Source organism: Amycolatopsis sp. CB00013 (assembly GCF_001905755.1).
GTDB lineage: Bacteria > Actinomycetota > Actinomycetes > Mycobacteriales > Pseudonocardiaceae > Amycolatopsis > Amycolatopsis japonica.
This window is the reverse complement of the sequence record NZ_LIWC01000006.1, coordinates 282,036-393,094: the sequence shown is the minus strand read 5'-3', so window position 1 is coordinate 393,094 and position 111,059 is coordinate 282,036. Positions and strand designations below refer to the sequence as shown.

Here is a 111,059-nt window from a genome sequence, read left to right as displayed (position 1 = left end):
TGGCCGCCTCGATGGACGACCGGCGGACCCAGCCGACCGGGAACGGGTAGGGCGGCCGGACGCCCCACCCGCTCCCGTGGAAGGTCAGCGGTACTCCGGCGGAGGGGGCATGTTTCCACCGGGGGGCCGCTGGCCGGGATCCTGATGCTGCGGCACCTGACCCTGGCTGGGCGGGAACTGCTGGTGCTGCGTCGGCGCGTTCGGGTTCACGGCGTGATGCCCGGCGGACACCGGCTGGTTGACCGTCGTCCGCTCCGTCGGTACCTCACCCGAGCGGCCCGCGTCCTCGCGACCGCGCTGGTAGGCCTCGGCCTGCGCCTTCGCGGCGGGGATCTCCGCCTCGGCCCGGCCGAGCCAGGTCTCCCAGCGCTGCTGCATCGGCTTGATGAGACCACCGCCGACACCGACGACGGCGATACCGCCGACCGTGGCGAGCACGGCGATCAGCACCGGCATCGTGACCGCGGTGGCCACGCCGATCTGGTTCAGCGCGGCGATCGCACCGAGGCCCCAGATGAACACCGAGGCGATGGTGGCGAGCACCTTGCCGTAGGAGACACCGCCGAGGGCGTTCCCGATCAGATCCTTGACCGCCTTGGCGACCGCGCCGGCGATCACCACGATGACGATCGCGACGATGGCACGCGGCAGCCACGCGACGATGTCGTTGAGCAGCGCGCTCACCGGGTTCGGGCCGAACACGCCGAACGCGAACTGCAGGGCGATCAGCAGGATCGCGTAATAGACGATCTTGCTGATGATGCCGGACGCGTCGAACTGGCTGCGCGCGAGCATCTGTTTGAAGCCCCCGCGTTCGAGGAGCCGGTTGAACCCGACCTTCTCGAGCACCATGCTCACGGCCTTCGAGAGCGCCTTGGCGATCAGCCAGCCGATGAACAGGATGACCAGGAACGCGAGCAGTTTCGGGACGAAGGTGGCGACCGAACTCCAGGCGCTCGACACGCCTTGACCGAAGTCGACGGCCGCCAGTGCTGATGTGGCCACTGGACTTTCTCCCTTCCCACCACTGGAGCTTCCAGACTGGTGGGAAGGGGGTACCCGCCATTCGGGCGATCACACGTTGCGCCACCCGAACGGGTGGGTCAGCTGCAGCAGCCTCCGCCGCAGCAACCGCCTCCACCTGCGGGAACAGGGGCCGGACCGGAAGCGGACCCGGTCAGCGCGACGGTCGTCAGCAGCTTGACGGTGTCCTGGTGGCCCTCGGGACACGGCGCGGGCGCACCGGACTCGCTCATCGGCCGCAGCAGTTCGAAGGTTCCGGCGCATTCGCGGCAGCGGTAGGCGTAGGTCGGCATTCCGTCATTATCCCATCTCCTTCCGGCCGCCGGGATGGCAAGCTGGCCGGGTGGAACTGCCTGTCGCGGCGCACGTGCCGCATCTCGGCCAAGTCGTCCCGTCCGTGCTTTCCGCCCTCGGCGCCGAGGGGTTCGCCAATTCGCTGAGCCTGGCGGAGGCGTCCAGCGCCTGTGTCCTGCTCATCGACGGTCTCGGCTGGGAGCTGCTGGCCGAGCATCCCACCGACGCGCCCGTGCTCACCCAGCTGGCGAAGTCGCCGCTGCGGGTCGGTTTCCCGGCGACGACGGCGGCCGGGCTCGGCGCGATCGGCACGGGGCTGGCGTCGGGGGAACACGGCCTGGTCGGGTACAGCTTCGAGGTGCCGGGCACCGGCGTCCTGAACGCGTTGCGCTGGAGCAGCCACGTGGACGGCGGCGATCTCCGCGGGGCGTTGCCGCCGCGCGAGGTGCAGCCGCTGCCGACGACGTTCGAACGCGCGGCGGCCGCCGGGATCACGACCAGCGTGGTGTCTTCGGCGAAGTTCGCCGACACCGCGCTCACCCGGGCGACACAGTCCGGCGCGCGCTATGTGGGCGTCCACGCGCTCGGTGACCTGGCCGCCTGCGTCCTGCACTGCCTCGAAGCGCGGCCCGCGTTCTGCTGGGGCTATCACAGCGAACTCGACATGCTGGGCCACATCTACGGGCCTGGTTCGGCGCCGTGGCGGATGCAACTGCGGCAGGTCGACCGGCTGGTCGAGTCCCTTGTGGACGGCCTGCCGCCCGGCGCGCTCCTCGCCGTCGTGGCCGACCATGGCATGGTCACCGTCGAGGGCGCGCTCGACATCGACGAGACACCCGCGCTGCTCGGCGGCGTCCGGGCCATCGGCGGCGAGGTCCGGGCGCGGCACGTCTACAGCGAAGCCGGCGCGGATGCCGATGTCCTGGCGGCGTGGCGCGAGGTGATCGGAGACCGGGCGTGGATCCTCCCGCGCGACGAGGCCGTCGAGGCGGGCTGGTTCGGGCCGGTCTCCGATCGGGTCCGCCCGCGTATCGGCGACGTGGTCGTGGCGGCGAAGGGACGCTTCGGGCTCGTGCGAGAACTGGCGGAGGCCGTCGAGTCCTCCTTGGTCGGGCAGCACGGCTCGCTCACGCCGGCCGAGCAACTCGTCCCGTTGGTCCTCGCGCGCGGCTAGCCGCAGAACTCGGCGAACATCGCGCGGAGCACGGCCGAGCGCGCGGTTTCGGAGGTGAGGTTCGTGGTGACGCCGACCGTGATCTGCCTGGCGCCGTCGGAGGTCCGCATGCTCCAGGTGTTGTAGCCGGGCACCGAACCGTTGAAGCCCCAAGCCTCCGGCGCGGCGCAGCCCTGCGGGAGCCGCAGCCGCATGACGCCGAGGCCCGAGTCCACCGCGGGAACGCCGCTGGGCACGGTCTTGCGCATCTCGGCCAGCTGCGCCGCGGGGAAGAGCCGTCCGGTGAACACGGCGCCATAGAACCGGTTCAGATCGTCGGCGGTGGAGATCAGATTCCCGGAACCCCAGAACCGCGACATCTCGTAGTCGGTGACGTCGGTCAGCGGCGCGTCGGGACCGTACAGCCGTTCGTAACCACGGGCGGCCGCGTGATGGACGTGGGGATAGCGGTACGGGAGGGAGCTGTCCCGCATCCCCGCCTTGTCGAGAACCCGGCGCTGCAGCACGGAATTCAGCTCGTCACCGGTGAGCTTTTCGACGAGTTTCCCGAGCACGGCGTAATTGGTGTTGGAGTACACCATGCCCTGGCCGGGTGGGAAGGCCAGCGGTTTGCCCTCGGTCCCCAGCCGGATGGTCTCGTCCGGTGACTGGTGCCGCCAGCGGGTCGTGTCGATCTCCGGGAGGCTGTTCCACCGGTCGGTCGCCGGGATCCCGCTGGTGTGCTGCAGCAACTGGCGCACGGTGATCGGCTCGGTGTAGGGCAGCAGCCCGGGAAGGCGGTCCTGGACGCGGTCGTCGAGGCCGACTTCGCCCTCACCGGCCAGTTGCAGGACGGCGGTGGCGACCACGCTCTTGGTGATGCTGCCCGCCCGGAAACGGCCGCGGGGGTCCGGCGCGCCGCCCGTCGTGACGTCGCCGACGCCGCTCCGGCCGTACCAGCCGCCGTCCTCGTCGAGCACCGCGGCGTACGCGCCGGGCGCACCGGCGGCGACGGCGTCGTCCAGCGCCTTTTGCAGTCCTTCCCTGGCCGGGGCGGCGACGGCCTGGCCGGCCGCGAGTGTTCCGGAGAACAAGGCGGTGCCGGCGGCGATCGCCGCCAAACCGCGAAACAGACGATTCATTGCCCCGACGCTAGGACGCCCCTGGCGCCCGGGCAGCCCCTAAGACCCGGGCTTTTCGTGAACGAACCCCTAGCCGGTCAGACGGGCTTCCTCGCCGAGAACTTCACGGAGCGCTTGGGTACGTGGTCGACCTCGATGTCGGTGAATCCGGCGTCGGTGAGCCGGGGCCAGAGCGAGACCGGGTCGAGCGCGTTCATCGTGTCGCCGAGGTGGAGGAGCCGGAACGGCGCGTTCGCCAGGCTGTCGATCGCGCGCAGGACACCGCCGGGGCGGAGCACGCGGAACGCCTCGGCGAAGATCGAGTCCTGTAACGCCGTCGTCGGCACGTGATGCAGCATCGTGAAGCAGACGACCGCGGAGAACTCGCCGTCCTCGAAGGGCATCGCCGCCCCGTCGCCCTGGACGATCCGCACCCGGCCGTCGAATTCCCGCTTGAGGAGGTCCGCCGACGCCTCGTCGATCTCGACGGCGGTCAACCGGGGGACGAGGCCGACGAGCGCGCGTGTGGTCGCGCCGAAGCCGGGGCCGATCTCCAGGACGGAGTCACCCAGGTCGAAGCCGGCGACGTTGCCCGGCATCTCGGCGGCGACGGCCTTCGCCCACAGCGCGGAACTGCAGAGTTTGCGGTGCACCAGGTTCATCGGCATGCGTTCGAAGCTAACGGTGACCGATAGGCGATAGGCTGCCAACCGATGTCGAATATCGGACTCCTGCCGCCGATGTCCACGGCGATGGTGCTCGGCGAGATGGACCTGCCCGCGGGCACCTGGCTCCCTTGGCACGAACACGACGGCCACCAGCTCGCCTGGGCGGCGCGGGGGATCCTCAGCGTGAACGTCGGCGAGCGGCACTGGGTGCTGCCGCCGACGCGGGCGCTCTGGATCCCGGCCGGGGTCGTCCACCGGACCGGTGCCACCGCGCAGACCGTGTTGCGGGGGATCTACGCCGCCCGGGACCGATGCCCGGTGCGCTGGCCCGAACCGACGCTCGTCGCCGTCCGCCCGTTGCTGCGCGAACTGCTGGAGCACCTCGGCGCGGCCGACCTCGGCGACGACGCGCGCCGCCGGGCCGAGGCGGTCGCGTTCGACCTGCTCGAACCGGTGGACGTCGTGCCGATCACCGTGCCGATGCCGTCCGACGAACGTGCGCTGGCCGTCGCGCGGGCGGTGATCGCCGATCCTGCGGACCGCCGCGCCCTCGCCGATTTCGGCCGGCACGCGGGCGCGAGCGAGCGCACCCTCGCGCGGCTGTTCCTCACCGAGTGCCGCACGACGTTCGGCGCGTGGCGGGTCCAAGCGCGCCTGCGCGCGTCATTGCCGCTGCTGGCCGAGGGCATGCCGCTGACCGCCGTCTCCCGCCGGATCGGCTACTCGTCGCCGAGCGCTTTCGTCGCCGCGTTCCGCCGCGCGGTCGGTGTGACGCCGGGCGCCTACTTCGGCGGCTGACTCCCCGAGTCACGCCTCCGATCACGCATGATCCGGCTTCGATCACGCATGATCGGCCGGACGACACGGGTGATCCGGCGGACGTCATGCGTGATCAGGCGGACGTCATGCGTGATCAGGCGGACGACACGCGTGACGGAAGGCGGACCGGGTGTGACCCTGCGCGCCTACGTCGGCGGCCGGCCGGGCCCGCCGTATACCGTTTCGGGCGTGCCACGACGTAACCGGCCCGAACGCGGTGGGCGCCCCGACCTCGGCGCGTCGACCGGTTGGGCGCGCTCCGAATCCGCCTCCGACGGCGAATGGCTGGTGCGCACCGTGCCCGGCGCGCAGGCCACCAAGGACTACCGCTGTCCCGGTTGCGACCACGAGATCCGGCAGGGGACCCCGCATCTGGTCGCCTGGCCCGCCGACGACACCGGAGGCGTCGCCGACCGCCGCCATTGGCACAAGGCGTGCTGGGGCGCGCGGTCCCGGCGAAGGCCAGGTCGTTGGTGACTCGGCCGCTGGTGAGCTTCAGCGCCGCAGGTGCAGCGAAGGTTCTCCCTCGTACTCCTCCTCCGTGTGGACCGTGAAACCGAGCCGCTCGGCGACCCGGATGGACGGTTCGTTGGACGCCATGATGTTGGCGATCACCGGGACGTCGGGGATCTCCCGCTCGGCCCACTCGACGGCGGCGGCCGCCATCTCCGTCGCGTAGCCCTTGCCCCAGGCGAACGGCCAGAAGCGATACGCGAGGTTCAGCACGCGCTCGCCGTTCCATTCGTGGTACCGGACGCCACCGAACCCGACGATCACCTCGGGTTCGTCCAAAGCGGACACCGTGAGATAGCCGAATCCGTGCTCGGCCCACTGCTTCATCCAGGCGTCGTACAGCTCCCGCGCACCCTCGACGGTGTGCGGCACGACGTTGAACTTGTTCGTCTCCGGATCGGCCTGCAGCGCGACGATGTTCTCGCGGTCCGCCTCGCGCAGCCTCCGCAGCAGCAGCCTCTCCGTCTTGATCTCTGTCAGCACGGATCTGACGGTAGCGCCAGGGTGCGACAGAATTATCGCCATGAACGATCTCCCGCTGGTACTGCTGCACGCCTTCCCCGTCGACGCCCGCATGTGGGACGCGGTCCGCGCGCCGCTCTCGGAACGCCTGCGGCTGATCACCCCCGACCAGCGCGGTCTCGGCCGCAGCCCGCTGCCGGAAACGGCCCGGGAGCCGGATCTGGACGACGCCGCCCGCGACGTGGTCGCGCTGCTCGACCGGCTGGAACTCGACAAGGTCGTCCTCGGCGGCTGCTCGATGGGCGGCTACCTGACGATGGCGGTGCTGCGCCTCGCGCCGGAACGTGTGGGCGGGCTCGTGTTCATCGACACGAAGGCGACCGCTGACACCCCGGAAGCCGCGCAAGCCCGGCACGACGTCGCGGCCCGGGTCGAAACGGAAGGCGCAGGCTGGATGCCCGAAGCGGTCACGCCCGGATTGCTCGCGGAGAAGGCGCGCCCGGAAGTGGTCGAACGGCTTCGGGAACTGATCACGACGCAGCCGCCGTCGGGGATCGCGTGGGCGGCGCGCGCGATGGCGGCCCGGCCCGATTCGCTCGAAACGCTGCGCTCGGCGGACGTTCCGGCGCTGGTCGTGGTCGGCGAAGAGGACGGCCTGACCCCGTTGGAAGCGGCGAACACCCTGGTGGAAACGCTGCCTGACGCGACATTGGTGGTGCTGCCGGAGGCGGGACATCTGACGCCGCTGGAGGATCCGGCCGGAGTCGTCGAAGCGATCTTGGGCTGGTATCCCGCGTAAGAAAAGGTTCCCCTCGCCCCTTTAAAGGTATAGCGGACCCCGGGGCTTGCGGCAAGCCCCCATTCCCGGTCCACAATTCGTGCCTTCACGTTTTTGCCGAAGGGGGATTCCCATGCGTGTACTCCTGTCCACTATCGGGACGAGGGGTGAGGTGCAGCCGCTGGTGGCACTGGCGGTGCGATTGCGGGAACTGGGCCAGGAAGTCCGGCTTTGCGCGCCGCCGGATTTCCGGGAGTGGGCCGAAGGTCTCGGGATCTCCTTCGCGCCGTTGGGGCCGGAACTGCGGTCGACGGCGAAGCCGGATTCCGCGATGACCAAGGCGATGGCCACACCGGAAGGGCGGCGCGCGATGGCCGAGGCCATGGTGGTGAACCAGTTCGAGACGATGCCGGACGTGGCCGAGGGCTGCGACGCCGTCGTCGCGGGAATGGCCTTGAACATCGCCGCCCATTCGGTGGCCGAGCGAAAAGGGATTCCGTATTTCTTCACCGCCTACTGCCCGATAACGCTGCCTTCGCTGCACCATCGTCCGCCCGTTTTCCCGGGATGGGCGCCGAAGAATCCCGACGCCGACATCCCGGCCTTGTGGGCCGACGACGCGGAACGGTGGAACGCGCAATGGGGCGACGTGCTCGACGCGCAGCGGAAACTGCTGGGCCTGCCGCCGGTCGACGACGTGCGCGGGCACATCTTCACCGAGCACCCTTGGCTGGCCGCCGATCCGGTGCTGGCGCCGTGGCGGGGCCCGTCGGCGCTGGACGTCCACCAGACCGGTGCCTGGCTGCTGCCGGACCACAGCCCGCTGTCGCCGGAACTGGAGGCGTTCCTCGACGACGGGGAACCGCCGGTCTACTTCGGATTCGGGAGCATCCGCGCCCCGGAGGAGATCGCGAAGGCGATGATCGAGGCGGCGAGGGCGCACGGACGGCGGGCGATCGTGTTCCGGGGCTGGACCGGACTGGCGCTGATCGACGACGCACCCGACTGCATCGCGATCGGGGACGTCAACCAGCAGGCGCTGTTCCCGCGGGTCGCGGCCGTCGTGCAGCACGGCGGCGCCGGCACGACCACGGCGGCGACCCGGGCCGGGGTGCCGCAGGTGCTGGTGCCGCAGATGTTCGACCAGCCCTACTTCGCGCAGCGCGTGCGGGATCTCGGGGTGGGGACGTCGATCACGGGGGAGCCCTCGGTCGAAGCGCTGACGCTCGCTCTGGGCGAGGTGCTTCGTCCCGAAGTCGCCTCGCGGGCCCGGCAGGTCGGCGGCGAGGTGCGGACGGACGGCGTCGATGAGGCGGCTCGGCTCCTGATGTCCGGCGTTTAGTCCTCTCGATGCGGTACTTGCGCGTGCAACGACCGCATTCAGAGGACTAAACGGGGGAGGAGAAGTAGCGCTCCAGGGCGGCTTCGGCCTCAGGGAGCCGTTCGGGGAACCGTTGCGCGATCACGAACCGCCACGGCACCTCGAACAACCGCCGCAACGCGATGAACGGCTCCAGCGACGAAGGCGCCACGTCCGCCGGGTACGCGTCCAGAGTCGCGCGCCCGGCCTCCGCGCAGAGCACGCCGAGGTCCCAGCCGAGCGGCCCGCGCCAGGTGTCCTCGAAGTCGAGCCAGCACGGCCCGGCCGCGGTCGCGACGACGTTCCCCCGATGGGCGTCTCCGTGCAGCGGCCGGGCCTCGCCGTCCGGAAGTGCCGCCGCGACCCGTTCGAGTTCGTCGTACAACCGGGGCGCCGCATCGCCCATGACGGCGCCGTGCCGGTCGAGCACCGTCCGGAGTTCGCGGACGGGCCCGAGTTCGGGCAGTTCACCGGGGTAGTCTGCGAGCGCGTCGTGCACCCGGGCGAGGGAAAGCGCCACCTCGCGCGGCGGCAGCGTGTGGCCCGGCTCGTGCGGCGTGTAGTGCCAGAGAGTGACCGGCAGTCCGTCGGCGAAATGCGGTCCTGCCGGGGGATCCGTGGTCGGTGAGACGACGAGCACATCACGTTCCGTGAGGTGCCTCGACAGCTCGACGTCACGCGCGAGCCAGTCCTCGGGCGACGACCGGGCGAGCCGGGTCGTGCCGGGCACCCGTGCCACCACCGGACCCAGCCTCACCAGCACGTTCGACTTGAAATGCAGGACATCGGGACGGCCCGTCGGCAGCCCGTACCGGTCACCGACGGCGAGCGCCGCGGCCACTCCCGCACGCGTGTGTTCGTCGGTCATGGCCCGATCTTGCCAGCCGGTGCGCGCGACTGTCGGTAGTGAGGGCTACGATCCCCACTAGCCGCCGGATTGGGTCCCGAACCCGCCCGGCGACCGCAAATTGACCACCACAAGGTTTGAGTGTTGGAGGCAGGAGTGACGGCCGTAGCCCCCAAGCCGATCGCCACGCGCCCGTATCCCGCGCGCGAGTCGGTTAAGGGTTCGTACCTGCTGCGGTTGTTCCGCACGACGGACCACAAGCAAATCGGCATCATGTACCTGGTCACGTCGTTCGCCTTCTTCATGGTGGGCGGCGCGATGGCGATGCTGATCCGCTCCGAGCTGGCGCGTCCCGGGCAGCAGTTCCTTTCGCAGGAGCAGTACAACCAGCTGTTCACCATGCACGGCACGATCATGCTGCTGCTGTACGCGACGCCGATCCTGTTCGGCTTCGCGAACTTCATCCTGCCGCTGCAGATCGGTTCGCCCGACGTCGCGTTCCCGCGGCTGAACGCGTTCTCGTACTGGCTGTACCTGTTCGGCGGCCTGATCGTGATGTCCGGCTTCCTGACCCCGGGTGGCGCCGCCGACTTCGGCTGGTTCGCCTACACCCCGCTGTCGGACGCCATCCACTCGCCCGGCGTCGGCGCCGACCTGTGGATCTCCGGTCTGGTCGTGTCCGGTCTCGGCACCATCCTCGGAGGCGTCAACATGATCACCACGGTGATCTGCCTGCGCGCCCCCGGTATGACGATGTACCGGATGCCGATCTTCACCTGGAACATCCTCGTCACCAGCATCCTGATCCTGCTGGCGTTCCCGATCCTGACCGCGGCCCTGATGGGCCTGCTGGCGGACCGGCATCTCGGGGCGCACGTGTTCGACCCCGCGAACGGCGGCGTGATCCTCTGGCAACACCTGTTCTGGTTCTTCGGCCATCCAGAGGTCTATATCGTCGCGCTACCGTTCTTCGGGATCGTGTCGGAGATCTTCCCGGTCTTCAGCCGCAAGCCGATCTTCGGCTACAAGGGCCTGGTCTGGGCGACGCTGGCGATCGCCGCGCTGTCGGTGGCCGTGTGGGCGCACCACATGTACGCGACCGGCGCCGTGCTGCTGCCGTTCTTCTCCTTCATGACCTTCCTGATCGCGGTCCCGACCGGTGTGAAGTTCTTCAACTGGATCGGCACGATGTGGAAGGGCCAGCTGTCCTTCGAGACGCCGATGATCTTCTCGATGGGCTTCATCGTCACGTTCCTCTTCGGCGGTCTGACCGGCATCATGCTGGCCGCGCCGGCGATCGACTTCCACGTGTCCGACAGCTACTTCGTCGTCGCGCACTTCCACTACGTGCTCTACGGCACGATCGTGTTCGCCACGTTCGCCGGGATCTACTTCTGGTTCCCGAAGATCACCGGCCGCATGATGGACGAGAAGCTCGGCAAGTGGCACTTCTGGACCACGTTCATCGGCTTCCACGCCACGTTCCTGGTGCAGCACTGGCTCGGCGCCGAAGGCATGCCGCGCCGGTACGCGGACTACCTGCAGTCCGACGGGTTCACGACGCTGAACACGATCTCCACGATCGGCGCGTACATCCTCGGTGCCTCGACGCTGCCGTTCATCTGGAACGTCTTCAAGAGCTACCGGTACGGCGAGATCGTCACGGTGGACGACCCGTGGGGCTACGGCAACTCGCTCGAATGGGCGACGTCCTGCCCGCCGCCGCGGCACAACTTCACCGAGCTGCCGCGGATCCGGTCCGAGCGTCCGGCGTTCGAGCTGCACTACCCGCACATGATGGAGCGCATCCACAAGGAGGGTGAGATCGGCTTCTTCGGGAAGCAGAAGGTCAACACCCACCGGGCGCCGTCCCAAGTGCTCACCGAGGCGGCCATGCCGGGTGATCACTCCGAGGACAACTCCAGCGAGAAGTGACCCGATAAGCGGAAACGGCGCGTGCCTTGCCTCACACAGGGGCAAGGCACGCGCCTTTTTCATGGCCGGCTGAGGGAGACTGACCTTCGTGACGCAGACACCAGTTCTCATCACCACCACCGGACCCGACAAGCCGGGTGTGTCCTCGGTGCTGTTCGCCGTGCTGTCGCGCCATGACGTGGACGTCCTGGACGTCGAGCAGGTCGTGATCCGCGGCCAGCTGGTGCTCGGCGTGCTCGCCGGCGTCTATCGCGACCCCGAGGGCCTGCAGGAGTACGTCGAGCAGGCGATGGCGTCGGTCGGGATGCAGGTGGAGGTGAAGATCGGCTCGGCCATCGGCGCCGACCCGTTCGCAATCGGCCAGAAGGACTCGACGCATGTCCTGCTGATGCTCGGCCGCCCGGTGACCGCGCGCGCCTTCTCCGACGTCGCGCGCAGGCTCGCCGCGCTGGACGTCAACATCGACTCGATCCGCAGCGTCGCCGACTACCCGGTGACCGGGCTGGAGCTGTACGCCTCGCTCGCCCAGGACACCCCGGAGGCCGACGCCGCGCTGCGCACCGCGCTCGCGGACGCCGCCGTCGAGGCCGGGATCGACATCTCGGTCGAGCGGGCCGGGCTCGCCCGCCGGGCCAAGCGCCTGGTGGTCTTCGACGTCGATTCCACGCTCATCCAGGGCGAGGTCATCGAGATGCTCGGCGCGCACGCCGGGGTCGAACCGCAGGTCCGTGAGATCACCGAGGCCGCGATGCGCGGCGAACTGAACTTCGGCGAGTCGCTGGAACGCCGCGTCGCGCTGCTGGAAGGGCTGCCCGAAACGGTGCTGGACGAGGTCGCCGCGTCCATCGAGCTCACCCCGGGCGCGCGCACGACCATCCGCACGCTGAAGCGGATGGGCTTCCGCTGCGGCGTCGTCTCGGGCGGGTTCACCAAGATCATCCAGTCCCTCGTGGACGACCTCGGCCTCGATTTCGCCGCCGCGAACGAACTCGAAGTGATCGACGGCAAGCTCACCGGCAGGGTGGTCGGGGAGGTCGTCGACCGCGCGGGCAAGGCGAAGGCGCTTCGCCGCTTCGCCGACGAGTACGAGATCTCGCTGCAGCAGTGCGTCGCGGTCGGTGACGGGGCGAACGACATCGACATGCTGTCGGTCGCCGGGATGGGTGTCGCCTTCAACGCCAAGCCCGCGCTGCGCGAGGTCGCCGACACCGCGCTTTCCCACCCGTACCTCGACGCCGTGCTGTTCCTGCTCGGCGTCACCAGGGCCGAGATCGAGGCGGCCGACGCGGCCGACGGTCTCGAGCTTTCCCGGCCATGAGCGTGCTGGAGCCGCTGGCCGCGCGCTACGCCCATTGGCTCGGCCTCCCCGCGGAAAGCACGGTGGACACCTCCGACGAGGATCCCGCCGAGGTCCGCGCCATGCCGGTGATCCTGCGGATGGAACGGGCCGAACCGCCGTCGCGGACCGCGTTGCTGGAGGCCGCCGCGGCGGCCGCGGTCGCGGTCTGTCTCGACGAACGCGCGCTGCCGGGAGGCGACTGGCACGACCCGCTCAAGGCGTGGGTCGACGGCCGGATCCGCAAGGTCGCCCGGCGGGCGCGCGGCGCGCACTGGCAGGCGGTCCAGGAACTGCCGGGCATCACGGTCGAGGTCGACGGCGCGGAGGCGCGGGCGCTGCTGCCCGGCCGGGTCGTGGAGTCCCCGAAAGAGGTCTCGCGGCTGCAGATCTCCGGCAGCGAACTCCCCGCCGACGAGCCGGGGCCCGCGCCCGACGGCCTCCCGCGGTTACTGCTGAACCCCGAGGTCTCGATGACCGTCGGCAAGGGCGCCGCCCAGGTCGGGCACGCGACGATGATCCTGGCGTCGGTGCTGGACGAAGCCGAACTGGCCGCGTGGGCCGCGACCGGGTTCCGGTGTTCGGTGCGGACTCCTCCGGTCGCGACCTGGAAGGCACTCTGCCCGGTCGAGGATCCCGAAGGTTCGTGGCGTCGTGACGGGGTCGTCGCGGTCCGGGACGCCGGGTTCACCGAAGTAGATCCCGGAACCGTCACGGTCATAGCCCAAAGGGCTTAGCCTCCTATACTCCCCGCATGGGTGACCGGCTGATCGCCGGGCGCTATCGCTTGGAGGAGCGGATCGGCGCCGGGGGTATGGGCGTGGTCTGGCGTGCCACCGATCTGGACCTCGGGCGGGTCGTCGCCCTCAAGCGTTCGCAGGCGGGCGACAGCGGTCAGATCCGGCGCGAGGCGCGGATCGGCGCGGGCCTGCATCATCCGAACGTGGTCACCGTCTTCGACGCCGTGATCGACGGTGACGACCGCTGGCTCGTGATGGAGTACCTGCCCTCGCGCAGCCTCGCCGACGTCATCGACTCCGACGGGCCGCTGCCACCCGGCAAGGTGGCCAAGATCGGCGTCCAGCTCGCCGCGGCGCTCGCAGCGATGCACGAAAAAGGCATGGTCCACCGCGACCTCAAGCCGGGCAACGTCCTGGTCGCCGAAGACGGCACCGCCAAACTCACCGACCTCGGCATCGCGCAGTGGGCGGAGGTGACCCGCACCGGCGGCGGCCTCGACGTCGGCACTCCCGGCTACGTCGCGCCCGAGATGGCCGAAGGGCGGCAGGCGGGCGCGGCGGCGGACGTGTTCTCGCTCGGCGCGACCCTGTTCGCCGCCGTCGAAGGCACCTCGGTGTGGGGCGACGCGAACGTGGGCCCGTTCGTGCAGCTCCGGCGGGCGACGGCGTACACCCTGGAGCCGATCCGGCGGGCGGGGCCGCTGGCGCCCGCGCTGACCGAACTGTTGCGGCGCAGGCCGGCAGGCAGGCCGAACGCCGTCCGTGCCGCCGAACTGCTGTCCGAAGTCGCGGACGTCGACGGTCCCGTCCGGACGCGACGGTTCCGCGTGCCCAAACGCGCGCTCGCGATCGGTGCCGTCGTGGCGGTGCTGGTGCTGACCGGGGCGCTGTTCTTCGCCACCAGGGAGCCCGCGTCGATCGCGGCGGGGCCGCCGTCCGAGCTGATCGGGGACCGGCGGACGGCGGATCCGTGCGCGCTGGTGGAGCCGTCCGTGCTGAACCATCTCGGGACACCGGAACTGGACAGCGCCGGCGGCAACTTCAACGCGTGCGGTGTCCGGCTGCGCCTGAGCCCCGACGACGAGGACATCGTCGACATCCGGCTCGAACTGACGACGCCGACGTCACCGTTGCTGGACAAGCCGATGCCGGGCCAGCTGATCGTGCGCGAGGTGCCGAGCGACTCGGAAGACAAGTGCGCGCGCGGTATCCCGCTGCCGGACGGCAACCAGGTGTGGGTGCACGCCCGGCACATCAAGAACTGGCACGCGCATCTGTGCGACTACGTCGATCCGGTGGCCACGCACGCGGTGAGCGTGCTGAACCGGGAGCCGGTCGAGCGGCGTCCCGCGCCGTTCCCCGCCGGTTCGCTCGGGAGTCTCGACGCCTGCGTGCTGGGTGGGAACCTGCCGCAGGCGATCGTCGGCGGCCCGGCGACGCCGGATCCGGTCTTCGGCAACTGGGAGTGTTACTGGAACCATCGCGAGACCGAGGTGACGGTCCGGTTCGAACGGGAGCGGGCACCGTTCGAAGACGACGGCAGACGCGTCGCTCTCGGATCGCGGGAAGCCTTCGTCGAGGTCTCCACCGAATGGAAGGCTTGCCAGGCGGAGATCCCGCACCGGGGCTTCACCGGCGACGGTCGTGCCATGATCGAGACGGTGGAGATCTACGTCGCGGACAAGGTCAAGCAGCCGGCGGAGATGTGCCCGGCCGCGGAACGGCTCGCCGGCGAGATCGCCCCGAGGCTGCCGCCACTCTGAAAGGGAAAACCGTGTCTTTGGAAGTCCAGCGCGACGGTGAGCACCGCTTCATCGGCCGCAACGAACGCGGTGCCGAGGTCGTGATCGGCCGTAAGGGCGCCGAGGGTGCCTTCTCCCCTGCTGAACTGCTGCAGATCGCGGCGGCGGGCTGCTCGGCCGTCACCGCCGAGAATCTCATCACGCGCCGGATCGGGGAGGACTCGAAGTTCCGCGTCGGCGTGACCGCGGACAGGCGCGAAGATGCTTCGGAGCTCGACGCCGTCCACGTGGCTTTCGACGTCGACGTGTCCTCGCTGCCCGCCGCGGATCGAGAGGCGCTCGCGGCGGCGGTGGATCGCGCCATCGATCGGCTGTGCACGGTGAGCCGGACGCTGAAGAAGGGCATCCCGGTCACGGAAAGCTTCCCCGTCGAGTAGCCGCCTCCGGATGCCATGAAAGGTCCTTTCCTTGCAAAATTTGCAAGGAAAGGACCTTTCATGGCACTTGGCTCAGTGTTTGGCGGCGTGGCCTTCGGAGCTCCACACCACGTACGCCTCATCGGCGTCGGTGGTCATGGCCTCGATGAACTTCTCGTTGTCGAAGCCGGGCAGCGTCTGCAACCGCTCGATCAGCGCGTCGGCGGCCGGGTCGCCGCTGGGGATCGCGGTGCCCTTCCCGTCGGCGCCGGCGAGCATGAAGAAGACGTCTTCCTTCCACGGGCCTTCAGGGATCACTCTGACCACCACCGCGGACAGCTCGGACCACGTGACGGCTTCTTCGCTGCCGTCCGCGAGCTGGCGCCGCACTCCGGTGTCATCGACGCTGACGGTCCGGGATTGTGCGTTGGGCGACTCCTGGGACAACCGGTTCTCCCTGTCTTCGGCGTTCCGTTAACGGTACTCGGCCGTGTTCCAGGCCACTCAGGCCGGGGCGGCCGCGTCGAGGCGGCGCAGCGCGTCGCGGGCGACCTTCGGGTCCATGGTCGGCCAGAACGGCGGCAGCGAGGCACGCAGGAATCCGCCGTAGCGGGCGGTGGCCAGCCGCGAATCCAGGATCGCCACGACCCCGCGATCGGTGACCGAACGGTGCAGCCGCCCGGTGCCCTGCGCGAGCAGCAGCGCGGCATGCGTGGCCGCGACGGTGAGGAACCCGTTGCCGCCCCTGGCTTCCACGGCTCGCTGCCGCGCCGACGAGACCGGATCGTCCGGGCGCGGGAACGGGATCCTGTCGACCACCACGAGCTGAAGCGACGGGCCGGGCACGTCGACGCCCTGCCACAGCGACAGCGTGCCGAACAGGCACGTGCGCGCGTCCTCGGAGAACTTCTGCACCAGCAGGCCGGTGGCGTCGTCGCCCTGGCAGAGGATCGGCAGGTCGAGCCGCTCCCGCATCTCCTCTGTCGCCTGCTTCGCCGCGCGCATCGAGGAGAACAGGCCGAGCGTGCGCCCGCCCGCGGCCTCGATCAGCTCGGCAAGCTCGTCCATCGTCGAGGGCTGCAACCCGTCCCGGCCCGGCGGCGGCAGGTGTTTGGCCAGGTAGAGGATGCCGTTGCGTTTGTGGTCGAACGGCGAGCCGACGTCGAGGCCGGTCCACTTCGGGCCCTCGGCGTCGTCGCTGTCGGCGGGCGCGGCCTTGTCCGTCGCCGCGCCGGGTGCCTTCTCGACCCTGGCCCCGCCGGGCGGGAGACCCCACTGCCGGGCCATCGTGTCGAACGTGCCGCCCAAGGTCAGCGTCGCCGACGTGAGGACGGTCGTGTGCTGGTTGAAGACGCGCTCGCGCAGCAGGCCGGCGACACCGAGCGGAGCGACCTTCAGCGCGGGCGGGCGCGGGTTCGTGGAGAAGCGGTCCCCGGTCAGCCAGACGACGTCACGCTGATGCGCCTTGTCGTCGTCGAAGGCTTCGAGCAGCCGGACGGCGGTGTCGTGGACCTCTTCGAGCAGTGACCGCGCCAGTTTGCGGGCCGTGGCCTCGTCGACGTCCTCCTTGCGGTCCTTGCCGAGCGAGGTGAGGCAGCGGTGCGCGGCGTCGCGGACCGCGGGGATCGCGCCGGTGAGGGCCTGGGGCAGCGAATCCATGCGGCCCGAGGGCATGTCGTCGAGGATGAGGGCCAGCCCGTCGCTCGCCTCCAGCAGCTGATCGGCCACCTCGTCGTCGACCAGTTTGCCGCAGCGCCGGGCGGCGGCGGAGACCATGCCGCTGGTCAGCTCGCCGGTCGCCACGGAGGTCACGCGGTCCACCAGGTCGTGCGCCTCGTCGATGATCACCAGATCGTGCTCGGGCAGCACCTGATAGCCCTGCAGCGCGTCGATCGCCAGCAGGGCGTGGTTGGTGATCACGACGTCGGCCTTGCCCGCCTCGGCGCGCGACCGCTCGGCGAAGCAGTCCGTGCCGATGGGGCAGCGTGAAGCGCCCAGGCATTCCTTGGCGGTGACGGACACCTGGCGCCACGCCTGGTCCGAAACGCCGGGGACCAGCTCGTCGCGATCACCGGTTTCGGTGTCGGACGACCATTCCCGCAGCCGGGTGACCTCCTTGCCGAGCCGGGAGACGGCGAACGGGTCGAACAGCTGCTGGTCTTCCGGCTCGTCCGGGGCGCCGGAATCGAGCCGATGGAGACAGAGGTAGTTACGGCGGCCCTTGAGGATCGCGAAGGTGGGCTCGCGGCCGAGGGGCTTCTTGAGCGCCTTCGCCAACCGGGGGAGATCCCTGTCGACGAGCTGACGCTGCAGCGCGATGGTGGCCGTGGAGACCACGACCGTTGCCTCCTTCTCGACCGCGTGCCGGATCGCGGGGACGAGATAGGCCAACGACTTCCCGGTGCCCGTGCCCGCCTGGACGGCCAGATGCTCGCCGGTGCGGATGGCGCGGCCGACGGCGTCCGCCATCTTGACCTGGCCCTCGCGCTCGGCACCGCCCACGGACTCGACCGCGTGGGTCAGGAGTTCGAGGACACCGGGGAAATCAGCACGGGAGGGCACGGGACAAGACGATAGCCGGGGGCACCGTCAAGATCGTCCGCCCCGTGCAATGAAAGGTCCTTTCCTCGCAAAATTTGCGAGGAAAGGACCTTTCATTGCGGCTCGTGGGGCGGTGAAAGGACCGGTCACGACTCCTTGCGGCCGTGCTTGTTTTCACTGAGAGGCGAGACCAGCGCCCAGGTGCCCGGAAGCAGCGCCGCCGCGACGGCGATCTTCAGCGCGTCCCCGATCAGGAACGGCACGACACCCTTGTCGAGCGCGGTCGACAGACCCATGCCGGTCGACGCCATGAGCCACGGCACACCGACCGAGTAGATGGCGAGGTTGCCGAGCACCATCGTCCCCGCCGTGCGCAGCGGCGTGCGGTCACCGCCGCGGCCGGCGAGCGCGCCCACCAGGGCGCCCGCGAGCACGAAGCCGACGATGTAGCCGGCGCTGGCGCCGAACAGGCCCGAAGAACCGTTCTGGAACCAGCCGAACCCGGCCGCGCCGACGGCGAGGTACAGCGCCATCGACAGCGCGCCGCGCTTCCAGCCGAGCGCGGCGCCGACCAGCAGGGCGGCGAACGTCTGGCCGGTCATCGGCACCGGCGAGCCGGGGACCGGGATCAGGATCTGCGCGGCCACACCGGTCAGGGCGGCACCACCGGCGACCAGGACCGCGTCACGGACCAGTGCGCCGGGAACGAGGTCGGCGAGAACCGGGCGGGTGCCGGTCACGGACAGCGAAGACACTCAGACCTCCTATGAGTACACGAATGTGAACCGAGGTTAACGTCAGATGGCGGGGCGCGGACCGAATGTCGGGCACCTCACGATCCACTCGACCGGGTGGCATGACCCTGCACGGGACAGGCGGTTGGTGAAGGCTGCCGGACATGAGGAAACCCGTTTCGAGGCTGTTGTCGGTGACGATGCTGACCGGGGCGCTGGTGACGGGGGGACCGGCGATCGCGTCGGCCGAGCCCGCGCCCGCGACGGCGGCCGCGTCGGTCGGTTCGCTCGACGTGGAGATCGGCGACGAACACGTGGTCACCGGCGAGCTGGCGCCGTGCGACGTCGACGGCCCCTTGAACGCGAAGACCCAGGGCGGATCCACCGGAGACTTCGCCCGGTTCGGCGGCGGCGAGTCGCGCTGCGGCCGGAACGGTGAGGCGGCCATCGGCGAGGCGGCCGGGCGGCGCTTCGAGACCACCCTGCTCAAGCGGTTCGGCGGCCCGGTGATCAAGGTCCGCACGTTCATGGCGAAATGCAGTACCACGAAGGACGGCAGCCTCGGCTACATCGAGTTCGGCGACGTCAGCGGGTTCACGCTGCCGGAGAACATCCCGCAGAACTACCGGCTGACCATCTCCGGCGGCAAGGGCGGGACGGCGCTGGCGTCGCTCACCGTCAACGAGACCGTCACGCCGACGCCGCCCGACGGCAGCCTCGTGACGCACATGCTGCACATCAAGCTGTTCCCGCAGGGCGGCGGACCGGCGAAGGGCGACATCTACCTCGGGACCGCGCGCTGCGACCCGTACGGCAAGAAGAAGCCCTGACGCCCCGCGTTTCGTCCTCTGGATGCGGTCCTTGCACACGCAAGTACCGCATCCAGAGGACGAAATGCGTCAGGTGCGCGAGACGTACTTCGCGGCCGCGGCGACGAACTCACTCGCCCGGGTGGCGAGATCGGTCAGCGAGCCACTCGAGGTGAGCGCGTCGCCGACCAGCGGCGTGGCGGCCGCGACGGCGATCGAACCCGACTCGAGGTACTTCGCGACTTCGGCCAGGTGGACGCCGCCCGTCGGGACGAGCGGGATGTCCGGCATCGGCGCCCGGATCGCCCGCAGGTAGGCGATCCCGCCGACGGCCGCGATCGGGAACACCTTCACCGCCGCCGCGCCGAGACGCCACGCCTGGTCGATCTCGGTCGGGGTCAGCGCGCCGCAGATCACCGGCAGCCCGCGTTCGTGCGCGCGCTCCATGACCAGCGGATTCACCGTCGGCGTGACCAGGAACATCGCGCCGGCGTCCGCCGCTTTGTCCACATCGGACACTTCGCGCACGCTCCCGGCGCCGACGTACGCGTCGTCGCCGAGCTTCTTCCGGATGGTCGCGATGGCGTCCGTGGCGCCCGGCGTGGTCAACGCCGCTTCGAGTACCCGCACGCCCGCCGCGTGCAGCACCGTCGCGGCGTCGGCGAACCGGCTCGCGTCCGCGGCCCGCAGGATTGCGACGAGCCGGTTTTCGATCAAGGTGTCCTGGAGGTCGTGCTGGATCATGCGGCGGGGACCGGCGCCTTCCCCGTGTAGGTCACGCCCGCCTCGTCGAAGTCCTTGAGCGCGGCGTCGACCGTCGGCTGCGAACCGCCGACCGTGAGGTCGAGCAGCACCCGCACGGTGAAGCCCGCCTTCGCCGCGTCGAGCGCCGTCGCGCGGACGCAGAAGTCGGTCGCGATGCCGACGACGTCGACCTCGGTGACGTCGTGCTCCTTCAGCCACGCGTCGAGCGTCTTGCCGTCGCGCGCGTTGCCCTCGAAACCGGAGTACGCGGCGGTGTACTCGCCCTTGGAGAAGACCTCGCTGATCGGGACCACGTCGAGCGCGGGGTGGAACGACGCGCCGGAGGTGCCCGCGACGCAGTGCCGCGGCCAGCTGTCCTTGAAGTCCGGCGTCTCGCTGAAGTGGTCGCCCGGGTCGATGTGGTAATCGCGAGTGGCGACGACGTGCGCGTAGCCACCCTCCGCGGCCTGCTTGGAGATCGCTTCGGCGGCGGCGGCGCCACCGGGCAGGCCGAGCGACCCGCCCTCGCAGAAGTCGTTCTGCACATCGACCACGATCAAGGCGGTCCCCATGTGTTGCTCCTGAGTCTCTTTAGACGAATACGGTCGGGATGGCGGGCTCCCCGTGCGAGAGCTTGAGGCCTTCCCACGGAAGGCTCACCAGCGCCCGCCGAAGCCGCTGGCGCGCGTCGTCCAGCGTGGGCAAATCATCCACCGTCCGGCCGCCCCGGACCAGCGGAATCTGCAATTCGTGGTCGTTCGGTCCCCGTTCCGGGACCGGCGAGGCGGCCGTCCAGATCACCTCTTCGACGGCGGTGCCGGTCTCGCGGTGCCGTCGCAGCGCGGATTTCCGCCCGCCGCGGGATTCCTTGTGCGCGCTGCGCTTCGCGACCGGTTTGCCGTCGACCTCGACGAGTTTGTAGACCATCCCCGCGGTCGGCGCGCCGGAACCGGTGACGACCGAGGTCCCGACGCCGTACGCGTCGACGGGTTCCGCCCGCAGCGCCGCGATCGCGTGCTCGTCGAGGTCGCCCGACACCACGATGCGGGTGTCCTTCGCGCCGAGGGCGTCCAGCTGCTCGCGGGCCTTGCGCGCCAGCGGGCCCACGTCGCCGGAGTCGATGCGGATCGCGCCGAGCTCGGTGCCCGCCACCCGGACGGCCGTTTCGATGCCCTTGGTGATGTCGTAGGTGTCCACCAGGAGGGTGGTGTCGGCACCCATCTTGTCCACCTGCGCGCGGAAGGCCTGCTCCTCGCTGTCGTGCAGCAACATGAACGCGTGCGCGACGGTGCCCCGCGTCGGGATGCCGTAGCGGCGCCCGGCTTCGAGGTTGGAGGTCGTGGCGAACCCGGCGAGGTACGCGGCCCGCGCGGCGGCGACGGCGGCGTACTCGTGCGTGCGGCGGCCGCCCATCTCGATGATCGGCCTGCCGTGCGCGGCGCCCGACATCCGCGCCGCCGCGGACGCGATCGCGCTGTCGTGGTTGAGGATCGAGAGGATCAGCGTCTCCAGCACGACGGCCTCGCCGAAGGAACCGGTGACGGTCATGATCGGGGAGCCGGGGAAGTACAGCTCACCCTCGGGGTAACCGTGGACGTCCCCCGAGAAGGAGTAGTCCGCGAGCCACGAAAGTGTGGCGTCGTCGACCACGGCCGTCGCTTCCAGCTGGCTCAGCTCGGCGTCGGTGAACCGGAAGTCCGCGATCGCGTCGAGGACCCGCCCGGTGCCCGCGACGACGCCGTAGCGGCGGCCGTCGGGCAGACGACGTGCGAAGACCTCGAAGACGCACGGCCGGTCCGCCGTCCCGTCGGACAGGGCGCTGGCCAGCATGGTCAGCTCGTAGTGGTCGGTGAGCAGCGCGGTGCTGGCGCCAGTGGCCGCCTCGGGGAAACCCATGGCACCAGCCTATTCACCCACATGGCCGGACCTGCCAGCCCGTACCGGATCGGGCCCGTGACACCATGGAGTGCATGTCCACGCCTGTCGCATCCGAGCAGACGCAGGTTGATCCACAGGGAGTAGAAGTCGTCTCTGAGGACAAACCCTGGCGGACGGTCGTCTGGAACGATCCGGTGAACCTCATGTCGTATGTGACGTACGTGTTCCAGAAGCTGTTCGGTTACAGCCGGGACCACGCGACGAAGCTGATGCTCGACGTGCACCAGAAGGGCAAGGCGATCGTGTCCTCCGGTTCCAAGGAGAAGGTGGAGACCGACGTCGCGAAACTGCACGCGGCCGGTCTCTGGGCGACCATGGAGCAGCCTTCATGAACGGATGGCGCCGCAAGGGCGAGACCATCGTCGCCGGTTTCGAGCAGCAGGAGGCCGCCGTGCTGCGCGGTCTGGTCAGCCAGCTGGAGGACATGCTCACCGCCCGCGCCGAGGAGGCGCCGCAGGACGAGCTCGCCGAGCTGACCGGGATCCGCACCGGCCCGACCGAATCGCCGGACGACCCGGTGCTTTCGCGGCTGCTGCCGGACTTCCACAAGCTCGACCCGGACAACCCGACCCGCGAGGACATCGACTCGGCCGCCGCGATGCGGTCGATCCACGAGCCCGAGCTGCTGGACAAGAAGGTCGGCGTCGCGAAGATCGTGCTGGACACCCTGCCGCGTGACGGCGGGAACGTGCGGCTGACCTTCGAGCAGGCCGACGCGTGGCTGGGCGCGCTCAACGACGTCCGGCTGGCGCTGGGCACCGCGCTCGACGTCACCGAGGACATGCCCGACGAACTGCCCGAGGACGATCCGCGCGCGCCGCATCTCGGCGTCTACCACTGGCTGACCTGGGTGCAGGAGACCCTCATCCAGTCGCTGACGTCATGATCACCGACGTTCCCGGCGTGCTGGTCGGGCACCACGAGCGGGTCGGCGACGGCTGGGCGACCGGGACGACGGTCGTGCTGGTGCCCGGTGGCGCCGTCGGGGCCGTCGACCAGCGCGGCGGCGCGCCCGGCACGCGGGAGACCAACCTGCTGGAGCCGGAGAACCTGGTCCAGCACGTCAACGCGATCTGCCTGTCCGGCGGGAGCGCGTACGGACTGGCCGCCGCGGACGGCGTCATGCGCTGGCTCGCCGAGCGGAACCAGGGCATCCCGGTGGGGGCTCAGCCGCACGAGGTGGTGCCCATCGTTCCCGCCGCGGTGTTGTTCGACCTGCCGCGCGGTGACTGGGGCAACCGTCCGGACGCCTCCTTCGGTTACGCGGCATGCCAAGCGGCCAAGGACGGCCCGGTGCCGTCGGGGACCGTCGGCGCGGGTGCCGGGGCGAAGGCGGGATCACTCAAGGGTGGGATCGGGACGGCCTCGGAGAAGGTCGGCGAGTTCACCGTCGGCGTCGTCGCCGCCGTGAACGCCGCCGGCGAGGCCGTCGATCTCTCGACCGGCCGCGCGTACGCGGCGGATCACGAGGTCGACGGCGAGTTCGGCGTCCGCTGGCCCGACCGGCCCGGCGACGTCGAGGCGAAGGCCGCGGGGCTCAACACGACCATCGGCGTGGTCGCGGTCGACGCGGCACTGTCCAAGGCGGAGGCGCGACGGCTCGCGGTCGCCGCTCAGGACGGCCTCGCCAGGGCGGTGCGGCCCGCGCACACGATGTTCGACGGCGACACGGTGTTCGCGCTGGCGACCGGCGACCGGGAGCTCCCCGGCGGCGCGGGCCCCGTCGCGGCGGCGCGGCGCGCGCTGGTGCTGGACAAGCTGTGCTCGGCGGCCGCGCGGGTGTTCGGGCGGGCGATGGTGCACGGTGTGCTGTCCGCCACTGCGGCGGGGGACATGCGGGCGTACCGGGACGTCTGGCCCGAAGCGTTCTCCTGACCACGCGTTTCGTCCTCTGAATGCGGTCCTTGCGTGGGCAACTACCGCATTCAGAGGACGAAACGCGGGGGTGAGTGGCGGCGATCTCAGAGTGTGGACCGGCTCTGTCCAGCACCTAAGATGGGCGACGTGCTCCGGATCCGCCGTGAACTCGTCGACGAGATCGTCGCCCATGCCCGTCGTGACCATCCCGATGAGGCGTGCGGGGTGATCGCCGGTCCCGAGGGATCGGACAGCCCCGAGCGGTACATCCCGATGCTGAACGCGGCGCGCTCGCCCACGTTCTACGAGTTCGACTCGGGTGATCTGCTCAAGCTCTACCGCGAGATGGACGCCAACGACGAGGTGCCGGTGGTCATCTACCACTCGCACACCGCGACCGACGCCTACCCGTCCCGCACCGATGTCTCGTACGCCTCGGAACCCGACGCGCACTACGTGCTCGTTTCCACCAAGGACCCCGATTCGCATCAGTTCCGGTCGTACCGGATCGTGGACGGGGAGATCACCGAGGAGCCCGTCGAGATCATCGGCTGAACCCGCCCCGTCCGGGAATAACCCGGACCGGCCCGAACGTCTGCGTTGCAGAGAACCCACCGGAGGTAGAAAACCATGGCCGTGACCGTGTCCATCCCGACCATCCTGCGTACGCACACCGGCGGCGAGAAGTCCGTCGAGGCGACCGGCAAGACCGTGCTCGAGGTGATCGACGACATCGAGTCCCGCCACGGCGGCCTCAAGGCCCGCCTGGTCAAGGAAGAGAAGCTGCACCGCTTCGTCAACGTCTACGTCAACGACGAGGACGTCCGCTTCTCCGGCGGTCTCGAGGCCGAGGTCAAGGACGGCGACACCCTGACCATCCTGCCCGCCGTGGCCGGTGGCTGATCGATGGCTCGCTTCGAGTCGCTGCTCGACGCGCTCGGCGGCACCCCGCTGGTCGGCCTTCCCCGGCTTTCGCCCACCCACGACGTGCGGTTGTGGGCGAAGCTGGAGGACCGCAACCCGACCGGTTCGATCAAGGATCGCCCCGCGCTGGCGATGATCGAGGCCGCCGAGCGTGAAGGCACGCTCCGGCGCGGCTCCACGATCCTGGAGCCGACGTCGGGCAACACCGGGATCGCGCTCGCCATGGCCGCGAAGCTCAAGGGCTACGGCCTGGTGTGCGTGATGCCGGAGAACACCTCGACCGAGCGCAAGCAGCTGCTGCAGGCGTACGGCGCGCGGATCGTCTTCTCCCCGGCCGCCGGCGGGTCGAACGAGGCCGTGCGCCGGGCGAAGGAGCTCGCCGAGGCCAACCCGGACTGGGTGATGCTCTATCAGTACGGCAACCCGGCCAACGCCGACGCGCACTATCGCGGCACCGGGCCCGAACTGCTCAAGGACCTGCCGACGCTGACGCATTTCGTCGGCGGCCTCGGCACCACCGGCACGCTGGTCGGCGTCGGGCGCTACCTGCACGAGGCGAAGCCGGACGTGCAGATCATCGCGGCCGAGCCGCGCTACGGCGAGCTGGTCTACGGCCTGCGGAACCTCGACGAGGGTTTCGTCCCGGAGCTTTACGACGCCAGCGTGCTCAACGGCCGGTACTCCGTCGGCGCGTACGACGCGCTTCGCCGGACACGTGAGCTGCTGGAGCACGAAGGCATCTTCGCGGGGATCTCGACCGGTGCCGTACTGCACGCCGCGCTGGCCGTCGCCGAGAAGGCCGCCGCCGCGGGGAAGCCCGCCGACGTGGCCTTCGTGGTCGCCGACGCGGGGTGGAAGTACCTCTCGACGGGCGCGTACTCCGGCTCGCTCGACGAAGCGGCCCAAAGGCTCGACGGGCAGCTCTGGGCCTGACCCCCTCTGCGCGCGCTATGAAAGGTCCTTTCCTTGCAAATTTTGCAAGGAAAGGACCTTTCATAGCGTTCGGGAGGGGGCAGCCGGGTGTCATGAAAGGGTCGTTCAGGACGAAAAACGTCCTGAACGACCCTTTCATGACATTTGGCGAGCGAGGCGGTCCGGCGCTGGCACGATGGTGGCCATGAAGGTCATCGGGTTGCTGGGCGGGATGAGCTGGGAATCGTCGGCCGAGTACTACCGGCTGGTGAACGAGCGCGTCCGTGAGCTGCGCGGCGGGTATCACTCCGCGCGCACCGTGCTGTACTCCGTGGACTTCGCCGAAATCGAAGCGATGCAGGCCGACGGCCGTTGGGATGACGCCGGACGGGAACTGAACCGCGCCGCACGCGCTCTCGAAGCCGCCGGAGCGGATTTCGTCGTCCTCTGCACCAACACGATGCACAAGGTCGCCGACCGGCTCACCGACGGTCTGGGCGTCCCGCTCCTGCATCTCGCCGACACCACGGCCGTCGCCATCAAAGCCGCAGGCATCAAACGCGTCGGGCTCCTGGGCACCGGTTTCACCATGGCCCAGCCGTTCTACCGTGAACGCCTCGCAGCGCACGGCCTCGACGTGCTCGTGCCGGACGAGGACGACCGCGAGACGGTGCACCGGGTCATCTACGACGAACTCGTCCACGGCGTGGTCACCGAGGAGTCCCGCGAGCGGTACCGCGAGGTCATCGCGAGGCTCGTGGAAGCAGGCGCGGAAGGCGTGATCTACGGCTGCACGGAGATCGAACTGCTCGTCGGTCCGGAAGACAGCACGGTGCCCACGTTCCCCACGACGAGGCTGCACGCTGAAGCGGCCGTGGACTACGCGCTGGGCAAGGCCTCACTCCCTCCCGCGGTGTGACGTTCGTGCTGGGCGACGGCCTGTCGCCACAGCCTGTCCTGTTCTTCACCGGTGAATCCGCCGCGAGGCACGCCGAAGACGTCTTCGATGGCCGTCCACCACTCGGCCGGTGTATCCAGCACGGTCTTACCGCCCGGCAGACCGGTCAAGGTCAGCGCACGCAGCGAGTCCACGCCGTCGGCGTCGCGCCGCTGCAGCACCAGCGTGCGGACGAATCCGGAATCCTCCGCCGTCGACAGCTCGACGTGTTTCTCGGCGAAGTCGGCCATCACGGCCGTCTCCGGCGCGAAATCCATCCCGACGAAACTGCCCTGCGGGTCGTGGTCGAACCGCCAGCCGCCGGGCGTGATCTCCGAGGGCCGGATCCGGAACACCAGCGGACCCTGTTTGTACTCGCCCTCACGCAGCGGGAGCGGCTCGTGGATGCCGTCCCCGAGACCTACGTCGACCAGCCAGCCGACTTCGGGCGTCTCCGGCAGCCCGGTCACCTTCAGGGCCAGGTGGTTGAGGTGGATGCCCGCCTCCCCGCCCGGCATCTGCGCTCCGCTCGGATGCCGGGTGACCTGGTAACCGAGCGCCCCCAGCAGGGCCGAGAACGCGCCGTTGAGGTGATAGCAGTAGCCACCGCGGCCGGCGGCGATCCGGCCGAACGACACCGCCGGATCCAGCGAGGTCACCCGGCCGAGCTGGACTTCCAAATCTTCGTACGGCACGCGCTCCACATGGGCCGCGTGCAGGCGGAAAAGGGCGTCGAGACTCGGCGGCTCGTGCTCGAGGCCGAGTCGCGCGAGGTAGGCGGGCACGTCGACGTGCTCGGAAGAAGGGAACCCCATGTGATCGACCGTAGCGGGCACCACCGACAAATCAGGGTTCTCACGGAGGCGATCCCGCCGATCCGCGCCGTAGCCTGGGGAGGTGACCACATTGCCTCCCCAGCCGGTCCCGGCGAGCGAGTCGTCCGGTACGGATCCGGCCAAACGCGTCCTGCCGCCGAACCCGAGGGCCGCCGCGATCGTGGCGCTCGCCTTCACCGCGCTGCTCTACCTGGTCGAGCTGGTCGACGTCGTGCTGCCCCTCGACCTCGATCAGAGCGGGGGCATCGTCGCCCGTGAGGTCTCCGACCTCGACGGCGTGCTCTGGGCGCCGCTGCTGCACGCGGGCTGGGGGCACCTGTTCTCCAACACCGTCCCGGTACTGGTGTTCGCCTTCCTCGCGATGTCCGCGGGTATCGGCCGGTGGGTGCTGGTCACCGCGATCATCTGGGTGCTCTCCGGCCTCGGTGTCTGGCTGATCGCGCCGAGCGGCACGGTGACCGTCGGAGCGTCCGGCGTCGCGTTCGGCTGGCTCGCGTTCCTGCTGGTCAGAGGCATCTTCAACCGCGCCGTCGGGCAGATCCTGGTGGCCGTGGTGCTGCTGGGCATCTGGAGCGGGATGCTCTGGGGACTGCTTCCTGGTGACACGGGCATCTCCTGGCAGGGGCACCTGTTCGGCGCGCTTTCCGGGGTGTTCGCGGCCTGGTTGATGGCGCGGGCCGACAGGTCCCAGGCCAAGAAAGCGGCGGGCCCCGGTAGCCTCGCCGTGTGACCAAGCCGAGCGCCGACGCCCCGATCGGCGTCTTCGATTCCGGAGTGGGCGGGCTCACCGTCGCCAGGGCGATCCTGGAGCAGCTGCCCGGTGAGCAGCTGCGCTACGTCGGCGACACCGCCCGCAACCCGTACGGTCCGCTTCCCATCGCGACGGCACGCCAGTACGCGCTGGAAGCGCTGGACGACATCGTCGAAGGCGGGGTGAAGGCGCTGGTCATCGCCTGCAACACCGCCTCGGCCGCCTGCCTTCGCGACGCGAGGGAGCGCTACGACGTCCCCGTGATCGAGGTCGTCCTCCCGGCCGCGCGCCGGGCCGTGTCCGCCACGCGTTCCGGGCGTATCGGTGTGATCGGCACCGAGGGCACCGTCCGGTCCCGCGCCTACGACGACGCCTTCAACGCCGCGCAGGACGTCGAGATCACCAGCGTCGCGTGCCCGCGGTTCGTGGACTTCGTCGAACGCGGGATCACCACCGGCCGTCAGGTGCTCGGGCTCGCGCAGGGCTATCTGGAACCACTGCTGGACGCGCAGGTCGACACGCTGGTCATGGGCTGCACGCACTACCCGTTGCTCTCCGGGGTGCTGCAGATCGTCATGGGCCAGGACGTCACGCTGGTGTCCAGCGCCGAGGAGACCGCGCGTGACCTCGTGCGCGTCCTCACCGAGGCCGATCTCCTCGCCGAGCGCGACACCCCGCCGCGGCACGAGTTCGTCGCCACCGGATCCGCCGAGCCGTTCACCAGACTCGCTCAGCGGTTCATGGGCTTCGCTCCGGGTGTGCTGGCTCCCACCAGCGCGTAAATCGCCGATTCCGTGCTTAAGGTGTCACAGTGCGTCTCACGATCCTCGGCTGCTCAGGCAGCATCCCCGGGCCCGACGCCGCCGCGTCCGGCTATCTGCTCGAGGCGGACGGGTTCGTCCTGGGGCTCGAACTCGGCAACGGGACGCTCGCCAGGCTGCAGGCCCTGCGCGACCCGTTCGACCTGGACGCGTTGATCCTTTCGCATCTCCACCCCGATCATTGCGCGGACGTCAGCGCGCTCACCGTGCTGCGCCGCTACCACCCGGCGCTGCCGTATCCGGCGAGGCCGCGACGGCTCCCGGTGTACGGGCCGTCGGACGTGCACGAGCGGCTCGCCCACGCGTACGCCGCGAACGAGGACGAGCGGGCGACCACCGACCTTTCCGATGTCTTCGCCTTCGAGGCATTGCGGTCGGAGCCCATGGAGATCGGGCCCTTCGAGGTCACCGCGGTCCCCGTCGACCATCCGACCCCGGCGTTCGGCCTGCGGTTCGCGTACGGCGGCAAGACCCTCGCGTACACCGGGGACACGGGCGTCTGCGACACCCTGACCGATCTCGCCTGCGGCGTCGACGTCCTGCTGTCCGAAGCGTCGTGGACCGACTCGCCCGACCGGCCCGCCGGGGTCCATCTGTCCGGCAAGGAGGCGGGCGAGCTGGGACGCAAGGCCGGGGTGGGGCGGCTACTGCTCACCCACGTCGCGCCCTGGACCGACCGGGACGCCGTCCTCGCCGAGGCGGCCGTCGCGTTCCCCGCGGCCGAGCTGGTCGAGCAGGGCGCCGTCTACGACCTCTGACGCGGGGTTCTAGAGTGGCGGCCGTGGCGAGAAAAGACGGCAGGAACGACGACCAGCTTCGCGACATCAAGATCACCCGCGGTTTTCAGCGGTGGCCGGCGGGATCGGTGTTGATCGAATTCGGCGACACCCGGGTGCTGTGCGCGGCGAGCGTCACCGAAGGCGTCCCCCGCTGGCGGGCCGGTTCCGGCCTCGGCTGGGTCACCGCCGAGTACGCGATGCTGCCGTCGGCGACCAACACCCGCAGCGACCGCGAATCCATCAAGGGCCGCGTCGGCGGCCGCACGCACGAGATCTCCCGGCTGATCGGCCGGTCCCTGCGCGCGTGCATCGACCTGGCGGCGTTGGGGGAGAACACGATCGTCATCGACTGCGACGTCATCCAGGCCGACGGCGGTACCCGCACGGCCGCGGTGACCGGCGGCTACGTCGCGCTCGCCGACGCCGTCACCTGGCTCGGCGCTGCGGGCCGCCTCGCCGACCCGCAGCCGCTTTCGTCTTCGGTGGCCGCGGTGAGCGTGGGCGTCGTCGACGGCCGGGTGCGCCTCGACCTGCCCTACGAAGAGGATTCGCGCGCGGAGGTCGACATGAACGTCGTCGCCACCGACGCGGGCACCCTGATCGAGGTGCAGGGCACCGGCGAGGGTGCGACCTTCGCACGGTCCACTTTGGACACCATGCTGGACGTGGCGCTGGCGGGCTGCGAGGAACTGACCCGTCTGCAGACCGAAGCGCTCGCGTTGCCGTACCCCGGCGAACTCCCCGAGCCGCGCCCCGACAAGAAGAAGGGCGCCAAGTGACCAAGCTGCTCCTCGCCACCCGCAACGCGAAGAAGCTCGGCGAGCTCCGGCGCATCCTGGTGGCGGAGGGGATCGAGGGCGTCGAGGTCATCGGCCTCGCCGACGTCCCCGAGTTCCCCGAAGCACCCGAAACCGCTCCGGACTTCGAAGGCAACGCGCTCGCGAAGGCCCAGGACGCTGCCGCCGCGACCGGTCTCCCGGCCATCGCCGACGATTCGGGTATCACCGTCGACGCGCTCAACGGCATGCCGGGCGTGCTCTCGGCGCGCTGGTCGGGCAAGCACGGCGACGACGACGCGAACCTGGATCTCGTGCTGGCACAGCTGTCCGACACACCTGACGAGCGGATGGGCGCGGCCTTCGTCTGCGCGGCCGCGCTGGTCGTCCCCGGCGGCGACGAAACCGTGGTGCGCGGGGAATGGCGAGGCTCGCTGATCCGGGAACGCCGCGGTGCCAACGGATTCGGCTACGACCCGATCTTCGTGCCCGAAGGGGGGACGCGGACCTCGGCGGAGCTGGATCCGTCCGAAAAGGACGAAGCTTCGCACCGGGGGAAGGCGTTGCGGGCGTTGGTGGGAGAGCTGCGGAAGCTGGCCGGTTGAGTTGGTCGTGAGTGGCGTTTCGGGTTAGAACCCGAAACGCCACTCACGAGGCTCACGCGAGCGAGAGGTCCCGCAGCAGCTTCGCGACGTGCCCGGTCGCCCGCACGTTGTACTGCGCCACCGCGATCTTGCCCTCGGGGTCGACGACGAACGTCGAACGGATGACGCCCTCGTAGACCCTGCCGTAGTTCTTCTTCTCGCCGAAGGCGCTGTACGCCTTCAGGGCCGTCTTCTCCGTGTCGGAGAGCAGCGGGAACGTCAGCCCTTCCGCCTCGACGAACTTCGCCAGCTTCGCGGGCTTGTCGGGCGAGATGCCGAGCACCTGGTAGCCGGCGTCGTTGAGCTGCGCGAGGCTGTCCCGGAAGTCGCAGGCCTGCTTCGTGCAGCCCGGCGTGCCGGCGTTCGGGTAGAAGTACACGACGACCGACTTGCCGCGGAAGTCGCTGAGCTTGACGTCGTTGCCCTCGCTGTCGGGCAGGGTGAAGTCGGGCGCTTTGTCGCCGGGGGAAAGTCGCTGCTCGGTCATGACGCACACGGTAGCGAAACCGGCGGCGTCAGACCTTTCCGCAGTACTTCGCGGCGACGGGTTCCGACGGGCTCGGCCGCACCTGCAGGCGCAGCTTCACCGGCCTGTCCGGAACGGCGAACGCCAGGTTCAGGTGGACCGACCGGCCGGGCGCCACGTCCTTGCCGGCGTCCGCGACGCCGTTGTAGCCCTGCACCGGGTCGACGACCTGTTTGACCGCCGCGGTCTCCCCGTCGACCTCACCGGTCACGGACAGCCCGGAGAGCCGGTACGTGCCGTCGCCCGCGTTCGTCACCTCGATGCCGAAGGCCACCGCGCGCGGGCTCTGCGGATACGCCGACGCACTGGGGCGGAACGACTTCGGCGCGGAAACGGAGATCGTGACGCCGGTCGCGAACCGGTGCGGGGCGCCGAACGCCAGGTCGCCTTCCGCGTGCGTCGCGGCCAAACCCTGCGCGGGGGCGTCCGCGCCGAGCACGGCGGCACCTTTTTCCGGTGCCGGGACCCCGCACGCGGCCGCCAGCATCAGCGAGCAGGCGGCGATGAAGAGCTTCGGGGTGCGCGGGGGCGCCATGTGCGGTTACTCCAGTCGGAGGTGCGGGTGGGCCGTTCGAGGTAGGTATTAGTGCCGAAGAGTCCAGAGTGACGGTCTTCCGCAGCCGAGAGGAGCGGCACGGCCGGGTTGAGGCGCACCTGGTGTACAGCCGTGGCCGATCCGTGATCGGAAGGGTACGGCTAGTGACAGCCGTCACCTCGATGGCACATCCGCGACGGGTCAGACGGCGAAGGCGAAGAACAGGATGAAGATCGCCAGACCGGACACCCAGGCCACGATCAGCCAGCCGAAATCGCGCATCGGATCGACCGCCCGGCTCTCCTCGCCAGGGACGTAGACGCCGCGCTCTTCGAACCAGTCCGCCCACCGGGTCAGCCAGCGAAAGGGGCTTCGAGACGCCATGGTGGTCACAGTACGGGCATGGGTGAGCCGCGTCAGCCACGGAGGGGCCGCCCGAAAGGGCGAATCGGGCGAACCAGTTATCGCCCACTAGGCCCTTTTGTCCAACTGGTTCACCCGTCAGGCTGTAACGATGGCGCTGGGAATAGATATCTACAGTCGCTTTCAATCCGTTACCAATTGGCAGGCAGTCAAGGATCACGGCGTGACGTTCGTCTTCGTCAAGCTCAGTGACGGCGGAGGCCTCCCGAACGGCGGCCGCAACACCGGCGACGCGTTGGTGGCAGGGGCGAGATCCGCGGGAATCCCGGTGGGGGGATATCACTACGCCCAGGCGAGTCCTTCGCCGGAGGCGCAGGCGGACGTGCTGATCGGGGAGGTCCGGCGACTCGGGGCGACCGGATGTGTCCCGATGCTCGACCTCGAGGACAACCCGCCGGGTTCGGGAACGCCGAACATCCCCGACTCGCGCAAGCGGGACTTCTCGATCAGATTCTGCAACCGCGTGGCCGGACACGGCTTCCGGCCGGGCATCTACATGAACAACTCGCTCGCCAAGATGCTGCGTCCCGACCAGTTCGGCGTACGGGATCTCGTCATTTGGATCGCGCGCTACGGCGCGAAACCCGATCCGGCCGCCGGCCGCTACGACGTCCACCAGTATTCGGACGCCGGCCAGATCCCCGGTATCCGCGCGAGCGGTGTCGATCTCAACGAGTCCTACACGAACGCCCACTTGACCGGCGGCGGCGCCGCCCCGAAGCGGAAGGCGACGACAGAACTCATGGAACGCAGGACCATTCCGGCCAGTCCCTCGACCACCTCCGTGCGGCTGTTCCTCTCCGGCAGCGAGACGGCCGCGATCATCGTCCGCCCGCGTGTCGACGGGGACGGCATCACCGACGCGCCCGTATGGCAGGGCAACATCTACGCCTGGGGCAGCGACAAGGTCGGCGTCGGCGGTAATCCCTTGCAGACGCCCGGATTCAACCCGAAGACGGTTTCGCACCGGCGGTACCACCTGCCGGGCGCGGTGTGGGCCGACTTCGAATACAGCTCGAACATGGAGTTCGAGATCGACATCGTCGGCTGAGGCCGGAGTACATGAAGGTCCCCTTCCTTGCGCCTGGGTACAGGAAGGGGGCCTTCATGTCATGATGAGCGCATGACGAGCTTCCGAAAGGCCGATGCCGCGTAAGGCGCCCGCTCTGGTCCGGCAGGAGTTTTCGCCCGTGCTCGCCGCCCGGATCTCGCGGCTCGAACGTTCCCGCAACTACCTCGGGCCAGGCGCGGTCCGGACCGCACTTCGTCTCTGGCGAGAGTTCATCGCGGACCCGTACCGGCGCCTCCGGGTCGACAGCGAAGGCTGCGGCGTCTGGGAGTGTTGCGGCGATCCCTGGCAGGCGAGGGAAATGCTCGAAGGCGTGCTCCTCTCCCTCCCCAGGCGTTACGCCGCGGAGCTGCGGCGGCACATCGACGACGAGTGGTGATCCCTCACCGGGCCGCGTCCCGGACGGCGTCCACGATGAACTGGTATCCCGTGCACCGGCACAGATTCCCCGAGATCGCCTGCCGGATCTCGGCGTCCGTCGGGTCCGGGTTCTCCTTCAGCAGTTCGGTCGCCGTCGCCAGCATCCCCGGCGTGCAGAAGCCGCACTGCAGCCCGTGGTGCTTCCGGAACGACTCCTGCAACGGATGCAGTTCGCCGTCCGACGCCAGCCCTTCGACCGTGACGATCTCCGACCCGTCCACCTGCACCGCCAGCAGGCAGCACGCACGCGCGCTCGCCCCGTCGAGGGTGATCGTGCACGAGCCGCAGACGCCGTGTTCGCAGCCGACGTGCACCCCGGTGAAACCCAGGTCGTGGCGCAGGAAATCGGCTAGCGTCCGCCGTGGTTCGCAGTCCGCGCGGTAGGTCCGGCCGTTCACCGTCAGGGTGACCGTGATCATGCGTCCTCCTTGGCCCGTGCGAGCGCACGCCGGGTGAGTACCGCGGCCATCTCGCGCCGGTAATCGGCCGGGGCGTGGAGGTCGCCGGGCGGATCGGTCGCCGCGGCGGCTAGTTCCGCGGCGAGGGCGATCGCGTCGCCGGTCATGGGGCCGCCGGTGAGCGACGCTTCGGCGGCGGTGGCCCGGATCGGCGTCGGACCCGCGCCCGCGACGGCGATCCGCGCGGATTCGCAGACCTCACCGGTCATCGTCACGGTCGCGAAGACGGCGACCAGCGCGAGATCGCGACTCCGCCTGCTCAGTTCTTCGACGGCCCAGCCGCCTCGATGCGACGGCACCGAAATCCGCGTCAGCAGTTCGCCCCGGCCCAACGCCGTCCGATGCGGGCCGAGGAAGAAGTCCCGTGCCGCGACGGTCCGTTCGCCGGAAGCGCCGCGGACGGTGAAATCGGCGTCGAGCGCGACCATCACCGCGGGCAGTTCCGCGGCCGGGTCGGCGTGCGCGAGACTGCCGCCGATCGTGCCCCGGTTCCGGATGGCGACGTGCCCCACGTGGCCGAGCGCCTCGGCGAGCAGGGGGATTTCGGACCGGACGACGGCGGACGTCTCGACCGCGCGGTGCCGGGTGAGCGCGCCGATCTCCAGTCGTCCATTTTCCTTGCGCAGGAAGGAAAGTTCGTCGAGCCGGTTGATGTCGACCACCAGCGACGGGCGCGCTTTACGCAGGTTCAGCAGCGGCACGAGACTCTGTCCGCCCGCCAGCACCCGCGCGTCCGGGGTGCCCAGGGCTTCGATGGCCTCGTCGAGCGACGTAGCCCGCAAGTACTCGAACGGCGCGGCCTTCACCGGGCCGCTCCCCGCTTCAGCGCGGCCAGCAGCCGCGGCGGCGTGATCGGCAGCGAGGTGATGTCCACGTCGTGTCCGCGCAGCGCGTCCTCGACGGCGTGCGCGATCGCCGCGCCGCCGCCGATCACGCCCGCTTCCCCCATTCCCTTGAACCCGCCGGGAACGTGCTCGGCGGGAGTCGTCATATGCGACACCGAGAACGGTGGAATCTCGGTCGCGGTCGGCAGCAGATACCCAGTGAACGACGTGGTCTCCATCCGGCCGTCGGTGCCGTAGACCAGTTCCTCGTACAGCGCCCCGCCGATCGCCTGCGCCGCGCCGCCGTGCAGCTGCCCGTCCACGATCGTCGGATTGATGACGGTGCCGCAGTCGTGCGCGATCAGGTAGTCCAACAGCGTCACGACGCCGGTTTCCTTGTCGACTTCGGCGAGGACGGCGGTGCAGCCGAACGAGGTCGCGACGTTGACCGGGTCGTAGACCTCGCGTTCCTCCAGTGTCGGCGTCTCGTCCTCGGGCCAGACGCCGTTCAGCCGCCGGTACGCCGCGTCGCCGATCGCGGCGAGGGTGACCTGCCTGCCGGGTACGCCTTTCACCGCGACGACACCGTCCTGAATGGACAGATCGTCGGGGGATGCCTCCAGGATGTGCCCGGCCACTCGCAGGATCTTCGCCCGCAGCCGGGTCGACGCGTTCAGTACGGCCGCGCCGCCGACGGCCGCCCCTCGGCTCGCCGCCGTGCCGTAGCCGGTGTACGGACAGCTTTGGGTGTCCCCGGAGAGCACGGTGACGTGGTCGAGCGGGACGCCGAGCGTATGCGCGGCCACTTGCGCCAGCGTCGTGTGGATGCCCTGCCCGATCGCGGACAGTCCGGTGTGGACGGTCACGTGGCCGGTCGAGTCGACCCGCACGACCTCCTCGTCGAATCCGGAATGCCCCAATCCGGCGAGGTTGATGATCCGGCTCGGCCCGAACCCGGTCAGTTCGTTGTGGAACGCGTACCCGATGCCGACACCATCTCCGCGACGTTCCGCCCAGCCCGCGTCCTCGACCGCCTTCAGGCAAAGATCCAGGCAGTCCTCGTAGCGGCCGCTGTCGTAGACGAACACCGGGCCTTGATACGGAAACGCCTCCGGTGGGATGAAGTTCTTGCGCCGCACCGCGTGCGCGTCCATGCCGAGCCGTTTCGCCAGCTGCTCCACCAGATGTTCGTGCACGAAGTTCGCCTTCGGCAGCCCGTAACCGCGGAACGATCCGTACGGCGACCGGTTCGTCATCACGGCGACGAGGGTGAGTTCCGCGTTCGGGATGGCGTACGGCCCGGTCAGCAGGGCGGTCGTCGTCCAGCACGGGCTGGCGCCGACGGTCCCGAGCACGCCGCCGAGGACGCCGTACACGGTGGCGCGCAGGCCGGTGATCGTGCCGTCGTCCTTGGCCGCGAGTTCGACGTCGATCTTCTGCTCGCGCGAGTGCGCGTTCGCGACGAAGCTCTCTGCTCGGTCCTCGATGAGCTTGACCGGTTTCCCGGTGCGTCGCGAGAGGATCGCCGCGACGACTTCCTCGGCGTAGAAGTCGAACTTGTTCCCGAAGCCGCCGCCGACGTCGGGCGTGCGCACGCGGATCCGGTCCATCGAGAGCCCGAAGACCTCGCCGAACAGTTCACGCGCGAGGTTGGGCGCCTGGGTGGCGAGCCAGACGTCGAGCCGGTCGGTGAACGGGTCCCAGGTCGCCACCACACCCCGCGTTTCGATCGGCGTGCCCATCTGACGGGCGAACCGGAACGACTCGGTGAGCACGACGTCGGCTTCGGCGAACGCGGTGGCCACGTCACCCATCGGGATGGTGCCGGTGCCGGCGATGTTGTCCGGCCAGTCCTCGTAGAGCTTCGGGGCGTCGTCCGCCAGCGCCTGTTCGAGCGTGCCGGCGGCGGGGAGCTCCTCGTACTCGACCTCGATCAGTTCCAGCGCGTCCTCGGCGGTCGCCCGGTCCTTCGCCGCGACGGCCGCGACGCCTTGGCCGTGGTAGCGCACCTTTCCGATGGCCAGGGCGTGGGTTTCGGGCGTCCGCATATCCGGCAGATTCGACCAGATCACCGGTTGGGGTGTCTTCGTGATCGCCCGGACGTCCTCGCCGGTGATCACGGCGTACACGCCGGGATGGGCTTCCGCCGCGGTCGTGTCGACGCGCAGGATCCGCGCGTGCGGCAGGGGACTGCGCAGAACGGCGGCCTCCAGCATCCCCGGCAGCCGTACGTCGTCGATGTACTGCGCCCGCCCGGTCAGCAGGCGGACGTCCTCCTGCCGGGTCACGCTCGCACCGATCAGCCCCATGGCCTCACTTTTCCGTACCGAGGGCCCCTCGCGCATCGTGCACACGGGTCACGCGTCACCACCGCCGACGGCCGGTTCCGAAGCCTGGGCGACGATCTCGTGCAACGCGGCCACGTGACCGCGGTAGGCCTCTCGTCCGGCACTGGTCAGCAGGAGCCAGACGCGTTGACGCGTGTCGCGAACGGCCTTGTCCTGCCTGACGTAACCGGCGTCCATCAACACACCGACGTGTTTGCTGAGCACCGAAGCGCTGACGCCGAGCCGCTCCTGGACCACGCCGAACTCGGCGCGTTCCACGGAGTCGAGCAGGGCGCAGATCTTCAGTCTGTTCGGGGCGTGGATGATCAGGTCGAAGCCGTCCTCGCTCACCGGGAGCGCGCCTCGCGTCGCATGATCGCGCCCAGCACCAAGACGAGACAGGCGAGCAGGCCGGACCCGGCGAACCAGACCCAGACCTGGTCCATGACCTTGGCCACCACCATCGCGCCGATCATCACCAGCGCGGCGACGGCGAGCACCGGCCAGACGCGCCGGATCGGGACGGCGCTCAGCCGGGGCACGACGCCCGACTGCCGGATGAACGTCCCGATCGTGATCCCGAACAGCGCGGCCCAGACCGCGAGCCCGCCGAGGCCCAGTGCCGCGCCCGCCGCCGTCGACGGGGTGAGCTGGATGAGCGGCACGATGGCCAGCAACGCGGCCAGGGCGAGGAAGTACCACCACGGCGGTGGGACACGCGCCAGCGAGGCCTGTGCCTCTTCGATGTCCCGCAACGCGCTACTGGCTTCTTCCGGCGTCGGCCGCTTTGTTTCCATGTTGGAAACTTTACACTTTCCAACATGGAAAGTCAGGGGGAGTCGGTCATGGCCTCCCGATCGGACACCGGGAGCCACTGCCGCTCCGGATCGAAGGGCCGGTACGCGGAGCGGACGTGCTCGATCAGCAGCGGCAGCGTGGGATGCCGGTTGTCGTGCCGCCACAGCAGCGAGAACGGGTACACCGGTGTCGGTTCGACGAGCGGGATCTGGACGACGTCCGGATGCCAGGGCACGTGCATCTTCGCGCCGACGAAACCCAGCCGGTCCTTCGACTCGCCGATCACCTCGATGTGGTGTTCCAGCCCGAAGTTCGGGCCGTCGGTGTCGACCAGGATGCCGAACGCCGGACACAGTTCCGCCCAGAACTCCGCCCACTCGCCAGCACGCGCGTTGTAGGGCATCCAGGCGGTCAGGCCTTCGAGTTCCGCCATCGCCACCTTTCGTCGCCGTGCGAGCGGATGCCGCCGCCCGACCAGCAGGTTCGCCGGTTCCAGATAGGCGGGTGTACGGCCGATCCCCGGGGACGGCGCCGTGCTGACGCGGGCGAACGCGGCGTCGACGGACTCCGGCAGTAGCGCCCGGCGCACCGCGCCCAACCCTGGCGTGACGAGTTCCAGTTCGTCGTCGTGGTCGGCATGGAAGGCGCGGATGACCTCCATGGTCGCCAGCCGTGTGCCGAGGACGTCGACGCGCAGGGGACGTCGCCGGCCCTGAAGACGCTCGACGGCTTGGTCGGCGAGGCTGATGAGCGCCCGGGCGTGCTTGAGGAACTCCTCGCCGTCTTCGGTCGGTTCGGCGCCTCCGCGCGTTCGCGACAGCAGCCGCACGCCGAGATCGCTCTCGAGCTTCGCGACGCGTTTGGAGACCGCCTGCTGGCTCATGTCCAGCCGGATCGCGGCCTCGCTGAAGTACCGGTCCTCGGCCACCGCGACGAACGCGCGCACCGCGCCCAGATCGAGTTCCCTTCCCGGCATCACGCCGCGCGCCGCTGCATCCTGAGCTGTCCGATCTCCGACACGTTCTTCATCAGTTCGGCGTTCACCCACGCGACGGTGTGGGCGAAGGTCAGTCCGGCTTCCTCGCCGAACGGGTACGCGGAGGGCGCGTCGAAATCGGCGTCGGACCAGATCAGGTCGAACTGCCAGCGGGACAGCTCCGAACGCGATGCGGGCACCCGCCGGATCCTCGCTTCGGGGCACGGCGGTCGCAACCGGTTTACGGTGCGGTCATGAGTCCCTATGTCGCGCAGCGGAACGGCCGGACGGCGACCGCCGAAGACTTGGCGCCACTCGCCTTCGCCGGCTTCGCCCACTTCACGGCCATGCAGGTGCGTGACGGCCGGGTCCGCGGTCTCGACCTGCATCTGGATCGGCTCCGGACCGCTTCGCTGGAGCTGTTCGGCGACGCCCTGCCGGACGACCGGATCCGCTCGTACGTGCGCGAGGCGCTGAAGTCCGGACCCGCCGACGTTTCCCTCACCGTGACGATCCACCTGCCGGGTGACCTCGAAGTCCTGGTGCGCACCCGGCCCCCGGCTTCGGGTCCGGCCGGTCCGCTGGTGCTGACAGCCGTCGGCCACGAGCGCGTCCTGCCCGCCCTCAAACACACCGGTGAGATGGCGAAGACCTACTTCCGGCGGCGGGCCGTCGCCGAAGGATGCGACGACGCGGCGTTCGTCGATCGCCGGGGCAGGCTGAGCGAGGCGACGATCTGGAACCTCGCCTTCTCCGACGCCGATACGGTGGTGTGGCCCGACGCCGATTTGCTGGAGGGGACCACGATGGGCATCGTCCGGCGACGGCTGGCAGCACTCGGTGTGCCGCAACGGGTCCAGGAGGTCACGCTCGCCGACCTGCCGGGGCTCGCGGGCGCGGTGGTCATGAACTCGTGGACGCCGGGGATCGCGGTACGCCGGATCGGCCCGGCGGCACTGCCGGAAGCGCCGTCGTTCGTCGAGACGCTGCACCGCGCCTACGAAACAGAACCTCTTGTGCGACCTTGAAAGGAAAGACGCCGATGAAGATCCTCGTGGTCGGTGCCACCGGGACGATCGGGGCCGCGGTCTCGTCGGCCCTCACCGCGCGCGGGCACACGGTGCTCGCCGCTTCGCGCTCGGGCGACGTCAAAGTGGACGTCGAAGAGCCCGCTACTGTCGACGCCCTCTTCGCCGCCGAGCCGGGTATCGAGCACGTCGTGTGCTGTGCGGGAAGCGGCTCGCTTGCCCTGGTCGACGGCGGCGCTGACGAAGAGTTCACCCAAGGCCTGCAAGGGAAACTGCTCGGGCAGGTGTTCCTGCTCCGGCACGCGATCCCGCATCTGCCGGACGGCGGATCGGTCACGCTGACCGCGGGCCGGATCCCGGAAACGTTGCGCGGCAGCGCTTTCGGCGTCCTGACCAACGCCGGTCTCGAAGCCTTCGTCGCCGCGGCGGCCCGTGAACTGCCGCGCGGACTCCGCGTCAACGCCGTCAGCCCCGGCTGGGTGCGCGAAACGCTCGCGGCGCTCGGTGAACCGGAAGGCGGCACCCCGGCGGCCGACGTCGCGCGAAGTTACGTCGAGGCCGTGGAGAACGCTGCCCTCACCGGCAGGACGTTGGTGCCGTAAGTCGGTTGACCGCGCTGCCACAGTGGTCAGTCGTGACCACTCATGACAAGGACAGACAGGAATTCCTCCGGCTGGCCGGGCTCGCGACGCCGATGGCATTGCGCGTCGCCGTCACACTGGGACTGCCGGACCGGTTGTCCGGCGACGGCGCGGCCGCCATGGACCTGGCGGCGGAACTCGGCCAATCCCCGCTCGCGCTCGACCTGCTGCTGGGGCATCTGACCACGCTCGGCGTCCTCGAACGGACGTCGACCGGCTACCGCACCACCGAGTACGGGGCGAAACTCCGCGCCGACGCGGGCAACGGTCTCGCCGGGCTGCTGGACATCAACGCCGCCGGCGGACGGGGCGAACTGGCGTTCGTCGAACTCGCCTACAGCATCGCAACCGGCGAGGCGGGTTACGTCCGCCGCTACGGCCAGGACTTCTGGACCGATCTCGCCGAGAATCCTCATCTCCGGGAGACGTTCGACCGGCAGATGACCCAGCGGTACCTGACGCAGGTGCCGCGGTTCGTCACCGGGTTCGACTGGTCGCGCTTCGGCACGCTCGTCGACGTCGGCGGGGGTCACGGCAGCCTGCTCGCCGCGATCTTGAAGGCCAACCCCTCGATGCGCGGTCACCTGGTCGATCTCGCGCCCACCGCGGCCGCCGCCGAAATGGAACTGCGCGAGCAAGGGCTCGGAGACCGGGTCGAGGTGAGCGCGGGCAGCTTCTTCGATCCGCTTCCGGCCGGGGCGGATGCCTACCTGCTGTCCGACATCCTCCACGACTGGGACGACGAGCACGCCCATCGCATCCTGGCCCGCTGCGCCGAGGCGGCCGGCGCCGGAAGCCGGGTCCTCGTCATCGAGGCGGTCGGCGGACTCGGGGCGCAGACCGAGTGGGACCTGGTCATGCTCGTGCTCTACGGCGGCCGCGAGCGACGTCTCGACGAGCTTCGCGAGCTCGCCGCCGCGCACGGCCTGGTCTTCGACTCCGTCACCACCCTGACCGAGCAGCGCAGTCTTCTGGAGTTCCATCGCCAAGATATTCCTTGACAAGAATATTCTGCTGAGTGAATACTTCTCGGCATGGAGCAGATCGCAGCAGCACTGGGAGACGGAGCGAGGTGGCGCCTCGTCGAGCTTCTCGCCGAGCGGCCCCGGTCCGTCGGTGAGCTCGCCGAGCTGACCGGCCTGCGGCAACCGCAGACCACCAAGCACCTGCAGACCCTCGCCCGCGTCGGGCTCGTGACGGTGTTCCCGCTCGGGCAGCGTCGCGTCTACGCGGTCGAAGCGGGCCCGCTGAAGGACCTCGAAGGGCGGCTGCGGACGCTGAGCACGACCATCGAGGCGAACGCGGGTGAGCGCGACGTCCTCACGCGCTATCAGGCCGCGATCGGCGCGGACACCGAGGCCGCGAAGCAGGACCGGTGGGCGGACGGGCGGGCGTTCTCGTTCGACCGTCTGCTCGCCGCGTCGCGGAACGACGTCTGGCGGCATTGGACCGAGCCCGTGCTGCTCGCGTCCTGGTGGGCGCCGCCCTCGATGACCGTGACCGACTGCGTCATCGAGCCGTGGACCGGTGGCCGTGCCGTGCTCGACTACCGCGACGCGGAAGGGCGCTACCGGTCCGCGGGAGAGGTCCGCGCCGCGACCGAACCCGAACACCTCGAGTTCGACCTCTCGGTACTGGACCCCAAGGGGGACACCTTCTTCACCGGTCATTACGACCTGCACTTCACCGAGGCGCCGGGCGGGACCCGGCTCCGGCTCGACCTGCGCATCACCGAAACCACCGTCGAGGCCGTCCCCTTCATCGCCGGCATCGAAACCGGCTGGGGCCAGGTGCTCGACAACCTCGCGACAACGCTGACCCAGGAAAAGGACTGAACGACATGACGAACCACACCGCCCGCCGCGTCACCGCCAACATCAGCCTCACCCTCGACGGCCACTACAGCGGCCCCGGCGGCCCCGGCGACATGGGCGCGATCGTCTCGTACGCCACCACCGACGTCGCCCGCGCCCACCTCGGCCGCATCCACGAGACGGCGACCACCGCGGTGCTCGGCAGGCTGAACGCCGAGGGCTTCCTGGGCTTCTGGCCGACCATCGCCGCCGACGAGAACGCCGACCCCCGCGACCGCGCGTACGCGAAGTGGCTGGTAGACGCCGAGAAGGTGGTCTTCTCGACGACGCTGACCGAAGCGCCCTGGGACCGCGCCCGCGTTGTGAACGCCCCTGCCGCGGAGGTCATCGCCGACCTCAAGGCGGACGGGGAAGGCGACATCCTGGTCAACAGCAGCGCCAGCGTCATCAAGGCCCTGCTCGCGGACGACCTGATCGACCGGCTGTACCTGATGATCTGCCCGGAGATCACCGGCGGCGGGCAGCGGCTGTTCGTCGACGGCCTGCCGGCTTCGAAGTGGGCGCTGGCTTATCAGGAGGTCGGGGAGCTGGGGGAGATGGCGCTGGTCTACGACCGGGTGCGCTGAGCCACTTGGGTCTCGTGAGTGGTCAGGACGGTTAGCCTGTTGCCGAGAAACGGCGACACGTCCGAACTTCAGAAGCGGCCGCCGCTCATGTCGATGCCCGCGTCGAGTTCGAGAATCAGGCTCGCGTGGCCGCGCGTGGTCCGATGTGACGCTTCGACCTCGCAGACTGATCTAGCTCGCGCCCATGTCCTGAAGGCCCCCTTTGAGACGTTCAACGTCTCAAAGGGGGCCTTCAGGACATGGGCACGCTCCGGGGGAGCGTCGCTCACGTGTCCCCAATGTCGCATAGGGGACGCTGAGCGTCTCAAATGCGACATTGGGAACCTTGCTCCACCCGGCCCAGTCCCGACGTGTCGCGAAAGCACTTTCGGGACATCGGCACCCGTCTGGCCGCGGTTGTCCACAGCCCTTCACTGTTGTGGATAACCCGACCCCGCCAGCGCTTTCCCGGCGGGTCCCGCCTTCAACCCCCGATAGGCTGGACTCGGGGCCGCCCCCCTGGGACGGGTGGGGGCTGCGTAGGTGAGTTAAGAGCGGAGGGTTCGGCGACTTCGGCCTGACTTTCGCGCGGTCCGGTCGTCGAGCAGGTTGGGTGGGCCCGGAGAGACTCGAACTCTCACTGGCACGGACCTAAACCGTGTGCCTCTGCCAATTGGGCTACGGGCCCCCAGTACTGCCCCGAAATCGTAGCGTGCGACACGTTCGACGTTTCTCGGCGTGGCCGGTGCCACGGTGAGGGGTGCCGTCCTCTAACGTGGGCTACCAGCAAGTCCGTCGCGGCGAGGAGGACACGTGGCTCGCGATCCCGAGACCATCGAGCGTGAGATCGAGCAGGCCAGGAACGCGCTGGTCGCCACGCTCGACCAGCTGGGCACGAAGGCGAACCCCGCGAAGCTGGTGGATTCCGCGAAGACCGGTCTGCGCGCGAAGCTGGACGAGCCCAAGGTGAAGTACCCGCTCATCGGCGGGGCCGTGCTGATCGGCGTCCTGCTGATCCGCAAACTCCTGAAGTAGGTCTCAGGAGGTCTGGGCCGCCTTGGCGGGTGTCTTGGCAGGCTCGGACTTCTCCTTGGACTTCGCCTCGTCGACGGCCTTCGGGAGTTCCTTGCCCTGGGGTACCGGAGGCTTGCCGCCGGTCTTCTCCTTGGCCTTGCCGTTCGCCGGCGGGGGAACCTCGAGCGGTTCGATCTCCGGGAGCGTCAGCCTCGCCGTCATGTAGGCGGCAGTGAACTCGAGCGCGCTGCCGTTCAGCAGGTGCACCACGGTCGAATGTTCCGGCGGGGACAGTTTCTCGACCAGCTGGTCGGCCCGGTCCCGTGCCGCGATGATGCCCGGCGCGCGACCGGTCAGTTCCTTACCGGAGCCGCTGACCGTGACCTTCCAGTCGTCGTCCTCTTGGACGTACGACGCGGTGATCGGTTCGGTCATCCGCCTCACCCCTCTCCTCGCGAGCATGCGTCACTCAATGGACTTCGTCACGCCGCCGTCATGACGCCACTTTCGGGTGGTGGCGCCCCCTCCTGACGGAGGCCGCGACTGTCCATCAGACTTTCTACAGTGTCATCGATACAGTAGGACAACTCTGTGTCACAAGACACTGGCGGCAATGTGCTCTGAGTGACGACCGAATGGCCTAATGCACGAGCATCTTCACAGTCGTTTCAACGCGCCCTCGCTGACAGGCCTGACCAGAGGATGTCCATCGCGTATCCGGTCGCCGTTTCGGGACTGACGTCCTCGTGTCGTTCGCACCAGATCGCGAGCCGTTCGCACGCTCCGACGACGAACTCCGCGGACGCCTCGGCGCGGAGGTCGTCGGCCTGGTCGAGGTGGTCGCTCATCAGCGCGGCGATCAGGTCGGTCTGCTGGCGGCGGGTCTGCTCGATCTCGTCGGCGGCCCCGGTCCCGATCAGCGCCATCTCGTGACGGAGCAGTGACCAGGCCTGTCGCCGTTCCCGGATGAAGACGAAGAACGCGAGCAGTCCGCGCCGCAGCGCGTCCTCGGCCGACGTCGCGCCGACGGTCGCCCGTTCGGTGACCTCGCGCAGGGCCGCCCGCGACTGCTGGATGCAGGCGAGCAGGAGTCCCTCTTTCGAGTTGAAGTACTCGTAGAGCATCGGCTTGGAGACCCCGACGCGTTCCGCGATGTCGTCCATCGACGCCGCGCTATAGCCGCGATCGGCGAAGACTTCTTCAGCGATCTCGATCATTTGCCGCATCCGCTCTGCTCGTGGCATGCGTTTGCGCTTCGCCGTCGTCACCACAACACTCTACCGAAGGTAACCTACTTCGAGTAAGGTGAACTCCCGGTAACAGGTAATACGAACGAGAGGTCGGGGTCATGGGCAACCGCACCGAGACCGGTGTCGTCATCGTCGGAACCGGCTTCTCCGGGTTGGGCATGGCCATTCAGCTGCGGAAAGAGGGCCGCGAGGACTTCGTCATCCTGGAGAAGGCCGACGACGTGGGCGGCACGTGGCGCGACAACACCTACCCCGGCTGCGCCTGCGACATCCCCTCGCATATGTACTCGTTCTCGTTCGAGCAGAACCCCGGCTGGTCCCGCGCGTACTCGCCGCAGCCCGAGATCTGGCAGTACATGCGCGACGTCGCCGCGAAGTACGACCTGCACCGCTTCATCCGCTTCGGCCAGGAGATGACCGGCGCCCGCTGGGACGCCGACGAGAACCGCTGGCACGTCGCGTCGAAGTCGGGCGACGAGTTCATCGCGCCCGCGCTGGTCGCCGGCGTCGGCGCGCTGCATCTGCCGCAGATCCCGAAACTGCCCGGCATCGAGCGCTTCAAGGGCCGGGCGTTCCACTCCGCGCAGTGGGAGCACGATTACGACCTCCCCGGCAAGCGGGTCGCCGTGGTCGGCACCGGCGCGAGCGCGATCCAGTTCGTGCCTCAGATCGCGAAGGACGTCGCCGAGCTGACGCTCTTCCAGCGGACACCGCCGTGGATCATGCCGAAGCCGGACCGCGAGATGCCCCAAGCGCTGCGGAAGACGTTCAGCTCGGTGCCGCTGCTGCAGCGCGCCTTCCGCGACGTTCTCTACTGGGGCCTCGAAGCCCGCGCGATCGGCTTCAACGGGCAGCCGTGGGTGATGAAGATCGGCCAGCGCATCGCGAAGCGCAACATCTTCAAGAGCGTCAAGGATCCCGAGCTGCGCCGGAAGCTGACGCCGGACTACACCATGGGCTGCAAGCGGGTCCTGGTCTCCAACGACTACTACCCGGCGCTCGCCCGGGACAACGTCGACGTCGTCACCGACGGCGTGAAGGAGGTCCGCGAGCACAGCGTCGTCGACGGCGCCGGCGTCGAGCACGAGGTCGACGCGATCATCTACGGCACCGGATTCCACGTCACCGACGCCTTCGACGACCTGGAGATCATCGGCCGCGACGGGCGAAACCTCGGCAAGGAGTGGGCGACCGAGGGGATGCGGACCTATCAGGGCATCACCGTGTCCGGGTTCCCGAACCTGTTCTTCCTGCTCGGCCCGAACACCGGGCTGGGGCACAACTCCGTGGTGTTCATGATCGAGGCGCAGATCTCGTACGTCGCGCAGGCGCTGCGGCTCGCGCGCGGCAAGGCGCTCGACCCGCGGCCGGAGGCACAGGAGCGCTTCAACGGTGAGATCCAGCGCAAACTCGCCAAGGGCATCTGGACCCAGGGCGGCTGCAAGAGCTGGTATCTCGACGCGAAGGGCGTCAACCGCACGATCTGGCCGGGCTTCACCTGGCGGTACTGGCTCGACACCCGCAAGGTGCGCCGCGAGGACTACGAACTCCTCGGCTGAGGAAAGGGGGAGGGTCCGTGAAAGCCAAGATGGGGGGCATGGCCTTCACGGACCGGGGAACGCCGCGCTCATGAGGGGTTGAGCCGGCGAAGCCTTCCGATGAGATCGACGGTGGGGATGCCGCAGAGTTCGGCCATCCGTTCCAGCGCCGCGAAATCGAGGTGGACCTCGGCCGAGCCGTTGTCACTCGATCTCTTGAGCCGGTCGTCGGCCCACCGTCGCAGCGGGAGCAGTTCCTGCTGCTCGTCCTTGATCACCAGGCGCAGGTCGATCCGCACCCGGCCCGGTTCGTCCACGAACACCCGGCGGTGCACCTTGGCCAGCAGATCCTGTGGCAGCTCGTCCATCGCGACGCACAGTTCGACCAGCCGCACCACGGAACAGTGCCGGGTGCCCAGCTCGTAGGTGGCCAGCGTCTGGAGCGAGATCTCGCTCTGCAGATGCTGGTTCAGTTCCTTGCGTGTCCAGCCACGTTTACGGCGGAGCTTGCGGAGCTCGTCTCCGAGTATCCGCTGATAGCTCTCAGCGTCGATCAGCACTCCCCATCCCCTGCCTTGCCAACCTTCTCCACCGCCCGTCCCATGTGACAAAACCAGGGACGAGCGCGCTCACGTGTATGAAAGTCGGCAGGGGCGCCGCTCTTACGCGGTTTCGGGGGTGGTTTTCCCATCTATTTTGGCCGGCTGGGCCGAATGGGTGAACGAATGGCGCGTGGAGGGGCCGTTTCGGTGGCCTTCAGCGCTCATCCGGCCGTTGCGAAAGCCACTTTCGCAACCTTCAACGTTGCGAAAGTGGCTTTCGCAACACCTGAGGAGGAGCGGCGCGGCGTCAGTTGACGCAGGGCACGCCTTCGGCGGTGATCGGCTTCTCGTCGGACTGCTCGGGCGGCGGAGCCGCGGCCGACGAACCGGCGGCGTTCTGCGACGAACCGGAGCCTTCGGCGCCGCTCGGCGCCTTGAAGTCCGAGCCGAGGAAGACCATCACGTGCCCGGCCTCGACGCTCTTGTCCTCTTGGACGGTCGGGTTGCCGCCGAGCGCGTCGGCGACCGCCTGGCCCGCCGCCTTCTCGCCCTTGGCGACCCAGACCACCGTCTTCTTGCGCGCGCTCGCGGTGGCCGTGTCGCCCGCGGTGAAGCCCTTGTCGACGAGCTGCTTCAGCACCGACGAGGCCAGCCCGTCCCGGTTCGTGGAGTTGCGGACGTCGACCGTGGTCGCCTTGTTGGCCGACTCGGCGGGCGGCGCCTGCTGCTGTTCGCCGGGCTGCGGGCCCGCGAGCCCCTGGACGAAGCTCTTGACCTGTTTCGGGTCGACCTGGATGGCGACGCCGTCGTTCGGGGTCTTGTACTCGATGTTGACGATCGGGATCGTCCGGAACTCGAGCTGACCGCCGGTCAGGCTCTTCATCTGCTGCGCGAACCCGAAGACGTCCCAGTTCTGGTTGAGCACGACCGACTTCTTGATGGCCGTGATCAGGTCGTTGAGCTTGCCCGGGTTCGCGAGCGTGCCCGCCGAGAGCACCTTCCGCGCCATCCCGGCCATGAACACCTGCTGCCGGACGACCCGGTCGAGGTCGCCGCGCGGCAGGCCGTGCCGCTGCCGGACGAAGCCGAGCGCCTCGACGCCGGAGATGGTGTGCGGGCCCTTGGTGAACTTCGCACCGGAGAACTGGTCGTTGACGTCGTCGTTCAGGCAGACGTCGACCCCGCCGATGGCCTGCGTGATCTCGCTGAAGCCCAGCAGGTTGATGGCGGCGTAGTTGTCGATGGTCGAGCCGGTCAGCTGCTCGACCGTCTTGATCAGCGTCTTCGCGCCGGCCTCGTTGGCCTTCTGATCGAGTTCCTTCGGGTCGGAGACGCCGTCTTCCTGCAGCTTCTTGCGCTCGTCGAGCATCGCGCGGGCGTAGGCGGAGTTGATCTTGTGCTTGCCGAAGCCGCCGGGGATGTCGACGTAGGAGTCACGCGGGAGCGAGATCGCGACGGCCTTGGAGCCGTCGTTCGGGATGTGCACGAAGATCAGCGAGTCGGTGTTCAGCTCGCCGTCGGCCTGCCCGGCGCGCAGCTGGGCCAGCACTTCCTTCGACAGCGGGTTGCCCTGCGCGTCCGTGCGGCTGTCGAGGCCGACGAGCAGGATGTCGCGGGCACCGTCGGCGGGCTTGTCGCCTTCGTCCGAGCCGATGCCGACGTTCGCGAAGGTCAGGCCGTCCATCGCGGCCCACGCGTACCCGGTCAGGCCCATCACCAGCAGCGACACGAGGCCGAGGGCGATCTTGGGGCCGCGGAACGACTTGCGTCGCGGGGCCGGGCGCCGGGGCGGCTGGCCCGCGGACTGCCGGGCAGGCGCCGGGCGGGCGCCACGGGGCGGGGCCGGGCGGGAAGGAACGCGTCCGGGCGCGTCCTGCCTAGGCCGGGCGGGACGTCGATCCCCATGCCCATTCCGAGGCGGGTACTCCACGCGGTCTGCTCCTTCTGTTCGTTACCGGTTCGACGGTCTCTTCAAGGGACGCATGGTGCCTGTTGCGGGTTGTCGCAGGATTACACATCCCCCCGAAGATGTGGCACGCACCACCGGTTTCCTCTCAAGGGTACGGAAATCCCCTGGTCAGCGCCGTGTGGTTCAGGGGAGGACACGCCGGGCCGCGCGGGCGGGGACCAGCGTGGCGGCCGCCGCGAGCATCGCGACGACGATCGTCGCGACCGGCAGCGCGACGGAGGCGGCGCTCACCCGCTCGCCTTCGAGGGCGGTCATCAGGGGCGGCGCGCACGCGACCGCGCAGACCAGCCAGGTCCCGGTCATCCGGCTCGTGCCGTTGCGCACGGTGTGCAGCAGGTACACCCCGAGCAGCAGGTTGACCAGGCTCTGGACCGGACCGAACCGGATCCCGAGGAGGTCGGCGTCGGCCGAGGCGCCGCCGAACCGCGTCAGCGCGAACCCGAACACGCCGAGCATCGAGTACGCCATCCCGACCGTCGCCGCCGCGCGGCAGAACACCATGGCCCGCAGACCCGGCTCGTCGACCGCCCGCTGCTGAGGTCCCGAATGGCGTTCGAACCACCAGAAGACGAGCACGGCGGGCACGGCGAGCAGGGCCATCGCGAGCAGGACCTTCGGGCGGGCCAGCCAGCTGAGCCCGTCCACGAACGGTCCCGGCAGGTAGACGACCGCCACGAGCAGCAGCATCGCGGCGAGGAAGCCGAGGTACAGGCTCATCGGCGCGCGCAGGACGAGACGCGCGGCCGCGGCGACCGCCGGCCGTCCGCCGAGCCGGGCCAGCGGCCGGGCGAGCAGGCCGAGGAGCGCGAGCTGCACCAGGCCGAGCAGCAGCACGCCCCACGGCGGACCCGAAAGCGCGGCCGGGGCGCCGGGACCGCCGAGCAGCATCGGTCCTTCGCCGCGGACGGCGACCGTCAGGCCCAGCCCGGCGGCGCCGGTGAACGCCGTCGCCACGAGGACGCCGCGCGACGGGCGGGCACCGGCGGCGTGGGCGAACGCCAGTTGCTGGACGAAGAGGGCGAGGAACAACGTCTCCGCGTAGCGGGGGACGGCCGAGCCGGACCACTGCGCGGCCGCCTCGCTCGCCAAGGTCAGCGCCAGCAGCCCGGCGACGGAGGCGGCCCGCGTCCGGTGATACAGCGCCAGCAGCGCCGGCGCGAGGACGACGGTCAGCAGGAAGACACCGAGCAGCCAGAGCGGATGCAGCGCGATCCGCATGACCGTGGCGTTCGTGCCCGTCGGGATCCCCAGCACCTCCAGCGCGAGCGGGACGACCAGCGCGACCACGGCGAAGATCAGCGCCGGGCGCAGCAGCGGGCTCGCCCGGTCGGCGAGGTACTGCGGGTAGCGGCCGCCGTTCGCGCGGATCGACCGCCAGCCCGCCTCGTTGATGCGGCCGACCGCGAAGAAGATGAGCGGACAGAGCTGGGCCAGCCAGGTGAACGGCCACAACGACCGCTCCGGCGCCCCCGCCCAGTGCGCGAGCGCGACGGCGGATTCGCCGAGCACCATCAGCACGACCCCGGCGACCCCGAGCAACGCCCATCGGCCGACCGGGACGACCGGCCGCGGTTCGCGGGGGAGCGTGACGGCCGTGCGGCGGGTGCGGACCCAGCCGCGGAGGCGGAACACCAGCAGCGCGCCGATCACCAGCACGCCGACGATCATCGGGCCGAGCGGGTCGCCGACCGGCGGCCCCCAGCGCTGATGCCAGGAGTTGAGCACCAGACCGGCGGTATAGAGGGAGGCGACCACGTCGCAAGTGCCGCGTGAGTCCATCGGGTTGAGGACGCAGGCGTTGTGCATGTCGGCGGAGAGCCGGTCGTCGAGCGAGGCCCTCGCCTCCTGGCCGAGCGAGTGCCCCTTGCGTTCGGCGTAGCGGAGGATGTCGTAGCCCAGGTCGTGGGCCTTGCAGGGGACCGCGTAGTCCCACTTGGTGTTGTCGTCGCCCCAGGGCGCCGAGCAACCGCCGTCGGTGTGGACGGCGCGTACGGTGCCGTCCCGCGCCGTCATCACCCCCGGGGTGATGCCGCTGACCGCGGTGAAATCGGCGGGGAGTTCGGCGATCACGTTCTCGACCGGGCCCGGCCGCACCAGCGCGTCGACCGCGTTCTGCGCGGCGAGGAGATCACCCGTCGGTGGGCCCTGGTCCGGCGGCGAGGCGGGCCGTGACGCGATCAGGCCGAAGCCGAACACCAGCACCGTGACCAGCAGCAACCAGCCCGAAGTCGACCATGGCCGCCGGATCCGGGCAGGTCGAGCGGCGGCGTCGGCTGTCGCTGGCATGGGATCAAGGGTGCCATCCGCCGATCGGGGCCGACATCCGGATAACCCCCGGGTTCACCCACCAGGTGTCCCTCGGTCAGGTGGCGGGCCGGTCGACGTCCTGGGCGAAGCGCACCTGGTTCCGGCCGTTCTCCTTGGCCACGTAGACGGCGGCGTCGGAGGCGTGCAGGAGTTCTTCCAGGGATTCACCGTGACGAGGGAACAGTGCTGCCCCGATCGAGGTCGTGCGGCCCGAGATGGTCACCCGGCTGCCCCTTTTGTCGGTAGTCACTATATGCAGTTCGGCGATAGCGCTGCGCACTCGCTCGGCGGCCAGTTTGGCCGCCGTTTCGTCGATATCCGGCAGGAGTACGAGGAATTCCTCGCCACCGAACCGGCCGATGACGTCGGCGGGCCGGGTGACCTCGTCCAATTTCCGCGCCACATCGCGGAGGACGTCGTCGCCCGCCGGGTGTCCATATGTGTCGTTAATCCACTTGAAGTGGTCGAGATCAATCATCAGAAGTGCCAGGTTGTCGTCCGATCGGGCAGTCCTTCCGAGCGCCCGATCGGCCGACTCCGACCATCCGCGCATGTTGAGAACACCGGTTTTCGGGTCCGTCCGCGCGTCGTTTTGCAGTTGGTCGATCTCGGCGAGGCGATTGAACACCACCGTCACCACGGCCATCACGATCACCATCGGTGGCATGATCAACAGCAGCACCGCGGTGACCGCGCCGAGGCCGATCGTGATGGCCTCCAGCAGGTTGTCCGCCGCGTTGCCGAGCACGGTGGACAGCGACGGCCGCTTCGGCGAGCCGATCGCGAGGATGCCGCCGATGTAGGCGATCTGCACCGCTTCGAAGACCATCCCGGTGACGATCAGGACACCGAACTCGCCGAGGGTGTCCCAGCCGGAAATCCTTCCCCATTCATGCGGTCCGAACGCGGCGAAGGTGAGCGAGGCCAGTGTCACCGAAACGCCGTGCGTGACCGACGAGAACACGAAGTTGTGCGCGGGCCGACGGGCGATGAACCAATGCTGGATCCGGACGATCGCGATGATGGAAAGCGTCAGCGAAAGCGGCAGGATGACCGCGGCCGGAAATGTCCATACCGCGGTGAGGTCGATGAGGACGGTGCGGCTTCGATCGCGCCGTCTTTCTTCTTGACGCTGAGTGAGCTGAATATGTGCCGTGGCGCCGACGGCGAGAATGGCGAAACGAACCCAGTCGTTTCTTCCCGGATTCGTGGAATTCATCGTCGCGACGACCATGATCGCGATTCCGATGGCCTCCATCGCGAAAAGGAACGCGATGAACCGCTTCGGCCGCTGCCACAGCGCCCACGCCCTGGGATCGTAGGGATGGCGCTCCGGAGGTCCGGCCTGGTCACCTTCCGGGCTTGCCTGCCCGCGTTCGGTCACCGGTACACCGCTGTCCGCGGCGGCCGCGGCCGTTGCGCCGTCAAGGTCGCCGGTGCCGTCACCGTGCTGGCGGCGGTCGCCGGTCTCGGCTGGCAATTGCTACCTCTTTTCCGCCCGGACGGCACGGCTGAGTAATCTCACCGGTACCGACTGATACACCGTTCGTATTCCACGGCCGGTATCATCCCATCGCAACAGTTGTCCGACACCGGCAAGGGTGCCCGCGAACACGGACCGGAGGTGGCAATCGTGTCCCGTGATTTCTGATCTTGGTCGCTGAATGTTTTTCGAGACGCGTCGCGGAAGGGGTGACGGATAGTGTCCAGTCGTGACTTCTGAGCCCGGACAAGGTATTAGTTCGCAGCAACGAGGATGCCGGGAGGTGTCGGACAGTGTCGAGCCGTGACTTCTGATCGAGAGTCGTTTCTTTTCGCCCAAGTGTCGAAGGGCCGAGCGTGGAAGCGGTGTCCCGTGTGGATTCCTCATGACAGCAACGGTTTCGGGCTGGATCCGTTGATGTGGCCCCAGCTGAGCGCGACCAGTACGGCCAGCAGCAGGCCGACCACGCCTGCCAGCGCGATGGCCGAGGTCGCCGCCCCGAGCCGATCGGCGGCGAGCCCGCCGAGTCCCGCCCCTATTCCTTGAGCCACCCGCAATCCCGTGCGGTACACCCCACCCGCACCGCCCCGGAGTTCGTTCGGGACCCACGTGATGAACGTGGCGCTCACCGTGATCAGGTACGCCCCCGCGGCACCCGCCGCCGCCAGCAGGAGCAACGCCGGAATCAGCCCCGGCTTGAGCGCGAAGGCGATCAGGGCGACCATCGGTAGTGCCGCCAGCACGCCGAGCAGCTTCCTCCGTTGTTCCGCGGAGACGAATCGGGACAGCAGGAACGCCCCGATCACGAATCCCAGCGGATCGGCGGCCAGCAACCAGCCGACGGCTTGTTTCCCCACGCCCATCTCCGCGGCGAGCGGCGCGGCCAGCCCTTCGGGGATGACGGCCAGGCCGACCAGCCACGAGAACCAGATCAGCACCCGCAGATGGCGGTTGCCGAAGACCTGCTTCACCGCGCCGAACCAGCTGCCGTTGCCGTCGGACGCCGCCGCCCGCCTGGAGACGGAGAAGCGGACAACGGCCGCGCTCAGCAGGAACGTCGCGGCGTCCAGCGCCAGCGCCCAGCTCGCCCCGACGTGCGACACCAGCAGACCGCCGCCCGCCAGCCCGAGCAGCATCGCGGTGTTGGTCGAGATACCCCGGATGTCCTGGCTCTTCAGATAGAGGTCGTCGTCGGTGAACACCTCGCGGGTCAGCGCGTTCTGTGCCGCGTTGCCGGGCGCGTTCGCGAGCCGGGCCAGCACCACCAGCCCACACAAGAGGGCGAGCGGGGTGCCAGGGATCGCCATGATCGCGATCAGCACGCCTTGGATGAGGGACGAGACGACGAGGACGGTGCGCCTCGGGTAGCGGTCGGCCAGCTGGGAGAGGCCGAGACCGCCGGCCAGGGCGGGCAGGAAGGTCAGGGAGTAGACCACCGCGGACAGCAACGCGGAGCCGGTCCGGTCGTAGACGAGGATCGCCAGCGCCACGATGGTGAGCTGGTCCCCGATGAGGGACTGCACCTCGGCGAGCCAGAGTGCGCGGAACTCGCGGTTCGCCAGGGCGGCGGTCATCCGCGGCGCCGCGTTCATCTTCACTGCGTGACCACCTCCCCCCGATCGGGTGAACTTGCTTTCCTCGCATTCTTGCCTGCCGTGTTACGTGGTCAGCGAGGGAGTCACAGTTGCCGTCCCGCCGGACGACGTTCAGTATGCCTCCGGCTACAGCGAGACGAACAGAAGACCGGCCGATCCTTCGCCTGTTGGGCTGATCGGGCTACGCCGTCTGACCGGTGGGTGATGTCGGCCTGACTCGTCCGCGGGTATCTCCGGGCCGATCGCCCCACCCTCGCTCGGCGCAGCCGGGCCGCCGTTCGCCGCCGCCGGAGGTCCGGCTGGGCCGAATGGTCCAACACTGAGTAGAGACCGGTCTGGAGGTGGAGGCCGGCTGGGTCAAAGGGGTGAAGGCGATGAACGGTTTGCTCGACGACAAGGCCGTCGTCGTGACCGGGGCGGGTCGTGGCCTCGGCGAGGCGTTCGCGGTGCACGTGGCGAGGGCGGGCGGGGCCGTCGTGGTGAACGACATCGATGCCGAACTGGCCGAACGGACGACGGAGAACATCCGCCGGTTCGGGGGCAGGGCGGTCGCCAGCGGTCACAGCGTCGCCGATCCGAAGCAGGCGCAGGAGATCGTGGACCTCTGTCTCGCGGAGTTCGGCGCGATCGACGGGCTGGTCAACAACGCGGGCCTGAACTACGAGGCGCTGCCGTGGGAGGACGATGTCGAGCAGGCCCGGGAACTGGTCGAGGTGAACGTCCTCGGCGTCATGTACACCGGGCTCGCCGCGATCAAGGCGATGGTTTCGCGGGGCACGCCCGGCTCGATCGTCAACATCTCGTCCGGGGCGTCGCTCGGGCAGCGCAAGCTCGGCGTGTATGCCGCCAGCAAGGGCGCCGTCGCTTCGCTGACCTACTCCTGGGCGCTCGACCTGGAGGAGAGCGGGATCCGGGTGAACGCGGTCTGCCCGCTCGCGCACACCCGGATGGTGTGGAAGTCCGAACGGTCGCTGCGGGCCTGCCCGCCGGACCGGACGCCGTCGCGGATCGCGCCGGTCGTGCTCTTCCTGCTCGGCTCCGGATCCGACGGGATCACCGGGCAGATGATCCGCTGCAACGGGCCGCAGCTGCACGTCATGGGCCAGCCGTACCTGAAGCAGCCCATCCTCGAGCGGCCGGTGTGGGACACCGAGACCGTGCAGCGCGCCTTCGACGAGGTCTTCAGCGCGCACCTGGAGAACTACGGCCTCGAAAAGCGTGTCCCGCCCCGGCTCCGCAAGTGGACGGAGTCCACCCGGACCGCCTGACACCCGTGATCAGACGGACGACACGCGTGATCAGAGACGGAACTCGCGTGATCAGGCGGCGAACTCACGTGATCAGAGACGGAACGCCTCCAATCACGCGAGTCCCGTCCCCAATCACGCGAGTTCGCCATCTGATCACGCGTGTCGTCCGGTTTAGCCGATGACGAAGGGCAGCTTCGCGGCCAAGTCGCCTAGAGCGGCCTTCTCGGCGTCGGTCGCTTCGCGGCGTCCAGTGCCGACCAGGAGCGCGTCGGTGTCGGAGAACGACGCGGGGAACTTCTCGCCGGTCCGTTCCTCCAGGATCCGCCGCGTCTCGGCGAGGCCGTCGGCGGCGGGGCCGTCGAGGTGCGGGAGGTGCGCGACCAGGTCGAGGTGGTGCAGCGTCCACTCCAGGACGTATGCGGAAAGGAAGTCGCCCGCGGTCAGGACGATGTCGCGGGTGGCGACCCGGGCCGCCGGGTCGGCGAGGGTGGCGGCCCGGCCGGCGGCGGAACCGACGTCGTCGAGGTGGAACTTGAGCAGCCGCGGCTCCTGGTACGCGGCGGCGAGCCGCACGATCAGCGCGTCGAGGTCGTCCTCACCGGTGGGCGGTTCGCCGGACACCTCCCAGTAGGTGACCGCGTCGCGCGTCGGTTCCGTGTCGGCGGGGGTGGCGAGGGTGATCAGCACGTCCTGGGCGTCGATCACGAGGTGACACGCCAGGTCCCGCACCAGCCAGCCGGCGCAACCGGACGGTTTGTCGAAGTCTTCGTCGGGGGTTTCGGAGACGGCGGCGAGCAGCGCCGCCCAAGATCGGGAAAAGAGATCCACGGCGGCAAGTTAGCAGCGGTCGCCGACCGGTCGCGACTCCTTTCGGCCCGGCCCGCGTGCGATGAACGGTCCTTTCCTTGCAAATTTCGCAAGGAAAGGACCGTTCCTGGCGCGCGCGAGGGGTCAGGCGCCGGCGGCAGGAGCGGGTTCGGGGGTGGCGGCCGCGTACAGATCCGCGATGGTCGGCGCGTACCGGTCGTTGATGATCCGCCGCTTCAGTTTCAAAGTCGGCGTCACTTCACCGGTTTCCGGCGTCCACGCCTTGGGGATCACGTGATACCGCTTGATCTGCTCGATCCTGGCCAGCCGCGCGTTCGCCGCCTCGACGGCCTTCTCGATCTCCGCGCGGACCTCGGCGTTGTCGGCGAGCGATTCGCCCTCGGCGAGCTGGATGCCGTTCGCGGTCGCCCAGCCCGGCGCGATCTCGTCGTCGACGACGATCAGCGCCGTGACATACGGCCGTTTCTCGCCGATCGCGACGGCCTGCCCGATCAGCGGGTGCTCCTTGAGCAGCCCTTCGATCTTCGTCGGGGCGATGTTCTTGCCGCTCGAAGTGATGATCAGTTCCTTCTTGCGGTCGGTGATCGTGACGAAGCCGCGTTCGTCGATCGTGCCGATGTCGCCGGTGGCGAGCCAGCCGTCGGCGTCGACGTCCGGTTTGATCGTGCCGTCCGCCTGGAGGTAGCCGAGGAACACGATCGCGCCGCGGACGAGGAGTTCGCCGTCTTCGGCGACCTTCACCTCGATGCCTTCCAGCGGGCGGCCGACCGAACCGGCCTTGAACGCCGTCGGCGTGTTCGACGTGACCGCGCCGGTGGTCTCGGAAAGTCCCCAGACCTCCTGGATCTCGACGCCGAGCCCGGCGATGAAGTACAGGATCTCCACCGGCAGCGCGGCGGCGCCGCTGGACGCGACCTCGATCTGGTCGAGGCCCAGCATCGCCCGCACCGGCGCGAGCGCGGCCGCGTCGGTCTGCGCGATCTTCTCGGCGAGCTCCGGCGGCACCTCCTTGCCGTCACTGCGCAGTTTGTAGCCCTGCTGCAGCAGTTCGTTCGCGCCGATCAGGCCGTTCCGCTTCTCCTCCGGCAGCGAGCCGAGCAGGTTCTTCAGACCCGCCACCATCTTTTCCCACACGCGCGGGACACCGAAGAAGCTCTTCGGATGCACCTGGCCCAGCGCGCCGACGACGCCCGTCGGATCGCCGACGGTGTGCACGTGCCCGGCCCACACGATCGGCATGTAGATCGACAGTTCCCGTTCGGCGATATGCGCGAGCGGCAGATACGCGATGTTCGTGGCGTGCATCGGGGAGTCGTGCAGCTTCTGGACGGCGACGGCCTGGTAGATCGCGTTGCGGTGCGACAGCACGACACCCTTGGGGTCGCCGGTGGTGCCCGAGGTGTAGATCATCGACAGCGGGTCGTCCGGCGTGATCGCGGACCACGCCGTCTCGAACGCCTCCGGGTCGGCCGCGTGCGCTTCGGCGCCCGCCGCGCGGAGATCGGCGAAGGACAGGAAACGCTTGTCGTCCTGGGGAACCACGGACGCGTCGAGCAACACGACGTGCCGCAGCGCGGGCAGGTCGTCGAGGACCTGGGACCAGCGGTCGAGTTCGTCGGCACCGGCGAGGACGACGACGCCGGCGGCGCTGTGCCGGGCGACGAACCCGATCTGCTCCGGGCTCAGCGTCGCGTACGCGGTGCAGGGGATCGCGCCGAGATGGGCGGCGGCGAGGTCGGCGATCAGGTGCTCCGGGCTGCTCGGCGCCATGATCAGCATCCGGTCGCGGACGCCGAGCCCGAGACCGGCGAGCCCGCGGGACACCTCCGCGATGGCGGTGCGGAATTCGGCCCAGGTGAGGGTCGGCTTGCCCTCGATGTCGAGTGACGTCACCGCCGGCAGGTCACCGAACTCCTGGGCGTTGCGGTGAAGCAGGGCGGGGATGGTCTGGCCTTCGATCTGCTCGGCGACGGTCGGCTGGGTGGTCAACGCTGGCCTCCTCGATGCTGCCTGATCAGGCACACTGTAAGGGCTGTCGGCAGTGCTGGATAGAGAATCGCGGCCACGGTTGCGCTACGCGAAATGTCCACCTTTTCCGTTTTCACCGCGTCAGCCCCGAACAAGGAGGAGCCTCGACGATGACCGGTTCGGCACGCGAGTTGATCGACGCGGTCCAGGCGGAACTCGCCCCGCGCGACGGCGAGAACAGGCTGGTCCCGTCGGTCGAAGCGGGCGAGGCGCCGCGGGAGGTCTTCGCCGCGATCGCCGAGGAGGAGTACCGGATCGTCCGCAGCGACTGGCGCAGTTTCCTGCACCTCGCCTCGCGTGCGAGGGAGCGGAACGCGAGGGAGTTCTTCGCGGCCTTGGCTTCGGGCGAGGGGCTGGCGCTCGGCAAGCTGGCGGCGCTCGCGGAGGAATCGCCCGATTTCGAGCCGCGCGCGGGATGCCAGTCGTATCCGGCGTTCGTCGCCTGGCTGGCGCTCAACGGCGAACCGGCGGACGTCATCGTGGCGATCGTCGCGAACTTCGCCGCCTTCGGCCGGTACTGCGCCGCGATCGCCGCCGCGATGCGCGAGCGGTACGGCTTCGACGACGGGGCCTGCGCCTTCTTCGACTTCTTCGGTGCGCCGTCGCCCGAGCTCGAAGACCTGGCCGTCCGAGCCGTGCAGGCCGCGCTCGACGCCGGTGAACTGTCCGAAAAGGACGCTCGGACGCACGCGCGGCTCTTCCAGTCGTACGAACTGGACTTCTGGAACACACTCGCCGACGATGGTGGCCGTGACTGACCTCGTAGCCGAGGCCGCGGCGCTGGACGCGGCCGATCCCTTGGCGCACAAGCGAAACGACTTCGAACTCGAGGCGGGCGTCGCCTATTTCGACGGCAACTCGCTGGGCGCCCCGCCGAAACACGTGGCCGGACGGCTCGCCGCGGTCGTCCGCGAGCAATGGGGCGGACGGCTCATCCGGTCCTGGTCGGAGGGCTGGTGGGAGGCGCCGGTACGGGTCGGCGGGCGGATCGCGCCGCTCGTGGGCGCGGCGCCAGGTCAGGTCGTCGTGGCGGACTCGACGAGTGTGAACCTGTTCAAGGCACTGGTCGCCGCCACCCGGCTCCAGCCCGGCCGCGACGAGATCCTCGTCGACGCCGACACCTTCCCGACCGACGGCTACATCGCCGACGAGGCCGCCCGGCTGACCGGGCGCACGGTGCGCCGGGTGGTCGCCGAGGACATGCCGGCCCAGGTGAGCGAGCGGACGGCCGTCGCGCTGATCAACCACGTCGACTACGTCACCGGGCGCGCCCACGACCTGGCGGGGCTGACTGCGGCGCTGCACCGCGCCGGGGCGCTGGCGCTCTGGGACCTCTGCCACAGCGTCGGCGCGCTGCCGGTCGAGCTGGACGCGGCAGGCGTGGACCTCGCCGTCGGCTGCACCTACAAATTCCTCAACGGCGGCCCCGGCGCACCCGCTTTCCTTTACGTGGCGACGAAATGGCTGGACCGCTTCGAGCAGCCACTGGCGGGCTGGGCGGGTGACCGCGACCCGTTCGCGATGCGGGGCGCGTACGAGGCGCACGCCGGTATCGAGCGTGGCCGCGCGGGCACGCCCGACATGCTTTCGCTGCTCGCGCTCGACGCCGCCCTCGACGTCTGGGACGGCGTGGACCGCGGCGTGCTGCGGGAGAAGGGCCTCGCGCTCGGCGACTTCTTCTTCCGGTGCGCGGACGAGCTCCTCGGCGGCGCGAAGATCCCGACCCCGCGCGGCCGGGACCGCGGGCATCAGATCTCGGTGATCGACGACGACGCGGCCGAGACGATGGCGGCCTTGATCGACCGTGGGGTGATCGGGGACTTCCGCCCGCCCAACGTGCTGAGGTTCGGGCTCGCGCCGCTCTACACCACGTACGGCGAGGTGCTCCGCGCCGTCACGACGCTGCGGGAGCTCCGGAGCTGAGCGCGGAGTGATACCCGGTGTGGTGAAAATGGTGAACCGTATTCGGAAATGGGTGGCAAATAGGTGATCGCCTCGCCCCGGTGGGGGAGAACGGGCGATCTTTCGCGAATCCGCTGTTAATCTCGACATTCGCTCTCGCCGCGAATGTGACGTAGATCCTTCCCCTGTGGCGTAAGGAAAACCTACGTCGCCCGTCTTACCGGTGAGGCGCGGGCCACGGCGCCTGGAGAAGGAGGGGATCGTGTCGTTCACCTATGTCGTCGTCGCCGTGTTCGGTGTCGCCTCCGGTTTCCTGCTCAACGAATTCGGCTCCCGGTACCCGGTGGAGACGGTTCTCGTCGCGATCCTGATCTGCGGGGTGGCGACCTTGTGCTGGGCGGGCGTCCGGATGCTGCGGGACGCGTCCGGGCGGGTCGAGGCGCTCATCGACGACGAACTCGGCCGCCGCGACGAAGATCATTTCGCCGAATCGGCCGCGATAAGCGTCGGGAATTCTCGATTCCGTGGCGCGAAGGGTGTTACGACGGCGTTCCTCCGCGGTGATGTCGTTCGCAAACCGAACGGTATGTGGAGCCCTGGTCCGAAAGCGTGAGCGACGTCACGGCGAGTAGTTTTCGTCGACTTTTTCGCTGAGACGCGGACGTCACGAGGTGTGACTTGATCGTGTCCGAAGAGCGTCGATCAAGCCGCTGCCTGCGCTAAACCGCCAGGTGATCTACTGGTCGGTCACTTAGCCGGGTGCCCTGTCCCACGTGGTGGACTTTCCTGGTCCGGCTGCCTCTTGTCAGCAGGTCACGGCCATACGCGACTACCCTTCGCGTCTGGACTTGACTCACCCGTTTGGGTCTCCTAGCGTCTTCGCGGGCGGAGCGGACCACGCTGTGTTGATCCGGCTATCGGATCCCGCGGGTATGAGATCCCCGGCGACCCGACACCAATAACTGCCGGAAGGAAAACGGACCACGGTGAAGCAGATTTCCCTTGGACGAGGCCGCGGCTCTTCGATTCGTTCGCGCGTTCTGACGATCGCGCTCATTCCGAGCATCGCGCTGATGCTGGTCGGTCTGGCGATCGGCGGGTACCTGATCTTCGACGCGGTCAATGGCCGTGACTACGCGCAGCGGATCCGTGACTCGGAAGCCCCTTCTCTCCCCTTCTTCGTCCAAGTACAGGAAGAGCGGCGCCTGGCGCTGCGCGAGCTCGCCGGCGACCGGTCGCAGCACGCCACGCTCACCGAGCAGCGCGCCAAGACCGACGCCGCCGCCCAGGGTGTCGCCGCGCATCTGCAGAAGTTCATCGGGGACTCGCCCGACAGCGTGCAGCGCAACATCGCCACGCTGAACGGGCTCCTCCAGAAGATGCCGCAGATCCGGCAGTCGGCCGACTCCGGTCAGCTTCCGCTGCTGGACGCCTTCACCTTCTACAACCAGATCCTCGACCAGTTCGTCGACGGTCTGACCGGGCTGGCCCAGGACGCGCCGAACGCCGAGAACGCGTATCAGCGGATCACGGCGGTCCCGCTGTTCACCGCGATCGACCAGATGCAGCGCGCGAACGCCCTCGCCGCCGCGGCCGTCGCGGGCGGCGGCTTCACCGACGAGACCTACCGCGCGTACGTCACCGAGGTCGGTTCCTACCGCTCGCAGCTGGAGTCGTCGGTCTCGCGGATGCTCCCGGACGTCAAGGCGAAGTTCGACCAGCTCGTCGCGAGTGATCCGTGGAAGGCCGTCAACACGGTCGAGAACACCTTCCTGCAGAACAGCAAGGCCACGCTCCCCATCCCCGAGCAGACGTGGCTGCAGGCCGCGCGCGGCGTCAGCGACGCGATGATGCGCGGCTTCGTCGAGCAGAGTGGTACGGCCACGACGCAGGCGGTCGACGACGCCGACCGGACGCTGATCACGTCGGCCATCGCCGCGGCCATCGCGCTGCTGGTGGCGATCGGCGTGTTCGTCATCGCCCTGCGGCTGTCGAACCGGCTCATCGGACGGCTGGCCCGGCTGCGCGAGGACACCCTCGACGTCGCCGAGATCCGGCTGCCGGAGCTGGTGGACCGGGTGCGCGCGGGCGAACCCGTCGACCTCGACGACAAGGGTCACTTCCTCGACCACGGCGACGACGAGATCGGCCAGGTCGCCGAGGCCTTCAACAAGGCGCAGCAGACAGCCATCGCGGCCGCCGTCGAAGAGGCCCGGACCCGTGAGGGCACCAAGACGGTGTTCCTCAACATCGCGCACCGCAGCCAGGTCATCGTGCACCGCCAGCTCAAGGTGCTCGACCAGGCCGAGCGCAAGCAGGAGGACCCGGAGCAGCTGGACACGCTCTTCCAGCTGGACCACCTCTCCACCCGCGCCCGCCGCAACGCCGAGAACCTGATCATCCTCGGTGGCGGCCAGCCCGGCCGTCAGTGGCGCAAGCCGGTGACGCTCGCCGAGCTGACCCGCGGCGCCTCGGCCGAGACCGAGGACTTCGCCAGGGTGAAGACGGCGAAGATGCCCGCGATGGCGGTACAGGGCCCGGTCGTCGGCGACCTCGTGCACCTGCTCGCGGAGCTCATCGACAACGCGACCTCGTTCTCGCCGCCGCAGTCGCGTGTCGAGCTGCGGGGCAACGTGGTCGGCAAGGGTGTCGTGATCGAGGTCGAGGACCAGGGCCTCGGTATCGAGCCCGAGCAGGCCGCCGAGCTGAACGCGATGTTGGCCGATCCGCCGGACTTCGGCATCATGGCCTTGTCAGCCGAGCCACGGCTGGGCCTGTTCGTGGTCGCGCGCCTCGCCGCACGGCACGGGATCTCCGTGCACCTGCGCGAATCCGCGTACGGCGGCACCAGGGCCATCGTGCTCGTCCGCACCGACCTGCTCGCGCCGGTCCCGTCTGATGAGCCGGAGGACGAGGTGGACCCCGAGAGCACCGAGGTGCCGGAGGCCGCGCCGCTGCTTCCGGGCCGTCGTGCCCGCCACCGCACCGAGTTCCCCGCGGAGCGGCCCGAGCTGCCCGTGCCGATGCCGGTCGCGCCGCAGCCCCAACCCCAGCCGCAGGTGCAGCAGGGACCGGAGCAGCCTGGAGGCGCCTTACCGCCGCTGCCCCCGCGCCCGCCGCGCGTGCCCCGGCCGGAAACGCCGCGGCCCGAGCCGATCCGCCCGGAACCCGCGCGTGCCGAGGCCCGTCCGCAGCCGGTGCAGCCGCCGGCGTGGCCGCCCGCCGACACCCGGCCCCAGGACGGCCGTCCGCCGCAGACCCGGCGGCCCGGCCCCGAGGCGCCCGGCAGGCCACCGCTGCCGCAGCGCCGTCGTCAGGCGAACCTGGTCCCCCAGCTGATGGAGGACCGGCCGGCCGCCCAGCGCGAGGAGGTCCGCGAGGACACCCCCGAGCTGGCCAGGAACCGGCTCGCCGCGTTCCAGCAGGGCACGCGCCGCGGCCGGGACACCGAACCCACCGACGACTACACCGACCTCGACATGTACGGAGATCGTGACTAGATGGCCAACGCGGGAGTCAGTGAACTCGACTGGTTGCTGGATGACCTGGTCAAGCGCGTCAGCGGGGCGGACAGGGCGGTGGTCCTGTCCTCCGACGGCCTGCTCATCGGACGGTCGGGAAACCTGTCGGAGCAGGACGGCGAGCACCTGTCCGCGGTCGCGTCGGCGTTCCAGAGCCTCGCGCGGGGCACGGGACGGCACTTCGGCGGCGGCAACGTCCGTCAGACCATGGTCGAGATGGACCACGCCTTCCTGTTCGTCACCGCGGCCGGCCGCGGCGCGTGCCTCGCGCTGCTGGCGAAGGAGGACGCGGACATGGGCCTCGTGGCCTACGAGATGAACCTGATGGTCAAGCGGGTCGGCGCGGTGCTCACCTCGGCGCCCCGCGCCGCGACTCCCACTTCGCCATGAGCGGGCGGCACGAGTCGTGGTTCGAGGAGGAGGCCGGGCCGCTGGTCCGGTCGTACGCCGTCACGGGCGGGCGCACCCGCTCGGACACGCTCGGCCTCGACCTGATCACCCTGGTGGTCGCCATGCGCTCCTCGCACGAGGTCGCGGGCTTCGAGCCGGAGTACGGGCGGATCCTCAACCTGTGCCAGAGACCGACGTCCGTCGCGGAGGTCGCCGCGCGTATCGATCTGCCGTTGCCGGTGGTGAAGGTGCTGCTGAGCGACCTCATCGAACAGAACCTCGTGCTGTTCCGCACCGCGACCCCGGTCACCGACACCCCCAACAAACACGTACTCCAGGCGGTTCTTGATGGCATCCGGAAACTCTGAGCCCCGGCGATCGTTGACCGCGAACGCGGTCAAGGTCCTCATCGCCGGCGGGTTCGGGGTCGGTAAGACCACGATGGTCGGTTCGGTCAGCGAGGTTCCCCCGCTGCGCACCGAGGAGGTCATCACCGCGGCGTCCGAGGGCGTCGACGACCTCACCGGCGTCGAGAAGAAGACGACCACCACGGTGGCGCTGGACTTCGGCCGCATCACCATCAACCCCGAGCTGATCCTGTACCTGTTCGGCACGCCCGGTCAGGACCGGTTCTGGTTCATGTGGGACGAGCTGGCCGAAGGCGCGCTCGGCGCCGTCGTGCTGGCGGACACCCGGCGGCTCGACAGCTGCTTCGCGGCCGTCGACTTTTTCGAGCGCCGCGGCCTGCCGTTCGTCGTCGCCGTCAACTGCTTCGACAACGCGTACCGCTACGGCACCGAGGAGGTCCGGCAGGCGCTCGACGTCGGCATGGACGTCCCGCTGCTGCTGTGCGACGCGCGGGAACGCGAGTCGACCAAGCAGGTGCTGACCGTGCTGATGGAGCACGTGCTGGCGCTTTCGGACCTGGCCGCCGGGTTGCCGCAGGGCCGCTGACGCCTCTCCGGAGTGCCAGGAACGGTCCTTTCCTTGCAAATTTCGCAAGGAAAGGACCGTTCCTGGCATCGGCGGGGGTTCAGGACTTGCGGCGGCGGCGCAGGGTGTCGAGCGCGTAGGTGCCCGGTCCCACCACCGCGAACAGCAGGAAGATCCAGGAGTACAGCGCGGCCGTCTCGCCCTTGTTCTGCAACGGAAGCAGCGCGTCGGGCTGGTGTACGACGAAGTACGCGTACGCCATCGTGCCCGAGAGCAGGACCGCGACGGGGCGGGTGAACAGGCCCGCCAGGACGAGCAGCGAACCGACCGTTTCGATCACCCCGGCGTACCAGCCCGGCCAGGTGCCGACCGGTACGGCGGCCTTGTCGAACAGTCCCATCTTCTGCAAACCGTGGCAGAGGAAGAGGAACGACACCACAACGCGGACCACGGAGAGGGTAAGTCCCTGCCACTTCGGAGCGGTCGGGCCCACCTCGGTGGTCGTGGCGGCGGCTGTCTGGGTCATGACGCATCCTTCCGGCTCAAGGTGGTCTAAACCATTGATGTGATTGAGGATGCCGGATACCCCCATCGGTAGGGAACTTTCTTTCGGGGGGTAATTCCATGTTATGCCCTCATTTATTGACAGCGAATCGACAGGTACGCGATAAAAAGGCTCCTTTCCTGGAATCAATCCAGGAAAGGAGCCTCGCGATTCCCGTTCAGCGTCGACGGCGCAGGGTGTCGAGGGCGTAGGTGCCCGGGCCGATCGCGGCGATCAGCAGGAAGATCCAGCAGTAGAGGGTGGACAGCTCGCCCATGTTCTGAAGCGGCAGCAAGCCTTCCGGCGCGTGCACGGTGAAGTAGGCGTAGGCCATGACGCCGGAGAGGAGTACCGCGACCGGCCGGGTGAACAGGCCCACCAGCACCAGCGCGGCGCCGACGACCTCGATCACGCTGCCGTACCAGCCGGGCCAGGAACCGAGCTCGACCGAGCCGCCCGCGCCGTCGACGCCACCGAAGAAGCCGAATCCCTGCAAACCGTGGCAGAGGAAGAGGAACGAGACGACGATCCGGACGGCCGACTGGATCGCGCCCTGGGCCTTGGCGGCACGCGAGGTGGTGGCGGTGGTGGTCTCGGCGGGGGTGATGGTCTGCGTCATGGTTCCGGTCCTTCCGGGAGTGTCTGTCGGGCGGCTTCTGACAACGCGTCGGACAGGCTCGACGCGAATCGACATCCACGACGAAACTTTTTTCGCGGGCCGGTCACATCACCCGGTCGGAGCAAGGCCAGACTGGACGGCATGGCGGGTAAGACGAGTGCCGGGATCCTGCTCTTCCGCAGGTCGGGCGAGGTGACCGAGGTGCTTCTCGGGCATATGGGCGGGCCGTTCTGGGCGAAGAAGGACGCGGGCGGTTGGTCGGTGCCCAAGGGGGAGTACGAGCCGGACGAGACGCCGGAGGACGCGGCGCGGCGCGAGTTCCAGGAGGAGCTGGGGCTGCCGGCTCCGGAGGGGGAGTACCTCCCGCTCGGGGAGGTGAAGCAGTCCGGCGGCAAGGTCGTGACGGTCTGGGCGGTGGAGGGAGACCTCGACCCGGCTCAGGTCGTGCCGGGTGTCTTCGAGATGGAGTGGCCGCCACGGTCGGGCCGGACGCAGGAGTTCCCGGAGGTCGACAGGGTCGCCTGGTTCGGGCTGGCCGAAGCCGAGGAGAAGCTGCTCAAGGGGCAGCGCCCGTTCCTCGTCCGGCTGAGTGAACTGCTCAACGGCTGAGCAGCTCGCCGAGTGGTTTGTCGGCCAGCGAACCCAGCACGAGGTCGGCGTGGTCGAAGTTCAGCACCGCGGTGATCGCGTTCGGCACGGCGACGCATTCGAGTCCGGCGGCCTTCGCCGCGGTCACGCCGTGCGGTGAGTCCTCGAACGCGATCGCCTCGGCCGCGGGCAGATCCAGCGCGGCGAGCGCGGCCAGATAGAGGTCCGGGCTCGGCTTCGCCTGGTGGAGGTCGCCGGTGAGCACGGCCTCGAACGCGTCCGCGAGGCCGAGCCGGTTCAGGTGGGTGGTGACCCAGTCGCCGGTCGAGCTGGACGCGATGGCCAGCCGCAGTCCCTGCTCCTTCGCGTCCGCGAGGTACTCCTCGACGCCGGGACGCGGCCCCACGGCTTCCAGCAGTTCGGTGACCCTGGCGCGGACGCCGGTGCGGACCGCGACCCGGTCGAGGTTCTCGTCGTTCTTCTCCAGCAGCTCGAACATCGCGACGGCGGTGTTCTGCGTGCCGATCACGGTGTGCCAGACGTCGAGGGGGAGTTCGTCGCCGCGGGCGCGGAAGGTCTCCTGCCAGGCCACGAGGACGGCCGCCTCGGTGTCGACCAGCGTCCCGTCGAAGTCGAAGATCAATGCGCCGGTCATGGGACGAGTCTACGTCTTGACTCACTGAGTGGTACGGATTACCGTACGCATTCGTTAGGAAACTTACCAAACGAACAAGTGTACTCGAAGTGAACGCCGCGCACCCGTCCCTCTCAACCCGCCGCCACGGATTCCCGGGGAGATCGATGTGAAGGCCCGAACCCGACTACTGCCACTTGGCGCGGCCGCCATCCTGTTGCCGACGCTGCTCAGCGGCAACGCGCAAGCCGCTGATGTCCTTTTGTCCCAAGGAAAACCCGTCCTCGTCTCCTCGGTGGAGTCGTCGTCCTACGGCGGCCCGCTCGCGGTCGACGGCAAGACGAGCACCCGCTGGGCGAGCGCCGAAGGCGTGGACCCGCAGTTCATCCGCATCGACCTCGGCGGCCCCTCGGCCATCAACCGGGTCAAGCTGAACTGGGAGGCCGCGTACGCCAGCGCGTATCGCCTGGAAGTCTCCAACGACGGCTCGGCGTGGACCTCGATCAAGTCCGTCACCGGCGGCAACGGCGGGACCGACGACCTCACCGGGCTGTCCGGCCGCGGCCGGTACCTGCGCCTCGTCGGCACCAAACGCGCCACCAGTTACGGCTACTCCCTTTGGGAGATGCAGGTTTACGGGACGTCGGACTCGTCCGGCGACACGCAGGCGCCCACCGCGCCGACGAACCTCAAGGCCGGTTCGATCACCGCGTCCACTGTGGACTTGACGTGGACCGGTTCGACGGACAACGTCGGCGTCAGCGGCTACGAGGTGCTGCGGAACGGTCAGGTCGTCGGCACAACTGAAAGCGCTTCCTACACCGACAGCGGGCTGAGCGCGTCGACCGCGTACAGCTACACAGTCCGTGCGAAGGACGCCGCCGGCAACACCTCGGCGGCCAGCAACCAGGTGCAGGCGACCACGCAGGCGGGCGGCTCGTCGTTCGTGCTCGCCGCTTCCGGTGACATCGCCGAACAGTGCACCGCGTCCTCGTCCTCGTGCATCCACCCGAAGACCGCCGCGCTGGTCGGCCAGATGAACCCGGCCGCGGTGATCACCATGGGCGACAACCAGTACGACGACGCCCACATCGAGGACTTCACGAGCTACTTCGACAAGACCTGGGGCAAGTACAAGAGCATCATGCACCCGGTCCCCGGCAACCACGAGACCTACGACCACACCCCGCTGGGCGCCTACAAGCAGTACTTCGGCAAGATCGCGACGCCGAACGGGAAGACCTACTACAGCTGGGAAATGGGCAACTGGCACTTCGTCGCCATCGACAGCACGGAGTTCTCGCCCGGTCTGGCCGCGAACGCGATCAGCGACGAGCAGCTGAACTGGATCAAGCAGGACCTGCAGAGCAACACCAAGCCCTGCGTCGCCGCGTACTACCACCACCCGCGCTACACCTCGGGTGACCACGGCGACAACGACAAGATGGCGACGCTCTGGGAGACCATGGTCGGAAACAAGGTCGACCTGGTGCTCAACGGGCACGACCACCACTACGAGCGCTTCTACCCGCAGAACGCCGACGGCGACAAGGACGCGGCCGGTCCGGTGCAGATCATCGGCGGTGGCGGCGGGGCGACCCTCTACCCGGTCAAGACCGAACACCCGGCCACCGCGAAGGCGATCTCGACCTACGGCGTGCTCAAGCTGAACATGTCGGACAACGCCTTCTCGACCCAGCTGATCGGTCTCGACGGCAAGACCATCGACTCCTCTCCCACCTACACCTGCCACTGATCCCCGTGAGGAGTGCCGCGTCGCGTCGCGGCACCTCCTTCCGGCGCTGGAGGTCTCCCATGTACATCGCCACCAGTAGGGGATCGGACGCCGCGGCGGATGTCCCGAAGAGCGGCGTCAAGCGGGCCGTCACCGGGAACGTCGTCGCGCTCGGCCTGGTCAGCCTCGTCACCGACATCTCGTCGGAGATGGTGACCGCGGTCCTCCCGCTCTACCTCGTCCTCGGTCTCGGCCTGAGCCCGCTGCAGTTCGGTGTGCTCGACGGCCTCTATTCCGGTGTCACCGCCGTCGTCCGGCTTGTCGGCGGCCATCTCGCGGACCGCTGGCAGAAGCTCAAGGCGGTCGCCTGCTTCGGTTACGGGCTCTCGGCTTTGGGCAAGATCGGCCTGATGCTGGCGGGTTCGTCCACCGTCGCGATCGGCGCCGTGCTCGCGGCCGACCGCACCGGCAAAGGCGTCCGGACCGCCCCGCGCGACGCGTTGATCACCTTGAGCAGCGATCCCGAACACCTCGGCCGCGCGTTCGGCGTGCACCGCGCGATGGACACCTTCGGCGCGTTCCTCGGGCCGCTGGTCGCGATGGCCGTGCTCTGGCTCAGCCTGGGCAGCTACGACTCGGTGTTCTTCACGAGCTTCTGCATCGCCGCGATCGGCGTGATCATCCTGGTGGTGCTGGTCAAGGATCACCAGCCGAAGCCGCGAGCCGAGCGGCCCAAGGTCTCCTTGCGGGAGACGGCGGGCCTGATCCGGCAGGCGTCGTTCCGGCGGATCTGCGTCTGGGCGGCGCTGCTGGGCCTGGTCACCCTCAGCGACTCGTTCCTCTACCTCGTGCTGCAGCGCCGATGGGAACTCGGCGCGGTCTTCTTTCCCTTGCTGCCGCTGGGAACCGCGGGGGTGTACCTGCTGCTCGCCGTTCCGTTCGGCAGGCTTTCGGACCGCATCGGCCGCTGGAAGGTGTTCCTCGGTGGGCACGTCGCGCTGGTCGTCGCGCTGCTGGCGCTGCTCGGCCCGGTGGACGGCGGCATCCTCGCGGTGCTGGCGCTCGTGCTGCACGGTGTCTTCTACGCGGCCACCGACGGTGTCCTGATGGCCGCCGCCGGGCCGCTGCTGCCCGAACACCAGCGGGCGAGCGGGCTGGCGCTGGTGCAGACCGGGCAGGCGACGACGCGGATGCTCGCGTCCGTCCTTTTCGGACTCGCCTGGACCACCTGGGATCTGCACGCCGCGGTCCTGGTCGCCGCGGGCGCGCTGGCCGTGGTGGTCGTGGCGGCCGCCGTCCTCCGTCCGTTGCGGACCTACGCATGAGGGCGCGGATCCTGGGAGTGGTGGCGGCGGTCGTCGTCCTGATCGCGGCGGCCGTCGGCTACGGCGTCCTCTCCCGGGACCGCGGGCCTGCCGTCAACTCGGTCGCGGTCGTGACCGGGCAGCCGGTTTCGGTGCAGGCCAAGGGACAACTGCTGTTCCGCAACACCGCCGAAGGCCCCGACTTCGGCCATCTCGCCACCGTTCCGGCCGACCGTCCCGGCGAACCCCGGAAGGTGTCCGGCCTCAGCTGCGACCGGTTCGCCGCTTCGGCGGGGACGGCGCTGTGCCTGGCCGCGCAGCCGGGAGTGCTGCCGCCGATGACCGACGTCATCGTGCTGGACAAGGACCTCAAGGAGATCCGCCGGATCGAACTGCCCGGCACACCCAGCCGCGGCCGGGTCTCGCCGGACGGGAAGCTCGCCTACTGGACGCTGTTCGTCAACGGGGATTCCTATGCGGAGACCGGGTTTTCGACCAGGGCGGGGATCTTCAACCTGACCACCGGGAAGCTGATGAAGAGCATCGAGGAGATGGGGCTCCTGCTCGACGGCAAGCCGTACTACTCGTCCGATGTGAACTACTGGGGGATCACCTTCGCCCCCGACGGCAAGAAGTTCTACGCGACCGTGGGGACGAAGGGGAAGACGTACCTGGTCGAGGCGGACTACGAGAAGCTCGTCGCGAGGATGATCCGGGAGAACGTCGAATGCCCGTCGCTCTCGCCGGACGCGAAGCGGATCGCCTTCAAGAAGAAGGTCTCCGCCGATCTCGCGGCGCCGTGGCGGCTGGCCGTCCTCGATCTGGCTTCCGGCAAGGAGACCATGCTGGCCGAGACGCGGAGCGTGGACGACCAGGCGGCGTGGCTCGACGACCGGACCGTGGCGTACGGCGTGGACTCGGCGGTCTGGTCGGTTCCGGCGGACGGGAGCGGGGCGCCGCGGGAGCTGGTCGCGCAGGCCGCCTCACCTGCCGGTGTGTAGTGGGTCGTGAGTTGCACCGCACTCACGTGATTGAGGGCGGAACTCGCGTGATCAGAGGCGGAACACCCGAGTGCGGCCTCCAGTCACGCGAGTCACGTCCCCAATCACGCGAGTCACGCCTTCGCTCACGCTGCGCCCTGCGCTTCGGATCGGTAGATACTGAGTCGGGACCCTGAAGTACATGAAGGCCCCCTTCCTTGCGCCTGGCGCAAGGAAGGGGGCCTTCATGTACTTGGGGAAGGTGTGAAGGTCGAGTTTCCTCGGCTGAGCCGAGGGATGGGGGCCTTCACGCGCCGCCGTGGTGGTCGTTGTGATTGCTGGTGCAGGTGAGCTGCAGGTGGCGATCTCTGAAGGTAGTGAAGGCCTCCTTCACTACCTTCAGGGTAGGTAAGGAGGCCTTCACGGACCCGACCCGCGATCAGCCACAGCCAAAGTCCAGCAGGTACTCAAGGCCCGGCCCGAAACGCCACTCACGACCCGCCCAGGCCCATCGCGTCCGCCTGCTCCCGGAACACGTCGTAGGCGGCGGTCCCGAAGAGCACGAACCGCACCAGTTCCACCGAACAAGACCCGGCCGCGAGCGTGTTCGTCACGGTCTCGAGGGCGATTTCCGCCGCGGACTCGACGGGCCACCGGTAGATCCCGGTCGAGATCGCGGGGAACGCCACGGTGTGCGCGCCGAGATCGGCGGCGACGTGCAGCGAGTTGCGGTGGCAGGCCGCCAGCAGTGCCGAACGGTCTTCGGAATCGGACCACACCGGCCCGACGGTGTGCACCACCCAGCGCGCCGGGAGGCGGCCCGCCGTGGTGGCGACCGCCTCTCCGGTCTTCAGTCCCTTGCCGTAGTGGCCCGCGCGCAGGGCCCGGCATTCGGTGAGGATCTCCGGCCCGCCGCGGCGGTGGATCGCGCCGTCCACCCCGCCGCCGCCGAGCAGTGACGAGTTCGCGGCGTTGACCACGACGTCGACCTCTTGTTCGGTGATGTCGCCTTCGACCAGTTCGATCATCGGGATCGCTCCGTCAGTCGGTGAAGTACTCGATCAGGATTGGGGCAACGGCCTTCGGCTTGAGCATATGCGTCTGGCCCTCGATCGTGCGGTGCTCGGCGCCGGGCACCGCCTTCGCCAGGGCGGCGACACCGTTGCGGACCCAGGCGGGGCTCTTGCCGCCGTCCATGACCAGCGTCGGCACGGAAACGCCCGCCCAGCGGCCTTCGGGCAGCGGGGTGCCGTCGTGCAGGCCGTCGAACAACGCGGCGTCGTAGCGCAGGGTCGGCGCGACCTTCTTCAGCTTCGGCCAGGCGGGCATGAACTGCATCATGAAGACGACCGGCGCCGGGACGCGGACACCTTCCCGCATGAAGGTCTTGATCGCGGTGCCGGGACGGCCGGCGGCGATGGCGTTCTCCAGCCGCTCGTCGTAGTCGGCCGGGACCGGCGGGCGCGTGTCGTCGACGACCAGCGGGAATTCGTAGACCGCCAGTTTCGTGATCGGCAGCCCGGCCTTCGCGGCTTCGAGGGCGAGCGCGGCGCCGGACGAGATCCCGTAGACGTGGGCCGTCCCGCCCGCTTCCTTGATCAGTGCAGCGATGTCCTCGACTTCGCGGGCGACGGAGAACGGCGCGGTGTCGCCGCTCTCGCCGCGGCCGCGGCGGTCGTAGGTGTAGACGGTGAAGTGCGCGGCCAGTTCGGCGGCCAGCGGTTTGGCCGGGCCGAACTCGCGATGGCACATCGCGCCGTCGACCAGGATGACGGCGGGGCCGGAGCCGGTGCGGGTGTAGGCGATGGTGGTGCCGTCTTGCGAGGTCACGGTGCTCATGGCGGGAATTCTCCTGTAGTCGTTCAGCGGGTGGTGCGGAGGATGACGGCGGTGACCCAGCCCCAGGCCAGCATCACGGCGGCCCAGAAGGCGAGCATCACGACGGCGTTCGCGTTGCCGGAGCTCATCGTGGCGAAGGCGGCGAAGAACGCGATACCGGTGGCGCGGGAGTAGGCGGCCCAGCCGCGGTGGCCTTCACGGGAGAAGCGGCTCGCGAACACGAAGGTCGCGGCGATCAGCGAGAGGAAACCGACCGAGCCGGCGGCCATGTGCAGGATGCCCGCGGTGCTGATGGTGGCGGGGCCGGAACCGGCCGGGAAGCCATTGCCCGGGTCGGCCTTGAAGACCGCGGCGAAGAGCAGGCTCACGCCGAAGACGCCCAGCAGCCGTGGCCCCCACGTGCTTCCTCTGCCCGGTTCGAGTGTCCGGCTCAGGCCGACCGCTCCCGCGATCATCAGGACCCCGGTGACCAGGAAGTTCGTCACCTGGATCCAGCCGGCCTCGCCGTTGCTCAGCATGCTCGCCGGGTGCTTCGTCAGGTCGAAGCCGTCGCGCACGGCGGCCTGGGTGAGCGAGGTCAGGAAGTACAGCGGGCCCGAGACGGCGCCGCAGGCGAGCAGGGCGCGCGCGGGAAGCGCGACGTGGGTCCGGGTGGCGGTGATGGTCATCGGTTTCTGCCTTTCGGGGCGGGGTGCGTTGGCACAACTCTCACTCCGAAAGTCTCGATTGTCAAGACAAAAAAATTTGTCGGTGGTGCCGATGGGACACCGAAAGGTGTCGCAACGGGGTGGCTACTTGCCGTTTCGCAAGGTCAGGAGGGTGATCTCGCTCGGCGCGAAGACACGCAGCGGCGGTCCCCAGAAGCCGGTGCCGCGGCTCGTGTAGAGCTGCGTGCGCTCGCCGTGGCGCGAAAGACCGGCCAGTACGGGCTGGTCGAGCCGGACCAGGAGATGGAACGGCCAGATCTGGCCGCCGTGGGTGTGCCCGGAGATCTGGAGGTCGATACCCGCCTCCGCGGCCTGCTTGACCTGCTTCGGCTGGTGGGCGAGCAGGACGACCGGCGTGCTCGCGGCGACGCCGTCGAGCGCGGCGGGGAGGTCGGGGCCGTGGCCGGGCAGGCCGGAGGCGGCGCCGGTCGGGTCGTCGATCCCGGCGAAGACCAGTGTGTCGCCGCCCTGGTGGACGGGCAGATGCCGGTTGTGCAGCGGCTCCCAGCCGAGATCGCGCATATGGTCGAGCCAGGCCTGCGCCTCGCCGAAGTACTCGTGGTTGCCGGTGATGTAGAACTTGCCGAGTTTCGCCCGCACCTTCCCGAGCGGCGCGACCTGCTCACGTCGCTTGGCGACGGAACCGTCGGCGAGGTCACCCGCGTGGGCCACGACGTCGGCGTCGAGTTCGTTCACCACTTCGACGACCTTCTCCGACCACTTCGTCCGGTTCAGCGGGCCGAAATGGGTGTCGGTGATGATCGCGAAGCGGAGGCCGTCGAGTCCGGCGCCGAGGCGGGGGAGCACGACGTCGAGTTCCTTGAGCCTCGGCACGCGCCGGGCCTCGACCATCCCGTACGCCGCCAGCGCCACGAAGGCCACCAGGACGACGCCGGACACAATGCCTGCCGCACTGTCCACTCCGGACACGGCGAGGATCAGCCGCAGTACGTTTCCGAGTACGGACAACGAGAACAGCAGCCAGATCAGCCCGAGGGAGAGGTCGCCGATCTTCGCGGCGAGGTCGCGCTGCCACGGGCCGTGGCCGAGGACCATGCACGCGGGCACGGCGACGGCCGCGACCGCGAACACGATCGTTCCGAGGACTTCGAGCGCGGCCGGGAGTTCGGGGGAGCCGACGATCGTCCACCACGGCACACCGAACAGGAGGGCGAGGACGGCGATCAGCGCGGCGACGCGGACAAGGATGCGGGGCATGATGACGGCCAGACTAACAGCCCAATGGTCTCTACCGCCGTTTTCGCTGAGGGGCGTCTCAGGTACGTAGACGGACGTACGCGCGGTGTCGCTTCACGGCCGACGCTTTCCTCGTCGCCACGGAAGACACTCGACGGCATGATGCGGACGATCGAACGTGTCGCCTACGCGACCGGGGCGCTCCTGTTCCTCAGCGGTCTCGTGCACGCGGTCGTGCTGATCGCGTCCGGCGGTTCGTGGACCGGGCCGCTGTCGATGCGGAAGGCGGTCACGTTCGGCCTTTCGTTCGGGCTGACGCTGGTCACCGTCGCCTGGGCGACGTCGTACGTCGCGGTCCGGCCACGCGTGCGGAACACGCTGCTCGGCGTGTTCACGGGGGCGAGTGTCGTGGAGACGGTGCTGGTCAGCATGCAGGCCTGGCGCGGGGTGCCGTCGCATTTCAACTTCGAGACCGGCTTCGACAACGCCGTGTCGACGACGCTCGCGGCGGGCGGCGGCGTCATCATCCTGACGGCGGTGACGTTCACGGCCGCGGCGATACGCGGCGAAGGGGAGACGACCGCGAGCATGCGGCTCGCGGTGCGGTTCGGGCTCGTCGCGCTGCTGGTGGCGTTGGGTGCGGGCGCGGCGATGATCGCGAGCGGCGTCGTCGAGGCGCGGGGCGGGAATCCGCAGCTCGCGTACACCACCGCCGGCGCGCTGAAGCCGCTGCACGCGGTGGCGATGCACGCGATCCTCATCGTGCCGGGCCTCGCCTGGCTGCTGCGGTTCGCGGACTGGACGGAACGGCGGCGCGTGCGGGTGGTGTGGGCGGCGATCGGCGCCTACTCGGTGCTGACCGCGGTGGTGGGGCTGGAGTCGGTGACCGGGGTTTCGCCGCTGGCGGCTTCGCCGGTGGAGATGGTGACTTCGGGACTGGCCTTGGTGGTGCTGGGGCTTATCGGTGCGGTGGCCGGTCGTGAAGCGGTTCGGCGTCGGTCCCGGCTGCAATGAAAGGTCCTTTCCTTGCAAAATTTGCAAGGAAAGGACCTTTCATTGCACGCGCTAGCGGCCGACGTAGGTGCGAAGGTGCCGCGCCGTGAGCGTGTCACCCGAAGCGACCAGATCGGCCGGAGTGCCCGTGAACACCACCTGGCCCCCGTCCGAACCCGCGCCCGGCCCGAGATCGACGATCCAGTCCGCGTGCGCCATCACGGCCTGGTGGTGCTCGATGACCACCACCGTGTTCCCGTCGTCGACGAGCCGGTCGAGCAGGCCCAGCAACTGGTCGACGTCGGCGAGGTGTAGTCCGGTGGTCGGCTCGTCGAGGACGTAGGTCGCCGACTTCTCCGCCATCCGGATGGCGAGTTTGATCCGCTGCCGCTCCCCGCCGGACAGCGTCGTGAGCGGCTGCCCGAGCCCGAGGTAGCCGAGGCCGACGTCGGAAAGCCGGTCCAGGATCGTCCGCGCCTGCCCCGACGGGAAGAATTCGCGTGCCTCGGCGACGGGCATGGCGAGCACCTCGCTGATGTCCTTGCCCCGCAGTTTGTAGGTCAGGACTTCGGCGGTGAACCGCTTGCCCTCGCATTCCTCGCAGACCGTCGCCACCCCGGCCATCATCGCCAGGTCGGTGTAGATCAGCCCGATGCCCTTGCATTTCGGGCACGCGCCTTCGGAGTTCGCGCTGAACAGGGCCGCCTTGACGCCGTTGGCCTTGGCGAACGCGGTGCGGATCGGGTCGAGCAGGCCGGTGTAGGTCGCCGGATTGCTGCGCCGCGAGCCGCGGATGGCCGACTGGTCGAGCACCACCACGTCGTCCCTTGTGGACAGTGAACCGTGGATGAGCGAGCTCTTGCCCGAACCGGCGACCCCGGTGACCACGGTCAGCACGCCCAGCGGGATGTCGACGTCGACACCGCGCAGGTTGTGCCGGGTCGCGTTGCGGATCTCGATCTGCCCGCGTGCCGCGCGGACGTCCGTGCGCAGCCGGGCACGGTGGTCGAGGTGCCGTCCGGTCAGCGTGCCGGACGCCCGCAGGCCGGCGACGTCGCCGGTGTAGCAGATCTGCCCGCCGTTCGGGCCCGCGCCGGGGCCGAGGTCGACGACGTGGTCGGCGATCTCGATGGTCTCCGGTTTGTGCTCGACGACGAGCACCGTGTTCCCCTTGTCCTTCAACAGGAGCAGGAGACCGTTCATCCGCTGGATGTCGTGCGGGTGCAGCCCGACGGTCGGCTCGTCGAACACGTAGGTGACGTCGGTGAGGCTGGAACCCAGGTGCCGCACCATCTTCACGCGCTGCGCCTCACCGCCCGAAAGCGTCCCGGATTCGCGATCGAGGCTCAGGTAGCCGAGGCCGATCTCGACGAGCGAGTCGAGGGTGCCGCGCAGGGTCTGCATCAGCGGCCCCACCGACGGATCGTCGATCTTGCGGAGGAAATCCGCGAGATCGTTGATCTGCATCGACGAGCAGTCGGCGATGTTCAGGCCTTCGATCTTCGAGGACAGCGCCGCTTGGTTGAGCCGCGCGCCGTCGCACGCCGGGCATCGCCGGAACGTGATCGCCCTGTCCACGAAGGCCCGGATGTGCGGCTGCGTCGCTTCCTTGTCCTTCGACAGGAACAGCCGCTGCACCTTCACCAGCAGGCCCTCGTAGGTGGTGTTCATCCCGCCGAGCTTCATCTTGGTGGCGGGTTTGTGCATGAAGTCTTCCCACTGCTGCGGGGTGTAGTCCTTGAGCTTGACCGCGGGGTCGACGAAACCGGACTCCGCCAGACCCTTCCAGTACCAGCTGCCGGGCGCGAAGTTCGGGACGGTGATCGCCCCTTCGTCGAGCGAAAGCTCTTTGTCGACGAGCTGGTCGATGTCGATGCTGGAGACCTTCCCCAACCCCTCGCAGTCGGGGCACATCCCCTCGGGAAGGTTGAAGCTGAACGCTCCCGACGTCCCCACGTGCGGGGTCCCCAGCCTGCTGAAGACGATCCGCAGCATCGTGTGCGCGTCGGTCGCGGTGCCGACCGTGGAGCGGGAGTTGGCCCCCATCCGCTCCTGGTCGACGACGATCGCGGCGCTCAGGTTCCGCAGCGCGTCCACGTCCGGCCGTCCGACGGGGGCCATGAAGGACTGGATGAACGCGGTGTAGGTCTCGTTGATCAGCCGCTGCGATTCGGCGGCGATGGTGCCGAACACCAAGGACGACTTCCCCGACCCCGAGACACCGGTGAAGACGGTGAGGCGGCGTTTGGGGATGTCGACCGAGACGTCGGCGAGGTTGTTCTCTCTGGCTCCGCGCACCTGGATCATGTCGTGACTGTCGGCGGCCGAAGGCATGGCTCTCCCCTGGTTGGAACTCTTTAGCCTGTAAAGTGAGGGTAGCAGAGGTTAGTTTATGCTGTAAGGAGTTGGCAAGTGGTCGTCTACGCGGCGCAGGGTGACCCTCGGCGGTCGATGGCACTGCTGTGGCGGACCGAGCCGCCGGACGCCGAGCGGCCCGGCCCCAAGCCGGGGCTTTCGGTGGAACTGATCGTCGACACCGCCATCACCATCGCGGACGCCGAAGGCATGGCGGGCCTTTCGATGCGTGCGGTCGGGGACAGGCTCGGCCGGACGGCCATGGCGCTCTACACCTATGTCCCGAGCAAGACCGAACTGGTCGATCTCATGTACGACAAGGCGCTCGCCGAGGTCTCGGTCGTTTACGACGGAGACGGCTGGCGCGCGGACGCCGCGCGCTGGGCCGAGGATCTCTGGGACTTCTATCTTCGGCACCCGTGGGTCCTGCAGGTCTCGCAGGCGCGGCCGGTGCTCGGGCCGAACGAGTACGTCGTGCTGGAGGCGCTGGTGAAGATCCTGCGCCGGACCGGATTGCCCCCGGTGGCGCTGCGACGGCTGGTCAGCGCGCTGTACTCGTGCGTGCGAGAGCCCGCCAGGACGGCCTCGGAGGCCAGGCTCGCCGAAAAGGTGACAGGGCAGTCCGACGACGAGTGGTGGCACGCGAGGTCCGCGCATCTGAAGGAGGTCTCGCCGGACTTCGCCGAGCGATTCCCGACGCTGACCTGGATGGAGGCCGAGCAGGCGTTCCGCATGGAGGACGAAACGGTGTCCTATCTGGAGCAGGAGGCCAGGGAGGCCTTCGAGTTCTCGCTGTCCGTCTTGCTGGACGGAATCGAAGTCGCGACCAAAGCGGAGTAGCCTTCTCCGCATGCCCTCCGATTTCGCCTTGAAGACCATGAACGCCGTCCACCGCGTCATCCAGAAGGTCAGCGGCGGCCGCGCCGGCTGGCAGGTCGCCGGGATGACCGTCCTGGAACTGACCACCATCGGCCGCAAATCCGGCCAGCCGCGCACAGTCCTGCTGACCTCGCCGCTGCGCGAGGGCGACGCGTACGTCATCGTCGCCTCCCGCGGTGGCGACGACCAGCACCCGGCGTGGTTCCTCAACCTCCGCGACAACCCCGACGTCCAGGTCACGCTGAAGGGCGAGGCCGCGAAGCCGATGGTCGCGAGCGTCGCCGACGCCGATCTGCGCGCCCGCCTGTGGCCGAAGATCACCGCGGACTTCAAGAACTACGCGCAGTACCAGACCAAGACCGACCGGGAGATCCCCGTCGTCCTGCTCTCGCCCAAGGCGTAGCCCGGCATCCCCCGCACGGGCCGGGTCCATCGGCCCTACCGGCGAGTCGGTAAGCCGGGGACCGTGGACCTCGACGCAGAGGAACTACGAGAACGCGGGGATGCCGATGTCCGACTCCTTGGGTCTCGAAACGCTCGATCGCGAGCAGTGCCTGGCGCTGCTCGCGCGGGCCGGGCTCGGCCGGGTGGTGTTCACCTCCCGGGCCATGCCCGCCATCCAGCCGGCGCGGTTCGCGCTGCACCACGGCGCGATCGTGGTACGGACGCCGTCACAGAGCGCGCTGTTCGCCGGGGTACTCGACAGTGTGGTGGCGTTCGCCGTCGACGAGTTCGCCAAGGACCTGGGGACGGGCTGGTACGTCACCGTCGTCGGCCGCGCCTCCGAGGTGCGCGACCCCCTGGTGATCGCCGAACTCGAGACCTTGCCGCTGGGCTGCTGGACCGGCCGGACGGACTCCCGGTATCTCCGGATCCCCATCGAGTCGGTAACCGGTCGAAGGATCCTCGGCGCTTGCAGTAACGAAGCACTGTCCGTGATCGACGCACCAGATGAGCGATCCGGGCGCGTTTGTCATTCCTGACCCCACTGCCCGGGGAGTTACTCCGGGACGGTGACGGCGGTGCGGCGGGTGAGTGCGGCGAGTGACGCCAAGGCGCCCAGGATTCTGGACGCGGTGGCGGGGATCGCCCACGATCTCAGCCTGTCCGACGTCCTGCGGCGGATGGTCGAATCCGCCTGCGAGCTGACGGGTGCGCCGTTCGGCGCGCTCAGCGTGCTCGATTCGGACGAGTTCATTCGCTTCGGCGAGGCCTGGGAGCGGCCGCCGTCCGGCGACGACGCCCGCGTGGTGCCGATCCGGATGCGCGGCCGCATCTTCGGGATGCTGTACCTGGCGCGTAAACCGGACGGTGAGGAGTTCACCGAATCCGAGGACGACCTGCTCGTCGCGCTCACCGCGGCGGCCGGTGTGGTGATCGAGAACGCCGCGCTGTTCGACCAGGTGCAGCGGCGCGAGCGCTGGCTCGAAGCCTCGTACCACGTCACCGGCGCGCTCCTGACCGACCAGGATCTGACCGCGACCCTCCGCCTGATCGCCGAACGCGCGCGCGTCGTCGCCGGCGGTACCGCGGGCGCGGTGGCCCGGCCGCGCGGCGACGGGCAGCTGGTCTTCGAGATCGTCGAGCCGCCGGGACCGGACTCGGACAAGCTCGCCGGTATCGCCGTGCCGACCGAGGGCACCGCGACCGGGATGGCGTTCACCACCGGAAAACCCGTCGTGGTCCGGGATTACGGCGAGAAGGTGGTCGAGTACCAGGGCGATCGCGGCGCCGTGATGCCCGCGGCGATCAAGGACCTCGACTCGACGGTCGCCGTCCCGCTGATCGTCGGTGAGGAGAAGCTCGGTGTCCTGCTGGTCGCGAAGTTCCGCGACCGGACCCCGTTCTCCGCCTACGACGTCCAGCTGGCCGAGACCTTCGCCGCGCACGCCGCGCTCGCGGTCGAATTCGCCCGCGCGCAACAGGACAGGCAGCGGCTCGCCGTCTTCGAAGACCGCGACCGGATCGCCCGCGACCTGCACGACCTGGTGATCCAACGGCTGTTCGCGATCGGGCTCGGGCTGGAGGGGCTCAGCAGGCTCGCGAGCGAACCCTCCGTCGCCGACCGGGTGACCGGCTTCGCGCACGAGATCGACCGCACCATCCGCGAGATCCGCAACAGCATCTTCTCCCTGCAGGAACCGGCGGAGGCGCAGGGCAGCCTCCGGTCCGAGCTGCTGCGGGTCGCGCTGGACGCGGGCTGCGCGTCGGAGCCCCGGGTCGGGTTCGACGGGCCGCTCGATTCCACCGTGCCGGACACGGTCCGCTCGGATCTCATCGCGACGCTGCGCGAAGCACTGTCCAATGTGGTCAGACATGCCGCGGCGACGACGGTCTCGGTCGACGTCTCGGTCGATCGCGACGGGCGGTGGCTCAAACTCTCGGTGGTGGACGACGGCGTCGGCATGCCCGCCGAACCCGGCCATCGCAGCGGGGTGGCGAACCTCGCCGAACGCGCGGCCCGGTGGAACGGGACGTTCCGCGTCGAGGCGCGGCCCGAAGGCGGCACGAGGCTCGACTGGTCGGTGGAACTGCCGGCCCGACAGGGGAGTGTGGGATGACGATTTCGGTGTTCCTCCTGGACGATCACGAACTCGTGCGCACCGGGCTCAAAACCGTCTTCGAGGCCGAGGACGATTTCACCGTGGTCGGCGAAGCGTCCACCGCCGCCGAGGCGTACGTGCGGATCCCCGCGGTCAAACCGCAGGTCGCGGTGCTCGACGTCCGGCTGCCGGACGGCGAGGGAGTGAGCGTCTGCCGGGAGATCCGGGCGTCCATCGACCCGCCGCCCGCCTGTCTCATGCTGACGTCCTATTCGGACGACGACGCCTTGTTCGGCGCGATCATGGCGGGCGCGGCGGGGTACATGCTCAAGCAGGTCTCCGGGGGCGCGCTCGTCAAGGCCGTCCGCACGGTCGCCGCGGGCGGATCGCTCTTGGACAGCACGCTGACGGCGTCGGTGATGAACCGGCTGCGCGGCGAGACCGACGCCCCGGACCCGCGGTACGAACAGCTGAGCCCGCAGGAGCGGCGGGTGCTCGACCACATCGCCGACGGGCTGACCAACCGCCAGATCGCGGAAAAGCTGTACCTGGCGGAGAAGACGGTCAAGAACTACGTGTCGTCCCTGCTGCACAAGCTCGGCTTCGAACGTCGCACCGCCGCCGCCGTCTACGCCACCCAGCGCCGCAAGTCCTCTTCCTAGAAGAAGGTGAACCCACCGGCGAAGTCGGGATCCTCGCGCAGCACGCGGCGCAGTTCGTTGAGGGCCCGGTGCTGGGTGACGCGGACCGCGCCCGCGCTCGCCATGCCCAGCGCGCCCGCGGTCTCTTCGGCGCTGTACCCGTGGATCACGCGCAGCACCAGAACGTCGCGCTGCTTCGTCGAAAGAACCTCGAACAGCCGGGACAGCCGACGGCTGCGATCCGCCCTCTCGACCTCTTCGAACGTCGGGTTCCACGGCCCGTCCTGTTCGGGCTCCGGATCGGGCACCGGCGCGGACGGGTCGCGCGCGAGGTTGCGGCGGACGTCGGCGACCTTGTGCGAGGCGATCCCGAAGACGTACGGCAGGAAGCTGTTGTCCTGGTAGCTGTAGCGCGGTAACGCGACGAGGACGGCCATCAGGACCTCCTGCGCGCAGTCCTCGGCGCCCGCGACGCCGCGTGTCGTCGCGCCCAGCCTTCCCGCGCAGTACCGGAACACGATCGGCCGGAGGAGGGCCAGCAGGCTCTCGACGGCCCGCCGGTCACCGCTGATCGCCGCGCGGATCAGCTCGCCGTCCGGTTCCCCCGGCCGGGGTACATAGGTGGGACGCACGGCTTCGGACACGGTCATCACGCCGGATCGCCCGTTCTCGGCACGCTCCTGTGCGTTCCCATCATCCCCACCTCCCGAAAGCCCCCAGCCCTCTTTGGCCCTTCCGACGTTACGGAGCGCGCCCGCGCGTCACACCGGTACAGCAGCCCGGAGTAGTCGGGTCTTTAGACCCTGGTGGGCCAGGGGTATGGACTTTCACCAGATTGGTCTAGACAATTAGCCCAGCGCGGCGGCAGGCCGCCCTTTCACGGAGGAATCGCGATGAGGCGTTCCAGATCCATGGCATTTCTGGCCGTTTTGGTGCTCACCTTCACCGGCCTGATCACGGGCGGCGGCACCGCGAACGCGGCCAACCTGCTCCTCAATCCCGGTTTCGAGGCGGGTTCGACCTCCGGCTGGTCCTGTGCGGCGGGCGCGGCCGTGAGCACACCGGTCCGTTCGGGCGGTTACGCCGTTTCGGTCACGCCCGGCTCGACGATCGGGAAATGCGCACAGACGGTATCCGTCCGGCCGAACACGACCTACGCGGTTTCCGCCTGGGTGAACGGGAACCCGGTGTACCTCGGCGTCACGGGCGGGCCGTCGACCTGGACCGCGGCGACCTCGTACACGCAGCTCTCGCTCTCGTTCACGACGTCGGCCACGCAGACGACGGCCGAGGTCTACGTCCACGGCTGGTACGGGTCGGGCACCTTCTACGCGGACGACATCAGCCTCGACGGCCCCGGCGGTGGCACGCCCGGCGCGCCGCCGACCCCGGGAAACCCGGCCGTCGGCACGGTGACGAACTCGTCGATCGCGCTCTCGTGGGGCGCCTCGGCGGGGACGGTGACCGGCTATCGCGTGTACGAGGGCGGGACCGTGGTCGCGACGGTGACCGGGACTTCGGCGACGATTTCGGGGCTGACGGCCTGTTCGTCGCACAGTTACTCGGTGGCCGCGTACAACAGCGCGGGCGAATCGCCGAAGACCACCGAGGCGGGCGCCACGACCTCCGGCTGCGTGGACACCGGCCTGCCGAAGCACGCGCTGATCGGCTACCTGCACGCGAGTTTCGCCAACGGGTCCGGCTACACGCGGATGGCCGACGTCCCGGCGGCGTGGGACATCATCAACTTGGCCTTCGGTGAGCCGACCTCGGTGACCTCCGGCGACATCCGCTTCACGCGGTGTCCGGTCGCGGAATGCCCGACCGTGGAAAGCGACGCGGACTTCATCGCCGCGATCCGCGCGAAGCAGGCGCAGGGCAAGAAGGTGCTGATCTCCATCGGCGGCCAGAACGGCCAGGTCCAGCTGACCACGACCGCGGCGCGCGACGCGTTCGTCAGCTCGGTGTCCGCGATCATCGACCGGTACGGGCTGAACGGGCTCGACATCGACTTCGAGGGACACTCGCTGTACCTCAACTCCGGGGACAACGACTTCCGCAACCCGACCACGCCGGTGATCGTCAATCTCATTTCGGCGTTGAAGACGCTGAAAGCCCGCTATGGCGCGGGATTCGTGCTGACGATGGCGCCGGAGACGTTCTTCGTGCAGACCGGATACCAGTACTACGGCGGCCTCGGCGGCGCCGACAACCGGACGGGTTCGTACCTGCCGGTGATCCACGCGATGCGGGACGCGCTGACCGTGCTGCACGTCCAGGACTACAACTCCGGGCCGGTGATGGGCCTGGACAACCAGTACCACTTCATGGGCGGCGCGGATTTCCACATCGCGATGACCGACATGATCAAGGCGGGCTTCACGGTGTCGTCGACCGGATTCCGGTTCCCGGGGCTGCGTGAGGACCAGATCGCGTTCGGCCTGCCCGCCGCGGTGAGCGCGGGCAACGGGCACACCGCGCCGGCGGCGGTGCATTCGGCGCTGAACTGCCTGGTGAAGAACTCCGGATGCGGGTCGTATTCCTTGCGTGGCGGTGCTTCGCCGGCGTTGCGGGGGCTGATGACGTGGTCGATCAACTGGGACCGGTACTACGGATGGGAGTTCCAGAACGCCCATGAACCGTTCCTGAACGCTTTGCCCTGATCCGCATCCAGAGGACTAAACGCGTCGCTCGCAAGTACGTGAAGGACCCCTTCATTGCGCTAGACGCAGTGAAGGGGTCCTTCATGTACAGGGCTTGCGGGCGTCGGTCACGGGGCCGGGAGGCGTTGCGAAAGCCACTTTCGCAACGCTGAAGGTTGCGAAAGTGGCTTTCGCGACACGCCTCGACCAGGCGCCGCACCCGGAGCCCAGCGAAGGGCCCACGCAGTTAGTCCTCTGAATGCGATCCTTGCACGTGCAACGATCGCATTCGGAGGACGAAACGCGGGCGACAAGGGAGCGGGCCCGCACCGTGCAGCATCGGTGCGGGCCCGCAGTACGGGGAGCAAGGGACGTCAGAAGCCCGCGGTGATCCGCGTGAAGTCCCAGTCGTTCTGTGCGATACCACTGCAGTTCTCGGCGACCCCGCCGTTCGGGCAGCCCCGGTCACGGTTGGTCGACCAGAACGCCAGCCTGGCGATCTTGTTGGTCTTCGACCAGTTCGTGATCCGGGTCCAGGTGTCGAGACTCGTGAGTTCCCGCTGGTCCGAAAGACCGTTCATCCCGCTGATGCCCAGGTGGCCGTACGCCGTGGCGTCGTTCCATCCGAAGGTCGACTTCAGCTTGTCCCGCAGACCGTTCGCGGCGTTGATCGTGTTGCCGTACATGTCCGCGCCGCCGCCGAAGTCGAACGGCATGATCGTGTAGACGTCGATCCCGGCGTTCAGCGCCTTCGACTGGTCGATGAGCCGCTGGCCCCAGAAGTTCGGGCCGGTGGTCGTCGTGCCGAAGGTGAGAATGGTCTGGATACCGGGGTTGTTCGCCTTCACGATCTTCAGCGCGTTCAGCACGCGGTCCTGCACGGCCGCGTTCTCGAATTCGTCGGTGTTCTCGATGTCGATGTCGATCGCCTTGAGACCGTAGGCGTCGATCACCTTCTGGTAAGCGCCGGCGAGCGCTTCGGGCGTCGAGCAGTTCGGGCCGAGCTTGTTGCCGCTCCACCCGCCGAAGGACGGCACGATCTGCCCGCCCGCGGCCTTGATCTGCGCGATCGCGTTCGCGTCGACGCCGCCCTGCAGCGGACGGCTGCCGTCCCAAGCCGGGTTGCAGCCACCGGACGACAGGATGAACGCCATCGTGAACCATTTGATCCCGGTCGCGTTCATGACCGTCTGCGGGTTCGGCGGACTTCCCCAGCCCATGTACAGATACGGCGCGCCACGGCCGCCGGGCAGGGGCGGGTTGCTCGTGGTGGTCGTCGGGGAGGACGTCGTGGTCGTGCTGGTGGGCGTGGTCGGCGTCGTGGTCGGGCCGCCACCGCCCGGATCGCACGAGCCACCGTTGATCTTGCAGTTCGCCGGGGCGACGTAGCCGCCGGAGTACTTGACGTTGAACCCGAAACTGGTGCTGCCACCGTTGGAAAGGTTGCCGTTCCAGGTGTTCTTCACCGTCACGTGCTGCCCGGAGACCGAGTAGCTGCCGTCCCACAGCGAGGCGATCGAGTGCCCGGCCGGGAGGTCGAATTCGACCGTCCAGGCGGGAAGGCTCGATCCCGAGTTGTTGCTGATCGTGTACTTGCCCTCCCAGCCGGAGCCCCAATCGGAGCCCTTGCTGAAGGCGGCACCGACGCCGCCGGCCGCGGAGGCCGGCGCGATCACGAGGACCGCGCCGGCCGTTGCGGCAGCGGCGGACAGGCCGATGGCCTGGATCCAAGTCCGCTTAGCCACAGTCAACCTCTCAGTTCAGGCCATTGCGCATGGCCGTGACCAGTTCACCGTTCGAGGTGTCGCCACTGAGCTCCCAGAAGAACGCGCCGCCGAGACCCTGGTTCTTGGTCCAGCCCATCTTTCCGTTGATGGTGGCGGGAGTGTCGTAGCTCCACCAGTTGTTGCCGCACTTCGCGTACGCGGTGCCCGCGATCGTGCCGGTCGACGGGCAGCTGTTCTTGAGGATCTTGTAGTCCTCGATGCCCGCCTCGTACGTGCCCGGTGCCGCACCGGTCGCGGTGCCGCCCGGGGCGTCCTGGGTGACGCCGGTCCAGCCTCGGCCGTAGAAACCGATACCCAGCAACAGTTTGCTCGCCGGGACACCCTTGGCCTTGAGCTTCTGGATGGCGTCGTCGGAGTTGAAGCCCTGCTGCGGGATGCCGGGGTAGGACGTCAGCGGCGAGTGCGGGGCCGTCGGGCCCTGCGCCGCCCAAGCGCCGAAGAAGTCGTACGTCATGACGTTGTACCAGTCGAAGTACGCCGACGCGGGGCCGTAGTCGGCGGCGTCGATCTTGCCGCCGCTGCTGGCGTCCGCGGTGATCGCGGCGGTGACCAGGAACGAGGAGCCGAACTTGGTGCGCAGGGCCTGTGCCACGTTCTTGATCGCGGCGGGACCGCTGGTGTCACACGTGAGACCGCAGGCGTTCGGGTATTCCCAGTCGATGTCGATGCCGTCGAAGACGTCGGCCCAGCGCGGGTCCTTGATCAGCTTGTAGCAGGATTCCGCGAAGGCGGCCGGGTTCTTCGACGCCTGGCCGAAGCCGCCGGACCAGGTCCAGCCACCGAACGACCACAGCACCTTCAGGCCCGGGTACATCTTCTTCAGCTTGCGCAGCTGGTTGAAGTTGCCGCGCAGCGCGCCCGCGTCCCACGTGTCCGCGACACCGTCCACACTGGACCCGGCGTCGTAGAACTTGTCGTAGTCGGCGTAGGTGTCGTCGTTCGCCGTGCAGGAACCGTTGGTGACGTTGCCGAACGCGTAGTTGATATGCGTCAGCTTGGCCGCGGAACCGGAAGTGTGGATGTTCTTCACGTGGTAGTTACGGCCGTAGACGCCCCACTGCACGAAGTAGCCGAGGTTCTTCTTCGCGCCCGGGTTCGGGTTCGAAGTCGTGGTGGTCGGCGGGTTGCTCGTGCTGGTCGACGTCGGGGGATTGGACGTCGTGGTGGTCGGCGTGGTCGGCGTCGTGGTCGGGTTGCCGCCACCCGGGTCGCAGGAGCCGCCGTTGATCTTGCAGTTGGCGGGCGCGGTGTAGGCGCCGGAGTACTTGACGTTGAAGCCGAAACTGGTGGAGCCACCGTTGGAAAGGTTGCCGTTCCAGGTGTTCTTGACGGTCACGTGCTGGCCGGAGACGGTGTAGCTGCCGTCCCACAGCGAAGCGATCGAGTGTCCCGCCGCGAGGTCGAACTCGAGAGTCCAGGAACTCAGGCTGGATCCCGAGTTGTTGGTGATCGTGTACTTGCCTTCCCAGCCGGACCCCCAGTCCGAGCCCTTGGTCAGGGTGGCTCCGACCCCGCCCGCCGCGTTCGCCGGGACGGTCACCAGACCGACCGCGAGCGCCGCGACGGCCGTGAACAGGCCGACCAGATGCCATCTTTTTCTCGACATTTCACTCCTTACAACCCGGTGCCGGGAAATGATCTTGGAGATGATTTCGTCAAAGGGAAATCGGCGACATCGCGTTGCCTCGGCCGAAACCGGGCAGGCGGGGATGAGTCTTCATCGACCACCTCCATGCGGAACGCTTTGTTGCGGGAGACGGTACGTGGTCTGGACCAATATGGGAAGCATCACTACGTAGAGTGGTGATTTTCCTGCGAACGGCCTAATACGTTCGACAGCGTTAATCGTTCACTGGTCCGCTGCCGTTCAGCGGCGGAATTCGTCCATTTCGCCGAGCCGGGCGATATTCGCGGATTCGTCGGGGTCGGGCAGGACACCGGAAAGGAACACGTCGGTGATTTCGACGGCCACGTCGGGCGCGAGCCGCTTGAGGCTCAGTGCCAGCACGTTCGCGTCGTTCCACTTGCGCGCGCCCGCGGCGATCCAGGTGTCCCAGGCCAGCGCCGCGCGGACCCCGGGCACCTTGTTGGCCGCGATCGCCGTGCCCGTCCCGGTCCAGCACATCACCACGCCGAAGTCGGCCTCGCCGTCCGCGACCGCCCGGCCCACCGCCGCGCCGAGTTCCGGCCAGACGTCCGACGCCGCGGGGCGCAGCACCTCGTGGCCCGCTTCGGCGAGATACGCCTGGACGGCGTCCGTGGTGGCGTTCCGGTCGTCGGCGGCGAAGGCGATCCTCATGTCCGGATCGTAACGCCGCGTCGACAGGTGACGAACCCGAAGTCATGGGAGGATCTCGGCGTGGACTCGTCTGCGGAGGAGCACCAGGTCCAGCGTGACCAGGAGATCGCACGGACACGGATTCTCGAAACCGCCGCCCGCCTGATCGGCGAGGCAGGTTTCGCCCGGCTCAAGATCGGCATGATCTGCGCCAGGACCGGGTATCCCAGCGGCGTCGTCTACCAGTTGTTCGGCTCGAAGGAGACGCTGGTGCAGCGGCTCGTCGAGTTCGCCGCGGAGAAGTTCGCCGACGTCTTCAGCGCCGCCGTCGCCACGCGGACCGGCGGGTTGACGCCCAGCCCGATGGACATGCTGCGCGCCCTGCTGGACATCTTCTTCGAACTGCTCACCGACATGCCGCCGCTGAACCGGGCGTTCGTGGTGCTCTGGACGGACGCGACCGTCGGCGATCCGGCGGTGCGGTCGGCGATGACCGAGGCCGACCGCCGGTACCGGTTCGCCATCGCGCAGACCGTCGCCGCCGGACTCGCGGACGGTTCGATCACCGGCGTCCGCGACCCGGACGCGTACGCGGCGGCGCTGGTGGGGCAGTTGCGGGGGATCGCCGTGGCCTCGATCATCGACCCCGGTGGCATCGATCTACGCGCTGTTCGCGCGGAGATGGAATACGCCGTGGACCGGCTCGCCTAACCCGGACCCCGCCCCGCCGCCACCCTCAACGGACAGGCTTCGCCTGGCTGTCAGATCTTGGCCAGCTCGGCCGCGCCGAAGGACACATTGAACCGGTCGCACCAGATCGTCACGCTCGAATAGCGCGCCAGATCGGTGCCCGCCGGCAGCGTGTAGTTCTGGCTTCCCTTGTTGCCCTTGAGTTTCCCGGCGCTCACGTACGCGCCGTCGTCGAACACGGACCAGCCGTCCTTGCCGGGGAGTACCGGCGCGTCGGTGAGCCAGACCCGCAGATCCGGGCCGTTGCTCGTGTCGAGGTTTTCCAAGCGCAGCACCAGCGATCCGTCGGCCGCGCGCAGGATCCGGACGTCACCGGTGGTCGCGTGCTCGTGGCTGATCAGCGTGCCGGTCGCCACGACCGTGGGCTCTTTCGGGGCGGGCGTGGCACTTCCGGTGGCTTGGGTGGTGGGCTGGGCCGTGGTCTCGGCGACGGGCAGCGCCTCCTGGACCGTCTCGTTCACCCAGAGCTTCCACGGCTGGAACCAGTAGAGGCCCGCGGCCACCGCCACCACCAGTCCGGCCGCCACGACGGTGAGCACCCGCTTGCGTTTCATGCGTTCATTCAACCCCGTGCGGGGCGAAGAGTGCGGTTACCGAACTCTTACGGGTCACGTCTGGGTTTCGGTGGCTTGACCGGGTTCTCGCCGCTTGACACGATTGCCGATCTGAAAAGGGCATATCGGACGGAGGCCCCTCGATGGGTACGGCGATGTTTTCGATCCTCCTGCCGATAGCGCTGGCGCTCGTCATGTTCGGGCTGGGACTGACCCTGACCGTCGGCGACTTCACGCGGGTGCTGAAGTATCCGAAGGCCGCCGTCATCGCGCTGGTGTGCCAGATGATCGTGCTGCCCGTGATCTGCGTGGGCCTGATCGTGCTGTTCGGGCTGGAAGGCGTGCTCGCGGTCGGGATGATGCTGCTCGTCGCGTCGCCCGGCGGCACGTCGGCGAACCTGTTCAGCCACCTCGCCGGCGGCGACGTCGCCCTCAACGTCACGCTCACGGCGATCAACTCCGTACTGGCCGTGTTCACCCTGCCGCTGGTGGTCGGCCTGTCGATGGCCGAATTCCTCGACGGCGGCGCCTCGGTCGGGCTCCAGCCCGCGAAGTTCGTGCAGGTCTTCGCGATCGTGCTGATCCCGGTCGTGCTCGGGATGGCGGTGCGGCACCGGTTCACCGCCTGGGCCGAGCGGATGCGCAAACCGGTCAAGATCGGCTCCGCCGTGGTGCTCGTGCTGGTGATCGCGGCCGCGATCGCGCAGGAGTTCCGGACGCTGGTGGACAACATCGGCACGCTCGGGCCGGTGGCGCTGGCGCTTTCCGTGCTCAGCCTCGCGATCGGGTACTACGTGCCACGCCTGTTCCGGGTGGACCGCGGGCAGGCGATCGCGTCCGCCATGGAGATCGGTGTCCACAACGCCACCCTCGCGATCGCCGTGGCGTTCTCCGTGCTCGGCGACAAGGCGATGGCCGTGCCCGCCGGGGTCTACGGCGTGCTCATGTTCCTGCCCGCCGGGATCGCGGCGTTCCAGTTGTCCCGCAGCAGGGAGAGCGCGCCAGTCTGAGCTAGTTTGGGGGCGTGGCTCGTTCCCCCATCGGAGACATCCTCGACGTGAACGGTGTCGCCGTCCATGTGCGTCAGGACGGCGCCGGGCCGCCGGTGGTGTTGCTGCACGGGTATTGCGGGTCGGTGCACTGGTTCGACCGGCTCACCCTCGGCCTGTCCGCGACGCGGCACGTGATCCGAGTGGATCTGCTGGGGCACGGATGCACCGGTGGTTCGTCAGGGCTCGACGCGGTGTCGCAGGCGCGCATGGTGGCCGGCGTCCTCGATGCGCTGGGCGTCGAGGACGTACTGGTCGCCGGTCACTCCTTCGGCGCGGATGTCGCCTTGGCGCTGGCCGAAATCTCGCCGCGGGTGGGTTCGGTGGTGCTGATCGGGCAGGCGCCGGATTACAGCTACGCGTCCTTTCCGCCGGGGAGTGCGGTGCTGCTGCCGATGGTCAGCGCGCTCGTGCGGCTCGTGGCTCACCGCCCGTGGGTGCGGTTCGCGTCGCGGTTTCGCCGAGCGGGCTGGTTCGACGATCCCTTGCAGGACTTGGCCGATCACGCGGTCACCTCGCCCGCGATGGCCCGGGTGGTACTCGTGGAACGCGCGCGACTGCTCGCATTTCGTCCTCTGGATGCGCAAGTGGCGGCCTTGGGGTTGCCGTGCCTGGTGATTCTCGGGCGCCGGGACCGTTTTTACGACTGTGACAAGACTTTCGCGCGGTATTCGGCGGTCGGCGCGCGCGTGGAGGTCGTCGAAGGCGTCGGGCATTCGCCGTTCTTGGAGCGGCCTGGCGAGGTCGCCCGGTTGCTTCGGGAGTTCAGGGGGTCGTGAGCGGCGTTTCGGGTTCTAACCCGAAACGCCACTCACGACCAGCGCGCCCCAAGACCGGCTTGCCTTTTACGCGCTTGCGTCCCCGATCGCCTGATCCAACACCGCCAGTCCCTCCGCCAGCTCGTCTTCGGTGGCCGTCAGCGGCGGAGCGATCCGGAAGACCCCGCCCATCCCCGGCAACTGCACGATGTTCATGTGCAGCCCCAATTCGAGGCAGCGTCGCGTGACCAGCGCGCCCAGTTCGTCGGAGCTCCGTTTCGTGGCGCGGTCCACGACGAGTTCCACGCCGATGAGCAGACCGCGCCCGCGGATGTCGCCGACGACGGGATGGCGGGCGGCGAGGTCGTCGAGGCCGCGGCGGAGGAAGGCACCCAGCTCGGTGGCGCGTTCGTCGAGACGGTCGCGGGTGAGGACGTCGAGCACGGTGTTCCCGACGGCCGCCACCAGCGGGTCGGCGACATGCGTGGTGAAGAACAGGTAGCCGCGGTCGTGCGCCTCCTGCTCGATTTCCGCGCTGGTGATCACCGCCGCCAGCGGGAGCCCGGCGCCCAGCGTCTTGGACAGCGTGAGGATGTCGGGGACGACGCCGTCGCGTTCGAAGGCGTACCAGTTTCCCGTGCGGCACAAGCCGGTCTGCGCCTCGTCGAGGATCAGCAGCATTCCGCGTTCCCGGCATTTCTCTTGCAGGGCGGCGAAATAGCCCACCGGCGGCTCGATGATCCCGCCGGAGCTCAGGATCGGTTCGACGATGCACGCCGCGAGACTGCCGACGGACTGGGCGTCGATCATCTCGAATCCGAAGTCCAGCTGGCGTTTCCAGTCCAGTTCCCCGTCCGGGCCGACGAAATCCGGCCGATACGAGTTCGGCGAGGGAATGGCGAAGTTGCCGGGCGCGGTCGGTCCGTAACCCTTGCGGCCCGCGCTGTAGGTCGCGTTCGCCGCAGCTTGCGTCATCCCGTGCCACGACCGGGCGAACGACACGATCTCGTGCTTCCCGGTCACCAGTTTCGCCATCCGGATCGCGGCCTCGTTCGACTCCGCCCCGGTGGTCAGCAGCAGCGCCTTTTCCAGCGGTGACGGCAAGGTCTCGGCCAGCCGTCGCGCGAGGTCGACGACGGGGCGGCTCAGCATCCCGCTGAACAGGTGGTCCAGCGAGCCGATCTGCCGCCGCACGGTCTCGACGATCTCCGGATGCGAATGCCCGAGGATCGCGCTCATCTGCCCGGACGTGAAGTCGAGGATCCGCCGCCCGGACTCGGTGAACAGGTAGCTCCCGGCGGCGTGATCGATGATCTCGCGGGTGAAGTCGCCGGCCCCGGCGTAGCGCACGAGATGCCGGTCGGCGTCGGCCCAGAAACGGTCGGTGGTGGACAGGTCGGTGAGGGGAGCAGCCATGTTCCGACGGTAAGTGGGAGCCGAGCGACACGTCCAGCTCACGATTCCGGCTGTGCTGTTCGGCTGATCCGTACAACAATGGGTGCCATGCTCAATCCTTGGAGGCTCAGCCTGTTGAGCAGGCTGGACACGCTGGGCACTGTCCGCGCGGTCGCGAAAGCGGCCAATCTGAGCGCGTCGAGCGTGTCCCAGCAGCTGGCGGTCCTCGAGGCCGAGACCCGCACGCGGCTGCTGGAACGCACCGGCCGCCGCGTCCGGCTGACCCCGGCCGGACGCATGCTGGCGCGCCGCGCGCGAGCGATCCTCGACCATATGGACACCGTCGAGGCCGAATTGCGCGGTCTCGGCGAGGGGCCCGCGGGGCACGTCCGCCTCGGTGCCTTCCAGAGCGCGATCCACACGATCGCCGTCCCCGCGGTGAACCGGCTGGCCCGTTCGCATCCGAGCCTCCAGATCGAACTGCTCGAACTCGAACCGCATGTCAGCATGCCCGCGCTCCGGGTCGGCGACGCCGACGTCATCGTCACGACCACGGATTTCGTCGAGCAGCCGCTGGGGCCGGATATCGACCTGGTGCCGCTCGCGACCGACCCGATCGTGCTCGTCGTCCCGCCCGGTCATCCGGCCGCGGGCCGGGGTCCCGCCGACCTCGCCGCCTACGCGAGCGAGCCCTGGGCGTTCGACATCCCCCAGTCGTACATGGCGAACCTCGCGACCCGGCTCTGCCGCGAAGCCGGTTTCGAGCCGCGTGTGATCGCCCGGTTCAGCAACTACATGATGACCTTGCAGCACGTCGAGGCCGGGCTTTCGATCGCGCTCCTGCCCGGCCTCGCCGTCGACAAGCGGTACCGCGTCGCCACCCGCGAGCTCGCGACGCCGGTCGACCGCTCCATCACCGCGGCGATCAGGCGCGGGTCCGCGCCTCGCGCCGCGGTCGACCTGGTTCTCGAGGCGATCCGGAGTCATCCGGAACTGCCGCTGTGAACCCGTGCCGTCGCGCCACCAGCACCACGGCCAGCGTCGGCACGAGCAACACCAGGACACTCCAGGGGAACGACTCGGCGCCGAAACCGTCGAGGAGGATGCCGCCGGCGATCCCGCCGCCCGCCATCGCCGCGTTCCACAGGGTGACCAGCATGGCCTGCGCGATGTCCGCCGCGCCGCCTTGGTCACCAGCCCGTGCGGCGGCGGTCTGCAGCAGGGTCGGGATACCGCCCCAGCCGAGCCCCCACAGGGTCGCCGCGATGTAGACCAAGGCCGGATTCCGGCCCAGCAGAGCCAAAAGTGTCGCACCGAGCGCCACGAGGACGGTGCCCGCGACGGTCAGCGCCCGCAGCCGCCGGTCGATGTGGACACCGACGAGCCAGATGCTGACCATCGAAGCCAGCCCGAACACCAGCAGGATCCGGTCGACCGAGCCACCCATCGACACGTGTTCGAGGAAGGTGGCGATGTAGGTGTAGAGGATGTTGTGCGCCAGCACGAACGTCAGCGTCACGAACAGCACCGCGGCGACACCGGGCACGGCGAGGGTCTTGCGCACCGGGAGCCTGCCGCTCTTGTCCTGTCCCGGGAAGTCGGGGACGCCCACCGTGATCCAGCCCAGCAGGCCGAGTGCGAGCACCGACATCAGCGAGAACGTCACCTGCCAGCCGAAGACGCCGCTCAGGAACGTGCCGGCGGGGATGCCGAGCGAAAGCGCGAGCGGGATACCGGTCATCACGATGGCGATCGCCTTGCCCTGCACCGGTTCCGGCGCCAGCCGCCGGGCGTAACCGGCCAGCAGCGCCCAGACCACGCCCGCCGCGATCCCGGCGACGAACCGCGCGCCGAGGGTCAGGGGGTAGTTCGTGGACAGCGCCGTGACCGTGTTGGCCACGGCGAACCCGGCCACTCCGGCCAGGAGCAAACGTTTGCGGCGCCAGCCCGCGGTCGCGGCGGACAGGGGGATCGCGGTCAGCGCGGTGCCGATCGCGTACACCGTCACCAGCTGCCCGGTCGCCGCCTCGCCGACGCCGAGCCCGGCGCTCATCGCGGGCAGGACGCCCGCAGGCAACGCCTCGGTCAGGACGGTGACGAACGCCGCCGTGGTCAGCGCGAGCAGTGCGCCGAGCGGGAGTTTCGAAGTCATGCTCCGTATGCTCGAACCATCACATAGATGTGAAGGTCAAGTCGGCCGGAGTGAGGTGGCGCACATGCGGATCGGGGAGCTGGCGGAGCGGACGGGGACGTCGCGTCGTCTGCTGCGGTACTACGAGGAGCAGGGTCTCATCATCTCGGAGCGGCTGGCGAACGGCTACCGCGACTACGCCGAGCCGTCGGTCGACAGGGTCATCCAGGTGCGCGGCCTGCTCGACGCCGGGCTGCCCACCAGGATCATCAAGCAGATCCTGCCGTGCCTGGACAAACCCCGGCAGATCTACTTCCCGGACGCGACCGCGGAGATGCTCCAAACCCTGGAGGCCGAACGCGACCGGATGACCCGGCGGGCCGAATGCCTGCTCCGCAACCGGGACGCCATCACCGAGTACCTCGACGCCGTCCGCGCCTACGATCCCGCTTCCTGAGCCGGAGGGACTTTCCTCGCAACGGTCTTGACAGGGTGAGAAAGCGCTTTCAGGATGTGGTCAGGAAAGCGCTTTCAAAGGAGAACGGATGACCACGCGGAAACTCGGCGTCGTGATGAACGGCGTCACCGGGCGGATGGGCTATCGGCAGCACCTGGTGCGCTCGGTCCTGGCGATCAGGGAGGCCGGCGGGGTCGAGCTGGCCGACGGTTCGCGGGTGCAGCTGGAGCCGGTCCTGGTGGGGCGCAACGCGGACAAGCTCGAAGAGATCGCCACCCGGCACGGGCTGACCCGCTGGACCACCGACCTCGACGCCGCGCTCGGCGACGACGACCTCCCGCTCTACTTCGACGCGCAGCTGACCGCGGTCCGCGAGAAGTCGATCGTCCGCGCCATCGACGCCGGCAAGCACATCTACACCGAGAAGCCGGTGGCCGAATCGGTCGAAGGCGCGCTCGCGCTGGCGCGGCACGCCGAGGCGGCCGGGGTGAAGAACGGCGTCGTCCACGACAAGCTGTACCTGCCCGGCCTGCTCAAGCTGAAGCGCCTGATCGACAGCGGTTTCTTCGGCCAGATCCTCTCCGTGCGCGGCGAGTTCGGCTACTGGGTCTTCGAGGGCGACTGGCAGGCCGCGCAGCGCCCCAGCTGGAACTACCGCGCCGAAGACGGCGGCGGCATCGTCGTCGACATGTTCTGCCACTGGAACTACGTGCTGGAGAACCTCTTCGGCGCTGTCAACGCCGTGACCGCGAAGGCCGTCACCCACATCCCGGAGCGCGTCGACGAGAAGGGCGACCGGTACGCGGCCACGGCCGACGACTCCGCGTACGCGATCTTCGAGCTCGAAGGCGGGGTCATCGCCCAGCTCAACTCGTCCTGGTGCGTGCGGGTCCACCGTGACGAACTGGTGGAGTTCCAGGTCGACGGCACCAAGGGCAGCGCGGTCGCCGGTCTGCACAAATGCGTCATCCAGCCGAGGGAGGCCACGCCGAAGCCGGTGTGGAACCCGGACCTCGCGGAGACTCAGTCCTATCGGTCGCAGTGGCAGGAAGTGCCGGACAACGAGGACTTCGGCAACGGTTTCCGCGCGCAGTGGGAGCAGTTCGTCCGCCACCTCGTGGACGACGCCCCGCACCCCTACGACTTCATGGCGGGGGTGCGCGGCATCAGGCTCGCGGAAGCCGGCCTCGAGTCCTCGCGCGAGGGCCGCCGGATCTCGCTGGGCTAACGCCCGAAGACCGCGCTCGGGTCCTCGGCGATCAGCACCGAGATCTCCCGGATCTTGCGGTTCGTGTGCTGCGACGCCTCGGTGAGCCAGCGAAAGGCCTCATCGGCGTTCAGCTCCAGACGTGCCATCACGATTCCCTTCGCGGTGGCGATGGCGTCCCTGGTCTCCAACGCGGCGACCAGGGTCTCCGCCTGCCGCTCGGCGGCGGCCCAGCGGGACGCGGTCAGGATGATCGCCGAGATCGCCGAGGTGAACATCGCGACCAGGGCCGCCTCCACCGGGTCGAAGGCGTTCTCCTGGAAGCTCCAGACGTTGAGCGCGCCGGACAGCGGCTCGGACGCCCGCCGCCTGAAGTGCGACTCGTCCGGGACGAACAACGGGCAGGCCAGCGCGGTCCGCACGCCGAGCAGATCGGCGGTGGCGGCGAAATCCGGCCAGCGTTCGGCCGCGTCGGCGTCCAGCAGGGTCCTGACGATCGTCCCGCTCTCGGCGGCCTTGATGCAGGGGCCTTCGTCCGCGCTGTACTGCGCCTTGTCCAGGGGGAGCAGGGACTCGTCGGTGGCGGCGACGGTGCTCGGTTCGTTGTCGGAGTACAACGTCACCGTGGCCGCGTCCGCACCCGGCAGCAGCCCGACCACCTTCTTCGCCACCCGTTCCAGCAACTCGTCACGGGGCTCGTCGAGCCGCATCGACTCCGTGAGCTCCCGCAACGCCGAAGCGGTGTCGCGAAACTGATCCATCGTGGCCCTTTCCCTCGGACGGCGGATTTCGCCGTCCACCAAGAACGTACTCGTTCCGGCTAGCCGGGCATTGGCCGATTCGGGCTAACCCGGGGCCGGTGGCCCGCCGGTTCGGTGGCCATCAGGCCTTCACCGTGGGTGAGGCCGGGCAGTTGCTGCTCGAACCGGGCGACCTCGCCCAGCGGCAGCACGCCCGTCAGTTCGGCCCGGTCACCGCGCACCACCGAACCGGTGACGAGTCCGCCGCATTCGACCAGCCTGGAGAGCGTCGCGGTCACCGAGTCCGCGGGCAGTTCCACCTCGACGCGGCTGACCGGTTCGAGCACTTCGGTCCCCGCGTCCCGCAGCGCTTCTTCCAGCACGAACGGGGTGACCTTGCGGAAGTCGCCCGCCGCGCTGACCGGGCTGAAGTACCCGGTGTGGGTGACGGTCACCACGCAGTCGATCACTTCCCGGCCGGACGGGCCCCGCCGCAGTGTCGCGTCGACGGTCTCCTCGATGGCCTTGTGGAACGCGAGCGGAAGGGAGCCGAGTTCGACGTCGAGGCCGAAGGTGAGGCCGGATCCGGGGGCACCCGGGCCGACCCGTAGCCCGACCGTGGCGAAGTACGGATTCCGCTTCTCCGTGATGAGCCACACCGCGTGCCCGGTGCCGATCGGCCGCTCGACGCACACCGGCCGGGTGAGGCTGAAGCCGACGTCGAGGCCGTGCTGTGTGGCGAGTGTCTCCGCGATGATCTCCTTCTGCACTTCGCCGTAGAGCCGCACCGAGATCCGCCGCGTCTCGTCGTGCTGCCGGACGGTGATCAGCGGATCCTGTTCCGCCAGTTCCTGCAGCGCGGTGAACACCGACGCGGTCTCGGCAGGGACAGCCGGGATGACCTCGGTTTCCAAGGCGGGCGGCGGAAACTGTGGGGACACACCGTCGTCTTCGGGGACGCCGAGGAGGTCGCCGATCCGGATCTCCTTGAGCCCGGTGATCTTGGCGATCTGCCCGGCCCTCGCGCGGGCCTCGACGGTCTCGTCGCCGAGTTCGAAGACGCGCACCGCGCTCACCTTCGCCTCCGCCGTGACCGCCCCGCCAGGGCGATGGAACCGGACGTGGTCCCGCGCGCCGATCTCGCCGGAGAACACGCGGACATAGGCGATCTTCTCGTGCGCGCGGCCGCGTTCGATCTTGAACACCGCCGCGCGCAATCGGTCGTCCGGCGCGGATTTTCCAGCGCCACCAAGGAATTCACGGATACCCGAAGTCAGTTCGGCGATCCCTTCGCCGCTGCGTGCGGAGCCGAAGTAGACCGGGGAGACCGCGCCGAGCCGGGTCTGGCGGACGATCTCGTCCTGGTAGTCCTCGGCCGTCAAAGTGTCTTCGAGATACGCGGTGAGAAAGGCGTCGCTGTGCTCGGCGAGCTGCTCGGTCTGCTCTGCCGACGGCGAGACCGGCCGGACCTTCGCGGTCGCCGTGCCGAGGCCGCCGACCTCCGACATCGGCACGCAGGCGACGCCGAGGCGTTCGGCGAGGTCGGCAAGGAGGCCGTCGTGACGGGCGCCCGCCCGGTCGATCTTGTTGACGAAGATCAGCACGGGGATGCGCAACCGCTTGAGCGCGCGCATGAGCACCCGGGTCTGCGCCTGCACGCCCTCGACTGCGGACACGACGAGGACGACGCCGTCGAGTACGCGCAGCGCACGTTCGACCTCGGCGATGAAGTCCGGGTGGCCCGGGGTGTCGATCAGGTTGACCCGCAGGTCGCCGACGCGGAAGGACACGACGGCCGAGCGGATGGTGATGCCGCGACGGCGTTCCAGCTCCATCGTGTCGGTGCGGGTGTCCCCGGCGTCGACGCGGCCGAGGGTGCCGATGGCGCCGGTGTGATGGAGCAGGCGCTCCGTCAGGCTCGTCTTACCGGCGTCGACGTGGGCGAGGATTCCGAGGTTCAGGTACTCCATGGATGAACGGCTCCAGGGCTGTCGAAAGGTCCATACGGCTCGGGGACTCGACAGCTCGGCGCACGCCGTTCTCCTTCTTTCCGGGAAAGCACCTGGTCGGGCCGGACGTTAGCAGCGTGTTTCCGGCCGGTCACGCGATTTAGCCCCGGCCGTTGACTTGCGGCGCCCCATGGGCTGTAATTCTTGAACATTTCAGCGCAAGAACATGACAAGAGTCAGGAAGATTCCGCTCAGTCCCCTCCCGGAACAGAGGAATGTCATGAGAACGAGGCGCCTTCTGACGTACGCCGCCCTGTCCCTTCTTCTGGCCCCACCCGTCATCGCGAGCGAAGCCCCGACGGCTTTCGCGGCTCCTGCCGCGGCCGCCGAAGCGGCCGACGCGACGTACACCGCCAGCAGTCAGCTGCCCGGCTACGCCGTTTCGAACGTCGGCGACGGGAACCAGGCCACCTACTGGGAAAGCACGAACAACCAGTTCCCGCAATGGATCCAGGCCGATCTCGGCGCGGCCACGAACATCGCCCGGCTCGTGCTCAAACTGCCCTCCGGCTGGGAAGCCCGCACACAGACGTTCTCGGTGCAGGGCAGCGGGAACGGCGCGAGCTTCAGCGATCTCGTCCCATCGGCGGGCCACCGGTTCGACCCGGCGACGGGCAACACCGTCACCCTCGACGTCACCGGGAACACCCGGTTCGTACGGCTGAACATCACCGCCAACACCGGCTGGCCGGCGGCCCAGCTCTCGGAGTTCGAAGTGCACGGCCCGGCGGGCGGGGACACGCAGCCGCCGTCCGCGCCCGGGAACCTCGCCTATACCGAACCGTCGAGCGGCAAGATCCGGCTCACGTGGTCGGCCTCGACCGACAACACGGGAGTCGCGGGCTACGACGTGTACGCCAACGGGCAGCTGCGAGGCAGCGTCGGCGGTGACGTCCTGACCTACACCGACGACCAGCCGGAAAGCGCGACCGTCGCGTATTCCGTGCGGGCCCGCGACGCGGCGGGCAACCAGTCGCCGAGCAGCGGCACGGTGACCAGGACGGGTACGCGCGCCGGCACGAATCTCGCGCTGGGCAAGCCGATCACGGCGTCTTCGGTGCAGCATTCCTACGTCGCGGCCAACGCCAACGACGACTTCGTGACCACCTATTGGGAGGGTGCGGCGTATCCGAACCTGCTGACCGTGGCGCTGGGATCCAACGCCGACCTCGACCGCGTCGTCGTCAAGCTCAACCCGGATCCCGCGTGGGCTCAGCGCACCCAGACGATCGCGGTCGAAGGGCGTGACCAGGGGGCGGCCGCGTTCACCACGCTGGTGTCCGCGCAGACGTACACCTTCACCCCGTCGAGCGGCAACACCGTGACGATCCCGGTGAGTGGCCGCGCCGCCGACGTCCGGCTGCGGATCACCGCCAACTCCGGTGCGCCCGGCGGTCAGGCCGCGGAATTCCAGGTCTTCGGTGTCCCGGCCCCGAATCCCGACCTCACGGTTTCGGGTGTTTCGTGGTCGCCGGCGAATCCGGTGGAGACCGACGCGATCACGGTGTCGGCGACTGTCCGCAACGCCGGGACCGCGGCGTCGGGCGCGACGAACGTGAACCTCTACCTGGGCACGTCGAAGGTCGGCACGGCACCGGTCGGCGCACTCGCCGCGGGAGCGTCGGCGACGGTCTCGGCGGACATCGGCACCCGGGAAGCGGGTAGTCACCAGGTCACCGCGAAGGTCGACGAGGTCAACGCCGTCGTCGAGCAGGACGAGGCCAACAACTCCTACACCGGCTCGACGGCGCTCGTCGTCAGCCCGGTCCAGAGCTCCGACCTCGTCGCGGCCACCGCCTGGTCGCCGAACAACCCGACGGCGGGCGGCACCGTGACCTTCTCCACGACGGTGCGCAACCAGGGCACGGTCGCTTCGGCGGGTGGCGCCCACGGCGTCACGGTGACGATCACCGATCAGAACGGCGCCGTCGTCAAGACACTCAGCGGCTCGTACTCCGGCGCGATCGCCGCCGGGGCCACCGCGCCGCCGGTGAACGTCGGCACCTGGACCGCCGGGAACGGCCGGTACACGGTCAAGACCGTCGCCGCGAACGACGCCAACGAGTTGCCCGCCAAACAGGGCAACAACACGAGCACGCAAGCGTTGTTCGTCGGCCGTGGCGCGAACATGCCCTACGACATGTACGAGGCCGAAGACGGCGTGGTCGCGGGCGGCGCGTCCGTGATCGGTCCGAACCGGAAGATCGGCGATCTCGCGGGGGAGGCGTCGGGGCGCAAGGCGGTGACTCTGAACTCGACCGGGGCCTCGGTCGAATTCACCACCCGCGCGGCCACGAACACCCTGGTGACCCGGTTCTCGATGCCGGACGCCGCGGGTGGCGGCGGGCAGAACTCGACGCTGAACGTCTACGTCGACGGCACGTTCCTGAAGGCCATCGACCTGACTTCGCGCCACGCGTGGCTTTACGGCCCTGAAGCCTCTCCGCAGAACTCGCCGGGAGCCGGTCCCGCGCGGCACATCTACGACGAGGCCAGCATGCTGCTCGGCACGACCGTTCCCGCCGGGCACAAGATCAAGCTGCAGAAGGACGCCGGGAACGGCTTGAACTACGCGATCGACTTCGTGAACTTCGAGCTGGCCACGGCGGCCGCGAACCCCGACCCGGCGCGCTACGCCGTCCCGGCCGGGTTCACTCAGCAGGATGTGCAGGCCGCGCTGGACAAGGTGCGCCAGGATCCGAACCTCACCGGCGTCTTCCTGCCGCCGGGGCAGTATCCGGTGACGAACAAGCTCACCGTGTACGGCAAGCCGATCACGGTGCTCGGCGCCGGGCCGTGGTTCACGAGGTTCACCGCGCCCGCCGGGCAGGAGAACACCGACATCGGGTTCGACGCGCAGGCGAGCGCGAGTGGTTCGACGTTCGGCGGGTTCGCCGTGTTCGGGAACTACACGTCCCGGATCGACGGGCCCGGCAAGGTCTTCAACTTCACGAACGTCACGAACATGACCATCGACGACATCTGGGTGGAGCACCAGATGTGCCTGCTGTGGGCGACCAATGTGGACAACACGACGGTGAAGAACTCGCGGATCCGCGACATGTTCGCCGACGGCGTCAACTTCACCAACGGCAGCACGGGAAACCGGGTCACCAACAACGAAGCCCGCTCGACCGGTGACGACAGTTTCGCGCTGTTCGCCGCCACGGATCTCAACGCGGGCAACCAGTACGACAACGTGTTCGAGAATCTGACCGTGCTGCTTCCGTGGCGCGCGGCCGGGCTGGCGGTGTACGGCGGGTACAGCAACACTTTCCGAAACCTGTACATCGCGGACACGTTGACGTACTCGGGGATCACGATCAGTTCGCTCGACTTCGGTTATCCGTTCCTCGGCTTCGGCCCGCAGCCGACGACCGTCCAGAACGTCTCGCTGGTCCGCACCGGCGGTCATTTCTGGGGACAGCAGACGTTCCCCGCGATATGGATGTTCTCCGCCTCCAAGGAGTTCCGGGGCATCCGGGTGTCCGATGTGGACATCCAGAGTCCGACGTACAGCGGCATCATGTTCCAGACCAAGTACTCCGGAAGCCGTCCGGAGAACCCGGTCGAGGACACGGTGCTGACGAACGTGTCGATCACCGGAGCGCACCGCAGCGGTGACGAGTTCGACGCGAAGTCGGGGATCGGGATCTGGGTCAACGAGCTGCCGGAACCGGGGCAGGGCCCGGCCGTCGGTTCGGCGACGTTCTCCGGGCTCACCCTGAGCGACAACGCCGAAGACATCCGAAACACGACGAGCACGTTCACCATCAACCGCAGCTGAGCGCCCCAGCACGTGAAGGCCTCCTTCCCTCGGCTCAGTCGAGGGAAGGAGGCCTTCACGTGCAACCGGCGGAATCGCCCGTTGCTGAAGTGCGGAATCCGTGCTTCACTCCTCGCCATGCCGTACCGACGGACTCCGAAGACGCAGGCCAGACTGGACTCGCAGCGAGGCGAGATCCTGGCCGCGGCCATCGCACTCCTGGCCGAGACCGGCTACGCGGGCTGCTCGATGGCCGCGGTCGCCACTCAGGCGGGGGTGGGCACCGGCAGCGTGTACCGGCAGTTCCCGTCCAAGGCCGACCTCGTCGTCGAGGTCTTCCGCGAGGTCGTCTCGCGGGAGGTCGACGCCGTCGAGGCCGCCGCTTCCCAAGGCGACGTCCGCGAGCGGGTGGTCGCCGTGATCGAGACCTTCGCCGGGCGGGCGTTGAAGGCGCCGAGGCTGGCGTACGCGTTGCTCGCCGAGCCGGTCGACGCCGTGGTGGAGGCCGAGCGCCTGGTCTTCCGTCGCGCGTTCCGCGAGGTCATCGCCAGGAACATCGCCGACGGCGTGAAGCGGGGGCTGCTGCCTGCGCAGGACGCGGAAGCGACCGCCGCGGCACTGGTCGGCGCGGGCGCGGAGATGCTGGTCGGCCCGTTGGCCGGCGAGAGCGGACCGGACACCATCCCGCACCTGGTCACCTTCACCCTTCGCGCGCTGGGGGGCTCCGATGGCGTTTGAGACGCTCACGTACCGCGTCCAAGACCGGAAGGCTTACCTGACCCTGAACCGTCCCGAGCGGCTCAACGCGATCAACGACGTCATGCCCGGCGAGATCCGGCAGGCCGTGGAGCGGGCGAACGAGGACGACGCCGTCCGGGTGATCGTGGTGCGCGGCGAAGGCCGGTCGTTCTGCGCCGGCTACGACCTCAAACAGTTCGCCGAGGGCGACGTCGAAGGCCGCTGGAACCAGGGCCCGGTCTGGGATCCGATCAAGGACTACCGGGTGATGAAACGCAACACCGACGACTTCTTCAGCCTGTGGCGGTCGCTGAAACCCACAATCTGCCAGGTGCAAGGGCACGCGATCGCCGGCGGCAGCGACATCGCGCTGTCGTGCGACGTGCTGATCATGGCGACCGACGCGCGTCTCGGCTATCCGCCCGCCCGGGTCTGGGGTTGCCCGACGACCGCGATGTGGGTCTACCGTGCCGGTGCCCAGCGCGCGAAGCGGATGCTGCTCACCGGCGACACCATCGACGGCGCCACCGCGGCGGAATGGGGACTCGCGCTCGAGGCGGTGGAACCCGAAAGGCTCGAAGCCGCCGTCGAGGAACTGGCCGACCGGATGGCCGGTGTGCCGACGAACCAGCTGGTGATGCAGAAGCTGATGATCAACCAGGCCTACGACAACATGGGCCTTTCAGGCACCCAAACACTCGCGACGCTGTTCGACGGCATCACCCGGCACAGCCCGGAAGGCCGCTGGTTCCGCGAGTTCGCCGAACGCGATGGTTTCCACGAGGCGGTGGCCTACCGGGATTCCGGACAGGTCATCCCGGACGGCGGCGGACCGCTGCCGGAGCACACGGATCCAAGGAGGTCGTCATGACCGCGAACACCGAAAGCGAACGGGTCGCCGAGCGTCTGCAGCGCTCCTCCGCGCGACACTCCTACGACCCGGACGTCGACGTCGACTGGCAGGCACCGTTGGTCGACGGCGCGTACGGTAAGGCGCCGGAGCGCTGTTCCTTATACGGCACCGCATTGTGGGACCGGCTCGACGATGGGCAGCGCGCCGAACTGAGCCGTCAGGAGGCCGCGGCCGCCGCCGCGTCGGGCATCTGGTTCGAGCTGATCCTCATGCAGGGCCTCGTCCGTCACGTCTACAACAGCGACCCGACCACCCACAACGCGCAGTACGCGCTCACCGAGATCGCCGACGAATGCCGTCACAGCACCATGTTCGCCCGCTCGATCGAGAAGAGCGGCGGTGTCGTCCGGCGTCCGAGCCGTACGGCGCACCGCTCGGGCAAGATCTTCGGCGCGGTCTGCGGTCCGGCGTTGCTGTTCGCCGGCGCCATCTACGTCGAAGAACTCGCCGACGGCATGCAACGCGAGATGATGCGCGACGACAGCCTGCAGCCGATGATCCGGATGATCTCCCGCATCCACGTCATCGAAGAGGCACGCCACATCAGCTTCGCCAAGGACGAACTGGGCCGGGCCTGGGCCCGTCACGGTCGCGTCGGCCGCGAACTGATCCGCTGGGCGATCGCCGGGATGGCCTACGTCGCGACGTCGGAGTTGTTGCACCCCAAGGCATACACCTCCGTCGGCCTCGACCCGCGCGAAGCCCGCCAGGTCGCCACCGCGAACCCGCACTGGCGCCGGACCAAGGCGGCGTGGGCGGCCAAAGCCGTCGAATACTTCACCGAGATCGGCCTCATCAGCGGCCCGAGCCGACGGCTCTGGCGCCGAGCCGGCGTCCTCGACTGAACGAAAAAGGAAGGCAACTCCATGTCCGCACGCACCGGCAAGCTCCTCGGCCTCGGCATCGCCGCGACCGGGCTCGCCCACTTCGCCGCTCCGGCCGCTTTCGAACCCGTGACGAAGATGGCCTTCGCCGACGACGTCCGCAACTGGACCTACCGCAACGGCGCCACCGAACTCGCCATCGGCCTGGCGATCGCGGCCCGACCTACGCGGAAGGCGGGCGTCGCCGGGCTGGCCGTCTACGCCGGATGGCTGGGCAAGCGGGTCCTCACCCGGCGCTGACGCAGAACCGGCACGCCTCGAGAACGAGGCGTGCCGGTGGCCGGTGATCAGGAGCCGGTCTGCTGCCTGATCCAGCTCAGGTGCTGGGCGATGCCGGTGTAGAGGGTGCTGGTGGCGCATTCGCCGCCGTTGTCGCCGGGGCCGTGGGTCTCGCCGACCAGCGTCCAGCGTCCGGTGGTGCCGACGACCGCCGGTCCGCCGGAATCGCCGTGGCAGGCGGAATGCCCGCGGTCACCGGAGATGCAGACGTCGCCGGAGCCGCCACCGCCGGCGTAGCAGGAGCTGCTGGGAAGCACCCGGAGGTCGATCTGGCGCAGCGTGGTCGGGGTGCTGCAGCTCGGCCAGCTGGTGCATCCCCAGCCGAGAAGACGCGCGGTGGTGTTCGGCGCCGGGTTGCTCGTGGCCATCGCGACCGGAGTGGCGCGGACGGCCGTGGACAGGTGCATGAGGGTGAGGTCGGTACCCGGCTTGTTGACGCGGCGGTCGATCCTGCCGACTTCGCCGCCGGAGTACTTGTTCGTCGAGCCGATCCGGCCCTGCGATGCGCCGCCGCAGTGGGTGGCCGTCACGATCCATTGGGGCGCGACGAGGCTGCCTCCGCAACCGTTGTTGAGCGAGACCATGAAACTGTAGGTCTCCGTGGCGGTGCCCCCGCCGATGATCGAGGGCTGGACACCCGAATCCGTTTGGGCTTGGGCGATCCCGGGCGTGGACACCGCGAGTGCCGCAGCCAGGAACCCGAGAGCGATTGAAGCGATTTTCCGCATGGTTGCTCACCTTCGGGCGGCCGAGCCGCCTGGTGGTCGGGGAGGAACAAGGGCGATGCCGGCCGCCCAAATGTTTCCGACGACGGGAGAGCCGGAATACCTTCCTAGGTAGTAAGACGAAAGTCGCGGATCGTTCCGGCCGGAACCAGGCGTGCGGAACCCCGGCCTGCCTCCCCATTTCCGCCATTGGCGGGCTTTCGCGATGGAAAGCCCGGAATGTTCACGGTCCGGATAGCGGCGTTCGGGTATCCGTCGAACAATGCTTTGGAATGGTTTCTCCGAATTGTCCGAAAGATCAGGGACATTCTCGAAAGGTGTGCACTCGAAGATTATGTGCGAAGTGCTTTGTCGAGGTCGTCCGGCTCGACGCCGAGTTCGGCGCGGGCGATGTCCGGGTCGAGGACCATGGCGGTGGCGTGCAGTTCACTCCATTGCGCCGGGTCGAAACCGAGAGTGAATCCTTGACGGCGTTGGCGTATCCCTGCCCAGCGGAGCAGCAGTTCGACGGCGAGCCGATGCAGTTTCCAGATGCGTTTCGGAGGGCGGCCGCTCGCGGTCGCGAGACGCGTGAAGAGATCGGCCCAAGGGAGATTCGCCGTGACGAGCGGGTAGTTCCCGTTCGCGCGACGTTCCAATGCGGCGACTGCCGCTCGCGCGGTCTGGGTGACGGTGACGACCGCGGTGGTGCCGGGGTAGGCGAGGATGTCCGCATCACCGACGGCCATGCTGCGCAGCATGGGTTCGAGAGGTGATTGCCTGCCCGGAGTCGTGCCCGCCACGTACGGAAGTTCGAGAATCGCCACTGAGGTTTCCGCGGTGACGGCGGCGCGGGCGCGCTCGGCTTGGTCGATTCTGCTCGAGATGTACGGACTGCGTTCGGCCAACCGGAGTTTCGGGTGTTCGCGCTGGAGGCTGGCGTAGAAACTGCCGAGGATGACGGCGCGGTCGGTCTGCGCCCGGCAGCCGGCGGCGAGCAACCTGGCGACCGGTGCGACATTGGCATCGTGGAAGAACGCGGCGATGTCGGCGCCGCGCGGTGCGGCGACGGCGGCGGCCGACGCGACGACGATGCCCTGATGACCGGCGACGATCGCATCGAGTCGTTCCTCGGACAGGTCGGTGAGGTCCCCGAGGTGAACTGTCACCGCGTCGGGAAGGTGCGTGGACGGCGTGCGGACCAGCACCGTGACGTCGTGCCCGCGTGCCAGCAGTTCGCGCACGACGTGCTGTCCGATGAAGCCGCTTCCGCCTGTTACCAGGATCTTCATAGGCCTTCCTTTCATCCGGTGAACCCGAGAACGACCTGGGCCAGCAAAGCCGACGTGAAGAAGGAACCGGCGAAAACGAGAAGCGTCACGACGACCGCGCGCCAGCTCAGGGTCCGCAGGATCCTCAACTGCCGGACGGTCACGCACAGACCGACGCAGCTGAGCACGGCGGTGGCCAGCGTCAGCAGGTCGACGGCGGACAGGACGCGCACCATGGTCGCCGACCACGGCAGTCCCGGAACGGTCAGCGCGGCACCGACGAGCGCCGCCCACAGCACGGTCGGCACGAACCGACCGGTCCGGTCACCGAGCATTCGCACTCCGAAGGCGAGGGCCAACAGCAAGAGCATTCCCGGCGCCGCATGCCATCCCGCGGTGACGAGCAGGAGCACGGTCACGGCCAAACCGGTCACCAGCCGAGAGGGCACGACGGTCGCCGCCGGCTCGGCGGTGTCCCCGGAGACCAGCCGATTCCGTACCGCGGTGGGGGAACGGTACAGCCTTTCCAGCACCGGAAGGACGATGAAAGCACCCAGCAGCACGGTGGTGATGTAGGTCAGCACATCACTGGCCGTCGCCAGCGCGACGATGTCGTCCTGGGGCAGGTCGCGGGAACCGTGCGCGAGCGAACCCGCGCAAGAGATGGTCATGCCCCCGCTGCCGACCCCGCAGGCCATCGCCAGCGCCGTGGAACTGAACAGCGGGATCGCCGAGCCGATGCCCGCGAGTGCGGAGAAGAACAGGGACCCGAAGAGTGTGCCGCTGATGTAGGTGGCGAGAACGCCGGAACCCTCCGGGCCGGAGATGCCGTATCGCTCGGTCACCAGGGCGATGCTGGGTTCGCGGCCGATGGAGAACGTGGCGCCGATACTCGCGCGGCCGAAGCCGAGCAGTAGGGCTGCGGGGAAGGCCAGCAGCGCCGTTCCCGCTTTTCCGAGGCTCTGCACGAGGATCGCCGGTCCCG

115 protein-coding genes and 1 tRNA gene (2 of these 116 cut by a window edge) are annotated in these 111,059 nt (G+C 68.9%); 63 read left to right on the top strand and 53 right to left on the bottom strand.

All coding sequences use genetic code 11. From position 1 onward, the window contains the following. Window positions 1-50, top strand: the end of a protein-coding gene (locus AMK34_RS35370) for a DUF6401 family natural product biosynthesis protein (protein ID WP_038508993.1). Its footprint begins 334 nt before the window's first position; only the last 50 of its 384 coding nucleotides appear in the window; its start codon lies beyond the left edge, outside the window; its stop codon occupies window positions 48-50. 34 nt (window positions 51-84) lie between these two features. Here AMK34_RS35370 and AMK34_RS35365 read toward each other — a convergent pair whose 3' ends face one another. Then, complete coding sequence (locus AMK34_RS35365) at window positions 85-1,005, bottom strand: mechanosensitive ion channel family protein (RefSeq protein ID WP_038508995.1); 921 nt, start codon at window positions 1,003-1,005, stop codon at window positions 85-87. A 98-nt stretch (window positions 1,006-1,103) separates the two neighbouring features. After that, complete coding sequence (locus AMK34_RS35360; protein ID WP_038508997.1) at window positions 1,104-1,316, bottom strand: FmdB family zinc ribbon protein; 213 nt, start codon at window positions 1,314-1,316, stop codon at window positions 1,104-1,106. 50 nt (window positions 1,317-1,366) lie between these two features. Here AMK34_RS35360 and AMK34_RS35355 point away from each other — a divergent pair, with 50 nt between their 5' ends. Beyond that, window positions 1,367-2,491 carry an alkaline phosphatase family protein gene (locus AMK34_RS35355; RefSeq protein ID WP_073848254.1) on the top strand — a complete coding sequence of 375 codons (1,125 nt, stop codon included), beginning with the start codon at window positions 1,367-1,369 and terminating at the stop codon, window positions 2,489-2,491. On the opposite strand, the gene AMK34_RS35350 is transcribed toward AMK34_RS35355, so the two are convergent. Both AMK34_RS35350 and AMK34_RS35345 read right to left on the bottom strand, forming a co-directional pair. Further along, window positions 2,488-3,612, bottom strand: a complete 1,125-nt coding sequence (locus AMK34_RS35350; RefSeq protein WP_073848253.1) for a serine hydrolase domain-containing protein — start codon at window positions 3,610-3,612, stop codon at window positions 2,488-2,490. The two genes, AMK34_RS35355 and AMK34_RS35350, sit on opposite strands and share 4 nt — an antisense overlap. 77 nt (window positions 3,613-3,689) lie before the next feature. Next, a complete protein-coding gene (locus tag AMK34_RS35345; RefSeq protein ID WP_143202727.1) occupies window positions 3,690-4,253 on the bottom strand; it encodes a class I SAM-dependent methyltransferase in 564 nt (187 codons plus the stop codon). Window positions 4,254-4,304: 51 nt separating this feature from the next. Between AMK34_RS35345 and AMK34_RS35340 the strand changes: the two genes are divergently transcribed. Next, window positions 4,305-5,057, top strand: coding sequence for an AraC family transcriptional regulator (locus tag AMK34_RS35340; protein WP_143202711.1), 753 nt, complete (start codon window positions 4,305-4,307; stop codon window positions 5,055-5,057). Between the two features lie 210 nt (window positions 5,058-5,267). Next, window positions 5,268-5,555: a hypothetical protein gene (locus tag AMK34_RS35335; RefSeq protein ID WP_038522495.1), complete on the top strand. Its 288-nt coding sequence runs from the start codon at window positions 5,268-5,270 to the stop codon at window positions 5,553-5,555. A gap of 18 nt (window positions 5,556-5,573) precedes the next feature. Here the strand turns inward: AMK34_RS35335 and AMK34_RS35330 are convergent, their stop codons facing one another. After that, window positions 5,574-6,116, bottom strand: a complete 543-nt coding sequence (locus AMK34_RS35330) for a GNAT family N-acetyltransferase (RefSeq protein ID WP_073848252.1) — start codon at window positions 6,114-6,116, stop codon at window positions 5,574-5,576. Here AMK34_RS35330 and AMK34_RS35325 point away from each other — a divergent pair. After that, window positions 6,115-6,852, top strand: coding sequence for an alpha/beta fold hydrolase (locus AMK34_RS35325; protein ID WP_073848251.1), 738 nt, complete (start codon window positions 6,115-6,117; stop codon window positions 6,850-6,852). The genes AMK34_RS35330 and AMK34_RS35325 overlap by 2 nt on opposite strands. Window positions 6,853-6,964: 112 nt before the next feature. Beyond that, window positions 6,965-8,173 (top strand): glycosyltransferase, encoded by a 1,209-nt coding sequence (locus tag AMK34_RS35320; RefSeq protein WP_073848250.1) that lies wholly within the window; start codon window positions 6,965-6,967, stop codon window positions 8,171-8,173. A 46-nt stretch (window positions 8,174-8,219) separates the two neighbouring features. Here AMK34_RS35320 and AMK34_RS35315 read toward each other — a convergent pair whose 3' ends face one another. Further along, window positions 8,220-9,059: a phosphotransferase gene (locus AMK34_RS35315; RefSeq protein WP_073848249.1), complete on the bottom strand. Its 840-nt coding sequence runs from the start codon at window positions 9,057-9,059 to the stop codon at window positions 8,220-8,222. A 135-nt stretch (window positions 9,060-9,194) separates the two neighbouring features. Between AMK34_RS35315 and ctaD the strand changes: the two genes are divergently transcribed. From ctaD to AMK34_RS35290, 5 genes are all read left to right on the top strand, one after another. Continuing rightward, entirely contained in the window at window positions 9,195-10,973 is a 1,779-nt protein-coding gene (ctaD, locus tag AMK34_RS35310; protein ID WP_038509006.1) for an aa3-type cytochrome oxidase subunit I, read from the top strand. Window positions 10,974-11,061: 88 nt separating this feature from the next. Continuing rightward, entirely contained in the window at window positions 11,062-12,291 is a 1,230-nt protein-coding gene (gene serB / locus AMK34_RS35305; RefSeq protein WP_073848248.1) for a phosphoserine phosphatase SerB, read from the top strand. Then, window positions 12,288-13,046, top strand: coding sequence for a peptidyl-tRNA hydrolase (locus AMK34_RS35300; protein ID WP_038509007.1), 759 nt, complete (start codon window positions 12,288-12,290; stop codon window positions 13,044-13,046). The genes serB and AMK34_RS35300 overlap by 4 nt, the downstream gene beginning before the upstream one ends. A 17-nt stretch (window positions 13,047-13,063) precedes the next feature. Beyond that, a complete protein-coding gene (locus tag AMK34_RS35295) occupies window positions 13,064-14,812 on the top strand; it encodes a serine/threonine-protein kinase (RefSeq protein WP_073848247.1) in 1,749 nt (582 codons plus the stop codon). A gap of 11 nt (window positions 14,813-14,823) precedes the next feature. Beyond that, the gene (locus AMK34_RS35290; RefSeq protein ID WP_073848246.1) at window positions 14,824-15,228 is read left to right on the top strand and encodes an OsmC family protein; all 405 of its coding nucleotides are present in this window, start codon (window positions 14,824-14,826) and stop codon (window positions 15,226-15,228) included. A gap of 72 nt (window positions 15,229-15,300) precedes the next feature. Here the strand turns inward: AMK34_RS35290 and AMK34_RS35285 are convergent, their stop codons facing one another. From AMK34_RS35285 to AMK34_RS35275, 3 genes are all read right to left on the bottom strand, one after another. Further along, a complete protein-coding gene (locus AMK34_RS35285) occupies window positions 15,301-15,654 on the bottom strand; it encodes a hypothetical protein (RefSeq protein ID WP_037341500.1) in 354 nt (117 codons plus the stop codon). Window positions 15,655-15,711: 57 nt separating this feature from the next. Next, entirely contained in the window at window positions 15,712-17,769 is a 2,058-nt protein-coding gene (locus AMK34_RS35280; protein ID WP_038509010.1) for an ATP-dependent DNA helicase, read from the bottom strand. A 125-nt stretch (window positions 17,770-17,894) separates the two neighbouring features. Continuing rightward, window positions 17,895-18,503: a biotin transporter BioY gene (locus AMK34_RS35275; protein ID WP_073848245.1), complete on the bottom strand. Its 609-nt coding sequence runs from the start codon at window positions 18,501-18,503 to the stop codon at window positions 17,895-17,897. A gap of 143 nt (window positions 18,504-18,646) precedes the next feature. Here AMK34_RS35275 and AMK34_RS35270 point away from each other — a divergent pair, with 143 nt between their 5' ends. Further along, complete coding sequence (locus tag AMK34_RS35270) at window positions 18,647-19,312, top strand: choice-of-anchor P family protein (RefSeq protein ID WP_038509012.1); 666 nt, start codon at window positions 18,647-18,649, stop codon at window positions 19,310-19,312. Window positions 19,313-19,381: 69 nt separating this feature from the next. Here AMK34_RS35270 and AMK34_RS35265 read toward each other — a convergent pair whose 3' ends face one another. Genes AMK34_RS35265 through AMK34_RS35255 form a run of 3 tightly spaced genes read right to left on the bottom strand, consistent with a single transcriptional unit; the run spans window position 19,382 to window position 21,931 of the window. After that, window positions 19,382-20,035 carry a bifunctional 4-hydroxy-2-oxoglutarate aldolase/2-dehydro-3-deoxy-phosphogluconate aldolase gene (locus tag AMK34_RS35265; RefSeq protein WP_073848244.1) on the bottom strand — a complete coding sequence of 218 codons (654 nt, stop codon included), beginning with the start codon at window positions 20,033-20,035 and terminating at the stop codon, window positions 19,382-19,384. Next, on the bottom strand, window positions 20,032-20,607 hold the full coding sequence (locus AMK34_RS35260) for an isochorismatase family protein (protein ID WP_016336791.1): 576 nt from the start codon (window positions 20,605-20,607) through the stop codon (window positions 20,032-20,034). The genes AMK34_RS35265 and AMK34_RS35260 overlap by 4 nt, the downstream gene beginning before the upstream one ends. 19 nt (window positions 20,608-20,626) lie before the next feature. Next, window positions 20,627-21,931, bottom strand: a complete 1,305-nt coding sequence (locus AMK34_RS35255) for a nicotinate phosphoribosyltransferase (RefSeq protein ID WP_037341518.1) — start codon at window positions 21,929-21,931, stop codon at window positions 20,627-20,629. Between the two features lie 74 nt (window positions 21,932-22,005). Between AMK34_RS35255 and clpS the strand changes: the two genes are divergently transcribed. From clpS to AMK34_RS35220, 7 genes are all read left to right on the top strand, one after another. Beyond that, a complete protein-coding gene (clpS, locus tag AMK34_RS35250) occupies window positions 22,006-22,305 on the top strand; it encodes an ATP-dependent Clp protease adapter ClpS (protein WP_005165655.1) in 300 nt (99 codons plus the stop codon). After that, a complete protein-coding gene (locus AMK34_RS35245; protein ID WP_007028265.1) occupies window positions 22,302-22,859 on the top strand; it encodes a DUF2017 domain-containing protein in 558 nt (185 codons plus the stop codon). Before clpS ends, AMK34_RS35245 begins: the two co-directional genes overlap by 4 nt. Next, a complete protein-coding gene (locus AMK34_RS35240; RefSeq protein ID WP_073848243.1) occupies window positions 22,856-23,848 on the top strand; it encodes a P1 family peptidase in 993 nt (330 codons plus the stop codon). The genes AMK34_RS35245 and AMK34_RS35240 overlap by 4 nt, the downstream gene beginning before the upstream one ends. Window positions 23,849-23,968: 120 nt before the next feature. Continuing rightward, window positions 23,969-24,385 (top strand): Mov34/MPN/PAD-1 family protein, encoded by a 417-nt coding sequence (locus tag AMK34_RS35235; RefSeq protein WP_016336788.1) that lies wholly within the window; start codon window positions 23,969-23,971, stop codon window positions 24,383-24,385. Between the two features lie 75 nt (window positions 24,386-24,460). Next, on the top strand, window positions 24,461-24,733 hold the full coding sequence (locus AMK34_RS35230; RefSeq protein WP_005165659.1) for a MoaD/ThiS family protein: 273 nt from the start codon (window positions 24,461-24,463) through the stop codon (window positions 24,731-24,733). Between the two features lie 3 nt (window positions 24,734-24,736). Continuing rightward, the gene (locus tag AMK34_RS35225; protein WP_037341526.1) at window positions 24,737-25,687 is read left to right on the top strand and encodes a PLP-dependent cysteine synthase family protein; all 951 of its coding nucleotides are present in this window, start codon (window positions 24,737-24,739) and stop codon (window positions 25,685-25,687) included. A gap of 184 nt (window positions 25,688-25,871) precedes the next feature. Then, window positions 25,872-26,585 (top strand): aspartate/glutamate racemase family protein, encoded by a 714-nt coding sequence (locus AMK34_RS35220; RefSeq protein WP_073848242.1) that lies wholly within the window; start codon window positions 25,872-25,874, stop codon window positions 26,583-26,585. Here AMK34_RS35220 and AMK34_RS35215 read toward each other — a convergent pair. Continuing rightward, a complete protein-coding gene (locus tag AMK34_RS35215) occupies window positions 26,546-27,418 on the bottom strand; it encodes an arylamine N-acetyltransferase family protein (RefSeq protein ID WP_073848241.1) in 873 nt (290 codons plus the stop codon). The genes AMK34_RS35220 and AMK34_RS35215 overlap by 40 nt on opposite strands. A gap of 82 nt (window positions 27,419-27,500) precedes the next feature. On the opposite strand from AMK34_RS35215, the gene AMK34_RS35210 reads away from it, so the two are divergent. Genes AMK34_RS35210 through rdgB form a run of 5 tightly spaced genes read left to right on the top strand, consistent with a single transcriptional unit; the run spans window position 27,501 to window position 31,171 of the window. Continuing rightward, on the top strand, window positions 27,501-28,169 hold the full coding sequence (locus AMK34_RS35210) for a rhomboid family intramembrane serine protease (RefSeq protein WP_038509017.1): 669 nt from the start codon (window positions 27,501-27,503) through the stop codon (window positions 28,167-28,169). Continuing rightward, entirely contained in the window at window positions 28,166-28,972 is an 807-nt protein-coding gene (gene murI, locus AMK34_RS35205; RefSeq protein ID WP_007028257.1) for a glutamate racemase, read from the top strand. The genes AMK34_RS35210 and murI overlap by 4 nt, the downstream gene beginning before the upstream one ends. Window positions 28,973-29,001: 29 nt before the next feature. Continuing rightward, a complete protein-coding gene (locus AMK34_RS35200; RefSeq protein WP_038509018.1) occupies window positions 29,002-29,769 on the top strand; it encodes an MBL fold metallo-hydrolase in 768 nt (255 codons plus the stop codon). Between the two features lie 23 nt (window positions 29,770-29,792). Continuing rightward, complete coding sequence (gene rph / locus AMK34_RS35195; protein ID WP_037342521.1) at window positions 29,793-30,569, top strand: ribonuclease PH; 777 nt, start codon at window positions 29,793-29,795, stop codon at window positions 30,567-30,569. Next, complete coding sequence (gene rdgB, locus AMK34_RS35190; RefSeq protein WP_073848240.1) at window positions 30,566-31,171, top strand: RdgB/HAM1 family non-canonical purine NTP pyrophosphatase; 606 nt, start codon at window positions 30,566-30,568, stop codon at window positions 31,169-31,171. The genes rph and rdgB overlap by 4 nt, the downstream gene beginning before the upstream one ends. A gap of 52 nt (window positions 31,172-31,223) precedes the next feature. Here the strand turns inward: rdgB and bcp are convergent, their stop codons facing one another. The 3 genes from bcp to AMK34_RS35175 form a co-directional block, all read right to left on the bottom strand. Beyond that, complete coding sequence (gene bcp / locus AMK34_RS35185; protein ID WP_038522498.1) at window positions 31,224-31,697, bottom strand: thioredoxin-dependent thiol peroxidase; 474 nt, start codon at window positions 31,695-31,697, stop codon at window positions 31,224-31,226. A 28-nt stretch (window positions 31,698-31,725) separates the two neighbouring features. Continuing rightward, complete coding sequence (locus tag AMK34_RS35180; RefSeq protein ID WP_038509020.1) at window positions 31,726-32,271, bottom strand: hypothetical protein; 546 nt, start codon at window positions 32,269-32,271, stop codon at window positions 31,726-31,728. A 201-nt stretch (window positions 32,272-32,472) separates the two neighbouring features. Further along, window positions 32,473-32,655: a hypothetical protein gene (locus tag AMK34_RS35175; protein WP_007028251.1), complete on the bottom strand. Its 183-nt coding sequence runs from the start codon at window positions 32,653-32,655 to the stop codon at window positions 32,473-32,475. A 130-nt stretch (window positions 32,656-32,785) separates the two neighbouring features. Between AMK34_RS35175 and AMK34_RS35170 the strand changes: the two genes are divergently transcribed. Next, complete coding sequence (locus tag AMK34_RS35170; RefSeq protein ID WP_274534459.1) at window positions 32,786-33,745, top strand: glycoside hydrolase family 25 protein; 960 nt, start codon at window positions 32,786-32,788, stop codon at window positions 33,743-33,745. A 94-nt stretch (window positions 33,746-33,839) separates the two neighbouring features. After that, window positions 33,840-34,142, top strand: a complete 303-nt coding sequence (locus AMK34_RS35165; RefSeq protein WP_073848239.1) for a hypothetical protein — start codon at window positions 33,840-33,842, stop codon at window positions 34,140-34,142. A 4-nt stretch (window positions 34,143-34,146) separates the two neighbouring features. Here AMK34_RS35165 and AMK34_RS35160 read toward each other — a convergent pair whose 3' ends face one another. Genes AMK34_RS35160 through AMK34_RS35130 form a run of 7 tightly spaced genes read right to left on the bottom strand, consistent with a single transcriptional unit; the run spans window position 34,147 to window position 39,766 of the window. Further along, window positions 34,147-34,602 (bottom strand): (2Fe-2S)-binding protein, encoded by a 456-nt coding sequence (locus AMK34_RS35160; RefSeq protein ID WP_038509022.1) that lies wholly within the window; start codon window positions 34,600-34,602, stop codon window positions 34,147-34,149. Beyond that, window positions 34,599-35,447, bottom strand: a complete 849-nt coding sequence (locus AMK34_RS35155; RefSeq protein WP_073848238.1) for an FAD binding domain-containing protein — start codon at window positions 35,445-35,447, stop codon at window positions 34,599-34,601. The genes AMK34_RS35160 and AMK34_RS35155 overlap by 4 nt, the downstream gene beginning before the upstream one ends. Continuing rightward, window positions 35,444-37,774, bottom strand: a complete 2,331-nt coding sequence (locus AMK34_RS35150) for a xanthine dehydrogenase family protein molybdopterin-binding subunit (protein WP_073848237.1) — start codon at window positions 37,772-37,774, stop codon at window positions 35,444-35,446. The genes AMK34_RS35155 and AMK34_RS35150 overlap by 4 nt, the downstream gene beginning before the upstream one ends. Before the next feature lie 48 nt (window positions 37,775-37,822). Continuing rightward, a complete protein-coding gene (locus tag AMK34_RS35145; RefSeq protein WP_038509025.1) occupies window positions 37,823-38,143 on the bottom strand; it encodes a transcriptional regulator in 321 nt (106 codons plus the stop codon). Further along, a complete protein-coding gene (locus AMK34_RS35140; RefSeq protein WP_143202710.1) occupies window positions 38,140-38,589 on the bottom strand; it encodes a hypothetical protein in 450 nt (149 codons plus the stop codon). Before AMK34_RS35140 ends, AMK34_RS35145 begins: the two co-directional genes overlap by 4 nt. A gap of 32 nt (window positions 38,590-38,621) precedes the next feature. Next, window positions 38,622-39,566: a LysR family transcriptional regulator gene (locus tag AMK34_RS35135; protein WP_073848236.1), complete on the bottom strand. Its 945-nt coding sequence runs from the start codon at window positions 39,564-39,566 to the stop codon at window positions 38,622-38,624. Continuing rightward, window positions 39,566-39,766, bottom strand: coding sequence for a hypothetical protein (locus AMK34_RS35130; RefSeq protein ID WP_338020571.1), 201 nt, complete (start codon window positions 39,764-39,766; stop codon window positions 39,566-39,568). Before AMK34_RS35130 ends, AMK34_RS35135 begins: the two co-directional genes overlap by 1 nt. A 54-nt stretch (window positions 39,767-39,820) precedes the next feature. On the opposite strand from AMK34_RS35130, the gene AMK34_RS35125 reads away from it, so the two are divergent. From AMK34_RS35125 to AMK34_RS35105, 5 genes are read left to right on the top strand one after another with little or no spacing between them, the layout of a single operon-like run. Beyond that, window positions 39,821-40,594 (top strand): aminotransferase class IV family protein, encoded by a 774-nt coding sequence (locus AMK34_RS35125; protein WP_073848235.1) that lies wholly within the window; start codon window positions 39,821-39,823, stop codon window positions 40,592-40,594. Window positions 40,595-40,608: 14 nt separating this feature from the next. After that, window positions 40,609-41,196: a short chain dehydrogenase gene (locus AMK34_RS35120; protein WP_073848234.1), complete on the top strand. Its 588-nt coding sequence runs from the start codon at window positions 40,609-40,611 to the stop codon at window positions 41,194-41,196. A gap of 32 nt (window positions 41,197-41,228) precedes the next feature. Then, window positions 41,229-42,236 (top strand): methyltransferase, encoded by a 1,008-nt coding sequence (locus AMK34_RS35115; RefSeq protein WP_073848233.1) that lies wholly within the window; start codon window positions 41,229-41,231, stop codon window positions 42,234-42,236. Between the two features lie 33 nt (window positions 42,237-42,269). Beyond that, on the top strand, window positions 42,270-43,070 hold the full coding sequence (locus AMK34_RS35110; protein WP_073848232.1) for a metalloregulator ArsR/SmtB family transcription factor: 801 nt from the start codon (window positions 42,270-42,272) through the stop codon (window positions 43,068-43,070). A 5-nt stretch (window positions 43,071-43,075) separates the two neighbouring features. Beyond that, on the top strand, window positions 43,076-43,675 hold the full coding sequence (locus AMK34_RS35105; protein ID WP_038509031.1) for a dihydrofolate reductase family protein: 600 nt from the start codon (window positions 43,076-43,078) through the stop codon (window positions 43,673-43,675). A gap of 593 nt (window positions 43,676-44,268) precedes the next feature. Here the strand turns inward: AMK34_RS35105 and AMK34_RS35095 are convergent. Beyond that, window positions 44,269-44,342, bottom strand: a tRNA-Leu gene (locus AMK34_RS35095). Window positions 44,343-44,467: 125 nt separating this feature from the next. On the opposite strand from AMK34_RS35095, the gene AMK34_RS35090 reads away from it, so the two are divergent. Next, window positions 44,468-44,689, top strand: a complete 222-nt coding sequence (locus AMK34_RS35090) for a DUF3618 domain-containing protein (RefSeq protein ID WP_005165704.1) — start codon at window positions 44,468-44,470, stop codon at window positions 44,687-44,689. Window positions 44,690-44,692: 3 nt separating this feature from the next. On the opposite strand, the gene AMK34_RS35085 is transcribed toward AMK34_RS35090, so the two are convergent. Both AMK34_RS35085 and AMK34_RS35080 read right to left on the bottom strand, forming a co-directional pair. Further along, a complete protein-coding gene (locus tag AMK34_RS35085; RefSeq protein ID WP_174492001.1) occupies window positions 44,693-45,103 on the bottom strand; it encodes a hypothetical protein in 411 nt (136 codons plus the stop codon). A gap of 233 nt (window positions 45,104-45,336) precedes the next feature. After that, window positions 45,337-45,894 carry a TetR/AcrR family transcriptional regulator gene (locus tag AMK34_RS35080; protein WP_046200038.1) on the bottom strand — a complete coding sequence of 186 codons (558 nt, stop codon included), beginning with the start codon at window positions 45,892-45,894 and terminating at the stop codon, window positions 45,337-45,339. Window positions 45,895-46,016: 122 nt separating this feature from the next. On the opposite strand from AMK34_RS35080, the gene AMK34_RS35075 reads away from it, so the two are divergent. Further along, window positions 46,017-47,477, top strand: a complete 1,461-nt coding sequence (locus AMK34_RS35075; protein ID WP_073848230.1) for a flavin-containing monooxygenase — start codon at window positions 46,017-46,019, stop codon at window positions 47,475-47,477. A gap of 68 nt (window positions 47,478-47,545) precedes the next feature. On the opposite strand, the gene AMK34_RS35070 is transcribed toward AMK34_RS35075, so the two are convergent. The 5 genes from AMK34_RS35070 to AMK34_RS35045 all read right to left on the bottom strand — a co-directional run bounded on the left by AMK34_RS35070 (window position 47,546) and on the right by AMK34_RS35045 (window position 55,355). Next, window positions 47,546-48,016: a helix-turn-helix domain-containing protein gene (locus AMK34_RS35070; protein ID WP_038509035.1), complete on the bottom strand. Its 471-nt coding sequence runs from the start codon at window positions 48,014-48,016 to the stop codon at window positions 47,546-47,548. A gap of 289 nt (window positions 48,017-48,305) precedes the next feature. Continuing rightward, window positions 48,306-49,928, bottom strand: coding sequence for an LCP family protein (locus AMK34_RS35065; RefSeq protein ID WP_073848229.1), 1,623 nt, complete (start codon window positions 49,926-49,928; stop codon window positions 48,306-48,308). Window positions 49,929-50,090: 162 nt separating this feature from the next. After that, window positions 50,091-52,253: a phospholipase A2 gene (locus tag AMK34_RS35060; RefSeq protein WP_073848228.1), complete on the bottom strand. Its 2,163-nt coding sequence runs from the start codon at window positions 52,251-52,253 to the stop codon at window positions 50,091-50,093. A gap of 76 nt (window positions 52,254-52,329) precedes the next feature. Then, on the bottom strand, window positions 52,330-53,754 hold the full coding sequence (locus tag AMK34_RS35055; RefSeq protein WP_073848227.1) for a GGDEF domain-containing protein: 1,425 nt from the start codon (window positions 53,752-53,754) through the stop codon (window positions 52,330-52,332). Window positions 53,755-54,140: 386 nt separating this feature from the next. Next, window positions 54,141-55,355: an MFS transporter gene (locus AMK34_RS35045; protein ID WP_143202709.1), complete on the bottom strand. Its 1,215-nt coding sequence runs from the start codon at window positions 55,353-55,355 to the stop codon at window positions 54,141-54,143. Window positions 55,356-55,726: 371 nt separating this feature from the next. Between AMK34_RS35045 and AMK34_RS35040 the strand changes: the two genes are divergently transcribed. Continuing rightward, complete coding sequence (locus AMK34_RS35040; protein WP_037342529.1) at window positions 55,727-56,620, top strand: SDR family NAD(P)-dependent oxidoreductase; 894 nt, start codon at window positions 55,727-55,729, stop codon at window positions 56,618-56,620. Window positions 56,621-56,773: 153 nt separating this feature from the next. Here AMK34_RS35040 and AMK34_RS35035 read toward each other — a convergent pair whose 3' ends face one another. Beyond that, the gene (locus tag AMK34_RS35035) at window positions 56,774-57,430 is read right to left on the bottom strand and encodes a maleylpyruvate isomerase N-terminal domain-containing protein (RefSeq protein WP_073848225.1); all 657 of its coding nucleotides are present in this window, start codon (window positions 57,428-57,430) and stop codon (window positions 56,774-56,776) included. Window positions 57,431-57,553: 123 nt separating this feature from the next. Then, window positions 57,554-59,419, bottom strand: coding sequence for an AMP-dependent synthetase/ligase (locus AMK34_RS35030; RefSeq protein ID WP_073848224.1), 1,866 nt, complete (start codon window positions 59,417-59,419; stop codon window positions 57,554-57,556). Window positions 59,420-59,568: 149 nt separating this feature from the next. Between AMK34_RS35030 and AMK34_RS35025 the strand changes: the two genes are divergently transcribed. From AMK34_RS35025 to AMK34_RS34995, 7 genes are all read left to right on the top strand, one after another. Continuing rightward, entirely contained in the window at window positions 59,569-60,216 is a 648-nt protein-coding gene (locus tag AMK34_RS35025; RefSeq protein ID WP_073848223.1) for a transcriptional regulator, read from the top strand. After that, window positions 60,200-61,381 carry a kynureninase gene (locus tag AMK34_RS35020; RefSeq protein WP_073848222.1) on the top strand — a complete coding sequence of 394 codons (1,182 nt, stop codon included), beginning with the start codon at window positions 60,200-60,202 and terminating at the stop codon, window positions 61,379-61,381. Before AMK34_RS35025 ends, AMK34_RS35020 begins: the two co-directional genes overlap by 17 nt. Before the next feature lie 241 nt (window positions 61,382-61,622). Then, complete coding sequence (locus AMK34_RS35015; RefSeq protein ID WP_073848413.1) at window positions 61,623-61,973, top strand: hypothetical protein; 351 nt, start codon at window positions 61,623-61,625, stop codon at window positions 61,971-61,973. A gap of 373 nt (window positions 61,974-62,346) precedes the next feature. Next, complete coding sequence (locus AMK34_RS35010; protein ID WP_073848221.1) at window positions 62,347-64,860, top strand: sensor histidine kinase; 2,514 nt, start codon at window positions 62,347-62,349, stop codon at window positions 64,858-64,860. Beyond that, window positions 64,861-65,271, top strand: a complete 411-nt coding sequence (locus tag AMK34_RS35005) for a roadblock/LC7 domain-containing protein (protein ID WP_037341577.1) — start codon at window positions 64,861-64,863, stop codon at window positions 65,269-65,271. It abuts the gene before it with no gap. Then, a complete protein-coding gene (locus tag AMK34_RS35000) occupies window positions 65,268-65,639 on the top strand; it encodes a DUF742 domain-containing protein (protein ID WP_016336739.1) in 372 nt (123 codons plus the stop codon). Before AMK34_RS35005 ends, AMK34_RS35000 begins: the two co-directional genes overlap by 4 nt. Next, complete coding sequence (locus AMK34_RS34995; RefSeq protein WP_026466899.1) at window positions 65,620-66,225, top strand: GTP-binding protein; 606 nt, start codon at window positions 65,620-65,622, stop codon at window positions 66,223-66,225. Before AMK34_RS35000 ends, AMK34_RS34995 begins: the two co-directional genes overlap by 20 nt. Window positions 66,226-66,304: 79 nt before the next feature. Here the strand turns inward: AMK34_RS34995 and AMK34_RS34990 are convergent, their stop codons facing one another. Both AMK34_RS34990 and AMK34_RS34985 read right to left on the bottom strand, forming a co-directional pair. Next, window positions 66,305-66,730, bottom strand: a complete 426-nt coding sequence (locus tag AMK34_RS34990) for a DoxX family protein (protein WP_073848220.1) — start codon at window positions 66,728-66,730, stop codon at window positions 66,305-66,307. Window positions 66,731-66,926: 196 nt separating this feature from the next. Then, window positions 66,927-67,367 carry a DoxX family protein gene (locus AMK34_RS34985; protein WP_038509043.1) on the bottom strand — a complete coding sequence of 147 codons (441 nt, stop codon included), beginning with the start codon at window positions 67,365-67,367 and terminating at the stop codon, window positions 66,927-66,929. A 141-nt stretch (window positions 67,368-67,508) separates the two neighbouring features. Here AMK34_RS34985 and AMK34_RS34980 point away from each other — a divergent pair, with 141 nt between their 5' ends. Then, the gene (locus tag AMK34_RS34980) at window positions 67,509-67,976 is read left to right on the top strand and encodes an NUDIX domain-containing protein (protein ID WP_073848219.1); all 468 of its coding nucleotides are present in this window, start codon (window positions 67,509-67,511) and stop codon (window positions 67,974-67,976) included. On the opposite strand, the gene AMK34_RS34975 is transcribed toward AMK34_RS34980, so the two are convergent. Next, entirely contained in the window at window positions 67,966-68,610 is a 645-nt protein-coding gene (locus AMK34_RS34975) for an HAD-IA family hydrolase (RefSeq protein WP_073848218.1), read from the bottom strand. The two genes, AMK34_RS34980 and AMK34_RS34975, sit on opposite strands and share 11 nt — an antisense overlap. Before the next feature lie 148 nt (window positions 68,611-68,758). Here AMK34_RS34975 and AMK34_RS34970 point away from each other — a divergent pair, with 148 nt between their 5' ends. Genes AMK34_RS34970 through AMK34_RS34960 form a run of 3 tightly spaced genes read left to right on the top strand, consistent with a single transcriptional unit; the run spans window position 68,759 to window position 72,629 of the window. Further along, the gene (locus tag AMK34_RS34970; protein WP_241832934.1) at window positions 68,759-70,345 is read left to right on the top strand and encodes a discoidin domain-containing protein; all 1,587 of its coding nucleotides are present in this window, start codon (window positions 68,759-68,761) and stop codon (window positions 70,343-70,345) included. A gap of 59 nt (window positions 70,346-70,404) precedes the next feature. Continuing rightward, window positions 70,405-71,649, top strand: coding sequence for an MFS transporter (locus AMK34_RS34965; protein ID WP_073848217.1), 1,245 nt, complete (start codon window positions 70,405-70,407; stop codon window positions 71,647-71,649). Beyond that, on the top strand, window positions 71,646-72,629 hold the full coding sequence (locus AMK34_RS34960) for a PD40 domain-containing protein (protein WP_073848216.1): 984 nt from the start codon (window positions 71,646-71,648) through the stop codon (window positions 72,627-72,629). The genes AMK34_RS34965 and AMK34_RS34960 overlap by 4 nt, the downstream gene beginning before the upstream one ends. A gap of 470 nt (window positions 72,630-73,099) precedes the next feature. Here the strand turns inward: AMK34_RS34960 and AMK34_RS34955 are convergent, their stop codons facing one another. The 4 genes from AMK34_RS34955 to AMK34_RS34940 all read right to left on the bottom strand — a co-directional run bounded on the left by AMK34_RS34955 (window position 73,100) and on the right by AMK34_RS34940 (window position 76,372). Continuing rightward, a complete protein-coding gene (locus AMK34_RS34955) occupies window positions 73,100-73,636 on the bottom strand; it encodes an O-acetyl-ADP-ribose deacetylase (protein ID WP_073848215.1) in 537 nt (178 codons plus the stop codon). Between the two features lie 13 nt (window positions 73,637-73,649). Beyond that, entirely contained in the window at window positions 73,650-74,447 is a 798-nt protein-coding gene (locus tag AMK34_RS34950; RefSeq protein ID WP_073848214.1) for an alpha/beta fold hydrolase, read from the bottom strand. 23 nt (window positions 74,448-74,470) lie between these two features. After that, window positions 74,471-75,115 carry a DUF998 domain-containing protein gene (locus tag AMK34_RS34945; RefSeq protein WP_073848213.1) on the bottom strand — a complete coding sequence of 215 codons (645 nt, stop codon included), beginning with the start codon at window positions 75,113-75,115 and terminating at the stop codon, window positions 74,471-74,473. Window positions 75,116-75,238: 123 nt separating this feature from the next. Next, window positions 75,239-76,372, bottom strand: a complete 1,134-nt coding sequence (locus AMK34_RS34940) for a metallophosphoesterase (protein ID WP_073848212.1) — start codon at window positions 76,370-76,372, stop codon at window positions 75,239-75,241. A 138-nt stretch (window positions 76,373-76,510) separates the two neighbouring features. Between AMK34_RS34940 and AMK34_RS34935 the strand changes: the two genes are divergently transcribed. Beyond that, window positions 76,511-77,365 (top strand): hypothetical protein, encoded by an 855-nt coding sequence (locus AMK34_RS34935; protein WP_073848211.1) that lies wholly within the window; start codon window positions 76,511-76,513, stop codon window positions 77,363-77,365. 51 nt (window positions 77,366-77,416) lie between these two features. Here AMK34_RS34935 and AMK34_RS34930 read toward each other — a convergent pair whose 3' ends face one another. Then, complete coding sequence (locus tag AMK34_RS34930; protein ID WP_073848210.1) at window positions 77,417-79,678, bottom strand: ATP-binding cassette domain-containing protein; 2,262 nt, start codon at window positions 79,676-79,678, stop codon at window positions 77,417-77,419. 78 nt (window positions 79,679-79,756) lie between these two features. On the opposite strand from AMK34_RS34930, the gene AMK34_RS34925 reads away from it, so the two are divergent. The 5 genes from AMK34_RS34925 (at window position 79,757) to AMK34_RS34905 (ending at window position 83,783) form a co-directional block, all read left to right on the top strand. Further along, window positions 79,757-80,539, top strand: a complete 783-nt coding sequence (locus tag AMK34_RS34925; RefSeq protein ID WP_073848209.1) for a TetR/AcrR family transcriptional regulator C-terminal domain-containing protein — start codon at window positions 79,757-79,759, stop codon at window positions 80,537-80,539. Between the two features lie 10 nt (window positions 80,540-80,549). Next, window positions 80,550-80,981 carry a nitroreductase family deazaflavin-dependent oxidoreductase gene (locus AMK34_RS34920; RefSeq protein WP_038509054.1) on the top strand — a complete coding sequence of 144 codons (432 nt, stop codon included), beginning with the start codon at window positions 80,550-80,552 and terminating at the stop codon, window positions 80,979-80,981. Window positions 80,982-81,081: 100 nt separating this feature from the next. Continuing rightward, the gene (locus AMK34_RS34915) at window positions 81,082-81,561 is read left to right on the top strand and encodes a pyridoxamine 5'-phosphate oxidase family protein (protein ID WP_051972360.1); all 480 of its coding nucleotides are present in this window, start codon (window positions 81,082-81,084) and stop codon (window positions 81,559-81,561) included. Window positions 81,562-81,591: 30 nt separating this feature from the next. Further along, the gene (locus tag AMK34_RS34910) at window positions 81,592-83,139 is read left to right on the top strand and encodes a sensor histidine kinase (protein WP_073848208.1); all 1,548 of its coding nucleotides are present in this window, start codon (window positions 81,592-81,594) and stop codon (window positions 83,137-83,139) included. Further along, entirely contained in the window at window positions 83,136-83,783 is a 648-nt protein-coding gene (locus tag AMK34_RS34905) for a response regulator (RefSeq protein WP_073848207.1), read from the top strand. The genes AMK34_RS34910 and AMK34_RS34905 overlap by 4 nt, the downstream gene beginning before the upstream one ends. On the opposite strand, the gene AMK34_RS34900 is transcribed toward AMK34_RS34905, so the two are convergent. Next, window positions 83,780-84,412 carry a sigma-70 family RNA polymerase sigma factor gene (locus AMK34_RS34900; protein ID WP_073848206.1) on the bottom strand — a complete coding sequence of 211 codons (633 nt, stop codon included), beginning with the start codon at window positions 84,410-84,412 and terminating at the stop codon, window positions 83,780-83,782. The genes AMK34_RS34905 and AMK34_RS34900 overlap by 4 nt on opposite strands. Before the next feature lie 261 nt (window positions 84,413-84,673). Here AMK34_RS34900 and AMK34_RS34895 point away from each other — a divergent pair, with 261 nt between their 5' ends. Then, the gene (locus AMK34_RS34895; protein WP_443111218.1) at window positions 84,674-86,425 is read left to right on the top strand and encodes a chitinase; all 1,752 of its coding nucleotides are present in this window, start codon (window positions 84,674-84,676) and stop codon (window positions 86,423-86,425) included. A gap of 353 nt (window positions 86,426-86,778) precedes the next feature. On the opposite strand, the gene AMK34_RS34890 is transcribed toward AMK34_RS34895, so the two are convergent. The 3 genes from AMK34_RS34890 to AMK34_RS34880 all read right to left on the bottom strand — a co-directional run bounded on the left by AMK34_RS34890 (window position 86,779) and on the right by AMK34_RS34880 (window position 90,490). Next, complete coding sequence (locus tag AMK34_RS34890; RefSeq protein WP_378419127.1) at window positions 86,779-88,122, bottom strand: cellulose binding domain-containing protein; 1,344 nt, start codon at window positions 88,120-88,122, stop codon at window positions 86,779-86,781. Window positions 88,123-88,159: 37 nt separating this feature from the next. Beyond that, a complete protein-coding gene (locus AMK34_RS34885; RefSeq protein WP_073848204.1) occupies window positions 88,160-89,797 on the bottom strand; it encodes a glycosyl hydrolase family 18 protein in 1,638 nt (545 codons plus the stop codon). Between the two features lie 261 nt (window positions 89,798-90,058). Continuing rightward, window positions 90,059-90,490, bottom strand: coding sequence for an RpiB/LacA/LacB family sugar-phosphate isomerase (locus AMK34_RS34880; RefSeq protein WP_037341626.1), 432 nt, complete (start codon window positions 90,488-90,490; stop codon window positions 90,059-90,061). A 60-nt stretch (window positions 90,491-90,550) separates the two neighbouring features. On the opposite strand from AMK34_RS34880, the gene AMK34_RS34875 reads away from it, so the two are divergent. Further along, the gene (locus tag AMK34_RS34875; protein WP_063273720.1) at window positions 90,551-91,180 is read left to right on the top strand and encodes a TetR/AcrR family transcriptional regulator; all 630 of its coding nucleotides are present in this window, start codon (window positions 90,551-90,553) and stop codon (window positions 91,178-91,180) included. Window positions 91,181-91,230: 50 nt separating this feature from the next. On the opposite strand, the gene AMK34_RS34870 is transcribed toward AMK34_RS34875, so the two are convergent. Further along, window positions 91,231-91,773, bottom strand: coding sequence for a DM13 domain-containing protein (locus tag AMK34_RS34870; protein WP_073848203.1), 543 nt, complete (start codon window positions 91,771-91,773; stop codon window positions 91,231-91,233). A gap of 143 nt (window positions 91,774-91,916) precedes the next feature. Between AMK34_RS34870 and AMK34_RS34865 the strand changes: the two genes are divergently transcribed. After that, a complete protein-coding gene (locus AMK34_RS34865) occupies window positions 91,917-92,783 on the top strand; it encodes a bile acid:sodium symporter family protein (protein WP_073848202.1) in 867 nt (288 codons plus the stop codon). Between the two features lie 47 nt (window positions 92,784-92,830). Beyond that, the gene (locus tag AMK34_RS34860; protein ID WP_241832933.1) at window positions 92,831-93,601 is read left to right on the top strand and encodes an alpha/beta fold hydrolase; all 771 of its coding nucleotides are present in this window, start codon (window positions 92,831-92,833) and stop codon (window positions 93,599-93,601) included. 66 nt (window positions 93,602-93,667) lie between these two features. Here the strand turns inward: AMK34_RS34860 and AMK34_RS34855 are convergent, their stop codons facing one another. Continuing rightward, window positions 93,668-94,996, bottom strand: a complete 1,329-nt coding sequence (locus AMK34_RS34855) for an aspartate aminotransferase family protein (RefSeq protein WP_073848200.1) — start codon at window positions 94,994-94,996, stop codon at window positions 93,668-93,670. Window positions 94,997-95,083: 87 nt separating this feature from the next. On the opposite strand from AMK34_RS34855, the gene AMK34_RS34850 reads away from it, so the two are divergent. Next, window positions 95,084-95,980, top strand: coding sequence for a LysR family transcriptional regulator (locus AMK34_RS34850; protein WP_037341651.1), 897 nt, complete (start codon window positions 95,084-95,086; stop codon window positions 95,978-95,980). Here AMK34_RS34850 and AMK34_RS34845 read toward each other — a convergent pair. Continuing rightward, window positions 95,901-97,127, bottom strand: coding sequence for an MFS transporter (locus tag AMK34_RS34845; RefSeq protein WP_073848199.1), 1,227 nt, complete (start codon window positions 97,125-97,127; stop codon window positions 95,901-95,903). The two genes, AMK34_RS34850 and AMK34_RS34845, sit on opposite strands and share 80 nt — an antisense overlap. A gap of 64 nt (window positions 97,128-97,191) precedes the next feature. Here AMK34_RS34845 and AMK34_RS34840 point away from each other — a divergent pair, with 64 nt between their 5' ends. Both AMK34_RS34840 and AMK34_RS34835 read left to right on the top strand, forming a co-directional pair. Then, on the top strand, window positions 97,192-97,563 hold the full coding sequence (locus tag AMK34_RS34840; protein ID WP_037342533.1) for a MerR family transcriptional regulator: 372 nt from the start codon (window positions 97,192-97,194) through the stop codon (window positions 97,561-97,563). An 88-nt stretch (window positions 97,564-97,651) separates the two neighbouring features. Then, window positions 97,652-98,791 (top strand): Gfo/Idh/MocA family protein, encoded by a 1,140-nt coding sequence (locus AMK34_RS34835; protein ID WP_073848198.1) that lies wholly within the window; start codon window positions 97,652-97,654, stop codon window positions 98,789-98,791. On the opposite strand, the gene AMK34_RS34830 is transcribed toward AMK34_RS34835, so the two are convergent. Then, on the bottom strand, window positions 98,788-99,531 hold the full coding sequence (locus AMK34_RS34830; protein ID WP_073848197.1) for a GAF and ANTAR domain-containing protein: 744 nt from the start codon (window positions 99,529-99,531) through the stop codon (window positions 98,788-98,790). The genes AMK34_RS34835 and AMK34_RS34830 overlap by 4 nt on opposite strands. Window positions 99,532-99,590: 59 nt before the next feature. Next, window positions 99,591-101,480: an elongation factor G gene (locus AMK34_RS34825; protein ID WP_073848196.1), complete on the bottom strand. Its 1,890-nt coding sequence runs from the start codon at window positions 101,478-101,480 to the stop codon at window positions 99,591-99,593. Between the two features lie 259 nt (window positions 101,481-101,739). Here AMK34_RS34825 and AMK34_RS34820 point away from each other — a divergent pair, with 259 nt between their 5' ends. The 5 genes from AMK34_RS34820 to AMK34_RS34800 all read left to right on the top strand — a co-directional run bounded on the left by AMK34_RS34820 (window position 101,740) and on the right by AMK34_RS34800 (window position 108,060). After that, on the top strand, window positions 101,740-105,306 hold the full coding sequence (locus AMK34_RS34820) for a discoidin domain-containing protein (RefSeq protein ID WP_073848195.1): 3,567 nt from the start codon (window positions 101,740-101,742) through the stop codon (window positions 105,304-105,306). Between the two features lie 117 nt (window positions 105,307-105,423). Then, a complete protein-coding gene (locus AMK34_RS34815; RefSeq protein WP_073848194.1) occupies window positions 105,424-106,023 on the top strand; it encodes a TetR/AcrR family transcriptional regulator in 600 nt (199 codons plus the stop codon). Then, window positions 106,013-106,894 carry a crotonase/enoyl-CoA hydratase family protein gene (locus AMK34_RS34810; RefSeq protein WP_073848193.1) on the top strand — a complete coding sequence of 294 codons (882 nt, stop codon included), beginning with the start codon at window positions 106,013-106,015 and terminating at the stop codon, window positions 106,892-106,894. The genes AMK34_RS34815 and AMK34_RS34810 overlap by 11 nt, the downstream gene beginning before the upstream one ends. After that, complete coding sequence (locus AMK34_RS34805) at window positions 106,891-107,781, top strand: AurF N-oxygenase family protein (protein WP_073848192.1); 891 nt, start codon at window positions 106,891-106,893, stop codon at window positions 107,779-107,781. The genes AMK34_RS34810 and AMK34_RS34805 overlap by 4 nt, the downstream gene beginning before the upstream one ends. A gap of 21 nt (window positions 107,782-107,802) precedes the next feature. Beyond that, window positions 107,803-108,060 carry a hypothetical protein gene (locus AMK34_RS34800; protein ID WP_037341666.1) on the top strand — a complete coding sequence of 86 codons (258 nt, stop codon included), beginning with the start codon at window positions 107,803-107,805 and terminating at the stop codon, window positions 108,058-108,060. Between the two features lie 47 nt (window positions 108,061-108,107). Here AMK34_RS34800 and AMK34_RS34795 read toward each other — a convergent pair whose 3' ends face one another. From AMK34_RS34795 to AMK34_RS34785, 3 genes are all read right to left on the bottom strand, one after another. Further along, window positions 108,108-108,827 (bottom strand): S1 family peptidase, encoded by a 720-nt coding sequence (locus AMK34_RS34795; protein ID WP_073848191.1) that lies wholly within the window; start codon window positions 108,825-108,827, stop codon window positions 108,108-108,110. A gap of 329 nt (window positions 108,828-109,156) precedes the next feature. After that, complete coding sequence (locus AMK34_RS34790; RefSeq protein WP_073848190.1) at window positions 109,157-110,095, bottom strand: NAD-dependent epimerase/dehydratase family protein; 939 nt, start codon at window positions 110,093-110,095, stop codon at window positions 109,157-109,159. An 11-nt stretch (window positions 110,096-110,106) separates the two neighbouring features. Next, a protein-coding gene (locus AMK34_RS34785) for a DUF3100 domain-containing protein (protein ID WP_073848411.1) crosses the window boundary here: on the bottom strand, window positions 110,107-111,059 show its 3' portion. Its footprint extends 316 nt past the window's final position; 953 of the gene's 1,269 nt are visible here — the last part of the coding sequence; its start codon lies off the right edge, out of view; the stop codon is at window positions 110,107-110,109.

Excerpts from the sequence above, each read along its gene's own strand:
- AMK34_RS35080 (WP_046200038.1), bottom strand. The coding sequence starts at position 45,894 with ATGCGGCAAATGATCGAGATCGCTGAAGAAGTCTTCGCCGATCGCGGC.
- AMK34_RS35345 (WP_143202727.1), bottom strand. The coding sequence starts at position 4,253 with ATGAACCTGGTGCACCGCAAACTCTGCAGTTCCGCGCTGTGGGCGAAG.
- AMK34_RS35005 (WP_037341577.1), top strand. The coding sequence starts at position 64,861 with ATGGCCAACGCGGGAGTCAGTGAACTCGACTGGTTGCTGGATGACCTG.
- AMK34_RS35150 (WP_073848237.1), bottom strand. The coding sequence starts at position 37,774 with ATGGGGCTGATCGGTGCGAGCGTGACCCGGCAGGAGGACGTCCGCCTG.
- AMK34_RS35175 (WP_007028251.1), bottom strand. The coding sequence starts at position 32,655 with ATGGCGTCTCGAAGCCCCTTTCGCTGGCTGACCCGGTGGGCGGACTGG.
- AMK34_RS35245 (WP_007028265.1), top strand. The coding sequence starts at position 22,302 with ATGAACGGATGGCGCCGCAAGGGCGAGACCATCGTCGCCGGTTTCGAG.
- AMK34_RS34810 (WP_073848193.1), top strand. The coding sequence starts at position 106,013 with ATGGCGTTTGAGACGCTCACGTACCGCGTCCAAGACCGGAAGGCTTAC.
- AMK34_RS35235 (WP_016336788.1), top strand. The coding sequence starts at position 23,969 with ATGGGCGACGTGCTCCGGATCCGCCGTGAACTCGTCGACGAGATCGTC.
- AMK34_RS35160 (WP_038509022.1), bottom strand. The coding sequence starts at position 34,602 with ATGATCACGGTCACCCTGACGGTGAACGGCCGGACCTACCGCGCGGAC.
- AMK34_RS34850 (WP_037341651.1), top strand. The coding sequence starts at position 95,084 with ATGCTCAATCCTTGGAGGCTCAGCCTGTTGAGCAGGCTGGACACGCTG.
- AMK34_RS35315 (WP_073848249.1), bottom strand. The coding sequence starts at position 9,059 with ATGACCGACGAACACACGCGTGCGGGAGTGGCCGCGGCGCTCGCCGTC.
- AMK34_RS34990 (WP_073848220.1), bottom strand. The coding sequence starts at position 66,730 with ATGACCCAGACAGCCGCCGCCACGACCACCGAGGTGGGCCCGACCGCT.
- AMK34_RS35105 (WP_038509031.1), top strand. The coding sequence starts at position 43,076 with ATGACGAACCACACCGCCCGCCGCGTCACCGCCAACATCAGCCTCACC.
- AMK34_RS34900 (WP_073848206.1), bottom strand. The coding sequence starts at position 84,412 with ATGACCGTGTCCGAAGCCGTGCGTCCCACCTATGTACCCCGGCCGGGG.
- AMK34_RS34840 (WP_037342533.1), top strand. The coding sequence starts at position 97,192 with ATGCGGATCGGGGAGCTGGCGGAGCGGACGGGGACGTCGCGTCGTCTG.
- AMK34_RS35165 (WP_073848239.1), top strand. The coding sequence starts at position 33,840 with ATGCCGCGTAAGGCGCCCGCTCTGGTCCGGCAGGAGTTTTCGCCCGTG.
- AMK34_RS35020 (WP_073848222.1), top strand. The coding sequence starts at position 60,200 with ATGGTGGCCGTGACTGACCTCGTAGCCGAGGCCGCGGCGCTGGACGCG.
- AMK34_RS34905 (WP_073848207.1), top strand. The coding sequence starts at position 83,136 with ATGACGATTTCGGTGTTCCTCCTGGACGATCACGAACTCGTGCGCACC.
- AMK34_RS34835 (WP_073848198.1), top strand. The coding sequence starts at position 97,652 with ATGACCACGCGGAAACTCGGCGTCGTGATGAACGGCGTCACCGGGCGG.
- AMK34_RS34980 (WP_073848219.1), top strand. The coding sequence starts at position 67,509 with ATGGCGGGTAAGACGAGTGCCGGGATCCTGCTCTTCCGCAGGTCGGGC.
- AMK34_RS35135 (WP_073848236.1), bottom strand. The coding sequence starts at position 39,566 with ATGCCGGGAAGGGAACTCGATCTGGGCGCGGTGCGCGCGTTCGTCGCG.
- AMK34_RS34845 (WP_073848199.1), bottom strand. The coding sequence starts at position 97,127 with ATGACTTCGAAACTCCCGCTCGGCGCACTGCTCGCGCTGACCACGGCG.
- AMK34_RS35085 (WP_174492001.1), bottom strand. The coding sequence starts at position 45,103 with ATGACCGAACCGATCACCGCGTCGTACGTCCAAGAGGACGACGACTGG.
- AMK34_RS35295 (WP_073848247.1), top strand. The coding sequence starts at position 13,064 with ATGGGTGACCGGCTGATCGCCGGGCGCTATCGCTTGGAGGAGCGGATC.
- AMK34_RS35040 (WP_037342529.1), top strand. The coding sequence starts at position 55,727 with ATGAACGGTTTGCTCGACGACAAGGCCGTCGTCGTGACCGGGGCGGGT.
- clpS (WP_005165655.1), top strand. The coding sequence starts at position 22,006 with ATGTCCACGCCTGTCGCATCCGAGCAGACGCAGGTTGATCCACAGGGA.
- AMK34_RS35120 (WP_073848234.1), top strand. The coding sequence starts at position 40,609 with ATGAAGATCCTCGTGGTCGGTGCCACCGGGACGATCGGGGCCGCGGTC.
- AMK34_RS34960 (WP_073848216.1), top strand. The coding sequence starts at position 71,646 with ATGAGGGCGCGGATCCTGGGAGTGGTGGCGGCGGTCGTCGTCCTGATC.
- AMK34_RS35325 (WP_073848251.1), top strand. The coding sequence starts at position 6,115 with ATGAACGATCTCCCGCTGGTACTGCTGCACGCCTTCCCCGTCGACGCC.
- AMK34_RS34880 (WP_037341626.1), bottom strand. The coding sequence starts at position 90,490 with ATGAGGATCGCCTTCGCCGCCGACGACCGGAACGCCACCACGGACGCC.
- AMK34_RS34795 (WP_073848191.1), bottom strand. The coding sequence starts at position 108,827 with ATGCGGAAAATCGCTTCAATCGCTCTCGGGTTCCTGGCTGCGGCACTC.
- AMK34_RS34865 (WP_073848202.1), top strand. The coding sequence starts at position 91,917 with ATGGGTACGGCGATGTTTTCGATCCTCCTGCCGATAGCGCTGGCGCTC.
- AMK34_RS34830 (WP_073848197.1), bottom strand. The coding sequence starts at position 99,531 with ATGGATCAGTTTCGCGACACCGCTTCGGCGTTGCGGGAGCTCACGGAG.
- AMK34_RS35300 (WP_038509007.1), top strand. The coding sequence starts at position 12,288 with ATGAGCGTGCTGGAGCCGCTGGCCGCGCGCTACGCCCATTGGCTCGGC.
- AMK34_RS34935 (WP_073848211.1), top strand. The coding sequence starts at position 76,511 with ATGATGCGGACGATCGAACGTGTCGCCTACGCGACCGGGGCGCTCCTG.
- AMK34_RS34945 (WP_073848213.1), bottom strand. The coding sequence starts at position 75,115 with ATGACCATCACCGCCACCCGGACCCACGTCGCGCTTCCCGCGCGCGCC.
- AMK34_RS35260 (WP_016336791.1), bottom strand. The coding sequence starts at position 20,607 with ATGGGGACCGCCTTGATCGTGGTCGATGTGCAGAACGACTTCTGCGAG.
- AMK34_RS35360 (WP_038508997.1), bottom strand. The coding sequence starts at position 1,316 with ATGCCGACCTACGCCTACCGCTGCCGCGAATGCGCCGGAACCTTCGAA.
- AMK34_RS35075 (WP_073848230.1), top strand. The coding sequence starts at position 46,017 with ATGGGCAACCGCACCGAGACCGGTGTCGTCATCGTCGGAACCGGCTTC.
- AMK34_RS34975 (WP_073848218.1), bottom strand. The coding sequence starts at position 68,610 with ATGACCGGCGCATTGATCTTCGACTTCGACGGGACGCTGGTCGACACC.
- AMK34_RS34930 (WP_073848210.1), bottom strand. The coding sequence starts at position 79,678 with ATGCCTTCGGCCGCCGACAGTCACGACATGATCCAGGTGCGCGGAGCC.
- AMK34_RS35255 (WP_037341518.1), bottom strand. The coding sequence starts at position 21,931 with ATGGGTTTCCCCGAGGCGGCCACTGGCGCCAGCACCGCGCTGCTCACC.
- AMK34_RS34815 (WP_073848194.1), top strand. The coding sequence starts at position 105,424 with ATGCCGTACCGACGGACTCCGAAGACGCAGGCCAGACTGGACTCGCAG.
- AMK34_RS35265 (WP_073848244.1), bottom strand. The coding sequence starts at position 20,035 with ATGATCCAGCACGACCTCCAGGACACCTTGATCGAAAACCGGCTCGTC.
- AMK34_RS35240 (WP_073848243.1), top strand. The coding sequence starts at position 22,856 with ATGATCACCGACGTTCCCGGCGTGCTGGTCGGGCACCACGAGCGGGTC.
- bcp (WP_038522498.1), bottom strand. The coding sequence starts at position 31,697 with ATGACCGAGCAGCGACTTTCCCCCGGCGACAAAGCGCCCGACTTCACC.
- AMK34_RS35320 (WP_073848250.1), top strand. The coding sequence starts at position 6,965 with ATGCGTGTACTCCTGTCCACTATCGGGACGAGGGGTGAGGTGCAGCCG.
- AMK34_RS35215 (WP_073848241.1), bottom strand. The coding sequence starts at position 27,418 with ATGGGGTTCCCTTCTTCCGAGCACGTCGACGTGCCCGCCTACCTCGCG.
- AMK34_RS35170 (WP_274534459.1), top strand. The coding sequence starts at position 32,786 with ATGGCGCTGGGAATAGATATCTACAGTCGCTTTCAATCCGTTACCAAT.
- AMK34_RS35270 (WP_038509012.1), top strand. The coding sequence starts at position 18,647 with ATGAGGAAACCCGTTTCGAGGCTGTTGTCGGTGACGATGCTGACCGGG.
- AMK34_RS34955 (WP_073848215.1), bottom strand. The coding sequence starts at position 73,636 with ATGATCGAACTGGTCGAAGGCGACATCACCGAACAAGAGGTCGACGTC.
- AMK34_RS34985 (WP_038509043.1), bottom strand. The coding sequence starts at position 67,367 with ATGACGCAGACCATCACCCCCGCCGAGACCACCACCGCCACCACCTCG.
- AMK34_RS35225 (WP_037341526.1), top strand. The coding sequence starts at position 24,737 with ATGGCTCGCTTCGAGTCGCTGCTCGACGCGCTCGGCGGCACCCCGCTG.
- AMK34_RS35025 (WP_073848223.1), top strand. The coding sequence starts at position 59,569 with ATGACCGGTTCGGCACGCGAGTTGATCGACGCGGTCCAGGCGGAACTC.
- AMK34_RS34940 (WP_073848212.1), bottom strand. The coding sequence starts at position 76,372 with ATGCCCCGCATCCTTGTCCGCGTCGCCGCGCTGATCGCCGTCCTCGCC.
- AMK34_RS34855 (WP_073848200.1), bottom strand. The coding sequence starts at position 94,996 with ATGGCTGCTCCCCTCACCGACCTGTCCACCACCGACCGTTTCTGGGCC.
- AMK34_RS34825 (WP_073848196.1), bottom strand. The coding sequence starts at position 101,480 with ATGGAGTACCTGAACCTCGGAATCCTCGCCCACGTCGACGCCGGTAAG.
- AMK34_RS34790 (WP_073848190.1), bottom strand. The coding sequence starts at position 110,095 with ATGAAGATCCTGGTAACAGGCGGAAGCGGCTTCATCGGACAGCACGTC.
- AMK34_RS35000 (WP_016336739.1), top strand. The coding sequence starts at position 65,268 with ATGAGCGGGCGGCACGAGTCGTGGTTCGAGGAGGAGGCCGGGCCGCTG.
- AMK34_RS34870 (WP_073848203.1), bottom strand. The coding sequence starts at position 91,773 with ATGAAACGCAAGCGGGTGCTCACCGTCGTGGCGGCCGGACTGGTGGTG.
- AMK34_RS35330 (WP_073848252.1), bottom strand. The coding sequence starts at position 6,116 with ATGGCGATAATTCTGTCGCACCCTGGCGCTACCGTCAGATCCGTGCTG.
- AMK34_RS34995 (WP_026466899.1), top strand. The coding sequence starts at position 65,620 with ATGGCATCCGGAAACTCTGAGCCCCGGCGATCGTTGACCGCGAACGCG.
- AMK34_RS35350 (WP_073848253.1), bottom strand. The coding sequence starts at position 3,612 with ATGAATCGTCTGTTTCGCGGTTTGGCGGCGATCGCCGCCGGCACCGCC.
- AMK34_RS34920 (WP_038509054.1), top strand. The coding sequence starts at position 80,550 with ATGCCCTCCGATTTCGCCTTGAAGACCATGAACGCCGTCCACCGCGTC.
- AMK34_RS35220 (WP_073848242.1), top strand. The coding sequence starts at position 25,872 with ATGAAGGTCATCGGGTTGCTGGGCGGGATGAGCTGGGAATCGTCGGCC.
- AMK34_RS35140 (WP_143202710.1), bottom strand. The coding sequence starts at position 38,589 with ATGGAAACAAAGCGGCCGACGCCGGAAGAAGCCAGTAGCGCGTTGCGG.
- AMK34_RS34950 (WP_073848214.1), bottom strand. The coding sequence starts at position 74,447 with ATGAGCACCGTGACCTCGCAAGACGGCACCACCATCGCCTACACCCGC.
- AMK34_RS34885 (WP_073848204.1), bottom strand. The coding sequence starts at position 89,797 with ATGTCGAGAAAAAGATGGCATCTGGTCGGCCTGTTCACGGCCGTCGCG.
- AMK34_RS35230 (WP_005165659.1), top strand. The coding sequence starts at position 24,461 with ATGGCCGTGACCGTGTCCATCCCGACCATCCTGCGTACGCACACCGGC.
- AMK34_RS34965 (WP_073848217.1), top strand. The coding sequence starts at position 70,405 with ATGTACATCGCCACCAGTAGGGGATCGGACGCCGCGGCGGATGTCCCG.
- AMK34_RS34805 (WP_073848192.1), top strand. The coding sequence starts at position 106,891 with ATGACCGCGAACACCGAAAGCGAACGGGTCGCCGAGCGTCTGCAGCGC.
- AMK34_RS34820 (WP_073848195.1), top strand. The coding sequence starts at position 101,740 with ATGAGAACGAGGCGCCTTCTGACGTACGCCGCCCTGTCCCTTCTTCTG.
- AMK34_RS35110 (WP_073848232.1), top strand. The coding sequence starts at position 42,270 with ATGGAGCAGATCGCAGCAGCACTGGGAGACGGAGCGAGGTGGCGCCTC.
- AMK34_RS35060 (WP_073848228.1), bottom strand. The coding sequence starts at position 52,253 with ATGCCAGCGACAGCCGACGCCGCCGCTCGACCTGCCCGGATCCGGCGG.
- AMK34_RS35340 (WP_143202711.1), top strand. The coding sequence starts at position 4,305 with ATGTCGAATATCGGACTCCTGCCGCCGATGTCCACGGCGATGGTGCTC.
- AMK34_RS34800 (WP_037341666.1), top strand. The coding sequence starts at position 107,803 with ATGTCCGCACGCACCGGCAAGCTCCTCGGCCTCGGCATCGCCGCGACC.
- AMK34_RS34915 (WP_051972360.1), top strand. The coding sequence starts at position 81,082 with ATGCCGATGTCCGACTCCTTGGGTCTCGAAACGCTCGATCGCGAGCAG.
- AMK34_RS35125 (WP_073848235.1), top strand. The coding sequence starts at position 39,821 with ATGAGTCCCTATGTCGCGCAGCGGAACGGCCGGACGGCGACCGCCGAA.
- AMK34_RS35180 (WP_038509020.1), bottom strand. The coding sequence starts at position 32,271 with ATGGCGCCCCCGCGCACCCCGAAGCTCTTCATCGCCGCCTGCTCGCTG.
- AMK34_RS34895 (WP_443111218.1), top strand. The coding sequence starts at position 84,674 with ATGGCATTTCTGGCCGTTTTGGTGCTCACCTTCACCGGCCTGATCACG.